Source organism: Nonomuraea sp. NPDC050227 (assembly GCF_044459705.1).
GTDB lineage: Bacteria > Actinomycetota > Actinomycetes > Streptosporangiales > Streptosporangiaceae > Nonomuraea.
In genome coordinates this window covers 1,104,965-1,217,592 of sequence record NZ_JBITJF010000001.1, presented here as the reverse complement: position 1 = coordinate 1,217,592, position 112,628 = coordinate 1,104,965, and the positions used below count along the sequence as shown (strand labels likewise).

At 71.9% G+C, this 112,628-nt stretch carries 104 protein-coding genes (1 of these 104 cut by a window edge); 47 read left to right on the top strand and 57 right to left on the bottom strand.

Annotated elements, in window-relative coordinates; translation table 11 throughout:
- The 6 genes in view from ACIBK9_RS06345 to ACIBK9_RS06320 are tightly spaced (at most 60 nt apart) and all read left to right on the top strand, a layout consistent with a single transcriptional unit that may run on beyond the window.
- Nucleotides 1–712, top strand: the final stretch of a protein-coding gene (locus tag ACIBK9_RS06345) for a sensor histidine kinase (RefSeq protein WP_397155615.1). Its footprint begins 1,355 nt before the window's first position; only the last 712 of its 2,067 coding nucleotides appear in the window; its start codon lies off the left edge, out of view; its stop codon occupies nt 710–712.
- The gene (locus ACIBK9_RS06340) at nt 705–1,361 is read left to right on the top strand and encodes a response regulator (protein WP_397155613.1); all 657 of its coding nucleotides are present in this window, start codon (nt 705–707) and stop codon (nt 1,359–1,361) included. The genes ACIBK9_RS06345 and ACIBK9_RS06340 overlap by 8 nt, the downstream gene beginning before the upstream one ends.
- A gap of 32 nt (nt 1,362–1,393) precedes the next feature.
- Nucleotides 1,394–1,813: a hypothetical protein gene (locus ACIBK9_RS06335; RefSeq protein ID WP_397155611.1), complete on the top strand. Its 420-nt coding sequence runs from the start codon at nt 1,394–1,396 to the stop codon at nt 1,811–1,813.
- Nucleotides 1,814–1,873: 60 nt separating this feature from the next.
- Nucleotides 1,874–2,503, top strand: a complete 630-nt coding sequence (locus tag ACIBK9_RS06330; protein WP_397155609.1) for a TetR/AcrR family transcriptional regulator — start codon at nt 1,874–1,876, stop codon at nt 2,501–2,503.
- Nucleotides 2,500–3,858: an MFS transporter gene (locus ACIBK9_RS06325; protein ID WP_397155607.1), complete on the top strand. Its 1,359-nt coding sequence runs from the start codon at nt 2,500–2,502 to the stop codon at nt 3,856–3,858. Before ACIBK9_RS06330 ends, ACIBK9_RS06325 begins: the two co-directional genes overlap by 4 nt.
- Nucleotides 3,855–5,276: a pyridoxal phosphate-dependent decarboxylase family protein gene (locus tag ACIBK9_RS06320; protein ID WP_397155605.1), complete on the top strand. Its 1,422-nt coding sequence runs from the start codon at nt 3,855–3,857 to the stop codon at nt 5,274–5,276. Before ACIBK9_RS06325 ends, ACIBK9_RS06320 begins: the two co-directional genes overlap by 4 nt.
- Nucleotides 5,277–5,281: 5 nt before the next feature.
- On the opposite strand, the gene ACIBK9_RS06315 is transcribed toward ACIBK9_RS06320, so the two are convergent.
- Together ACIBK9_RS06315 and ACIBK9_RS06310 are read right to left on the bottom strand one after the other, a co-directional pair.
- Nucleotides 5,282–5,500: a DUF397 domain-containing protein gene (locus tag ACIBK9_RS06315; RefSeq protein ID WP_358003916.1), complete on the bottom strand. Its 219-nt coding sequence runs from the start codon at nt 5,498–5,500 to the stop codon at nt 5,282–5,284.
- Nucleotides 5,493–6,341, bottom strand: a complete 849-nt coding sequence (locus ACIBK9_RS06310; protein ID WP_397155602.1) for a Scr1 family TA system antitoxin-like transcriptional regulator — start codon at nt 6,339–6,341, stop codon at nt 5,493–5,495. Before ACIBK9_RS06310 ends, ACIBK9_RS06315 begins: the two co-directional genes overlap by 8 nt.
- Nucleotides 6,342–6,460: 119 nt before the next feature.
- On the opposite strand from ACIBK9_RS06310, the gene ACIBK9_RS06305 reads away from it, so the two are divergent.
- The 3 genes from ACIBK9_RS06305 to ACIBK9_RS06295 all read left to right on the top strand — a co-directional run bounded on the left by ACIBK9_RS06305 (nt 6,461) and on the right by ACIBK9_RS06295 (nt 8,041).
- A complete protein-coding gene (locus ACIBK9_RS06305; protein WP_397155600.1) occupies nt 6,461–6,865 on the top strand; it encodes an ATP-binding protein in 405 nt (134 codons plus the stop codon).
- 77 nt (nt 6,866–6,942) lie between these two features.
- Complete coding sequence (locus ACIBK9_RS06300) at nt 6,943–7,548, top strand: TetR/AcrR family transcriptional regulator (protein WP_358291749.1); 606 nt, start codon at nt 6,943–6,945, stop codon at nt 7,546–7,548.
- A 4-nt stretch (nt 7,549–7,552) separates the two neighbouring features.
- The gene (locus ACIBK9_RS06295; RefSeq protein ID WP_387671366.1) at nt 7,553–8,041 is read left to right on the top strand and encodes a cupin domain-containing protein; all 489 of its coding nucleotides are present in this window, start codon (nt 7,553–7,555) and stop codon (nt 8,039–8,041) included.
- Between the two features lie 4 nt (nt 8,042–8,045).
- Here the strand turns inward: ACIBK9_RS06295 and ACIBK9_RS06290 are convergent, their stop codons facing one another.
- The gene (locus ACIBK9_RS06290) at nt 8,046–10,019 is read right to left on the bottom strand and encodes a family 10 glycosylhydrolase (RefSeq protein ID WP_397155597.1); all 1,974 of its coding nucleotides are present in this window, start codon (nt 10,017–10,019) and stop codon (nt 8,046–8,048) included.
- Between the two features lie 227 nt (nt 10,020–10,246).
- Here ACIBK9_RS06290 and ACIBK9_RS06285 point away from each other — a divergent pair, with 227 nt between their 5' ends.
- The 7 genes from ACIBK9_RS06285 to ACIBK9_RS06255 all read left to right on the top strand — a co-directional run bounded on the left by ACIBK9_RS06285 (nt 10,247) and on the right by ACIBK9_RS06255 (nt 18,116).
- The gene (locus ACIBK9_RS06285; RefSeq protein WP_397155595.1) at nt 10,247–11,767 is read left to right on the top strand and encodes an N-acetylmuramoyl-L-alanine amidase; all 1,521 of its coding nucleotides are present in this window, start codon (nt 10,247–10,249) and stop codon (nt 11,765–11,767) included.
- A 163-nt stretch (nt 11,768–11,930) separates the two neighbouring features.
- A complete protein-coding gene (locus ACIBK9_RS06280; RefSeq protein ID WP_352358770.1) occupies nt 11,931–12,938 on the top strand; it encodes a LacI family DNA-binding transcriptional regulator in 1,008 nt (335 codons plus the stop codon).
- Nucleotides 12,935–14,437 (top strand): sugar ABC transporter ATP-binding protein, encoded by a 1,503-nt coding sequence (locus ACIBK9_RS06275; protein ID WP_397155593.1) that lies wholly within the window; start codon nt 12,935–12,937, stop codon nt 14,435–14,437. Before ACIBK9_RS06280 ends, ACIBK9_RS06275 begins: the two co-directional genes overlap by 4 nt.
- Nucleotides 14,427–15,404 carry an ABC transporter permease gene (locus ACIBK9_RS06270; protein WP_352358766.1) on the top strand — a complete coding sequence of 326 codons (978 nt, stop codon included), beginning with the start codon at nt 14,427–14,429 and terminating at the stop codon, nt 15,402–15,404. Before ACIBK9_RS06275 ends, ACIBK9_RS06270 begins: the two co-directional genes overlap by 11 nt.
- Before the next feature lie 18 nt (nt 15,405–15,422).
- Entirely contained in the window at nt 15,423–16,367 is a 945-nt protein-coding gene (locus tag ACIBK9_RS06265) for a substrate-binding domain-containing protein (protein ID WP_397155591.1), read from the top strand.
- Nucleotides 16,364–16,753 (top strand): D-ribose pyranase, encoded by a 390-nt coding sequence (gene rbsD / locus ACIBK9_RS06260; protein WP_397155589.1) that lies wholly within the window; start codon nt 16,364–16,366, stop codon nt 16,751–16,753. The genes ACIBK9_RS06265 and rbsD overlap by 4 nt, the downstream gene beginning before the upstream one ends.
- A gap of 67 nt (nt 16,754–16,820) precedes the next feature.
- Nucleotides 16,821–18,116, top strand: coding sequence for an MFS transporter (locus ACIBK9_RS06255; RefSeq protein WP_397155587.1), 1,296 nt, complete (start codon nt 16,821–16,823; stop codon nt 18,114–18,116).
- Nucleotide 18,117: 1 nt separating this feature from the next.
- On the opposite strand, the gene ACIBK9_RS06250 is transcribed toward ACIBK9_RS06255, so the two are convergent.
- Genes ACIBK9_RS06250 through ACIBK9_RS06235 form a run of 4 tightly spaced genes read right to left on the bottom strand, consistent with a single transcriptional unit; the run spans nt 18,118 to nt 20,996 of the window.
- Nucleotides 18,118–18,870 carry an SDR family NAD(P)-dependent oxidoreductase gene (locus ACIBK9_RS06250; RefSeq protein ID WP_397155585.1) on the bottom strand — a complete coding sequence of 251 codons (753 nt, stop codon included), beginning with the start codon at nt 18,868–18,870 and terminating at the stop codon, nt 18,118–18,120.
- A gap of 24 nt (nt 18,871–18,894) precedes the next feature.
- On the bottom strand, nt 18,895–19,473 hold the full coding sequence (locus tag ACIBK9_RS06245; protein WP_358291730.1) for a helix-turn-helix domain-containing protein: 579 nt from the start codon (nt 19,471–19,473) through the stop codon (nt 18,895–18,897).
- Nucleotides 19,474–19,522: 49 nt separating this feature from the next.
- Entirely contained in the window at nt 19,523–19,900 is a 378-nt protein-coding gene (locus tag ACIBK9_RS06240) for a hypothetical protein (RefSeq protein WP_397155581.1), read from the bottom strand.
- On the bottom strand, nt 19,893–20,996 hold the full coding sequence (locus tag ACIBK9_RS06235; protein ID WP_397155579.1) for a glycosyltransferase family 9 protein: 1,104 nt from the start codon (nt 20,994–20,996) through the stop codon (nt 19,893–19,895). The genes ACIBK9_RS06240 and ACIBK9_RS06235 overlap by 8 nt, the downstream gene beginning before the upstream one ends.
- A 190-nt stretch (nt 20,997–21,186) precedes the next feature.
- Here ACIBK9_RS06235 and rfaE2 point away from each other — a divergent pair, with 190 nt between their 5' ends.
- Nucleotides 21,187–22,698 (top strand): D-glycero-beta-D-manno-heptose 1-phosphate adenylyltransferase, encoded by a 1,512-nt coding sequence (rfaE2, locus tag ACIBK9_RS06230; protein WP_397155577.1) that lies wholly within the window; start codon nt 21,187–21,189, stop codon nt 22,696–22,698.
- Here rfaE2 and ACIBK9_RS06225 read toward each other — a convergent pair.
- The 6 genes from ACIBK9_RS06225 to ACIBK9_RS06200 all read right to left on the bottom strand — a co-directional run bounded on the left by ACIBK9_RS06225 (nt 22,670) and on the right by ACIBK9_RS06200 (nt 28,589).
- Nucleotides 22,670–23,449: a hydrogenase maturation protease gene (locus tag ACIBK9_RS06225; protein WP_397155575.1), complete on the bottom strand. Its 780-nt coding sequence runs from the start codon at nt 23,447–23,449 to the stop codon at nt 22,670–22,672. The genes rfaE2 and ACIBK9_RS06225 overlap by 29 nt on opposite strands.
- 1 nt (nt 23,450) lies before the next feature.
- Nucleotides 23,451–24,344: a hypothetical protein gene (locus ACIBK9_RS06220; RefSeq protein WP_397155573.1), complete on the bottom strand. Its 894-nt coding sequence runs from the start codon at nt 24,342–24,344 to the stop codon at nt 23,451–23,453.
- The gene (locus ACIBK9_RS06215) at nt 24,332–24,751 is read right to left on the bottom strand and encodes a hypothetical protein (protein WP_387671383.1); all 420 of its coding nucleotides are present in this window, start codon (nt 24,749–24,751) and stop codon (nt 24,332–24,334) included. The genes ACIBK9_RS06220 and ACIBK9_RS06215 overlap by 13 nt, the downstream gene beginning before the upstream one ends.
- 195 nt (nt 24,752–24,946) lie before the next feature.
- Complete coding sequence (locus ACIBK9_RS06210; protein WP_397155571.1) at nt 24,947–26,056, bottom strand: L-dopachrome tautomerase-related protein; 1,110 nt, start codon at nt 26,054–26,056, stop codon at nt 24,947–24,949.
- A 39-nt stretch (nt 26,057–26,095) separates the two neighbouring features.
- The gene (locus tag ACIBK9_RS06205; protein ID WP_397155569.1) at nt 26,096–26,944 is read right to left on the bottom strand and encodes an alpha/beta fold hydrolase; all 849 of its coding nucleotides are present in this window, start codon (nt 26,942–26,944) and stop codon (nt 26,096–26,098) included.
- A gap of 55 nt (nt 26,945–26,999) precedes the next feature.
- Nucleotides 27,000–28,589, bottom strand: coding sequence for an IucA/IucC family protein (locus tag ACIBK9_RS06200; protein WP_397155567.1), 1,590 nt, complete (start codon nt 28,587–28,589; stop codon nt 27,000–27,002).
- An 80-nt stretch (nt 28,590–28,669) separates the two neighbouring features.
- On the opposite strand from ACIBK9_RS06200, the gene ACIBK9_RS06195 reads away from it, so the two are divergent.
- Both ACIBK9_RS06195 and ACIBK9_RS06190 read left to right on the top strand, forming a co-directional pair.
- Complete coding sequence (locus ACIBK9_RS06195; protein WP_397155565.1) at nt 28,670–30,271, top strand: IucA/IucC family protein; 1,602 nt, start codon at nt 28,670–28,672, stop codon at nt 30,269–30,271.
- 104 nt (nt 30,272–30,375) lie between these two features.
- Complete coding sequence (locus ACIBK9_RS06190) at nt 30,376–31,461, top strand: STAS domain-containing protein (protein WP_397155563.1); 1,086 nt, start codon at nt 30,376–30,378, stop codon at nt 31,459–31,461.
- Here the strand turns inward: ACIBK9_RS06190 and ACIBK9_RS06185 are convergent.
- The gene (locus ACIBK9_RS06185; RefSeq protein ID WP_397155561.1) at nt 31,447–32,211 is read right to left on the bottom strand and encodes an SDR family NAD(P)-dependent oxidoreductase; all 765 of its coding nucleotides are present in this window, start codon (nt 32,209–32,211) and stop codon (nt 31,447–31,449) included. The two genes, ACIBK9_RS06190 and ACIBK9_RS06185, sit on opposite strands and share 15 nt — an antisense overlap.
- Nucleotides 32,212–32,434: 223 nt before the next feature.
- Complete coding sequence (locus tag ACIBK9_RS06180) at nt 32,435–33,394, bottom strand: endo alpha-1,4 polygalactosaminidase (protein WP_397155559.1); 960 nt, start codon at nt 33,392–33,394, stop codon at nt 32,435–32,437.
- 160 nt (nt 33,395–33,554) lie between these two features.
- Here ACIBK9_RS06180 and ACIBK9_RS06175 point away from each other — a divergent pair, with 160 nt between their 5' ends.
- Genes ACIBK9_RS06175 through ACIBK9_RS06165 form a run of 3 tightly spaced genes read left to right on the top strand, consistent with a single transcriptional unit; the run spans nt 33,555 to nt 36,570 of the window.
- Entirely contained in the window at nt 33,555–34,841 is a 1,287-nt protein-coding gene (locus ACIBK9_RS06175; protein WP_397155557.1) for an ABC transporter substrate-binding protein, read from the top strand.
- Entirely contained in the window at nt 34,838–35,758 is a 921-nt protein-coding gene (locus tag ACIBK9_RS06170) for a carbohydrate ABC transporter permease (RefSeq protein ID WP_397155555.1), read from the top strand. Before ACIBK9_RS06175 ends, ACIBK9_RS06170 begins: the two co-directional genes overlap by 4 nt.
- Nucleotides 35,755–36,570, top strand: a complete 816-nt coding sequence (locus tag ACIBK9_RS06165) for a carbohydrate ABC transporter permease (RefSeq protein WP_358291701.1) — start codon at nt 35,755–35,757, stop codon at nt 36,568–36,570. The genes ACIBK9_RS06170 and ACIBK9_RS06165 overlap by 4 nt, the downstream gene beginning before the upstream one ends.
- Here the strand turns inward: ACIBK9_RS06165 and ACIBK9_RS06160 are convergent.
- From ACIBK9_RS06160 to ACIBK9_RS06145, 4 genes are all read right to left on the bottom strand, one after another.
- Nucleotides 36,560–37,390 carry an SMP-30/gluconolactonase/LRE family protein gene (locus ACIBK9_RS06160; RefSeq protein WP_397155553.1) on the bottom strand — a complete coding sequence of 277 codons (831 nt, stop codon included), beginning with the start codon at nt 37,388–37,390 and terminating at the stop codon, nt 36,560–36,562. The genes ACIBK9_RS06165 and ACIBK9_RS06160 overlap by 11 nt on opposite strands.
- Before the next feature lie 202 nt (nt 37,391–37,592).
- Nucleotides 37,593–38,351, bottom strand: coding sequence for an IclR family transcriptional regulator (locus tag ACIBK9_RS06155; protein WP_397155551.1), 759 nt, complete (start codon nt 38,349–38,351; stop codon nt 37,593–37,595).
- Between the two features lie 142 nt (nt 38,352–38,493).
- Entirely contained in the window at nt 38,494–39,588 is a 1,095-nt protein-coding gene (locus ACIBK9_RS06150; protein WP_397155549.1) for an exo-alpha-sialidase, read from the bottom strand.
- Nucleotides 39,585–40,967 (bottom strand): hypothetical protein, encoded by a 1,383-nt coding sequence (locus ACIBK9_RS06145; protein ID WP_397155547.1) that lies wholly within the window; start codon nt 40,965–40,967, stop codon nt 39,585–39,587. Before ACIBK9_RS06145 ends, ACIBK9_RS06150 begins: the two co-directional genes overlap by 4 nt.
- Before the next feature lie 164 nt (nt 40,968–41,131).
- Between ACIBK9_RS06145 and ACIBK9_RS06140 the strand changes: the two genes are divergently transcribed.
- Nucleotides 41,132–42,538 (top strand): dihydrolipoyl dehydrogenase family protein, encoded by a 1,407-nt coding sequence (locus ACIBK9_RS06140; RefSeq protein ID WP_397155545.1) that lies wholly within the window; start codon nt 41,132–41,134, stop codon nt 42,536–42,538.
- On the opposite strand, the gene ACIBK9_RS06135 is transcribed toward ACIBK9_RS06140, so the two are convergent.
- The 4 genes from ACIBK9_RS06135 to ACIBK9_RS06120 all read right to left on the bottom strand — a co-directional run bounded on the left by ACIBK9_RS06135 (nt 42,526) and on the right by ACIBK9_RS06120 (nt 46,624).
- Entirely contained in the window at nt 42,526–42,936 is a 411-nt protein-coding gene (locus tag ACIBK9_RS06135; protein WP_397155543.1) for an STAS domain-containing protein, read from the bottom strand. The genes ACIBK9_RS06140 and ACIBK9_RS06135 overlap by 13 nt on opposite strands.
- A gap of 121 nt (nt 42,937–43,057) precedes the next feature.
- Nucleotides 43,058–44,056: a hypothetical protein gene (locus ACIBK9_RS06130; RefSeq protein ID WP_397155541.1), complete on the bottom strand. Its 999-nt coding sequence runs from the start codon at nt 44,054–44,056 to the stop codon at nt 43,058–43,060.
- Nucleotides 44,053–45,222 (bottom strand): hypothetical protein, encoded by a 1,170-nt coding sequence (locus ACIBK9_RS06125; protein ID WP_397155539.1) that lies wholly within the window; start codon nt 45,220–45,222, stop codon nt 44,053–44,055. Before ACIBK9_RS06125 ends, ACIBK9_RS06130 begins: the two co-directional genes overlap by 4 nt.
- Before the next feature lie 106 nt (nt 45,223–45,328).
- Nucleotides 45,329–46,624 carry a cytochrome P450 gene (locus ACIBK9_RS06120; RefSeq protein WP_397155537.1) on the bottom strand — a complete coding sequence of 432 codons (1,296 nt, stop codon included), beginning with the start codon at nt 46,622–46,624 and terminating at the stop codon, nt 45,329–45,331.
- Nucleotides 46,625–46,828: 204 nt separating this feature from the next.
- Between ACIBK9_RS06120 and ACIBK9_RS06115 the strand changes: the two genes are divergently transcribed.
- The 5 genes from ACIBK9_RS06115 (at nt 46,829) to ACIBK9_RS06095 (ending at nt 53,242) form a co-directional block, all read left to right on the top strand.
- Nucleotides 46,829–49,018, top strand: a complete 2,190-nt coding sequence (locus ACIBK9_RS06115; protein WP_397155535.1) for a transglycosylase domain-containing protein — start codon at nt 46,829–46,831, stop codon at nt 49,016–49,018.
- A 228-nt stretch (nt 49,019–49,246) separates the two neighbouring features.
- A complete protein-coding gene (locus tag ACIBK9_RS06110) occupies nt 49,247–50,218 on the top strand; it encodes a LacI family DNA-binding transcriptional regulator (RefSeq protein WP_352358712.1) in 972 nt (323 codons plus the stop codon).
- Entirely contained in the window at nt 50,205–51,482 is a 1,278-nt protein-coding gene (locus ACIBK9_RS06105) for a serine/threonine-protein kinase (protein WP_397155532.1), read from the top strand. Before ACIBK9_RS06110 ends, ACIBK9_RS06105 begins: the two co-directional genes overlap by 14 nt.
- Before the next feature lie 168 nt (nt 51,483–51,650).
- Entirely contained in the window at nt 51,651–52,724 is a 1,074-nt protein-coding gene (locus ACIBK9_RS06100; protein WP_397155530.1) for a lytic polysaccharide monooxygenase, read from the top strand.
- Nucleotides 52,721–53,242 carry a hypothetical protein gene (locus ACIBK9_RS06095; protein WP_358291678.1) on the top strand — a complete coding sequence of 174 codons (522 nt, stop codon included), beginning with the start codon at nt 52,721–52,723 and terminating at the stop codon, nt 53,240–53,242. The genes ACIBK9_RS06100 and ACIBK9_RS06095 overlap by 4 nt, the downstream gene beginning before the upstream one ends.
- A 134-nt stretch (nt 53,243–53,376) precedes the next feature.
- On the opposite strand, the gene ACIBK9_RS06090 is transcribed toward ACIBK9_RS06095, so the two are convergent.
- From ACIBK9_RS06090 to ACIBK9_RS06080, 3 genes are all read right to left on the bottom strand, one after another.
- Nucleotides 53,377–54,969, bottom strand: a complete 1,593-nt coding sequence (locus ACIBK9_RS06090; protein WP_397155528.1) for a cellulase family glycosylhydrolase — start codon at nt 54,967–54,969, stop codon at nt 53,377–53,379.
- Between the two features lie 76 nt (nt 54,970–55,045).
- Nucleotides 55,046–57,526, bottom strand: a complete 2,481-nt coding sequence (locus ACIBK9_RS06085) for a glycoside hydrolase family 9 protein (RefSeq protein ID WP_397155526.1) — start codon at nt 57,524–57,526, stop codon at nt 55,046–55,048.
- 11 nt (nt 57,527–57,537) lie between these two features.
- Nucleotides 57,538–60,483: a glycoside hydrolase family 48 protein gene (locus ACIBK9_RS06080; RefSeq protein ID WP_397155524.1), complete on the bottom strand. Its 2,946-nt coding sequence runs from the start codon at nt 60,481–60,483 to the stop codon at nt 57,538–57,540.
- A gap of 310 nt (nt 60,484–60,793) precedes the next feature.
- Between ACIBK9_RS06080 and ACIBK9_RS06075 the strand changes: the two genes are divergently transcribed.
- The gene (locus ACIBK9_RS06075) at nt 60,794–63,106 is read left to right on the top strand and encodes a glycoside hydrolase family 6 protein (protein ID WP_397155522.1); all 2,313 of its coding nucleotides are present in this window, start codon (nt 60,794–60,796) and stop codon (nt 63,104–63,106) included.
- Nucleotides 63,107–63,236: 130 nt separating this feature from the next.
- Here the strand turns inward: ACIBK9_RS06075 and ACIBK9_RS06070 are convergent, their stop codons facing one another.
- From ACIBK9_RS06070 to ACIBK9_RS06050, 5 genes are all read right to left on the bottom strand, one after another.
- On the bottom strand, nt 63,237–63,635 hold the full coding sequence (locus ACIBK9_RS06070; protein WP_397155520.1) for a DUF1992 domain-containing protein: 399 nt from the start codon (nt 63,633–63,635) through the stop codon (nt 63,237–63,239).
- Nucleotides 63,636–63,649: 14 nt separating this feature from the next.
- The gene (gene folP / locus ACIBK9_RS06065) at nt 63,650–64,549 is read right to left on the bottom strand and encodes a dihydropteroate synthase (RefSeq protein WP_397155518.1); all 900 of its coding nucleotides are present in this window, start codon (nt 64,547–64,549) and stop codon (nt 63,650–63,652) included.
- Between the two features lie 69 nt (nt 64,550–64,618).
- Nucleotides 64,619–65,083 carry an ATP-binding protein gene (locus ACIBK9_RS06060; protein WP_397155516.1) on the bottom strand — a complete coding sequence of 155 codons (465 nt, stop codon included), beginning with the start codon at nt 65,081–65,083 and terminating at the stop codon, nt 64,619–64,621.
- Between the two features lie 97 nt (nt 65,084–65,180).
- Complete coding sequence (locus tag ACIBK9_RS06055; RefSeq protein WP_352358694.1) at nt 65,181–66,230, bottom strand: NAD-dependent epimerase/dehydratase family protein; 1,050 nt, start codon at nt 66,228–66,230, stop codon at nt 65,181–65,183.
- A 41-nt stretch (nt 66,231–66,271) separates the two neighbouring features.
- On the bottom strand, nt 66,272–67,453 hold the full coding sequence (locus ACIBK9_RS06050; protein WP_397155513.1) for a zinc-dependent alcohol dehydrogenase: 1,182 nt from the start codon (nt 67,451–67,453) through the stop codon (nt 66,272–66,274).
- A gap of 165 nt (nt 67,454–67,618) precedes the next feature.
- Between ACIBK9_RS06050 and ACIBK9_RS06045 the strand changes: the two genes are divergently transcribed.
- The gene (locus tag ACIBK9_RS06045; protein WP_397155511.1) at nt 67,619–68,995 is read left to right on the top strand and encodes a carbohydrate-binding protein; all 1,377 of its coding nucleotides are present in this window, start codon (nt 67,619–67,621) and stop codon (nt 68,993–68,995) included.
- A gap of 112 nt (nt 68,996–69,107) precedes the next feature.
- Here ACIBK9_RS06045 and ispG read toward each other — a convergent pair whose 3' ends face one another.
- Both ispG and ACIBK9_RS06035 read right to left on the bottom strand, forming a co-directional pair.
- The gene (gene ispG / locus ACIBK9_RS06040) at nt 69,108–70,211 is read right to left on the bottom strand and encodes a flavodoxin-dependent (E)-4-hydroxy-3-methylbut-2-enyl-diphosphate synthase (RefSeq protein ID WP_397155509.1); all 1,104 of its coding nucleotides are present in this window, start codon (nt 70,209–70,211) and stop codon (nt 69,108–69,110) included.
- Nucleotides 70,199–71,947: a 1-deoxy-D-xylulose-5-phosphate synthase gene (locus ACIBK9_RS06035; protein WP_397155507.1), complete on the bottom strand. Its 1,749-nt coding sequence runs from the start codon at nt 71,945–71,947 to the stop codon at nt 70,199–70,201. The genes ispG and ACIBK9_RS06035 overlap by 13 nt, the downstream gene beginning before the upstream one ends.
- 129 nt (nt 71,948–72,076) lie before the next feature.
- On the opposite strand from ACIBK9_RS06035, the gene ACIBK9_RS06030 reads away from it, so the two are divergent.
- The 5 genes from ACIBK9_RS06030 to ACIBK9_RS06010 are packed head-to-tail and all read left to right on the top strand — an operon-like array spanning nt 72,077 to nt 79,119.
- Nucleotides 72,077–73,120, top strand: a complete 1,044-nt coding sequence (locus ACIBK9_RS06030) for a polyprenyl synthetase family protein (protein WP_397155505.1) — start codon at nt 72,077–72,079, stop codon at nt 73,118–73,120.
- A gap of 11 nt (nt 73,121–73,131) precedes the next feature.
- On the top strand, nt 73,132–74,073 hold the full coding sequence (locus ACIBK9_RS06025; RefSeq protein WP_397155503.1) for a 4-hydroxy-3-methylbut-2-enyl diphosphate reductase: 942 nt from the start codon (nt 73,132–73,134) through the stop codon (nt 74,071–74,073).
- 27 nt (nt 74,074–74,100) lie between these two features.
- Nucleotides 74,101–75,510: a family 2B encapsulin nanocompartment shell protein gene (locus tag ACIBK9_RS06020; RefSeq protein ID WP_387671445.1), complete on the top strand. Its 1,410-nt coding sequence runs from the start codon at nt 74,101–74,103 to the stop codon at nt 75,508–75,510.
- A 43-nt stretch (nt 75,511–75,553) separates the two neighbouring features.
- A complete protein-coding gene (locus ACIBK9_RS06015) occupies nt 75,554–76,924 on the top strand; it encodes a family 2B encapsulin nanocompartment shell protein (protein WP_387671447.1) in 1,371 nt (456 codons plus the stop codon).
- The gene (locus tag ACIBK9_RS06010) at nt 76,924–79,119 is read left to right on the top strand and encodes a germacradienol/geosmin synthase (RefSeq protein ID WP_397155500.1); all 2,196 of its coding nucleotides are present in this window, start codon (nt 76,924–76,926) and stop codon (nt 79,117–79,119) included. Before ACIBK9_RS06015 ends, ACIBK9_RS06010 begins: the two co-directional genes overlap by 1 nt.
- Here ACIBK9_RS06010 and ACIBK9_RS06005 read toward each other — a convergent pair.
- Nucleotides 79,086–79,433 (bottom strand): STAS domain-containing protein, encoded by a 348-nt coding sequence (locus ACIBK9_RS06005; RefSeq protein WP_358291638.1) that lies wholly within the window; start codon nt 79,431–79,433, stop codon nt 79,086–79,088. The genes ACIBK9_RS06010 and ACIBK9_RS06005 overlap by 34 nt on opposite strands.
- Nucleotides 79,434–79,845: 412 nt before the next feature.
- Nucleotides 79,846–80,112, bottom strand: coding sequence for a hypothetical protein (locus ACIBK9_RS06000; protein WP_352322994.1), 267 nt, complete (start codon nt 80,110–80,112; stop codon nt 79,846–79,848).
- A gap of 398 nt (nt 80,113–80,510) precedes the next feature.
- Here ACIBK9_RS06000 and ACIBK9_RS05995 point away from each other — a divergent pair, with 398 nt between their 5' ends.
- Nucleotides 80,511–80,999 (top strand): C40 family peptidase, encoded by a 489-nt coding sequence (locus tag ACIBK9_RS05995; RefSeq protein WP_397155498.1) that lies wholly within the window; start codon nt 80,511–80,513, stop codon nt 80,997–80,999.
- A gap of 278 nt (nt 81,000–81,277) precedes the next feature.
- Here ACIBK9_RS05995 and ACIBK9_RS05990 read toward each other — a convergent pair whose 3' ends face one another.
- The 3 genes from ACIBK9_RS05990 to ACIBK9_RS05980 all read right to left on the bottom strand — a co-directional run bounded on the left by ACIBK9_RS05990 (nt 81,278) and on the right by ACIBK9_RS05980 (nt 83,197).
- The gene (locus ACIBK9_RS05990) at nt 81,278–81,544 is read right to left on the bottom strand and encodes a hypothetical protein (protein WP_352322992.1); all 267 of its coding nucleotides are present in this window, start codon (nt 81,542–81,544) and stop codon (nt 81,278–81,280) included.
- Nucleotides 81,545–82,049: 505 nt separating this feature from the next.
- Complete coding sequence (locus ACIBK9_RS05985; RefSeq protein ID WP_397155495.1) at nt 82,050–82,583, bottom strand: MarR family winged helix-turn-helix transcriptional regulator; 534 nt, start codon at nt 82,581–82,583, stop codon at nt 82,050–82,052.
- Complete coding sequence (locus ACIBK9_RS05980) at nt 82,580–83,197, bottom strand: type 1 glutamine amidotransferase family protein (protein ID WP_397155493.1); 618 nt, start codon at nt 83,195–83,197, stop codon at nt 82,580–82,582. The genes ACIBK9_RS05985 and ACIBK9_RS05980 overlap by 4 nt, the downstream gene beginning before the upstream one ends.
- A 61-nt stretch (nt 83,198–83,258) precedes the next feature.
- Here ACIBK9_RS05980 and ACIBK9_RS05975 point away from each other — a divergent pair, with 61 nt between their 5' ends.
- Nucleotides 83,259–84,605 carry an NERD domain-containing protein gene (locus tag ACIBK9_RS05975; RefSeq protein ID WP_387671456.1) on the top strand — a complete coding sequence of 449 codons (1,347 nt, stop codon included), beginning with the start codon at nt 83,259–83,261 and terminating at the stop codon, nt 84,603–84,605.
- 8 nt (nt 84,606–84,613) lie between these two features.
- Here ACIBK9_RS05975 and ACIBK9_RS05970 read toward each other — a convergent pair whose 3' ends face one another.
- Complete coding sequence (locus ACIBK9_RS05970) at nt 84,614–87,295, bottom strand: BTAD domain-containing putative transcriptional regulator (protein ID WP_397155491.1); 2,682 nt, start codon at nt 87,293–87,295, stop codon at nt 84,614–84,616.
- A 115-nt stretch (nt 87,296–87,410) separates the two neighbouring features.
- On the opposite strand from ACIBK9_RS05970, the gene ACIBK9_RS05965 reads away from it, so the two are divergent.
- The gene (locus ACIBK9_RS05965) at nt 87,411–88,319 is read left to right on the top strand and encodes a M23 family metallopeptidase (protein WP_397155489.1); all 909 of its coding nucleotides are present in this window, start codon (nt 87,411–87,413) and stop codon (nt 88,317–88,319) included.
- 6 nt (nt 88,320–88,325) lie between these two features.
- Here ACIBK9_RS05965 and ACIBK9_RS05960 read toward each other — a convergent pair whose 3' ends face one another.
- Nucleotides 88,326–89,129, bottom strand: a complete 804-nt coding sequence (locus ACIBK9_RS05960) for an FKBP-type peptidyl-prolyl cis-trans isomerase (protein ID WP_397155487.1) — start codon at nt 89,127–89,129, stop codon at nt 88,326–88,328.
- 107 nt (nt 89,130–89,236) lie between these two features.
- Between ACIBK9_RS05960 and ACIBK9_RS05955 the strand changes: the two genes are divergently transcribed.
- Both ACIBK9_RS05955 and ACIBK9_RS05950 read left to right on the top strand, forming a co-directional pair.
- Nucleotides 89,237–90,283 carry a DUF2293 domain-containing protein gene (locus ACIBK9_RS05955; RefSeq protein ID WP_397155485.1) on the top strand — a complete coding sequence of 349 codons (1,047 nt, stop codon included), beginning with the start codon at nt 89,237–89,239 and terminating at the stop codon, nt 90,281–90,283.
- A 32-nt stretch (nt 90,284–90,315) separates the two neighbouring features.
- Entirely contained in the window at nt 90,316–90,690 is a 375-nt protein-coding gene (locus ACIBK9_RS05950) for an MmcQ/YjbR family DNA-binding protein (RefSeq protein ID WP_358291625.1), read from the top strand.
- Here ACIBK9_RS05950 and ACIBK9_RS05945 read toward each other — a convergent pair.
- The 8 genes from ACIBK9_RS05945 to ACIBK9_RS05910 form a co-directional block, all read right to left on the bottom strand.
- A complete protein-coding gene (locus tag ACIBK9_RS05945) occupies nt 90,670–91,278 on the bottom strand; it encodes a LysE family translocator (RefSeq protein WP_397155483.1) in 609 nt (202 codons plus the stop codon). The genes ACIBK9_RS05950 and ACIBK9_RS05945 overlap by 21 nt on opposite strands.
- Before the next feature lie 213 nt (nt 91,279–91,491).
- A complete protein-coding gene (locus tag ACIBK9_RS05940; protein WP_397155481.1) occupies nt 91,492–92,688 on the bottom strand; it encodes a serine hydrolase domain-containing protein in 1,197 nt (398 codons plus the stop codon).
- Between the two features lie 122 nt (nt 92,689–92,810).
- Nucleotides 92,811–94,007, bottom strand: coding sequence for a kynureninase (gene kynU / locus ACIBK9_RS05935; protein WP_397155479.1), 1,197 nt, complete (start codon nt 94,005–94,007; stop codon nt 92,811–92,813).
- Between the two features lie 12 nt (nt 94,008–94,019).
- Nucleotides 94,020–95,114, bottom strand: a complete 1,095-nt coding sequence (locus ACIBK9_RS05930) for an ABC transporter substrate-binding protein (RefSeq protein ID WP_397155477.1) — start codon at nt 95,112–95,114, stop codon at nt 94,020–94,022.
- Nucleotides 95,115–95,179: 65 nt separating this feature from the next.
- Complete coding sequence (locus tag ACIBK9_RS05925) at nt 95,180–95,695, bottom strand: 3-hydroxyanthranilate 3,4-dioxygenase (protein WP_352322979.1); 516 nt, start codon at nt 95,693–95,695, stop codon at nt 95,180–95,182.
- Nucleotides 95,692–96,117, bottom strand: a complete 426-nt coding sequence (locus ACIBK9_RS05920; RefSeq protein WP_397155475.1) for a RidA family protein — start codon at nt 96,115–96,117, stop codon at nt 95,692–95,694. Before ACIBK9_RS05920 ends, ACIBK9_RS05925 begins: the two co-directional genes overlap by 4 nt.
- Nucleotides 96,114–96,911, bottom strand: a complete 798-nt coding sequence (locus ACIBK9_RS05915; protein ID WP_397155473.1) for a 2-keto-4-pentenoate hydratase — start codon at nt 96,909–96,911, stop codon at nt 96,114–96,116. The genes ACIBK9_RS05920 and ACIBK9_RS05915 overlap by 4 nt, the downstream gene beginning before the upstream one ends.
- Complete coding sequence (locus tag ACIBK9_RS05910) at nt 96,904–98,313, bottom strand: aldehyde dehydrogenase family protein (protein ID WP_397155471.1); 1,410 nt, start codon at nt 98,311–98,313, stop codon at nt 96,904–96,906. Before ACIBK9_RS05910 ends, ACIBK9_RS05915 begins: the two co-directional genes overlap by 8 nt.
- A gap of 259 nt (nt 98,314–98,572) precedes the next feature.
- Here ACIBK9_RS05910 and ACIBK9_RS05905 point away from each other — a divergent pair, with 259 nt between their 5' ends.
- From ACIBK9_RS05905 to ACIBK9_RS05895, 3 genes are all read left to right on the top strand, one after another.
- Nucleotides 98,573–99,055, top strand: coding sequence for a VanZ family protein (locus ACIBK9_RS05905; protein WP_397155469.1), 483 nt, complete (start codon nt 98,573–98,575; stop codon nt 99,053–99,055).
- A 153-nt stretch (nt 99,056–99,208) separates the two neighbouring features.
- On the top strand, nt 99,209–99,961 hold the full coding sequence (locus ACIBK9_RS05900; protein ID WP_358291615.1) for a GntR family transcriptional regulator: 753 nt from the start codon (nt 99,209–99,211) through the stop codon (nt 99,959–99,961).
- Nucleotides 99,962–100,099: 138 nt separating this feature from the next.
- A complete protein-coding gene (locus tag ACIBK9_RS05895) occupies nt 100,100–100,342 on the top strand; it encodes a hypothetical protein (RefSeq protein WP_352322973.1) in 243 nt (80 codons plus the stop codon).
- 157 nt (nt 100,343–100,499) lie between these two features.
- Here the strand turns inward: ACIBK9_RS05895 and ACIBK9_RS05890 are convergent, their stop codons facing one another.
- Nucleotides 100,500–101,543: a hypothetical protein gene (locus tag ACIBK9_RS05890; protein ID WP_397155466.1), complete on the bottom strand. Its 1,044-nt coding sequence runs from the start codon at nt 101,541–101,543 to the stop codon at nt 100,500–100,502.
- Between the two features lie 147 nt (nt 101,544–101,690).
- Between ACIBK9_RS05890 and ACIBK9_RS05885 the strand changes: the two genes are divergently transcribed.
- Complete coding sequence (locus tag ACIBK9_RS05885; protein ID WP_358291613.1) at nt 101,691–102,212, top strand: gamma carbonic anhydrase family protein; 522 nt, start codon at nt 101,691–101,693, stop codon at nt 102,210–102,212.
- Here the strand turns inward: ACIBK9_RS05885 and ACIBK9_RS05880 are convergent.
- Nucleotides 102,184–103,062, bottom strand: coding sequence for a hypothetical protein (locus ACIBK9_RS05880; protein WP_397155464.1), 879 nt, complete (start codon nt 103,060–103,062; stop codon nt 102,184–102,186). The genes ACIBK9_RS05885 and ACIBK9_RS05880 overlap by 29 nt on opposite strands.
- Nucleotides 103,063–103,136: 74 nt before the next feature.
- On the opposite strand from ACIBK9_RS05880, the gene ACIBK9_RS05875 reads away from it, so the two are divergent.
- Together ACIBK9_RS05875 and ACIBK9_RS05870 are read left to right on the top strand one after the other, a co-directional pair.
- On the top strand, nt 103,137–104,465 hold the full coding sequence (locus ACIBK9_RS05875; protein ID WP_397155904.1) for a hypothetical protein: 1,329 nt from the start codon (nt 103,137–103,139) through the stop codon (nt 104,463–104,465).
- A 214-nt stretch (nt 104,466–104,679) separates the two neighbouring features.
- Complete coding sequence (locus ACIBK9_RS05870; RefSeq protein ID WP_020540796.1) at nt 104,680–104,841, top strand: hypothetical protein; 162 nt, start codon at nt 104,680–104,682, stop codon at nt 104,839–104,841.
- 119 nt (nt 104,842–104,960) lie between these two features.
- On the opposite strand, the gene ACIBK9_RS05865 is transcribed toward ACIBK9_RS05870, so the two are convergent.
- The 7 genes from ACIBK9_RS05865 to ACIBK9_RS05835 form a co-directional block, all read right to left on the bottom strand.
- Nucleotides 104,961–105,242: a metal-sensitive transcriptional regulator gene (locus tag ACIBK9_RS05865; protein WP_352327377.1), complete on the bottom strand. Its 282-nt coding sequence runs from the start codon at nt 105,240–105,242 to the stop codon at nt 104,961–104,963.
- A gap of 29 nt (nt 105,243–105,271) precedes the next feature.
- Nucleotides 105,272–106,339: a glycosyltransferase gene (locus ACIBK9_RS05860; protein WP_357975264.1), complete on the bottom strand. Its 1,068-nt coding sequence runs from the start codon at nt 106,337–106,339 to the stop codon at nt 105,272–105,274.
- Nucleotides 106,336–107,130, bottom strand: coding sequence for a hypothetical protein (locus ACIBK9_RS05855; protein WP_397155462.1), 795 nt, complete (start codon nt 107,128–107,130; stop codon nt 106,336–106,338). The genes ACIBK9_RS05860 and ACIBK9_RS05855 overlap by 4 nt, the downstream gene beginning before the upstream one ends.
- A gap of 147 nt (nt 107,131–107,277) precedes the next feature.
- Complete coding sequence (locus tag ACIBK9_RS05850; protein WP_352358624.1) at nt 107,278–109,377, bottom strand: (Fe-S)-binding protein; 2,100 nt, start codon at nt 109,375–109,377, stop codon at nt 107,278–107,280.
- 126 nt (nt 109,378–109,503) lie between these two features.
- Complete coding sequence (locus ACIBK9_RS05845) at nt 109,504–110,088, bottom strand: TetR family transcriptional regulator (RefSeq protein ID WP_358291609.1); 585 nt, start codon at nt 110,086–110,088, stop codon at nt 109,504–109,506.
- Between the two features lie 16 nt (nt 110,089–110,104).
- Nucleotides 110,105–110,893, bottom strand: coding sequence for a class I SAM-dependent methyltransferase (locus tag ACIBK9_RS05840; RefSeq protein ID WP_397155459.1), 789 nt, complete (start codon nt 110,891–110,893; stop codon nt 110,105–110,107).
- Nucleotides 110,890–111,699, bottom strand: coding sequence for a sugar phosphate isomerase/epimerase (locus tag ACIBK9_RS05835; RefSeq protein ID WP_358291607.1), 810 nt, complete (start codon nt 111,697–111,699; stop codon nt 110,890–110,892). Before ACIBK9_RS05835 ends, ACIBK9_RS05840 begins: the two co-directional genes overlap by 4 nt.
- A gap of 115 nt (nt 111,700–111,814) precedes the next feature.
- Here ACIBK9_RS05835 and ACIBK9_RS05830 point away from each other — a divergent pair, with 115 nt between their 5' ends.
- Nucleotides 111,815–112,513, top strand: coding sequence for a class I SAM-dependent methyltransferase (locus ACIBK9_RS05830; RefSeq protein ID WP_397155457.1), 699 nt, complete (start codon nt 111,815–111,817; stop codon nt 112,511–112,513).
- Nucleotides 112,514–112,628: the final 115 nt, after the last annotated feature.

Sequence of the window (112,628 nt, the reverse complement as noted above, 5' to 3'; positions counted from 1 at the left end):
GCTGCTCGGCGACCTCGTACGCCAGGCCGCCGCGGCGGCGCGGGCCGTCGAGCTGAGCACCGACCTGCAACGCATCCGCGCCCGGCTCGTGCTGGCCCGCGAGGAGGAGCGCCGCAGGCTCCGCCGCGACCTGCACGACGGGCTCGGCCCGAGCCTGGGCGCGGTGGCGCTGCGCATCGAGGCGGCCCGCAACCTGGCCGGCAGCGCGCCCGAGCAGGCCGACCGCATCCTGGAGCAGACGGCCGCCGAGGTCGGCGGCGTGCTGGCGGACGTCCGCAGGCTGGTCCACGACCTGCGCCCGCCCGCGCTCGACGAGCTGGGCCTGCTGCGCGCGATCGAGCAGCAGGCCGGACGGTTCCGCACCGCCGCCCTGGACGTGCGCGTCACCGGCGGCGGCCCGCTGGACGCGCTGCCCGCGGCGGTGGAGGTGGCGGCCTACCGTATCGTGTCCGAAGCCCTGGCCAACGCGGCCAGGCACGCGGGCGCGGCACGCTGCGACATCACGCTCACCGCGCGGGAAGGGACGCTTGAGGTGGCGGTACGCGACGACGGCGCGGGCATCGGCCCCGAGGTGGCGGCGGGGGTGGGCATGCTCTCGCTGCGCGAGCGCGCGGCCGAGCTGGGCGGCGACTGCCGGGTGACCTGCCCGCCCGGCGGCGGCACCCTGGTCCTGGCCCGGCTGCCGATGCGGGTGGAGGCCGCCGATGTCTAGCCAGGAGCCGATCAGGGTCCTGCTGGCCGACGACCACCCGGTCTACCGGGACGGGCTCGCGCTGCTGCTCGGCTCGATCCCGGGCATCGAGGTGGCCGGCACCGCCGCCGACGGCCCCGAGGCGGTCGAGCGCGCCGCCGACCTCCAGCCGGACGTGGTGGTGATGGACGTGCGCATGCCGGGGCTCGACGGCATCGAGGCCACCCGGCGCATCGTGGCCGACAGCCCGCACGTCGCCGTCGTCGTGCTGACCATGTCGGAGGAGGACGCCACGCTGTTCGCCGCCATGCGCGCGGGGGCCCGCGGCTACCTGCTCAAGGGCGCCGGCCAGGGCGAGATCGTACGGGCGATCACCGCCGTGGCGCACGGCGAGGCGATCTTCGGTCCGGCGGTGGCGCTGCGGGTCGCCGAGTTCTTCCAGGGGGCCGCCTCGACGCCCGGCGACCCGGTCTTCCCGCAGCTCACGCCGCGCGAGCGGGAGATCCTGTCGTTGGTGGCGGCCGGCCGCTCGAACGCGCAGATCGCCTCGGCCCTGTTCCTGTCGCCGAAGACCGTGCGCAACAACGTCTCCAACATCTTCGCCAAGCTGCACGTCGCCGACCGCGCCGAGGCCATCGTCCGGGCCCGCGACGCGGGTCTCGGAAGGTGAGCCGTTCGGGGCCGGGGTACGTCATAGAGGGTATGAAGAACTGGCGAATCGTGCTGCTGCCCGTGCTCGCGCTGGCCGTCACCGCCTCCGCGCTGCCCGCCGAGGCGGTGAGCGCGCAGAAGAAGGTGCTGGTCGAGCTGCGCGAGGAGGGCGGCTTCGCGGGGCTGCGGAACCGCGTGACGGTCTACACCGACGGCTGCGTGCGGCTCAGCCGCCGTACCGGGCCCGTGGTGGCCAAGTGCCTCACGGCCAAGGAGGAGCGCCAACTGCGCGGCTACCTCAAGGAACTGAAGATCGGCCGCTCCGAACGCCCGCCGCAGGGCGCGGACTTCCTCAGCTACACGCTGGCGTACAAGGGCCACCGCGTCACCCGCTACACGCTGCCCCCCACTTGGAAGCCGGTCGTGGCGCACCTGGACAAGGCCCTCGTCAAGTACTGGGCTCCGGACTGACCGGAAACCTCTCCATCAAGCGATTGACCAACGGCCCGGGGCGGAACTACGGTCGGTCGTATGAGACCTGCCGACAGCGGACAGCCGGCCGTGATCCTCAAGGCGGCCACCCAGCTCTTCGCCGCGCTCGGCTACGACGGCACCTCGACGCGCCAGATCGCCGACGCCGCGGGGATGAACATCGCCACCGTCAACTACCACGTGGGCGGCAAGCGGGAGCTGTACCTGGCCGTCATGGAACGTGCGCACCGGGCGGAGAAGGCGGCGCTGGACAAGGCGCTGGCCCAGCTGCCCGGTGACGACCCGGTCGCCTCCATCCACCGCCTGGTGGACGACTACCTCGACTTCTGCGCGGACAACCCGGAGATCCCCGCGCTGTGGATGCACCGCTGGCTCTCCGACGCGAGCGACATCACCGAGCTGGAACGCCAGTACGTCCAGCCGCTGGTCTCCGCCGTCACCGGCGCGCTGCGGCCGGCGGTCGAGGCCGGCGTGATCGACGGCACGGTCGACCTGGAGTACGCCATGTGGACGGTCATCTGGTCGATCCACGGCTTCGCCAAGGGCGGCGTGCTCGACGCCGACGGCCGCCGCAGGGGCGCGGGCGACCGGGCCGCGCTGCGCCGCTTCCGCGCCCACCTCCACCTCACCCTCCACCGCACCCTCGCCCTCCCCGGCGACCCGCGATGACGGCAACTGACGTCGGCCGGCTCGGGCGTGGCCGGCTGCTCGGCTACGGCGTCGGCTCGGTCGGCACCGGCGTGTTCTCCGCCGTCCCCGGCCTGCTGCTGCTCTACTACCTGACCGACATGCTCGGCGTGCCCGCCGCCGTCGCGGGCGCCGTCCTGGTCGCGCCGAAGATCTGGGACGTGCTGCTCAACCCGCTCGTCGGCGCCGCCAGCGACCGCGAGGCCGTGCGCACCGGCCGCCGGACGCGACTGCTGGCGGTGGGCGCGGCCACGCTGCCGGTGGCGTTCGCGCTGATGTTCGCCGTGCCCGGCGGCGTCGCGGGCGGCGTCGGCGGGGCCGCGTGGTCCGGGGTGGCGTTCCTGCTGGCCGCGACCGCCTTCGCGAGTTTCCAGGTGCCGTACGTGGCGCTGCCGGCCGAGATGTCGGCGAGCCCGGCCGAGCGGACCAGGATCATGTCGTGGCGGGTGGTCTGCCTGACCGTCGGCATCCTGGTCGCGGGCGGCCTGGCCCCCGCCGTGGTCGACCTGGCGGGCGGCGGCCGGCCGGGGTACGCGGTCATGGGCGTCGCGATCGGGCTGGTCATGGCCGCCGCCCTGGTGGCCGCCACGCTGGGCACGCGGTGGGTGTCGTCGCGTCCGGGGCCCCGGCAGCTCGGCCCGGCGGCGGCCTTCCGGCTGGCCCGGGGCAACCGGCCGTTCTTCGCGCTGCTGGCGGCGTTCGTCACGCAGGCGCTCGGGGTGGCGGTGATGCTGGCGGGCGCCCCGTACGTGGCCTCGTACCGGCTGGGCGACTACGGGCTGACCTCGGTGATGTTCGTGTGCCTGGTGGGCCCGAGCATGCTCGCCGTGCCGGCCTGGGCCCGGCTGGCCCGCGCGTACGGGACCGTGCGCTGCTACCTGGCCGCCTCGGCCGGGTTCGCCGTCGTGGCGCTCGCCCTGGTCCCCGCCATCGCGGCGGGCAGCCTGGCCGCCACGCTGGCGCTTACCGCGCTGGCGGGGGTCTGCTACGCCGCGCTGCAACTGCTGCCGCTGTCGCTGCTGCCCGACACCGTGCACGCCGACGCCGCCCGTACCGGCCACGCCCAGGCCGGCGCGTTCACCGGCCTGTGGACGGCCGGCGAGACCGCCGGGCTCGCGCTCGGCCCCGGCCTGTTCGCGCTGGTCCTGGCGGTGTCGGGGTTCGTCTCCGCGCCCGTGGAGTCGCCCGTCGCCCAGCCGGTCGGCGCGCTGACCGGGCTGCTGCTCGGCTTCACCGCGCTGCCCGCCCTGCTCATGCTGATCAGCCTGCCGTTCGTCGTCCGCTACGGCCGGCTCGCCCTCGACCCCGCCGTCGCCCCCGCCAAGGAGAACGTGTGACCCTCCCCCTGTCCGGAAGAACCGCCGAGGACCTGCTGTCCGAGGTGGCCAGGATGAAGCAGCACGACCTGCCGGTGCGGGGCGGGCAGGTGACCGCGTACGTCTACGACACCGGCCGGCCCGAGGTGCACGAGGCGGCGGCCCGCGCGTACGCCGAGATGCTGGAGGTCAACTGCCTCGACCCGACGGCGTTCCCCAGCATCGTCGAGATGGAGAAGCAGGTCGTGGGCGCGGTCGCCGACCTGCTCGGCGGCGGCCACGGCGTCTTCACCAGCGGCGGCACCGAGTCGATCATGCTGGCGGTCAAGGCGGCGCGGGACGCGGCCGGGCGGCCCGGCGCCAACCTCGTGCTGCCGGTGACCGCCCATCCGGCCTTCCACAAGGCGGCCCATTACCTGGGCCTGCGGGTCAAGGCCGTGCCGGTGGATCTGGAGACGTACAAGGTGCGGGTGGCGGACGTCGCGGCGGCGATCGACGAGGACACGGTCCTGGTGGTGGTCTCGGCGCCGTCGTACCCGCAGGGTGTGATCGACCCGGTCGCGGAGGCCGCCGCCGTGGCGGCCGAGGCGGGCGTGGCCTGTCACGTGGACGCGTGCGTGGGCGGCTGGCTGCTGCCGTGGCTGCGGGAGGCGGGGGCCGACGTGCCGCCGTTCGACCTGTCGGTGCCGGGGGTCACCTCGCTCTCCTGCGACCTGCACAAGTTCGGCTACGCGCCGAAGGGCGCCTCGGTGGTGCTGTTCGCCGACCCGGCGACGCGGCGCAAGGCGTACTTCGCCTCGGCCGCCTGGCCGGGTTACACGATCATCAACGCCACCGTCCAGAGCTCCAGGTCGGCCGGGCCGCTCGGCGGCGCGTGGGCCACGCTCCAGGCGCTCGGCCGGGAGGGGTACGTGGAGCTCGGCCGCGCCACCCTCAAGGCGGCGGCCCGGCTCAGGGAGGGCATCGCCGCGATCCCCGGCCTGCGGGTCCTGGGCGCGCCCGAGTCGTCGCTGGTGGCCTTCGCCGGGGACGACCTCGACGTGTTCGTGCTGGCCGACGCAGCCCGCGAGCGGGGCTGGTTCCTGCAACCGCAGCTCTCCTACGCAGGGATCCCCGCGAACCTGCACGTCACGGTCACCGGCGTGACGCTGAACGGCGTGGAGGCGATGCTCAGGGTGATCGCTGACGCGGCGGAGGCGGCCCGGCTGCGCGGCCCGGCCGTGGTGCCTGACGGCCTGGTCGAACTGATCGCCGACCTGGACCTGGACGCCCTGGACGACGCGACCTTCGCCGAACTGGCCGCCTCGGTGGGCGTGGACCTGCGTCCGGGCGCGGGCCAGCCGGGGATGGCGACGGTCAACGCGGTCCTCGACGCCCTGCCCGCCGAGACCAGGGAAGCCCTCCTGCTCCGCTTCCTGTCGGTGATGTACGCCTCCTGACGGGCTCAGGACAGGTCGAACTCCCCCTTGGCGGCACCGTCGAGGAAGGCGAGCCATTCGTCCCGGGTGAAGGCCAGAACCGGGCCTTCACCCCGGTCCTTGGTGTCCCTGACGAGAACGCCGTCATCCGCCCGCCGCATCACCTCGACACAGCTCCCGCCGTTTCCCCCCGACGCCGTCGCCTTGACCCATACGCCCGTACGGAGACCGCTCACATCACTCATAGCTCTCCATCACCTCGCGGATGATCTCGCGGCTCCTGTCCACGGGATACGCCATGCCGGACAGGGCCTCCCATCGCACAATAAGCGCTTGCACCGTACTGGCGCGATTGGTCACCCGCCCTTCCTCGGCGCTTTCCAGGTAGGCGTGATCGGGGCCTCCCTCCAGGAGGGTGGCCACCTCGAAGGCTCCGAGACACCCCACGGTGAGCCCCGCCCTGAGAGGGATGATCCTGATCGTGACGTAGGGCGGGTTGAGCACGTCGAGCAGCTTGGCAAGCTGCTCTCTCATCACTTGCGGGCCGCCGACCGGCCGATGCAGGACGCTCTCGTCCACGAGGGCCGAGTACATGGGCGGGGACGCGCGGCTGAAGACGGATTGCCGGTGCAGCCGGAACTGTACGGCCTCCTCGGCCTCCTGCTCCACGACCCCTGGCTCGCCCAGGAACACATGTCTGGCGTAATTCTCCGTCTGGAGCAGGCCGGGGATCAGCAGGGGTTCGGACGTCCTGATGGTGTGGGCCGCCGCCTCGACCTTCGGCCATTCGCGGAACCAGCGCGGGCCCAGCGCGCCGTGGATCTGGGGCAGCAGCTCCGTCAACTGCCCCTTGAGGCCGAGGGCCTTCTCCACTTCGCGGGTGAAGTCCTCGCTCGGCTTGCGCAGCAGGCGTTCCACGTGCCCGACCGCGCTCTCGCTGTAGGCCAGCCGGTCCGCCAGACGCTCCTGGCTCAACCCGTGGTCCGTACGGAAGGCACGCAGGCGTCTGGCGTACTCGGCCCACGCTTCCGCTTCTTCTTCCTTCGGCATGTCACGCCCTTCCCACAACCGTTCACGCTGAGCCATGGCGTACTCACTGTAAGGAACTGTACGGCCGATCCCAGAGGCTGGTCAGCCGAATCAACCGCATCCTGAGAACCCGCGTACACGCGACCTCTGCCTGTACGCCCATCCCGGAGGTGATCATGTCCAGTTCCCTGCATGCGGGCGTCAAGGTGTGGACGGTCGGCGAGCTCGACGACCCGGCGATGCTGCCCCGGCTGGCGCGTACCGAACTGGCGGCGTGGCTGGGGGCGGATCACCAGGCTCTGGACGACCTGCGGCTGATCGCCTCGGAGCTGGTCACGAACGCGTTGCAGCACGCGGCGGCACAGTGGGTCCGGCTGTCCCTCGCCCCGGAGGCGGGGTTCTGGCGGCTGACCGTGACCGATCCGGGCCGGAACGGCCTGGTTCCGCGTCCCCGCGTGCCGGCGGACGCGGACGAGTCGGGACGCGGACTCCGGCTGGTGCACGAGCTGACCGCAGGACTGTGGGGGACCTACCAGGACAGGTCCGGCGAGCGGGTGGTGTGGGCGCTGCTGCCCCGATAAACGGAGTTTCGATACCCGGGTTGCGAAATGCCGCCCTCCAGGATTACGCTACTCAGGTAGCGAAAAGGAGGCAGGGCATGGTGGGACGGCCGCGCAGGAGTGACGTCGACGAGGGTGTGCTCAGGGCCGCCACCGAGCTGCTGCTCGCACGCGGCTACGCCGGCCTGTCCCCCGACGAGGTCGCCGAGCGGGCCGGCATCGCCAAGACCACGCTCTACCGCCGCTGGCCGACCAAGGACCACCTGGCCCTGGCCGTCGTCAACCGGCTCCAGGACCACGACGAGATCACCGACACCGGCGACATCCGCCGCGACCTGCCCGCGTACCTGGAGAAGATCGCGGCCGGGCTCAACCGGATGCGCGCGGCGGGCCGCGCGCCCGGCGACGACGACGGGTCGGCGGGCACGGTGGCCGAGCTCGTGGCCGCCGCCGCCCGCCACGCCGACGTCGGCGAGCTGGAGCGGCAGATGTACGCCCGCCGCAACACCCTGGCCCGCGCCCTGCTCGAACGGGCCAGGGACCGCGGCCAGCTACGCGCCGACCTCGACGTGGAGGCCCTGTTCGACCAGCTCGCCGGGGCCCTGTACTACCGCGTCCTGATCACCGGCCTGCCCGTCGGCCGCGCCTACGCCGAACGCCTCGTGGAGACAGCACTCCGCGGCGCCCTCTCCGAGAACGGATAGCACCATGTCGCTCATCGACCCCCGCAGCACCGCCGTCATCCGCTCCGTCGACGCCGAGGTCATCGGCGGCCCGCCCAGCACCGGCCGCATGCTCCTCGACTCCAGCGCCACCGGCGGCGCCCTGAGCACCGTGCGCATCACGCTCGGCGCGGGCGCCGACGGCGCCGTGCCGCACACCCACACCACCGCCTCCGAGATGTTCTACGTCCTCGACGGCCGGGCGCAGGTGCTGGCCGGCGACGAGGTGATCACCCTGGAGCAGGGCGACGTCGCCGTCGTCCCGCCCCACGTGGCCCACGCCTTCGCCGCGGCCCCGGGCGCCGAGGCCGACCTGCTGATCGTCATCACGCCGGGCGTCGAGCGGTTCGAGTACTTCCGCCTGCTGGCCCGGCTGAAGACCGGCGAGGCCACGCTCGAAGAGCTGCTGGCCTCGCAGGACCGCTTCGACAACCACTTCATCGACAGCCCCGCCTGGGCGAAGGCCCGCTCCTGACGGGTCAGACCTTGGTGATGCGCACGGCGTCGGCGATCACGTAGCCGGTCGCCGAGGTCCACCGGCTCACCCCGACCACGTTGTACGTCCCGGCCGCCAGCGTGTACGTCCCCAGCACCCGCCACGCCCCGCCGCCGGTGCGCTGGTCGACGTTGACCGTCTGGTTGCCGCCCGAGGCCGCCACGATGTGCGGCGCGGAGCCGTTGTAGCCCGCGTTGGCCGGGTACCAGACCTCCACCCGGTAGCTGCCCGCGCTCGGGATCGCCGCCCGGAACCAGGCCGGGTCGCTGGCCGCGACCGGGTCGGCGAAGCGGTAGTCGGCCCCGTTGGCCTGGGTGGAGTAGCTGGAGGTGCCCCAGGAGGAGGAGGCCGTGAAACCGGCGTCGGCGTTGTCGATCACGACGCTGAAGCCGCCCGTGCCGCCCGCCGACCGGCCCTCGCTCGGCGCGCTCTCCTGGTGGGTCCTGCTCAGCGCGGTCACGTAGTAGGTGGACGCCCCGCCGCCCGGGTCGGTGTAGGACTTCTGCCTGGTCGTGCCGATCAGGTTGCGGGCGTCGGCGAAGAAGCACGGATCGGCCGAGGGCGGGGTGCCGGCCACGCGGTAGACCGCGTACGCCGTGCCGGAGCCGGTCCAGGTGAGCTGGACGCCGTTCGAGCCGACGGTGGCCGCGGTGATCGCGGGCGCGGCGGGCGCGGCCCCTGAGCCCCGGGCGGGCAGCAGGGCGGGCTTGGCGTAGTGGTCGGCGACCAGCTTGGTGATCGCCCCGATCCGGTCGGCCTTGACGTCCTTGGCGCTGAAGTACACGTCGCCGGCGATCTCGGGATGTTTCCTGTTGTCGTACAGGTGGTCGCTCAGCTCGGCCGGGTCCTGCCAGGCGGCCTCCTGGCCCGCGGCGCCGGCCCGGTACGCGGCCTGCCCCACGACGAGCTGCACGCCGGTGCCGCGCACGACGTCCGACCACCACGCGGTCAGCACCTCGTAGGCGGCCGTCGAGAACCCGATGTGCCAGTAGATCTGCGGCGCCAGGTAGTCGATCCAGCCCTGTTTGACCCACTGCCGGCTGTCGGCGTAGATCGCGTCGTAGGACTGGAGGCCGGAGGTGCGCGAGCCGAGCGGGTCGGTCGAGGAGTTGCGCCAGATCCCGAACGGGCTGATCCCGAACGACACCCACGACTTGGCGGTGTGGATGCGCTGGCCGAGCTCGCGGACGAGCAGGTTGACGTTGTCCCGCCGCCAGTCGGCGATGTTCGGGAACGCGCCGCCGTACTGGGCGTAGGCGGCCGAGTCCGGGATGGCCTGGCCGCTGACGGGATAGGGGTAGAAGTAGTCGTCGAGGTGCACGCCGTCCACGTCGTAGCGGGTGACGGCGTCCATGATCGCGTCCTCGATGAAGTCGCGGACCGCCGGGATGCCCGGGTTGTAGTAGAGCTTCCCGCCGTAGGCGAAGCGCCAGTCGGGGTGCTGCCGCGCGGGGTGCGTGGAGATCAGCTTGGTCGGGTCGTCGTTGTTGGCCACCCGGTACGGGTTGAACCAGGCGTGGAACTCCAGGTTCCGCGCGTGGGCCTCGCCGACCATGAACGCCAGCGGGTCGTAGCCGGGGTTCGTCCCCTGGGTGCCGGTCAGCCATTGCGACCACGGCTCGTACGGCGACGGCCAGAATGCGTCCGCCGTCGGCCTGACCTGCACGATCACGGCGTTCATGCGCTTGGCGACGGCCAGGTCGAGCCAGGCCCGGAACTCGGCCTGCTGGGCGGAGACGCTGAGCCCGGTACGGCTCGGCCAGTCGATGTTGGCGACCGAGGAGATCCACATGGCCCGGAGCTGCCGCTTGGGCGTCGCGGGATCGGTCGCGCAGGCGGCCGTTGCGGAAGAGGAGGTGGGGGCTGCGGAGGCGGGGACGGGAGCCACGGCGGTGACGACAGCGGTGACGACGGCGGCGGTGAGCGCCGCCAGGACGGTACGCAGGAGCGCGGTCACGAAAGGAAGTTTCAGTCCCCTGATCGCGGAGCGCAATAGTTTTCAGGGGCCCAACTTTCCGGCTGCCCTCCGGTCGGCGGGCGGAAAGTTTCACCTAACACGTCTGTAATGTCAATTATCGACATTGTGTCAGAGGTGACATACGTTGGGCCGCATTCGGCGGCCAAACGCGGGCCGCGGACCCGCGCCCGCGTTCCACCCGTCACCCCCCAACGAGGAGCATCCCCATGATTCTCGCCCGCACGCGATTAGCTGCCCTCGCCACGTCCGCCCTGACCGTCGCCCTGATCACCGCGGGCCAGCCCGCCGCCCAGGCCGCCCGGGAGCCCGCGCTGCCGGCCGCGTTCGCCAAGGCCGCCTCGGCCAGCGACGTACCCCGCGATCTGCTGGTCGCGCTCGCCTACGCCGAGACCCACCTCGACGACCACCAGGGCAAGCCCAGCGCCAGCGGCGGCTACGGCCTGATGCACCTGGTCAGCAACCCCACGACCCACGCGCTGGAGAAGGCCGCCCAGCTCACCAGCCTGCCGGTCGAGAAACTGCGCTCCGACAACGCCGCCAACATCCTCGGCGGCGCCGCCCTCCTCCGCTCCTACGCCGACGAGCTCGGCCTCGACGACGCCGGCCGCAAGGACGCCGGCCGCTGGTACCAGGCCGTCGCCAAGTACGGCAACGCCTCCACGCCGGAGATCGCCCGGCTGTACGCCGACTCGGTCTACGAGCAGCTCGGCCTCGGCATCACGGCCCGGGGCGTGACGGTCAAGCCCCAGGAGGTCACCGCCGACCGCGGCGACTACGCCAAGGCCCGCGACCTGAGCGCCCAGGGCGACGTAGGCGTGCTCAGCACCGACTACGGCCCGGCCGCCTGGGTCCCGGCCAGCTCCAGCAACTACACCGCCTCCAGCCGGCCGTCGAGCTACGCGATCGACCGCGTGGTCATCCACGTGACGCAGGGCTCGTACGCCGGGACGATCTCCTGGTTCCAGAACTCGGCCGCGCAGGTCTCGGCGCACTACGTCGTGAAGTCGTCCAACGGCGCCATCACCCAGATGGTGCGCGAGAAGGACGTCGCCTGGCACGCCGGCAACTGGACGTACAACACCAGGTCGATCGGCATCGAGCACGAGGGCTACGTCAGCGAGTCCTCGTGGTTCACCGACGCCATGTACCGGGCGTCGGCGGCCCTGACCAAGGCCATCTGCGACAAGTACGGCATCCCGAAGGACCGCGCCCACATCATCGGGCACAACGAGGTTCCCGGGGCCGACCACACCGATCCGGGGCCGTACTGGAACTGGACCACGTACATGAACTACGTGACCGGCGGCGGCACGCCCTCGTGGTCCACCACGGTGGACAACGCCACCTCCGGCCAGTTCACCGCCAGCGGCAACTGGGGCACCTCCGCCTACTCCAGCCAGCGTTACGGCGCCGACTACCGCTTCTCCGACCCGGTCGCCGCCAGCGACCCCGCCTGGTACCAGGCCGCGATCCCCAGCGCGGGCACGTACAAGGTGGAGGTCTGGTACCCGTCCGATCCGGGCTACAACAGCTCGGCGCCGTACATCGTGGCGGCCTCGGGCGGCAACCAGACCGTCTACGTGGACCAGCGCTCCGGCGGCGGAGGCTGGCGCAGCATCGGCACCTTCTCGCTGAACGCCGGCACCTACAACGTCGTCGGCGTCAGCCGGTGGACGGCCGGCACGGGCCTCGTCATCGCCGACGCGGTCCGCATCAGCAAGGTCTGACGGACCCGGGCCCGTCGGTCCGGGCAGGTCCGGGCAGGTCCGGAAGGCCCGAGTCATCGAAAGCCGGCTCACACCCTCTCCCCCGGGGGTGTGAGCCATTTCACTTTGCCAATCATGTAATCGATTTCATAAGCTGCCGTGTAATCGATTACACGGAGGAACGATGGCAAGGATCAAGGACGTCGCCGCGCAGGCCGGTGTCTCCGTCGCCACGGTCTCCCGCGTGCTCAACGACAACCCCTCGGTCAACGAGGAGACCCGGCGGCGAGTTTACGACGCGATGAGCGCGCTCAACTACGTGCCGAACGCCGTCGCCCGCTCCCTGCGCACCACCGCGACCAGGACGATCGGCCTGATCATCGGCGACGTCCTGAACCCGTTCTTCACCGAGCTGGCCAGGAGCGTCGAGGACGAGGCCAGGCGCGAGGGCTTCACGGTCGTCATGGGCAACGCCGACGAGCGCGCCGACCAGCAGGACCACTACGTGCGCACGCTGCTGGAGCAGCGCGTCGACGGGCTGCTGATCTGCCCGACCGCCGAGGTCACCCCGCTGGTGCAGCAGCTGGCCGAGGCCGGCCGCCCGGTGGTGTTCCTCGACCGCACGATCTCCGGGCTCGACGTGCCCTCCGTGCGTTCCGACGGCGCCGCCGCCATCGCCGAGCTGGTCCGCCACCTGCGCGAGCAGGGCCACCGGCGGATCGCCCTGGCCTCCGGCCCGGCCACCCTGTCCACCGGCCGCGAGCGCACGGCCGCCTTCGCCGCCGCGATGGCCGCCGAGGGCCTGGAGGTGCGCCCCGAGTACGTGCGCCCCGGCGACTTCCGCGAGGGCAGCGGCCGGCGCATCACCGCCGAGCTGCTCGACCTGCCCGAGCCGCCCGAGGCGATCTTCTTCGGCGACAACCTGATGACGCTCGGCGGTCTGGAGGAGATCCAGGCCAGGGGTCTGCGCATCCCCGCCGACGTGGCCGTCGCCTCCTTCGACGACGTGACCTGGTTCAAGCACACCGCCCCGCCGATCACCGCCATCGCCCAGCCGACGGCCGAGATGGGGCGCCTGGCCGTGCGGCTCGTGATCGGCCGGATCCAGAGCGGGCAGGCGGCCGACTCGCACGTCCTGCCGGCGCGCCTGGTGATTCGCCGATCATGCGAGCGGAAAGGGATCATGGAGTGACCGCGGAGATACTCAAGGCCGAGGGCCTGCGCAAGGTCTTCCCCGGCGTCGTGGCACTCGACGGCGTCGATCTGAGCCTGCGCGCCGGCGAGGTGCACGTCCTGCTCGGCGAGAACGGCGCGGGCAAGAGCACGCTGATCAAGATCCTTTCGGGCGCGTACCGGCCGGACGGCGGGCACGTCACCGTCGACGGGCAGCCGGTGGACATCCGGTCGGCGGGCGACGCCCAGCGGCTCGGCATCGCCACCATCTACCAGGAGTTCAACCTGGTCCCCCAGCTCACCGTCGCGGAGAACCTGGCGCTCGGCCGCCCGCCGCGCCGCTTCGGGCTGGTGGACAAGAAGCGCATGGAACGGCAGGCCAAGGCGCTGCTCGACCGCGTCGGCGTGGACGTCGACCCGACGACGCCGATCTCCCGGCTCGGCATCGCCCGCATGCAGATGGTGGAGATCGCCAAGGCGCTCGCGCTCGACGCCCGCGTGCTCATCATGGACGAGCCCACCGCCGTGCTCACCTCCGGCGAGGTCGCCAAGCTGTTCACGATCGTCCGCCAGCTCCGCGACGAGGGCGTCTCGATCGTGTTCATCACCCACCACCTGGAGGAGATCGCCGAGATCGGCGACCGGGTGACCGTGCTGCGCGACGGCAGGTCCGTCACCGAGATCCCGGCAGACACCGCCCAGGACGAGCTGGTCAGGCTCATGGTGGGCCGCCCGATCGACCAGCAGTTCCCGCGGCAGGCCGCCGAGCGCGGCGAGGCCCTGCTCAAGGTCTCCGGCCTCGGCCGCAGGGGCGTCTTCGACGACGTCTCGTTCGAGGTGCGCGCGGGCGAGGTGGTCGGGGTCGCCGGGCTGGTCGGCGCCGGCCGCACCGAGGTCGCGCGGGCCGTCTTCGGCGCCGACCGCTACGACACCGGCGAGGTGGTCGTCCGCGGCACCCGCCTGGCGCCCGGCGACGTGCACGCCGCCATGGAGGCCGGGCTCGGCCTGGTCCCCGAGGACCGCAAGGGCCAGGGCCTGGTGCTCGGCGCGGACGTCGCCGAGAACCTGGGCCTGGTCACCATGCGCGCCGCCACCCGCGCCGGCTTCGTCGACCGCGCCGGCCAGCGCAAGGCCGCCGGGAAGGTGGCCGAGCAGCTCGGCATCCGGATGACCGGCCTGGACCAGGAGGTCCGCACGCTGTCCGGCGGCAACCAGCAGAAGGTCGTCATCGGCAAGTGGCTGGTCGCCGACGCGGGCGTGCTCATCCTCGACGAGCCCACCCGCGGCATCGACGTCGGGGCCAAGGTCGAGATCTACCAGCTCATCAACGCGCTCACCGCCTCCGGGCACGCCGTGCTCATGATCTCCAGCGATCTGCCGGAGGTGCTCGGCATGAGCGACCGCATTCTGGTCATGGCCCGCGGCAGGCTCGTCGGCGAGCTGCCCGCGGCCGGGGCCACGCAAGACGACGTCATGGCCCTCGCGGTCACGGATGTGGAGGGTCCCCGTGCCAAGTAGCACCGTTCCGAACAAGCTCACCGGCCGCCGGTCGCCCGCCGCGGCCTGGTTCGCCGAGAACGGCGCGCTCGCCGCGCTCGTCGTGCTGGTCGTGGCGCTGTCGTTGTTGTCCTCCGACTTCCTCAGCGTGACGAACCTGCTCAACGTCGGCGTCCAGGCGGCCGTCACCGCGATCCTGGCCTTCGGGGCCACGTTCGTGATCGTCACCGGCGGCATCGACCTGTCCGTCGGCTCGGTCGCCGCGCTGTCGGCGATCGTGCTGGCCTGGACGGCCACCAGCGCCGGGCTGCCGTGGCCGGTCGCCGTCGTGGTCTCGCTGGCCGTAGGCGTCGTGTGCGGCCTGGTCAACGCCGCCCTGATCGCGTACGGCAAGCTGCCGCCGTTCATCGCCACGCTGGCCATGCTGGGCATCGCCCGCGGTCTGGCGCTGGTCATCTCGCAGGGCAGCCCGATCGCGATGCCCGACTCGGTCTCGCACCTGGGCGACACGCTCGGCGACTACCTGCCGATCCCGGTGCTGGTGATGCTGGTCATGGGCGTGATCGCGGCCGTGGTGCTCAACCGCACGTACCCGGGCCGGGCCATGTACGCCATCGGCGGCAACGAGGAGGCCGCCCGGCTGTCCGGCATCAAGGTCAACCGGCAGAAGCTCATCACGTACGCGCTGTCCGGCGTCTTCGCGGCGGTGGCCGGCATCGTCCTGGCCAGCCGGCTGGCCTCGGCGCAGCCGCAGGCCGCGGCGGGCTACGAACTGGACGCGATCGCGGCCGTCGTCATCGGCGGCGCGAGCCTGTCCGGCGGCAAGGGCAGGGCGCTCGGCACCTTCGTCGGCGCGCTCATCCTCGCCGTGCTGCGCAACGGGCTGAACCTGCTGTCCGTCTCGGCGTTCTGGCAGCAGGTCGTGATCGGCGTGGTGATCGCGCTCGCGGTCCTCGTCGACACCCTGCGGCGCAGGGGAACGAACTAGGAAAAGGAAGTAAAGATCATGCGGATTCCCGCGATTGTCATGGCCGGCGCCGCGCTCACGCTCGGCCTGGCCGCCTGCGGCTCCTCCGGCGACGGGGGCTCCGGTGGCACGTCCTCGGGGGGCGGGGACATCAAGATCGGCATGTCGGTCTCGACCCTGAACAACCCCTACTTCGTGCAGCTGCGCAGCGGCGCGGAGGCGGAGGCCAAGAAGGAGGGCGTCACGCTGACCGTCACCGATGCCCAGAACGACGCCTCCCAGCAGGTGAACCAGGTCCAGAACTTCACCAGCCAGAACATGAAGGCGATCATCGTCAACCCGGTGGACTCCGACGCGGCGGCCCCGGCGGTCAAGGCGGCGGACCGGGTCAAGATCCCGGTGATCGCGGCCGACCGCGGCGTCAACGGCGCGGAGGTGGCCCAGACCGTGGCCTCCGACAACGTGGCCGGCGGCAAGCTGGCCGCTCAGGAGCTGGCCAAGCAGCTGGGCGAGAAGGGCAGCGTGGTCGTGCTGCAGGGCACGGCGGGCACGTCCGCCTCGCGCGACCGGGGCCAGGGCTTCGCCGAGGGCATCGCCGCGTACCCGGACATCAAGGTCGTGGCCAAGCAGCCGGCCGACTTCGACCGCACCAAGGGCCTGGACGTCATGACCAACATGCTCCAGTCGAACCCCGGCATCACCGGCGTCTTCGCCGAGAACGACGAGATGGCGCTGGGCGCGATCAAGGCCCTGGGCGCCAAGGCGGGCCAGCAGGTCAAGGTCGTCGGCTTCGACGGCACCCCCGACGGCCTGAAGGCGGTGCAGGCGGGCACGCTGGCCGCCAGCGTCGCCCAGCAGCCGTCGCTGCTCGGCCAGCAGGCGGTGCAGGCCGCGGTCAAGGCCGCCAAGGGCGAGACCATCGACAAGACGGTGGCCGTGCCCGTCAAGGTGGCGACCAAGGAGAACGTCGCGGACTTCCAGTGAAACGCGCGGGGATTCTGAACGCCGAGCTGGCGGGGGCCATGGCCCGGCTCGGCCACACCGACCAGGTGCTGGTCTGTGACAGCGGGATGCCCGTGCCGCCCGGCGTTCGGGTCGTCGACCTGGCCTTCCTGCCGGGCATCCCGGCCTTCGCCGACGTGCTCGACGGGCTGCTCGCCGAGCTCGTCGTCGAGGGGGCCACGGCGGCCGAGGAGGTGCGCGCGGGCAACCCCGGCTGCGCCGAGCTGCTCGCCGCCCGGCTGCCGGGGCTGGCGTACGTGCCGCACGAGGAGCTGAAGCGGCTGTCGACGGGGGTGCGGCTGGCCGTCCGCACCGGAGAGGCCACGCCGTACGCGAACGTGATCCTGCGGTGCGGGGTGGCGTTCTAGGGACGCCTGCCCCGCGCCCCTGGGAAGCGGGCGGAGGAAGATCTACTCTGGCGTCGAGGGAGGCGCCATGACCCACGAGGCAGCAGAGCCGGACCCCGCCCAACTCCGTCGCGTCGCCATGGCGAGCGCGGTCGGCACCACGATCGAGTGGTACGACTACTTCATCTACTCCACGGCCGCCGCGCTGGTCTTCGGCTCCCAGTTCTTCTCCCCGCTCTCGCCCGCGTCGGGCACCCTGGCCGCGTTCGCCACGCTCGGCGTCGGGTTCCTGGCCCGGCCCGTGGGCGGCCTGGTGTGGGGGCACTTCGGCGACCGGCTCGGACGCAAGGCGATGCTGGTCGCGTCCCTGCTGCTGATGGGCGCGGCCACGGTCGGCGTCGGGCTGCTGCCCACCTACGACCGGATCGGGGTGGCGGCCCCGATCCTGCTGCTGGTCCTGCGGCTGCTCCAGGGGCTCAGCGCCGGGGGCGAGTGGGGCGGCGCGGCGCTGCTCGCCGTCGAGCACGCCCCGCCCGGCAAGCGCGGCCGCTACGGGCTGTACTCCCAGGTGGGCGTGCCGGCCGGGCTGATCCTGGCGCAACTGGTGTACGTCGCGGTGACGGCCGGGCTGTCGGAGGCGCAGTTCGCGAGCTGGGGCTGGCGGCTGCCGTTCCTGTTCAGCGTCGTGCTGGTCGCGGTCGGGCTGTTCATCAGGCTGCGGGTGACCGAGACGCCGGTGTTCCGGGCGCTGTCCGCCGAGCAGGCCCGCAGCAGGCGGCCCGTCCTCGACGTCTTCCGCGAGCGGCCGCGGGCGCTGCTGCTCGCCTCGGCCAGCTTCGTCGCCAACACCGCGATCGGCTACGTGTTCCTCGCCTACCTGCTGTCCTACGGCACCCAGGTGCTGAAGGTCAGCAGGAACCTCATGCTCGTCGTGGTGATCGTCGGCAGCCTGACCTGGCTGGCCGGGATCGTGGCCACGGCGATCTGGTCCGACCGGATCGGCCGCAAGCCGGTCTACCTGGCCGGCTCGGTGCTCCTCGTGGTCTGGGCCGTGCCGTTCTTCCTGCTGGTGGACACCAAGGTGGCGGCGCTGATGGTGGTCGCCGTGGTGGTGCTCAACGTGGGGCTCGCCGCGACGTACGGGCCGCAGTCGGCGCTGTTCGCCGAGCTGTTCGAGCCCCGCTACCGCTACAGCGGGGTCTCCTTCTCGTACGCGGTCGGCGCGCTGCTCGGCGGCGGGTTCGCCCCGCTGGTCGCGACCGCCCTGCACGAGGCGACCGGCACGTCGTTGTCGGTGTCGGCGTACATGGCCGGGGTCGGGCTGATCAGCCTGGTGGCGGTGCTGGCCATGAAGGAGACCCGCCCGCCCGTGGCCGCCGGCTGAGTCAGGCCGTGGCGCCGCCGTCGATCACGTGGTCCTGGCCGACGACGAAGCTGGACTCCGGCGAGGACAGCCACAACGCGGCCGCGGCGATCTCCTCCGGGGTGGCGACGCGGCCGATGGGCAGGGCGTGCCGCATGCGCTCGTCGCGCTCGGCCGGCGTCTCGCCGGGACGCGTGGACATGGGCGAGTCGATGGGGCCGGGGCTGACGGCGTTGACGCGGACGCCGTCGGCGATGTGGTCGCGGGCGGCGGTGCGGGTCAGATGGCTCACCGCGGCCTTCGAGGCGGCGTAGGCGGCGGCCCCGGGCAGTCGCCAGTGGGCGCCGAGGTTGCTGGCCACGTTGACGATCACGCCGCCGCCGTGCTCGCGCATGTAGGCGATCTCGTGCTTCATCGACAGGAACACGCCCTTGAGGTTCACCGCGAGCACGGTGTCCCAGGTGTCCTCGTCGTAGTCGGCCACCGGAGCCAGCATGCCGAAGACACCCGCGGCGTTCAGCGCCACGTCGAGCCCGCCGTAACGGGTGACGGCGGCCTCCACCATGGCGGCGACGGAGGCCGAGTCGGTGACGTCCGCGGTGAAGCCGGCGGCCCGGCCGCCCGCCGCCTCGATCTCCTTGACCACCGCGCCGAGCCGCGCGGCGTCCCGCCCGGCGGCCAGCACGGACGCGCCCTTCCTGGCGTACGCCAGCGCGGCGGCCCGGCCCACGACCCCGGTGGCCCCGGTGACAAGCACGACTTTGCCTTCGAACACGACAAGCTCCTAGAACGATCGATCTCAAATTTGCACGGCGATCATGGCCTGTTCGACCGCGTCGCGCAGGCGGCGCGGGTCGGGGTCGGCCCGCCCGAGCACGCGCAGGCCCTGGAGCAGCACGAGCAGGAACCGGGCCAGCGCGTAGGGGTCCTTCGACTCGGGGATCTCCCCCTGGGCGCGGGCGCGCACCAGCGCGGCGGCGAGCGCGGTCTCCAGCTCGGCCCAGCTCGCCGTCACCCGGCGGGCCAGCTCGGCGTCGCGCGAGGCGAACTCCACGGCCGTGTTGACGACCATGCAGCCGCGCCGCAGCTCGTCGGCGAGGATCTCGGCCACGTAGGCGTCGAGGAAGGCGCGCACGGCCGGCACCGCGGGCCCCGGCTGGGCCAGCGGCTCGACCACGTTGCGCCGGGCCAGGTAGCGCTCCAGCGCCTTGACGTAGAGCTCCCGCTTGCCGCCGAAGGTGCCGTAGATGCTGGCCCGCGCCAGCCCCAGCCGCTCCACCAGGTCGGCCATCGAGGTCGCCTCGTAACCGCGCTCCCAGAACAGGTCGAGCGCCCGGTCGAGCGCGACCTCGGGATCGAACTCCTTGCTGCGTGCCACGCGGCGAAGCTACCACATTCAAGAACGAACGGTCTAGTTCGAAGAGCCTCTACGGTTCGCGGAACTCCGGGGCCTGGCCGTCGTCCGGCGGGTTCTGGGGCGGGTTGAGGTATTCGAGCGGCGTGTCGTCGGCGACGGCCCGCTCGGCGGCGGCGGTCTCCTCCACCGGCCGCTGCCGCGGGATGCTCAGCAGGCCCAGGCTGTCCTGCTCGCCGCGCCGCCTGATGACGTCGTTGATCGCCTCGGCCATCTCCTCCCTGGAGTAGCTGCCCTCGGGCAACTCGTTGAGATGGGTCAGCATGTCGGCGGGGATGTGCACGTGAGCGGATACCCGCGCGTACACTTCGCGCATCGCCACCCGGTCCCGTCCCTGGAACGCCTCGTCCAGGGCTTCCTGCAGTTCGTCCAGCACGGCCTGGTCAGTCATCGCGATATCCCTTCAGTAGGTCTTCGGCCTGTTCTGTCACGTCGTCCACCGAGACGTCGGCGACCCACGTCCCGTCGTGCTCGCAGCGTTCGGCCTCCGCGTCCACGCCGCTCGCGCCGCAGGTCGGGCACCGGGTGGTCCAGGAGATCAGCGGCCGGTGCGCGGTCCTGCTGAGCGGCCCGGCGTTGATGACGTTGACGCACGAGTAGACGGCGACCGTGGGCGTGCCGACGGCCGCGGCGAGGTGGCGCGGGCCGGTGTCGTTGGCGACCACCAGGGCGCAGCGCTCGTACAGGGCGGCCAGGCCGCCGAGGGTGAGCGTGCCGACGACGGGAAGCACCGGGTGCGCGCGCCCGCGCATCGCCGCGACCGTCGCCTCCACCAGGTCCTTCTCGGCCCAGCTCCCCGTCACCGCGACGGGTCGGGCCAGCCGGTCGGCCACCTCGGCGAAACGTTCGGGGGGCCAGCGCCGCCGCGGGTCCGTCGCCCCCGGATGCAGCGCGACCAGCCCGGCCGGCGGCTCGCCGAACGACTCGGCCAGCTCCGCCCGGTCGCGGGCGGTGACGGCCACCAGCGGTTCGAGCCGCTCGGCGACCCCGCCGACCAGCTCGGCGACCTGGAGAAAGCGCAGCGTCTCGTGCTGGAAGGACGTGTAGGGCACCCACCGGTCCAGCTCCTCGGCGTCCGGGGAGCGCAGCCCGGCGGTAACCCGCGCCCCGAGCGAGCGCACGAACGGGTTGGAGAAGCGCCCGCCGCCGTGGATCTGCACCGCCAGGTCGAACGCCCGTTCCCGCAGCTCGGCGCGGGCCCCGCCGGGGACCGGGTAGCCGGTCTCCGACGTCGAGACCCCCGTGATCGGCGGCAGCGCCACCACGTCGTCCACCGGTCCCGGCCGCCCGGACAGGAACTCGGCGTGCCACGGCGTGCCGAGCAGGGTGAGCCGGGCGTCGGGGTAGGCCAGCTTGATCGCCTCGATGGCCGGCAGCGCGACCAGGTAGTCGCCGATCGCGTTGGCCCGCAGGACGGCGATGCTCCGCACGCCCTCGACCAGGCCGGGCCGGGCCGTCATGGGGTCCCCGGCATGTAGTCGTAGCATTCCGCGCTCCTGTCCGCGACAGTGGTCGGCAGCTCCAGGCGGCAGGCCCGCCTGGGCGGCAGCCCGGTGTCCGAAGGGCCGTACATCCCTGCCGGGCTACCCGGCAGGGATGGCCCGTAACTTTGGTTTCGGACGAACCTATTTGAGCTGGTATGCGTTTGAGCTGGGCTTTTACAGGTACTCGCCCTCTATGGGCACCCTGGGGGAAGAGACGGTCAGCGCGGTCGTCGTCGGCGACGTCATGCTCGACTCGTGGCTGCACGGCTCGGCCAAGCGGCTGGCCCAGGAGGCTCCGGTGCCCGTGATGAGCCTGGAGGCGGTCGAGGACGCGCCGGGCGGCGCCGGCAACACCGCGGCCAACCTGGCGGCGCTGGGGGCCCGCGTCCGGCTCGTCGGCGTCGTGGGCGACGACGCCTGCGGCGACCAGCTCGTCCAGGCGTTGCGGCTGCTCGGCGTGGAGACGGACCTGCAGGCGGTGCCGGGGCGGCGGACCGCGCACAAGCGCCGGCTGGTCACCAGCGGCCAGCTCACCGCCCGCTACGACGAGGAGGACCTCGACGTCATCCCGCCCGAGGCCGAACGCGCACTGCTGGCCCGCGTCTCCGCGGCCGTGACCGGCGCGGACGTCGTCGTGGCCTGCGACTACGGCGGCGGCGTGTTCACCCCGGCGGTGCGCCGGGCGCTGGCCGGGCTGCCGCTGCTCGTGGTGGACGCGCACGCGGTCGCGCCCTGGGTCGAGTGCGCGCCGGCGGCGGTGCTGCCCAACTACGCCGAGGTGGTGGGCCTGCTCGGCGAGGTGGACGCCGCGGCCGACCGGCCGGCGTACCTGATGGCGCGCTCCGCGCAGATCCTGGCCGCCACCGGGGCCGGGATCGTGGTGACCACCCTGGACGGCGAGGGCACGCTGCTGCACCGGGCCGGCTGCCCGCCGTACCGGACCTACGCCCGGCCCGCGCCGCAGCACATGGCGACCGGCGCGGGCGACACCTACACCGCGGCCTTCTCGCTCTGGCTGGCCGCCGGCGCGACCCCGGAGGAGGCCGCCGAGGCGGGCCAGGCCGCGGCCGGGGTGGTCGTACGCCGTTCCGGCACGTCCATCTGCACCCGCTACGAGCTGCTGCGCGCCCTGCGCCGCCAGGAGGGCACCGTGCAGGCGGCCGAGCGCCTGGCCCAGCTCCTGGACGAGCACCGGCGCAGGGGCGAGCGGATCGTGTTCACCAACGGCTGCTTCGACGTGCTGCACCGGGGCCACGTCAGCTACCTGGAGCAGGCCGGGCAGCTCGGGGACGTGCTCGTGGTCGCGGTCAACAGCGACGCCAGCGTCACCCGGCTCAAGGGCCCTGGACGCCCGCTCAACCCGTGCGAGGACCGCATGTCGGTGCTGGCCGCCCTGAACGACGTGGACTACGTGACCGAGTTCGACGAGGACACCCCGGAACGCCTGCTCAGGCTCATCAGGCCGGAGATCTACGTCAAGGGCGGCGACTACACCCCGGAGATGCTGCCGGAGGCGCCGCTGGTGCGCTCGCTCGGCGGCGAGGTGCTGGTGCTGGACTACCTGCCCGACCGCTCGACGACCGCCATCATCGGCCGCATGCGCTCGGTGCCCGGCGCCCCGGACGGTGCCACGCCCGTTCCGCCGGACGGGATCAGGCCCGTTCCGCCGGACGGGGTCAGGCCCGTTCCGCCAGCACGTCCATGACCAGCGAGCGCACCATCCGCACCGCCTCCTCGACCGCCCCGCGCACCGGCTCGCTCAGCTCCACCAGCACGTCGTCGGTGACCAGCCGGGCCGGCTCGCAGCACAGCACGAGCACCCGCGCGGGCACCCGGCCGAGCTCGCGCGCCATGCGCAGCACCTTGACCGGGTCGAGGCCGTGACTCTCGGCCGCGATGCCGCCGGGGCCGCCCGGGCCGGGCATGTCCGGTTCGAGCAGGGTGAGCGTGCCCGGCGGCTCGCCGCGCGGCGCGGCGTCCACGAGGATCGCGGCCTCGTAGTCGCGCTGGAGCGCGTAGGCCAGGTCGAGGCCGCGGCTGCCGAAGTCGAGCACGTCGGCGGGCAGGTCGTCGTCGGCCAGGCGGCGCACGACCTCGACGCCGAAGCCGTCGTCGCCGAGGAAGACGTTGCCGATCCCGGCCACCAGGACGCGCGGGCGGCAGCCCCCTCCGACGGGTTCGAGCTCCTCGGCCGAGTAGAAGAACCGGTGGCACGGCAGCCTGGACTCGCCCAGGTCGCGCAGCGGGTCGCCGGCGAGCGTGACGCCGACGTGGAAGCCGCCGACGTCGTCCCGCTCGACGCTCTCGATGACCGCCAGGCGGCCGTCGAGCGCGAGGTCGAGGATGTCGGCGCGGCTCTTCGGGCGCAGGCGCACCCGGCTGCCCGGGGCCAGCCGCACGCCGTCGACGATCGCCTCGGCCGGGGCCGGCCGTTCCGTCGGGTACCGAGTGTCCATGTCACGTCTCCCGCATGGTGCCGTGCAGGCGCATGAGCTCTTCCGGGGTGAGCGCGGCGCAGTGGTCGAGGAGCTGGTCGATCTCCGTGGCGTCGAACGTGCCGCTCTGAGGCGCGACCTTGGGATGGTCGTAGAGGATGACCGGGGCCGACAACATCGTGTGCCGGTCGCCTTCCTCGCCCACCAGCACCGGCCAGGTGCCGATGTTGTGGCAGCCCGCGGCGAGCGCGCGCAGCCCGTCGGGCGGCTCCGTCAGCGAGACGAACCGGCCGCCCGGCGAGCTCACGACCGTGTGCGCGGAGATCAGGGTGTGCTTCATGGCCTCCGCGCGCGAGTCGCCCTGCCACGGGCTGGTGTTCGCCACCCGGACGGTGAGCCGGAACAGTCCCTCGCGCAGCCGCTCGGCGAACACCTCGGCCCGGCCGCTCAGCGCCTCCCAGCCGCGCAGCAGCACGCCCTCGCCGTCGAGCCATTCGGCCCGCTGGCCCGGCGGCACGTGGATCTCCATGCCGGTCGGGCAGGCCAGCAGGTCGGCCAGGCGCAGCCCGGTCTCGGCCACCTCGCGCTCCTTGGCCTCCTCCCTGGGCAGGTGGCGGGCGCCGCCGACGGTCAGCTCGGGCACGCGGACCAGCTCGCCCTCGCGCCGCACGGCCACCTCGCAGGTGACCAGGTGCAGGAAGCGCACGTGCACGTCCACGACGTCGTCGCCGCCGGCCTCCAGCAGGCACTGGGTCTGGGTCAGCCACGGGTTGCCCTCGTGCGCCCGGCCGTAGGACTCGGGGTGCACGCCGCCGAAGTTCCAGCGCCGCCGGTCGGGCGGGGCGGAGTGGCGGCTGGGCCACAGCAGGTGGCCCCCGTAGAGGACGGCGCGGGCGATGCGCCTCACGTGGTCCATCTGCCGGCCCCCACGCCGGGCGCCGACCGGACGATCTCGACCTGCTCGACCTCGGGGGCCGCGTCGCGCACGGCCCGGCGCACCGCGTCCGCCGAGTTCCCGTCGTCGTCCGGGAGCCGCAGGCGTACCAGGTCACCCTCGACGGCGATCACCTCGGCGGCGGTGCCGCGCAGCGCGTCCTCGACCCGGGTCCGCACGTCGATCGGGTGGAGGTCGTGCAGCAGCAGCAGGTGCGCGACCACGTCGTCGGCGGCCAGCCGGGCGGCCAGGTCGTCGTCGGCCGCGGCCATGATCCGCGTCAGGCCCTCGCCGTAGAGGTCGAGCAGGGCCTGGGCCAGCTCGACGGCGGGCGGTTCGGCCCGTTCGAGCAGGCTCTCGATCCTGCCGATGCGTGCGTTCAGCGACATGACGCCCCCAGGACGGTCACGCCGTCAGGAAACCAGTCGTATTTAGCGGCATTCATCGGCCTTAAGCCCCCCAAGTGGCCATTGCAGAGGTTCAGCCATGGCGTCGTTCGGTATCCGATCAGTACCTCTACGTAGCGGGCATACCGCGTCGACGAAGGCGGCAAACCATGACCCAGACCCTGCGCGCCCGCGGTGCTAGACCAGACGGACCGGTCCGGCGTCGATCGGCACCCGGAACAGCGCGTACGGGTACCGCCGCCGGTCCTGCCCCTCCTGGAACCTGGCCTGCCGGTGCAGCTGGTTGGCGGTCACGTACAGGTGGCCGTCGGCCACCGACAGCGTGTCCGGCCACAGCAGGCGGGCGTCGTGCACCAGGGTGTCGATCGTGCCGTCGGGCGTCCGGCGCAGCACCGCGTTGTGCTCCCAGTCGGTCAGGTAGATGCGCCCGGCGTCGTCGGCCTCCAGGCCGTCGGCCGAGCCGCCCTTGTCGCCCTCGTCCCTGACCGTCGCCGCCACTTCGGCGTCGTCCAGCGTGCGATCGACCAGGGCGTCCGTGGACACGCTGTACCAGCGGCGGGAGAGCAGCGGGCAGTACCAGAGCCGCTCGCCGCCGGCCGGGAGCGCGATGCCGTCCGAGCCCATCAGGACGGGCGACGGCGGCCCGTCCTGCGGCCGTTCCATGAACGGCCGGCCCTCCACGACCGGCACGAAGTCCGGCGGCCGCGCCGCCTTGGTGCTCGGGTGGTCGTGCAGCCGGCGCCACGCCTGCCCGCTGGCCAGATCGACCACGATGATCCCGTTGGGCCCCTTGTCGGCGGAGTCGGTGAGGTAGGCGACCCCTTTGCGCAGGTCGAACCGCACGTCGTTGAGATAGGACGTCTCCAGGGCGACACCGCGGTCGAACATGATGACCTTGACCACGGTGTCGGTCTCCAGATCCACGCAGACGAGCTTGGGGCCGCCCTTCCTGGTGGGCCGGAACATCGGGCTGCCGGTGTCGAGGATCCACAGCCGGTCCAGGGGATCGACGACCACGCTCTGCACCGAGACCAGCCACTTCGACGGCTCGTCGGCCTCGGTGTTCCACTCCTGGTCGGGATAGGGGACGGCCTTGCCGTCCCGCAGCTCGACCACGGTCGCCGGAACGTCGTCACCCCATTTGGGGAAGTTCACGAATATCCGGCCGGCACGGGAGACCGTGACGCCGGTCGGCATCGGGCCGGACTCGAAGGCGTGCACGAGTTCCAGCTTCCCGATGGGCTGATCGACCGGCTGAACGCCGTCGCGGCCGTTCCCCTTCGCCATGGTCCCCCCGTTCCCCGATCCGCCGGGCATCTGCCCAGCTCAGGCCGGGAGAAACAGCGCCCTCTCCAGCCAGGGCCGCAGGACGGGCAGCACGTTCGCGGCCTGCATGGCCCCGGCGTGGTCGAGCCCGTCGAGCACCTCGACGTCCCAGCCCAGCGCTTCGATGGCGGCCCGCTCGCGGAGCACCGGGCCGGCGATGCTGACGTGGGCGCCGCCCCACCGCTCGTCGTAGACGATCTCGTCGGCGGAGCCGACGAAGCACAGGCGGGGGCAGGACAGGCGCACCTGGCTGTCGTCGAACCCGCGCAGCGCCCGGTACAGGGTGGCGAACTGCCTGGCCTGGCCCTCGCTCAGCGTCACCTCGGTCGAGGACCAGTCGCCCGGCTCGCCCGTCCCCGTGGCCGGCGGCGTGGCGGTCTTCGGCGCGACGGCCATCCGGTACGTGGCCTCGGTGACCTGCAGCATCTCGGCGTAGGGCCCGCCGAGCGGCGGGTAGCCGCCCATGACCAGCGCCGAGAGCCGGTCGGTGCGCAGGGCGAGCTGGAGCCCGCTGAGCGCCAGCCAGGAGTAGCCGTAGTAGGCGAACCGGTCGGCCCCTGCCGCGTCGGCCACCGCCAGCATGTCGGCCGCCACGTTGTCGGGGGTGAGCGTGTCCGGCTTGGGATGGGCGAGGACGTGGCCCTCGTAGTCGAAGGCCACGACGCGGAAGCCGTCGGACAGGCCGTCGATGAGCGAGCGGCCGAGCGCGGGGTCGGCCCCCCACTTCCGCATCTCCTCGGCCGCCTCGCCCTCGACCGGCTTGGGGTTGACGGCCAGGAGCAGGACCGGGCCCGAGCCGTGGACCTCTGTCTCGATGGTGCTTCCGTCGTGCAGCGTCGCCGTGGTCACCGGGAGCCTCCGTGAATTCGATACGCCGTAAATTATTGGCCTCGGCGAGGATAGCTTATGGCGTAAAGAGTCGCAAAGGGCTGGGCATGGGCACGCAGCGCATGTCGGCGCCGTCCGCCTCCAGCCAGCGCAGCAGCAGGTTGGCCTTGGCGGGCACGTACGCGCCGGCGAGCAGCGCGCGCAGCTCCTCGGGCTCGCCGTGGTCCTCGGCGCAGCCGGCGAACACCGATCTCGCCTCGGCCCACAGCTCGGCCCGCAGCTCCGGGTGCCGCTCGGCCACGGCTCCGGCGATCTCGCAGAGGTTGTTGACGACCAGGCAGTACAGCAGCCGTTCCCAGCCGTAGGCGGGGCTCACGACGGGCGTGCGGGCGCCGGGCAGGCTGTGGCGGTCCGCGGTCAGCTTGACGCCCTCGTGGTCGCGGAAGATCGCCTGGCCGGGCAGGCCCCGCCCGTCCACGCCGATGAGCACGTTCTGCAGATGACATTCGAGCACCACGCCGTGGCGGAAGTAGGCGTGCAGCACCGGCGGCACGACGTGGTCGAGGTAGCGCCGCCACCACCCGAGCGCCTGGCCTGCGTCGAGGCCGTCCAGCGGGTTGCCGGGGAAGCCCTCGCTGACCCCGGCGGCCAGCAGCGCCGTCAGCCCCGGCCGCAGGTGCCCGCCCAGCCCGTCGCGGACGATCACCGCCAGCCCCTCGCCGCCGTCCCCGTCCAGCTCCAGACTGCGGTAGCCGCGGTCGCCGAGGACGGCGGGCCGCGGCCGGTGCGCGGGCAGGTCGTCGAACGCCACGCCCAGCAGGTCGTCGATCAGGCCCAGCCAGCGCAGGTCGTGCAGCCACAGGCGGCGGATGTCGTTGGTGATCCGCACGTCCAGGCTGAACTTGCAGAACAGGTCCGCCTCCGGCAGGTACACCGTGCGGATCGAGGCCGTCGCCACCGCCCGCGCGGGCGTGACGCCGAGGTGGCGCAGCTCCTTCAGCCCGCCCAGCAGCTCCACCTGCCAGGGGTGGGCGGGCAGCAGCGTCAGGCCGTCGGGTGCGGGCGGGCCGAGCCGGTCGAGCGCGCTCGCGTCGCCCTGCTCGACCAGCGCCTCGGCGGGCACCCCCAGCAGCGGCAGCGCGAAGCTCGCGCGCGCCTCCGGCGAGTAGGGCAGCCAGGCGTCCGGGCCCGATCCGCCGCGCGCCTTGGGGGCCGGGTGGTAGCGGTGACCGGCGACGAGCGCCTGCTCCGAGCGCAGGTACAGGTCGGCGGGCGGGGTGGTGGCGCGCCGGGCCGACAGCAGCGCGGCCATGACGTCCCGGCTCTCCATGATCTCCTTGGCCAGGGACGGGTTGGCGCGGCCGGTGCGCGTGCGCAGCTCGTCCTCGGTGAGCGCCACCAGGCCGGCCAGGGAGAGCGGGCGCGGGCCGTCGGGGGTGCGCAGGGCCGGGGCGCCCGGGTACCGTCCGGGGCGGACGTGCAGGACCTGCCCGGTCGCGGGCAGCAGCCACACGCCGTCCTCGGCGGCCGCGGGTTCGGCCACCTCGCGGAGCAGGCAGTTGAGCAGGGCCGTCACCGCGAGGGCCGTGGCCCCGTCCGCGGCCTGGTGGTCTTGCGCCTCGGGTGCCGGACCGGCCGGTGGGAGGAGGCCGTCGATATATGCCATGGCGACCTGTCCTACCCTTTTGTACCGATCAGTGTCCACAGGGTTCTCACCTGGGCATGTTCCTGTTGACGGGGGGGTTCATGCGGCATTCTGCGGCGCGGTTCGCGAGGGAGCTGGCCGCCGTGCGCCCGGACCTCACGCCCGGCTACACCGCGGCCCTGCCGGGGGCCCGGGCCGCCGTCATGGGACGGCTGTGGCGGGGCCTGCTCTGCGAGCCTCTGCCCGGTCTCGCCGAGCCCGTCGCCGTAGGCGGCGACCTGTGCGTACGGCTCTCGGACGGGCGCGAGCTGACCGGGCGGGCCCGGCTGCCCTACGACCTGGCCGACGAGCCGGTGCTGCGGCTGGACGGCGTCCCGTACCCGGACCCGGCCGAGCTGCTGGCGGCGCTCGGCCTGCCCGGCGCGCAGGGGCTGGTCGCCGACCTGGACAACAGCGTCGCCTCCCTGGCGTTGTCGCGGGCGGGCGCGGCCTCCCCGCTGCGCGAGCCGGGACCGGAACGGTACGAGCAGAGCGTGGTGGACGGCCATCCCTACCATCCGGGCTGCCGCAACCGGCCGGGAGTGTCGGTGGCCGAGCAACTGGCGTACATGCCGGAGCACCGGCCCGTCGTCGCGCTCGACCTGGTCGCGGTGCCCGCCGCCGAATGCCTGGTCACCGGGCCGTGGCCGGGCTCGCTCATGGACGGCGACCGGCTGCTGCTGCCCGTCCACCCCTGGCAGACCCGGCACGTGCTGGCCGGGCTGGGGGTGCGCCCGTACGCGATCGGCGCGTTGCCGTGCCATCCGCTGATGTCCGTACGGACCCTCGCGCCCCTGGACGGCGGCCCGCACCTCAAGACGGCGTTCACCACCAGGATGACCTCCGGCGTGAGGGACATCTCCCCCGGCTCGGTACGCGACTGCGTCCCCCTGTCGGACCTGCTCACCGCCCTGTCGGCGCGGCTCGGCGGCCGTCCGCGCATCGCCCGCTACCTGTCCGGGGCCGCGGGGGCCGTGCGCGGCGAGCACACCGCCGACCTGTCCGTCATGCTGCGCGATCCGACGCCCCGCGTGCCCGGCCACACCGTGCTGCCCGTCGCCGCCCTCACCGCCCCAGCCCAGTGGGACGCGCCGCGTGGCGAGGAGGCCGGCGAGTGGCTGGCGGCCTTCGCCGGCGTGGCGACGGCGGCGGCGCTCGGCCTGCTGGCCCTCGGGGTCGCGCTGGAGGCCCACGGCCAGAACCTGCTGGTCGTGCTGGACCGGCGGGGCCGTCCGGTCGAGCTGGTCTACCGCGACCTGGCCGACGTCCGGATCAGCCCGGCCCGGCTGGCCCGCAACGGCTTCGATACGCCGCCGGTCAGCCCCCGGCTGCTCAGCGACGACCCCGGCGTCCTGCACGCCAAGCTGTTCGGCTCGCTCGTCGGCACCACGTTCGGCAGTCTGGTCTCCCTGCTGGGAGAGGGCGACCGTGCCGCCGAGTCACGTCTGTGGGCCGTCGTGGCGGGGGCCGCGCGGCGGGCATTCGACGCGCTCCCCGACACCGCCGACGTGCGCGCCGACCGCGCGGCCCTGTTCGGCGAGCGGATCCGGCTGAAGGCCCACCTGCTCGCCCAGCTCGCGGGCGCCCCGCCCGGCGACAGCTGGACGACGCTGCCCAACCCCCTCACCCAGGGAGCCTCCTGGACCCTCGCTCACGCACGGTGAGCGCCTGGCTCTTTTCCCGCAGGAGGAGGAGTATGGGGCATGCAGCCGGACCCTGCTGCGCGTCGATCTTCGATCACGCAGAGTTCAGGGAAGGAGCGAATCCGATGATGCAGCTCTCAGTACGGCTCGTGCCCGTGGGCGACACCACCCTGGTGGTCGCCCTGGCGGGCGAGCTCGACTCGACGACCAGCCCCATCCTGGCCGCCTTCCTCGACCCCCTGCCGCGCTCGCGGGTGAAACACGTGATCGTCGCGGCGGGCGACCTCTGGTTCTGCGACCTGAACGGCCTCGAACAGCTCGCGATCACCCACCGGGCCATGCAGGAGAAGGGCGGCCACCTGGCCGTCGCCGAGGCCCAGCCCGCGCTGTGCCGCCTCATCGCGCTCATGACCGAGCACGGCGGCACCGCGATCCCCCTGTTCAGCACGATGCCCGACGCCCTGGCCGGGACCGGCGTCGAGATCTACGAGCAGACCGGCCCGCCCAGGCCGGTCAGCCGCCACCTGGCCTGCTTCCGCCGGGCCCGCGACCCCCGCTCCGAGCAGCACCACGGCACCCGCCGGCTCCGGCCGCAACGGGACGAGACGCCCATCACCCCCGACCGCCAGGAGAACCTGCCGCCGCCCGGCCGCTGGTCCGTGATCGTCGGCCGGCTGCGCTCGGCCAACGCCGACCTGCAACGCGCGAACGACGAGCTGCGCTCGGCCAACGCCGAGCTGCGCCACGCCAACGACGCGCTCACCGCCCGCGCCGCCGAGCTGCGCCGGGCCAACGACGCGCTGGTCGCCCGCACGGCCGAGCTCGACGAGGTCGGCCGGATCACCGCCTCGCTGGTCCACGGGCTGGGCGACGCGGCGGTGGTGCTCGACGCCGACATGCGGGTGCTCATCTGGGGGGCGGGGGCCGAGGAGTTGTGGGGGGTGCGGGCCGGGGAGGCGGTGGGCCGTCCGCTGGCCTCGCTGGGCACGGGGTTGCCGGTGGAGCGGATCGTCCCGCTCGTGCGCGACGCGCCGGCCGGGGGCACGGCCAGGGCCGGAGCCAGGAGGGTCGCGCTCGACGTGGTCAACGGCCGGGGCCGGCCGACGCGGCTCACCGTCGAGCTGTCCCGCCTGCGTCCCGGCGACGACTCCGGGCACGGCCTGATCATCGCCATGAAGGTGCCGCGCCCCGGCGACTCACATGATCGCTAGCTGACCGCCGTCGATCACCAGTTCGGTGCCGTGGACGAACGCGGCGTCGTCCGAGGCGAGGAAGGCGTAGGCGGCGGCGACCTCCTCGGCGAGCCCGGCGCGGCCCAGCGGGATGTGGTCGCGTTCGTAGGCGGAGACGAAGTCGTCGGCGAGCCCCGACGAGATCGAGGCGTTCAGCGGGGTGCGGATGTAGCCGGGGCACAGGGCGTTGACCCGGATGCCGTGCCTGCCGAGCTCGACGGCCATGGTCCTGGTCAGCAGCAGCACGCCGCCCTTGGAGGCGTTGTAGTGGGCGTAGTCGGCCTCGCCGCCGAGGCCGTTGGTCGAGGACATGTTGAGTATCACGCCGCCCGTCCCCCGGTCCACCAGGTGGCGGGCGACGGTCTGGGCCATCAGGAACATGCCGCGCAGGTTCACCGAGATGATCCGGTCCCAGTGGGCGGGGGTGATCTCCAGGAACGGCTCCCGCCAGGCCGTTCCGGCGTTGTTGATCAGCACGTCCACGCCGCCCATGGCCTCGATCGCGGCCGCGACCAGCCGTGCGACGTCGTCCTCCGAGCTGACGTCGCCGGTCAGCCCGCCCACCTCGCCGAGCGGCGCGAGCTCGGCGACGGTGCGTTCGACCTCGTCGCCGTCCAGCCCGGTGAGCACCACCCGGGAGCCCTCCTCCAGGAACCTGCGGGCGGTGGCGGCTCCGATGCCGCTGCTGCCCCCGCTGATCAGCACCCGCTTCCCGGCCAGTCCGCGCATGACGCCGTCCTTCCTCAACGCACCGCGCCGCGTGCCGCGACGCGCAGACCTGTGGTGACCTGCCCGCTGGATCACCGATTCCGTATCCTGCACTGATGTTCCGTTATACGGAACCCGAGGCAGTGTCGGAGCACATTCTGTGACGACATCAGGTGGGGTGTCACTGCCGGACGACCATGACACCCCCACCGAGGTACCTAGCCCGTGACGGGCGGAACCCCTGTCACTTGCACGGCTTGTACGGCGTGTCCTTCAGCGAGTAGTCCACGGCCTTCTTGATCGCGTTGATGCCGAGCTTGGCCGCCTTGGGACAGAAGGCCGACGGCGCCGTCTCGTACTCGACCTGGAACACCGGCTTGCCCGCCTTGACGAAGACGCTCAACTGGCCGCACTCGTCGTACTGGAAGCACTCCTCGTTGACGGCGTAGTCGAAGCTGGACACCAGCTCGGCCGCCTGGCTGAGGTCGTTCTTGAGCGCCGCGGACAGGCCCTTGCGGTGGGCCAGGTCGGCCAGCGCCTTGTTGTAGACGAGCTGGGTGGCGGGGCTGACGGTCCAGCCGGTGACCGACTTGCCCTCTTCGTGGGCGTTGACGACGTCGAACTCGATCCCGTCGAAGCCGGCCTGGACGCACTTGTCGACCCGGGCCTCCATCATCTTCAGCAGGAAGTCCCGCTGGCCCTGGTCGTTGTTGATGTTGGCCCAGCGCTCGTTGGGGAACTCCGCGCTGAACGGCTTGCCGAGCAGGGAGTTGCCGTGGCTCTTGTGCCAGGCGACGAACTGCTGGTAGTCGGGCCGGTACTCCTCGATCGAGCCGGCGTCGACGTAGCAGACGGCCTTCGCGCCGCGGGCGTGGACGGCCTTCACCGCCGCGGTGTTGAGCGTGGTGTTGTTACCCACCACGTCGCCGTCGGCGTAGAGGTCGATGTCGAACACCGCCGGCCGGACGCAGGCGCCGCCCGACTGGGGGACCACGCAGATGTCGACGTTGACGCCGCCGGTGGCGGCGTACTTGGCGTTGCCCTGGAGCTGGTACTGCCAGCGGCTCTGCAGCGGCGGCTTCCACACCCCCGCCTGCGCGGCCTGCGCCGCCTGCCCCGCCTGGGCCGTGGCCGGTGCGGCGAGCGCCGCGAGCGGCGCGCAGCTCAGGGCCGCGACCGCGGCCAGCCGGGCTAAGAGAGTCATGGTTCGCACGTTCGCGCCCCTCATTCCGTCTGATGGAACTCTAGTCTGCATCGTGGATGCGTGACTATACTCGCCGCACGCAGCGGGCCGCCACGCCCGCCGTGCTCTGTGGAGGGAACCCCATGGCACGACTCATTCACCACATCCGCGAGACCGCCCGATGAGGCCCCGTACGACGCTGGCCGTCGTCGCCCTGGCTCTGGCCGCGGCGAGCTGCGGAGGCGGCGGACAGGAACGGGCGGACGGCCCGGTCGAGATCACCATCTGGCACGGCCAGGAGGACACCTCGGCGAAGTCGATCGAGAAACTGGTCGCCCGGTTCAACCAGAGTCACCCCGACGTCAAGGTCAGCACCGAGTCCGGCGGCGCGACCGCAGACGGCATGCTACCCAAGATCACTGCCGCGCTCACCTCGGACGCCTACCCCGACATCGCCTACCTGTACGGCTCCTGGGCCCCCAACGTGGCCAGGAACCCCAAGACCGCCGACCTCACGTCCCTGGTCAAGGACCCGGCCGTCGGCTGGGACGACTTCTGGGCCAACGAGCGCGAGGCGGTCACCGTCCAGGGCAAGGTCATCGGCTTCCCCGCCGTCGTGGACAACATGGTGGTCCTCTACAACAAGAAGCTGCTGGCCAAGGCGGGCGTCAAGGCCCCCGGCCCCGACTGGACCTGGGACGACTTCCGCGACATCGCCAGGAAGACCACCGACGCGCGGAAGGGCGTCTTCGGCACGACCTGGGCGATCAGCGGCGGCGAGGAGGCCGTCTGGGGGCTCTGGCCGCTGCTGTGGCAGGCGGGCGGTGACATCCTCACCCCCGACCACAAGAAGTCGGCGTTCAACTCCGCGGCCGGGCAGCAGGCGCTCGGCCTGGTCCGGAGCATGGCCGTGGACGACAAGTCGGTCTACCTCGACTCCAGCCCGGCCGAGAAGGGCCAGAAGCTGTTCGAGTCCGGACGGCTGGCCATGTTCCTGTCCGGCCCCTGGGTCCTGCCCGACCTCCAGGCGGCCAAGGTCGACTACGGCGTCGCGCGGCTGCCCGGCACCAACGGCAACCACGAGACCGTCTCCGGCCCGGACAACTGGGTCGTGTTCGAGCACGACGAGCGCCGCGTCAAGGCGGCGACCACGTTCCTGAGCTGGCTGACGGCCGCGGAGCAGCAGCTCGTGTGGATGAGCGACACGGGCTCGCTGCCCATCAGGGAGTCGATCACCAAGCTGTCCGGTTACCAGGACTATCTGCAGAAATATCCGGGCATCGAGGTGATCTCCGAGAACCTGGCCAACGCCAAGCGGGTCCGGCCGCCCACCACCAGGTACCCCCGCGTGTCGTCCTTCGTCGCCGAGGCCATCGCGCAGGCGCTGCTGGGCAAGGCCGACGCCAAGACCGCCCTGGACGAGGCCGCGGCCAGGTCCGACGCGGTGCTGGCGGTGCCGGGCTCATGAGCAGCGCCGCCGTCGACGCGCCCGCCGCCCGGCACGCCAGGAAGACGCGCGGGCTCGGCGACCACGTCGCGGGCTGGTCGTTCGCGGGCCCCGCCACGCTGATCATCCTCGGGTTCGCGCTGGTGCCGATGGCGTGGGCGCTGGCGCTGTCGTTCACCGACTCCGACCTGATGAAGACGCCCGAGAACGTCGGCCTGGACAACTACCGGGCGCTGTTCCAGGACCCGGTGTTCTTCCAGGCGGTGCGCAACACCGGGCTGCTGCTGGTGCTCTACATCCCCGCCTCGCTGGTCTTCGGCCTGGTGGTGGCGGTGCTGCTGAACAGGAAGGTGCGCGGGATCGGCTTCTACCGGACCGCCTTCCTGGTTCCGTACGTGGCCTCGGCCACCTCGGCCGGCCTGCTCATGGGCTACATCTTCGACCGCGACTTCGGCCTGATGAACGGTGTGCTCGGCCGGCTCGGCCTGCCGCTCCAGGGCTTCCTGAGCAGCCCGTCACAGGCCATGTACGTGCTCACGCTGATCTTCTTCTGGACCCGGTTCGGCTTCGCGGTGGTGATCTACCTGGCCGCCATCCAGGAGATCGACAAGGCGGTGCTGGAGGCGGCCGCCATCGACGGCGCGGGCCGGTGGGCCACGTTCCGGCACATCATCGTCCCGTCCGTACGGCCGATCACGGTCTTCCTCGCGGTCTGGGGCGTGATCGACGCGCTGCAGTTCTTCGACCTCGTCATGACCACCACCCAGGGCGGCCCGGCCAGCGCGACCGTGACCATCGTCTACTACGTCTGGCAGCTCGCCTTCCGCTACTCGGCCGCCGGGTACGGCGCGGCCGTGGCGTACACGCTGTTCGCCGGGACGCTGCTGCTGATCGTCGCGGGCCTGGTGGTCGCGCGGCGGAGAGGGGCCGTGCGATGAGGCGACGCCTGCCCAGCAAGTGGCACCTGGTGCTCGCGCCGATGTCGGTGGTGACGCTGCTGCCGTTCGTGTGGCTGGTGCTCAGCTCGGTCATGACGCAGGCCGAGCTGAACAGGTTCCCGCCGCCGATCCTGCCGGAGGGCATCGACCTCGGCGGCTACCGCACGGTCATGGAGCGCTCCGAGTTCCCCCGCTGGTTCCTCAACAGCGTGCTGGTGTCGAGCGCCATCGTGGCGGCCCAGGTCGTGCTCTGCAGCATGGCCGGGTACGCCTTCGCCCGGATCCGGTTCATCGGCTCCCGGCTGACGCTGGTCCTGATCATCGCGACCGCGCTGATCCCGTTCCAGCTCACCGTGATCCCGACGTTCCTGATGTTCAGCCAGGCCGGGCTGGTGGACACGCTCGGGGCGCTGGTCATCCCGCAGCTCAGCTCGTCGGTCGGGATCTATCTGATGACGTCGTTCTTCCAGTCCTTCCCGAGGGAGCTGGAGGAGGCGGCGCGGATCGACGGGTGCTCGCGGGTCGCGCTGTTCTTCCGGGTGGTGCTGCCGGTCGCCAAACCGGCGCTGGCGGCGCTCGCCGTGATCACGTTCATCACGGCCTGGAACGACCTCTTCTGGCCGCTGGTGGTGATCAACTCCGAGGCGAACTACACCGTGCAGGCCGGGCTGACCACGTTCCAGGGCCAGCACCGGGCCGACTGGCCCGCGATCATGGCGGGCACGGTGCTGACCACGCTGCCGGTGCTGGCCGTGTTCCTGTTCGGCCAGCGCCGCTTCGTGCAGGCGCTGACCGGGGCGGTCAAGGGGTGAGGCCGCGGTAGGGGTTGGCGGGCAGGCCGGTGTGGGGGGTGCGGCAGCGCCACAGCTCCCCGCCGGCGCCGCCGTCCCAGGCGGTGGTCACGTACAGCACGTCGAGATCGGGGCCGCCGAAGGCGCAGCTCGTCACGTTGGCCGCGGGGACCTCCACGGTGAGGTCCGTACGCCCGTCCGGCCGCAGCCGCACGACCGCCGCGCCGCCCCACAGCGCGACCCACACGTGGCCGGCGGCGTCCACGGTCAGGCCGTCGGGGCTCGGGAGTGCGGCGAACTCCCGGCGGCCGTCGAGCGTGCCGGTCGCCGGGTCGTAGTCGAAGACGTCGATCCGGTCGGTCGCGGTGTCCACGTAGTACATCAGGCGTTCGTCGGGGCTCCAGCCGACGCCGTTCGAGATCGTGACGCCGTCCAGCACCTTGTCGCACGTGCGGTCCTGGGCCAGGCGGTAGAGCGAGCCCGCGCCGGGGGTGTCGTCCTCGGCCTTGGTGCCGGCGAAGAAGCGGCCCGCGCGGTCGCAGGCGCCGTCGTTCATCCGGTTGCCCTCGGGCTCGGGCGGCCGGGCGACCAGTTCGGTGCGGCCGTCCGCGTGGCGGGCGAAGCCGTCCCTGAGTGCCAGCATGAGGCCGCCGGAGGCGTGCGGCACGGCGACGCCGACCGGCCGGCCCAGCTCGATGGTCTCCCGCTCGTCGCCGGCCGGGTCGAGCCGGTGGACGTGGCCGGCGGGGATGTCGACCCACAGCAGGGTGCCCGTGGCGGCGTCCCACCTCGGGCCCTCCGCTAGGGCGGCACGAGGGACGGGGACCTTCTCCAGCTTCATGCCCATGTGTCCTTGGGGGCGGTTATCCGAAGGGCTGTTCGGCGTTTGTCCCGCCCTGCGGGGGTTGTGGCCCTTGGGGGGGGGGGGGGGGGCGCGGGCCCCCCCCCCCGGGGGGGGGGCCGGGGGGCGGGGCGCCGCCGCGACAGGGTCGCGCCGGTGAAGGGCGGGGGCGGAGGGGGGCGGGTGGCTTGTGGGTGGGGGGTCAGACCTGGGCGGAGATGGCGCGGCGGAGGCCGAGGCCGACCTCTTCGAGGCGGGCGACGGACATGCGGTCCTTGATCGCGGTCACGCTCACCGCCGCCACCGGCGCGGTCTTGCCCAGGAAGACCGGCGCCGCCACGCACCGCACCCCCGGCTCGTTCTCCTCCAGGTCGAGCGCGTACCCCTGCTGCCTGACCTGGTCGAGGTGGGTGGCCAGCTTGGCGGGGTTCGTGATCGTGTTCCTGGTCCTGGCGGCCAGCGGCCCGTAGCGTTCGGCCCACGCCTTGACCGACTCGTCCGTCGGGTACGTCCAGGCCAGCAGCGCCTTGCCCACGCCCGTGCAGTGGGCCGCGTTGCGCCCGCCGACCACCGAGGTCATGGTGATCGACCGCACCGCCTCGACCTTGTCCAGGTAGACGACCTCGGCGCCGTCGAGCATGGCCATGTGCACGGTCTCGGAGAACTCCTCGCTCAGCCGCAGCAGCAACGGCCGGACGAGCGTGCGCAGGTCCATCGATTCGTAGAACCGGAAGGCCGTGGCCAGCATCTCGGTGCCGAGGAAGTACGGCCCGCTCGGCTCCGGCTGGGCCGCGAAGCCCCGGTGCTTCAACGCCCCGAGCAGGCGGTGCAGCGAGCTCTTCGGCAGCCGCAGCCTGGTGGCCAGCTCGTCGAGCGTCACTCCCCTGCTGTGTCTCCCGATCTCCTGCAGGATCAGCAGGGCACGATCGACGCTCCCCACAGGGGACTGGGTCTCAGCCACTGAACTCTCCCTCGCCTGTTCCGCTGATCGGAATGCTAGCGCGTAATACGGAACACTCCGCACACGCGGTCGCACAGTGGTCGTCTCAGCGTAGTCAGCACAGCCCTGTGTCAGCACAGAGCCGTGGGAAGGGAACGGGCGGCTACGCCCGGCGGGGGTCGAGCTCGGCGACCGGGACGCGCCGGAAGACGATGCTCTCGTACGGCCCGAAGTCGCCGGTCTCGAACAGCAGCCCCACCGTGTCGCCGTCCACCCTGACCAGGTCGGAGTAGGCGGCGGGCAGGCCCGACACGGTGTGCACCGGCTGCCAGGTGACCCCGGCGTCGGTGCTCGCCCGTACCGTCATCAGGGCCCGCGCGTCGGGCGCGGCCGGGCCGGAGAACAGCAGCACGCCGGGCGGCTCGCACCACAGCACGCTGCCCTCCACCACCGGCCCCACCAGCCCGGCCTGCGGACGGAAGGGCAGGTCGAGGCGCTGCCCGCCGTCGGAGGAGCAGGCGTCGGCGCGGGTGCCCGGCGCGGCGGAGTCCGTCCTGGCGTTGAGGTAGAGGCGGCCGTCGGGCAGCTCGGTCGCGGTGGTCTCGTTGACGTTGACGTAGCCGTCGGGGTTGTCGTCCACGTAGCCGATGCGCCAGGTACGGCCGCCGTCGTCGCTGAGCAGCGCGTGGCCGCCGTTGTAGCGGCCCTCGGTGCCGTCGTCCGAGCCGGACGGGGGCAGGGAGTGGTTGCCCGGCACCACGACGCGCCCGCTCCGGAGCCGGACGGCGTGCCCGGGGCCGGTGGCGTACCAGCGCCACTCGGGGCGCTTGACCTGGGCGGTGATCTCGCGCGGGGGCGCCCACGTGATCCCGTCGTCCGAGCTGGCCTGGACGAACACCCGCCGCCCTTCAGCCGCCTGCACCTGACCCCGCCTGATCTTCTCCTCCGTCGCCGACGGGCCCTGCCGGACCGTGACGAGCAGGATCCGGCCGTCGTCCAGCACCACGGGCGCGGGGTTGCCCACGGTGCCGCGGCGCGGTTCGGTGGCGACCACCTGAAGGGGACCCCACGTCAGCCCGCCGTCGGCCGACCGCCTGAGCACCAGGTCGATGTGCCCCGAGTCACCGGCGGACCCGCGCCGCCCCTCGGCGAAGGCGAGGAGCGTCCCGGCCCCGGTCACCACGACCGCCGGGATGCGGAAGGTGTGATAGCCCTCAGACGCCGCCCGGTACACCACCGACGTGGGGTAAGGAGTCATGCGCGAACGCTAGGCCCCGCAGGTGAACGTCTCCCGACCTCCGGCGGACGTCCCGATGCCAGCCCGGCGGCCAGGCAGGCCAGCGGGAGAGCCGGTACGACGTACCGCACGTCGTACCCGCTCAGGAAGGACGGCGCCACGACCAGCACGGCGGCGGCCACGCCGGGCAGCAGCGCGTCCGGCCGCCGCCGTGCGGCCGCCACCGCGAGCGCGCCGCCGAGCAGCGCCAGGAGCACCGGGTACGGCAGGTAGCCGAAGCGCTGGTAGGCCCGCAGCCAGCCCGCGTAGGGCTCGACGATCCGGGTGTCCGCCGGCCCGCCCTCGTACGCCCCGGCGATCCGCCGTACGGACGCGCGCAGCGGGCGCTCCTCGTAGGGGAACCAGTACGGATTGATCTTCCTGTCGGACGCCTTCCTGGCCGTGGTGCGCTCCCAGCGCAGCAGCCACCGCAGGTCGCGCCCGACGGCGGCCAGGTAGTCGCCGGGCTGGGTGAGGACGGCCTCGCGGGCGAAGCGCCCGGCCAGCGCGTTCCGGTCGCCGGGGACGGCGGCCAGGGTGGGCCCCCACATCCAGTGGGCGGGAGAGGGCCGCCCGGCCACCGGCGTCCTCGGGCAGAGGGGGGCCAGCTCGGGCTCCGGCCTGATGACCGAGCAGTCGGCGAAGGTCGTCGTGCGGGCCCACAGGAACAGGCCGTCGGCCCTGGTCAGGCCGAAGGTGCCGCTGGTGGCCCACATCCAGGAGGCGTACCCGAGCAGCGGCGCCGCCCCCGCCAGGACCAGACAGAGCAGCGCGCGCGGCCCGGGACGGCGCAGCAGCAGGCAGGCGGCGGCCACCACGAGGACGGCCACCCCGATCGTGCGGGTGACGGCGGCCAGGCCGAGCAGCACGCCGCCGGCGGCCGCCGTGGACGGGGTGAGCCGGTCCGACAGCGCCAGGATCCCGGCCGTGACCAGCACGGTGAACAGCGCGTCCGCCATGATCATGTGTTCCAGCAGGATCAGGAACTCGTCGTACAGCAGCGGCGCGACGGCGGCCGTCGCGCCCCAGCCGGGCAGGCCGCGCCGCCGCAGCAGGGCGTAGACGGCCACGGCGAGCGCCGGCCCGGACGCGTGCTGCACGGCGGCCACCAGCGCCAGGCTCTTCCCGGGCCCGAGCGCGGCCAGGAAGAGCGAGTACCCGAGCGGCCGGAACGTCCCGGGCACGGGGTCGGCCGCGGCCTCCAGATAGGAGAACGAGTCCGCCCAGAACCACAGCGCGGGCCGGTACCCCGCCATCGCGAGCAGCCGCAGCGCGACGGCGGGCACCAGCGCGACCAGCAGCGCCCGATGCCGCCCCAGGGCGTTTCCGGGCAGCACGAACACAGGAGACGGCGCCGGCATGGGGGAGCTCCTTCATGAGGGTGCCGAGCGGGCTCCCCCGGACGGCGCGGGCATCTACCCGGTCTCTCCGTCGCGGGCCGAAAGGGTTCACGCCCGTGGCCACCTCGGGTGGCGCGAGCAGGGCATGAAAGAGTGCGAATCGAGGACGAGTGTGGGGAGGCAGTGTGGCTGAGGAGTTCGACGTCATCGTGATCGGGGCCGGTCCGGCGGGCGAGAACGTCGTCGCGCGGGCGGTGCGCGGCGGGTTGAGCGCCGCGATCGTCGAGGAGCGGCTGGCCGGCGGCGAGTGCTCCTACTGGGCGTGCATCCCGAGCAAGGCGCTGCTGCGCCCGGTCGACCTGGCCGGCGAGGTGTCCCGGGTGCCCGGGCTCTCGCTGGGGCCGATCGACGTGGCCGCGGTGCTCGCCCGGCGCGACGAGGCGGTCTCACGCTACGACGACTCCGGGCAGGTGAGCTGGGTCGAGAGCGTGCCGGCGGAGTTCGTCCGCGGCAGGGGGCGGCTCGACGGCGAGCGGCGGGTGGTCGTCACGACCCCCGACGGCGGCGAGCGGGTGCTCACGGCCCGGCAGGCGGTCGTGCTGGCCACCGGCAGCACGGCGGCGCTCCCGCCGGTGCCGGGCATGGCCGAGGCGAAGCCGTGGACCAGCCACGAGGTCACCGCCGCGACGAAGGTGCCCGAACGCCTGGTGGTGATCGGCGGCGGCGTGGTCGCCTGCGAGATGGCGCAGGCCATGCACGGGCTGGGCGCGCGGCAGACGACCGTGCTGGTGCGCGGCGGCGGGCTGCTCGGCCGGGTCGAGCCGTTCGCGGGCGAGCTGGTGGCCCGGTCGTTCGGCGAGGCGGGCATCGACGTGCGCCTGCACACCGACGTGGTCAGGGTCGAGCGGCCCGAGCCGGGCGGCAAGGTGACCGTGCACCTGTCGGAGGGGCCGCCGCTGGAGGCCGACGAGCTGCTGGTGGCCACCGGCCGCAAGGTCGCCACGCGCGGGATCGGGCTGGACACGGTCGGCCTGCCCGACGACGCGCCCGTCGAGGTCGACGACAGCATGCGGGCCACCGGCGTGCCGGGCGGCTGGCTCTACGCCGTCGGCGACGTCAACGGCCGCGCGCTGCTCACCCACATGGGCAAGTACCAGGCCAGGATCTGCGGCGACGTGATCGCGGCGCGGGCGCACGGCGACGACCTGCCCGCCATGCGCGACCTCGCCGGCGGCTTCGGCGCGCCGCAGGTGGTCTTCACCGACCCGCAGGTCTGCGCGGTCGGCCGTACGGAGGCCGAGGCCAGGAAGGCCGGCTTCCGGGTGCGCGCGGTCGAGTACGACCTCGGCTCGGTCTCGGGCGCGTACCTGCTGGGCGACGGCTACCGGGGCCGTGCCAAGGCCGTGGTGGACGAGGACAGGAAGGTGCTGCTCGGCGTCACCTTCGCCGGTCCCGGCGTCGGCGAGCTGCTGCACGCCGCCACGATCGCGGTCACCGGCGAGGTGCCGCTCGACCGGCTCTGGCACGCCGTGCCGTCGTTCCCGACCGTGAGCGAGATCTGGCTGCGGCTGCTGGAGACCTACGGGTTGTAGGCGACGTCCGACGTCCCCCCGGACGAGGTCGGGGGGACGGGCGGCGGGATGGCGCCCACCGTCAGCTCCGCCACGGTCTCCTCGACGCTGCCGCGCAGCTCGACGTGGGAGAGCAGGTCCGTCAGCCGCAGCACCGACAGCAGGTGGTCGGACGGGCTGACCACGATGATCCGGCCGCCCGGCTCCGCCTCCATCCGCTGGATCGCCGTGGCCAGCACGCCGATGGCGGAGGAGTCGTAGAAGACCAGGTCGCCCAGGTCGAAGACGAGGACGGGTCCGGGCGACCAGTCCCACACCGCGTTGATGTGGGCGCTGAACCTGACCCGTCCCGCGTGGTCGAGCTCGCCCGTGGCACGCATGACCGTGCACTGCTGATGCCGGGTCGTCTCGATGCTCAAACCGTTCCCGCCCACCTATGACAACTGCCCGCAGAGTGGCGTTATCACCGGTGATCACCAGTTTTCCCGCCGAAACGGCGGGTCTCGCAGGTCACGCGGGTCGAGGGAACCGGAGCTCCCGCTAGTCCGAGGTGCCCGACTCCAGCGTCGGCAGGACGCCCGGCACCCGCTCGATCACCACGAGGAACGGCGAGACCGTCGGGCTCGGCAGGACGAGCTCGGTGACGTTCCCGTGGACGGTCTGCCCGAAGGGCCCGGCCACGCCGTCCCTGAGGCTGTAGACGCGCTCCACCGTGGGGGCCGCCGTGCCGAGGAGCTTCCTGGTGGCGTGCCGCAGCCAGCGCAGCTCGCTGTTGACCCGCCGCCAGGTCGCCGGGATCATGCTGGCCGCCTCCGCCTTCGTGCCCAGCCGGAGCGTGATCCGCCCGCTGGCCCCGAACGTGTCGCGCAGCACCGGGTTGACCACGAACATGCCCGACCGCAGGACGCGCACGCCCTGCCGGTTGACGTTGGCCAGGCCGCCGCCGCTGATCAGCGAGGACAGCTCGCAGCGGGAGCCGTCGAGCGTGTCGGGGTCGTAGTCGACCTCGGGCGGCTCCTCGAACACGATCTTGTTCAGCCGCAGCCCGGCCGCCCCGTCCTCCTGGACCCGGCCGGACAGGAACGTGCGCACCTCGTCGCAGACGCCGTCGCCCTCCATGATGTCCAGGGCCTCGACGCAGATCAGCCCGTCGTCCGGGATCTCCTCGGGGGTCAGGTCGAAGGCCACGCGGGCGTGCGGGTTGCGGCCGCGCAGCAGCACGCACTGGCGCAGGCGGCCCTGGGAACGGATCTGGACGCACCGGGGCGTCGTGAAGTCGGGGCCCGTCCTGCCGGTGTGCCAGCCGCTGACCGACCGCTCGTCCATGGACAGCGACATCTGCACCCGCAGCGGCCGTCCCTGCGCGGACACCTTGAAGCCGACCAGCCCGGACGTCTCGAACCTGCCCACGATCTGGCTGCCCCGGTGCAGCCGGTCGATCACCTGCAGCGCGGGGAACCGCCCGCTGGTCACGTGCACGGGCGGGATCGCGGGCAGGATCACCGGGTCGAGCTCTGTGATGGGTCCTGTTCCGGTCATCGGGCGCTCCTCGCGGGGGTCAGTGTGGTCTTGGCCAGGTCCTGGAAGTCGAATCGGGTGAGCACGGGGTCGCGGCGCTCCCACATGCGGCGCACCGCCTCGAAGAGCGGGTCGCCGTCGGGCTCGGCGTGCCGCAGGGCGACCGCCAGGGCCCGCGGGTAGTCGGGGCCGAGCTCCCAGCGCGGCAGGACCTGGGTCGGCACGTCGGCGCCGCAGCGGCGCAGCCACAACCACAGGCGGGCGCGGTCGCGCTGCTCCGGGCCGAGGATCGTCTCCGCCTTGCCGTGCACGGCGACGGCCTCGCCGAGCCGGTCGCGCAGCTCCTCCGGCGTGCGCGCGAGGTGGGTGGCCCCGCAGGCGGCGCCCTCCGACCAGCCGGCCTGGATGACCGGGACGCCGAAGGCGGGCAGGTCGCTGCCGCCGAACGTGACGGCGACGTCGGTCATGCTCCACAGGATGTTCGGCGACAGCAGGCCGGAGCGCAGGCGGTCGAGGAACAGCCAGTTGGCCGACTCCTCGCCGGCCGCGTACCGCTCGGCCTCCTCGAACAGCTCGGTGTCGCGGCCCGGCATGTGGCCGAACACCGTGACGGTGGGCCGGCCGGGGTCCAGGCGCAGCCGGGAGCAGCCGTAGAGGCGGAGCTGGCGGCGTTCGGTGTCGGTGCGGACCTGGTAGCCCTCCTTGGCCCGCCACGCCGTACGCTCGGCGCTCGGCCGGATCGCCTCCCTGTTGGGCCAGATCTGGCGCTCGAAGAACTCCGCGACCCGGCCGGGCAGCTCCTCGCCGAAGGAGACGGGCGTCTCACCCGGGAAGAGCGCGTACGCCTGCAACGACCCGGTGCCGTGCACGTGCACGACCGGGATGTCGGTGCGCACGCCGGGATCGATCCGGCTGGTGACCAGCGCGTCGGGCGGCCCGAGATCGGCGGCGGCCCCGAACGCCTCGGCCAGCGGCCGCCACCGCGGGTCGGTGAGCACGACCAGCCGGGCCGACAGCAGCCCGCACACGGCCTTGGCGACCATGACGGTGCGCACCACCGCCCGGACGTCCTCGTCGAACGCCTCGGCCACCACGCAACCCGTGTCGCCCGCGCTGTCCCCCCAGTACGCCCTGGCGGCCGAGACCAGTTGATCGACCTGCTCCTCGTCGTCCACGACACGACGCATGAAATCCTCCACCAAGGCCAGGAAGAATCGCCCCGGTGAACGTTGCCAGACCCTCGCGCGCGCACCCGCGCGACAACACGCTTCTTTGCCGGGCGCTGCCCGAATCTCAGACGGCCTCGACCTGGTCGATGACGAAACGGCTGTTGGGGACGGCGGGAGCGCGCCACGACGGCATGCGCAGGTCCTGGGCCGGCACGCCGTAGGTCATCCAGCGGGTCAGCGCGGTCACCGCCAGCTTCATCAGGTCCACGGTGATCCACTCGCCGGGGCACCGGTGCCCTTCGTAGTGGTCGCCGCCGCCCTGGGGGACGAAGTCGTACTCGCCGCCGTCCCATTCGGCGAACCGTTCCGGGCGGAACTCGCCTGGGCGGTCCCACAGGCGCGGGTCGTGGTCGGTGCCGTACAGGTCGAGCAGTGCCCGCCGGCCCTGCGGGAAGTGCTCGCCGTTCCAGGTGAAGGGCTTGGCCACCTTGGCGGCGACGAACGGGAAGAACGGATAGAACCGGCGCACCTCCTGGACGAAGTGCTCGACGAACTGATCGTCGCCCTCGCGGACGCGCTCGTAGTACTCCGGGTGGGCGTGCAGGGCCATGGCCGCGAACGTCACGAACCTGGCCACCGCCACCGTGGGCCGCAGCACGTTGTGCAGCTCGACGGCCGCGGTCCTGGCCGGGAGCAGGGTGCCGTCGGGGTCGCGGTAGCCCGCGATCAGGCCGGTCACCGTGCCGGCGAAGCGGCCGGGGTCGTCGCGGGCGAAGCGGATCAGGCCGGACAGCCACAGGTCGCCCTTGATCCGGGCGTACCGGCCGCGCAGGTAGCGGGGGCCGAGCCCGCCCGCGCCCTCGATGGCCGCCTGGAGGGTGGCGGTGACCTCGGGCACCCGCGCGGGCGGCAGCGGCACGCCCGTCCAGTCGCAGACCGCCTGGCACAGCAGTCTGCTGACCTCCTCGTACAGGACGACCCGCGGCATGCCCTGCCAGGCGCGGATGCGCTCGCGCCAGCGCCGGCCGGTCAGCTCCGCCAGCCGGTCGCGGCCCTCCCGGCCCATCAGCGACATGAACATGGCCTTGCGCGCCCGGTGGGTCTCGCCGTCGAGGGCCTGCACGCCGTTCCTGCCGAACAGCGTCGCCTGGAGGCGCCGGGGCGCGGCGCCGTCCCGGACGAACAGCTCGGGGTCGTAGAAGACCTCGGCGGCCTGCGCGCCGGTCATGCAGATGGTCGGCTGGAGCAGCAGCCGCGTCTCGAAGACGTCGGAGCCGAGCCGCCGCGCCCGGTCGCCGATGAAGCGGTACGGGTCGAGCAGCAGCGTCAGGGTGTCGTCCAGGACCGGCCTCCGGCGGGGAGCGGTGACCGGCTCACGGACCCGCGCCTGCTCGCGTGGCAACACTCGGTGAGAAGTCATGACCACGCCCTATCCCCGCAGACCCCCAGGAAACGAATTCGACGGGAAACCCGGCGAACCAAATCCCGTGCTTCGGCGTCTCACCCGGGGTAGAAGCATCCACCGCCGGCGCGCGCTTCGTCTTTTTACAGAGAGCAGGTCATGGGCGGGTTTAGGATGCACCCAAAAGCCGAGATGGGGAGGTTTTTCCGCATGGGTTCCCGAATGTCGAGCATCGTGCGCCTGACCGGGGCTGCGATGGCCGCGGGAGTGGTGGCCGCGGCCATCGCGCTACCGGCGGTCGGCGGCACCGGAGCGATGTTCGTCTCGGCGTCCGAGGAACTGAACATCAAACCGGAAGACCTCAAAGAACCGCCGCTCGCCGAGAAGACGACGGTCCTCGACGCCAAGGGCAACCAGATCGCCCAGTTCTACGAGGAGTACCGCGAGAACGTCTCGCTCGACGAGGTGGCCGACATCATGAAGACGGCCATCATCTCCATCGAGGACTACCGCTTCTACGAGCACGGCGCGATCGACATCGAGGGCACCGTGCGCGCCCTCGCCAAGAACCTCAGCAGGGGCGGCATCGCCCAGGGTGGCTCCTCCATCACCCAGCAGTACGTCAAGCAGGTGCTGCTCAACTCGGCCACCACCGAGAAGGAGAAGAACGCGGCCCTCGAAGCCAGCTACGCCCGCAAGCTCAAGGAGCTGCGCTACGCGATGGCGGTCGAGGAGAAGTACAGCAAGAACGAGATCCTCGGCAAGTACCTCAACATCGCCTACTTCGGCGCCGGCGCGTACGGCGTCGAGGCGGCGGCCAAGCGGTTCTTCGGCGTGTCGGCGGCCGACCTGACGCTCCCCCAGGCGGCCACGCTGGCCGGCGCGGTCCAGGACCCCAACCGGACCGACCCCAACCTGGGCAAGGAGTCGCGCGCGCAACTGCTCAACCGGCGCAACGTGGTGCTCGATCGCATGCTGGAGCTCAAGAAGATCACGCCTGAGCAGCACGAGGAGGCCAGGGCCAAGAAGCTCGGCTACAAGGGCACCCCGCTGCCCGGCGGCTGCGGCGCCAGCCAGTACCCGTACTTCTGCATGTACGTGCGCAACGAGATCCTGAGCAACCCGGCCTTCGGCAAGACCAAGAAGGCCCGCACCCAGTTCCTCAACCGGGGCGGCCTGGAGATCAAGACCACGATCGACCCGAAGATGCAGGAGGCCGCCGAGGAGGCCATCAAGAAGCACGTCTTCGCCTCCGACAACCCGGTCGCCTCCGAGGCGCTGGTCAAGCCGGGCACGGGCGAGATCAAGGCCATGGCCGCCAGCCGCAAGTACGGCAACTCCAGGCGCAAGCACGAGATGTCGTACAACGTGGTGGCCGACGCGGTGCACGGCGGCGGCGTCGGCTTCCAGGCCGGCTCGACGTTCAAGACGTTCACCCTGCTCACCGCGCTCAAGCAGGGCATGAAGATCAACGACGGCTTCAACGTGGGCAGCGGCTACACCGCCCCCAACTACTGGGCGTTCAAGAACTGCAAGGGCCAGAACGTCGGCGACCCGAGCCACACCGTCACCAACGACGAGGGCGGCGGCGGCTTCAAGTCGCTGGCCACCGGCACCTGGGGCTCGGTGAACACGTTCTTCATGACGCTGGAGCAGAAGGTCGGCCTCTGCAAGGTGGTCGAGACCGCCAAGTCGCTCGGCATCAAGCGCTCCGACGGCGGCAAGCTCCAGGAGTTCGAGACGTTCACGCTCGGCATCAACGAGATGGACCCGGTGACCGTGGCCACGGCCTACGCGGCGATCGGCGCGCGCGGCAAGTACTGCCCGCCGACGGCCATCACCCAGATCACCGACCGCAACGGCAAGGTGACCGAGTACAAGCCCAAGTGCACGCAGGCGTTCGACCCCGAGGTCGCCGACGCGGCGGCGAACATCCTGTCCGGCGTCTTCACCAAGGGCACGATGCGCGCGGTCGGCGGCATCGGCCGTCCGGCGGCGGGCAAGACCGGCACCACCGACGACCAGGCCACCGCCTGGTTCGCCGGGTTCACCCCCGACCTGGCCGGCGCGGTCAGCATCGGCGACCCGCGCGGCTCGACCACCCACAAGCTGAACGGCATCACCATCGGCGGCCGGTACTACTCCTCGGTGTTCGGCGCCTCCATCCCCGGCCCGATCTGGAACGCCACCATGAAGGCCGCGCTCAAGGGCACCCCGGCGACGGCCTTCACCCCGGTCGACTCCTCCCGCTTCGGCGGCTGCGGCCAGGGTTGCGCCCCCCGCAGGCAGGAGCCCGACGACAACGGGGACCAGGGCCTCACCGACGTCAACCCCGACGGCGACTTCGGCCCCGGCCAGGGTTACCAGAACGGCGACGGCAACGGTCACGGCCGCGGCCGCGGCAGGCGCTAGAGACGGGCGTCCAGGGGTATCCGGCGCGTCCCGGATACCCCTAACGGATGGTCAATATGTCGTGATCGACCTGCGGCGGGAAAACCTCCGGCGGTGACCACCGCCCCCACCTGAGCAGATTCGGCGGGCGTCCGCACACCCGGACGCACCCCCTGCAAAGGCCCTATTAACAGCGGCGAAACATTGGTAACGTGGGAGCGCTCCCAGGATCTTTCCGCGAGGTGCTCCATGACCGAGCAGCCCACACTGGCACAGGTGGCGGCCGCTGCAGGGGTTTCCCCCGCGACCGCATCTCGAGTCCTCACGGGCTCGGTGCGGGTCAGTACCTCGACCCGCCGGCAAGTCTACGACGCCGTCTCCCGCATGGGCTACGTCCGACAACGCGCGCCCAGGGGCAGCGCCGCCAAGACGCTGACCGACGGCGTCACGGCGGTGATCTGCGACCATCTCCCCCGCCTGTTCTCCGAGCCCTACTACGCCAGGCTCCTGTCCGCCGCCGGAGCGGTGATCGCCGAGCACGGCACCCACCTCATGGTGACGACCGTGACGCCCACCTCCTCCACGCTGCCCGCGCTGTCGGGCGCCGTCCTCATCGTCGGCGCGCGCGAACGCCATCCGCTGGCCATCAAGCTGTCCACCGCCGGCATCCCGGTCCGCAACATCGGCCGGCCGCCCCACGACCTCAAGCTGCCCTACGCCGACGTGGACAACCTCGACGGCGGCCGGCAGGCGGCCGAGCACCTGCTGTTACAGGGCCGCAGGAACGTGGCGGCCATCGGCGGCCCGCCCTCCCTGCCCGCCGCCCGCGACCGGCTCGAAGGGCTCGTCCGCACCCTGCAGTCGGCCGGCGCCCCCGACGTGCCCGTGGCCTACGGCGACTTCACCGCGGCCTCGGGCACGCACGCCATGCAGTGGCTGTTACGCCACGCGCCCGGCCTCGACGCCGTCTTCGTCGCCTCCGACCTGATGGCGGCCGGCGCGATCCAGGCCCTGCGCCGGGCCGGCCGCAAGGTGCCCGCGGACGTCGCCGTGATCGGCTTCGACGACGCCCCCGTGGCCCGGCACACCGTCCCGGCGCTGACCACCATCCGCCAGCCCGTCGAGGAGCTCGCCACGGTCGCCACCCGCCTGCTCCTGACCGGGGCGACGGGGATCGACCCCGTCCTCCCCACGGAACTGGTCATCCGTGAGTCAGCTTGAGCCGGGGGACGTGCTGGCCCGGCGGTACCTGCTGCTGGACCCGCTGGCCCACGGCGGCATGTCGGTCATCTGGCGTGCCTTCGACCAGTCGTTGCAGCGGCTGGTCGCGGTCAAGGTGCTGACCGCCTCGCTGCACACCGACCACGGCGAACGCGTCCGGGTGCGCAGCGAGGCCCGCGCCGCGGCCCGGTTCATCCACCGGGACTCGATCGAGATCTACGACTACGGCGAGACCGTCACCGCGAAGGGCGGCGTGGCCGCGTACGTGGTGATGCCCCTGCTCGACGGCACCCCGCTGGCCGAGCGCATCGCCGAGGGGCCGCTGCCGTGGACCGAGGCGGCGGCCATCGCCCTGCGGCTGGCCCGCGTGCTGATGGCCGGGCACGCCCGCGGCCTGGTCCACCGGGACGTCACCGCCGAGAACGTGCTGCTCACCGCCGACGGCCCCAAGTTGCTCGACTTCGGCATCGCGGCCTGGGCCGGCGACCCCGACGACGACCGCGGCACCCCGCCCTACGTCGCCCCCGAACGCCTCCTCGGCGCCCCCACCCACCCGGCCGTGGACGTGTACGCCCTGGGCGTGCTGCTGTTCGCCATGCTCACCGGGCGCACCCCGTACCCGGAGACGACGTGGGAGGAGATCGAGGCGGCGCGCCGGACCGATCCCCCGCCCCGGGTGACCGGCGTGCCGCACGGCGTCGCCTCGCTCTGCCAGAGCTGCCTGGCGCACCTGCCCGAGGAGCGGCCCACGGCCGAGGAGATCGTCGCCGCGCTGACCTCGGCGCTCGGCACGGCCGGGATCGCCCGGCAGGTGCGGCGCGGGCTGACGGTGGCCGGGTCGGCGCTGCTGGCGCTCACCGTGCTGCTGTGGTTCCAGCGGTCCGAGCCGGAGCCGGTGCTGTCGCCGCAGGTCACACCGTCCGTCACGCCCCCCGTCACGCCGTCGGCCGCGCCCTCCGCCGCGGCGTCGGCCTCCCGGGCGTTGCGGAGCTCACCGGCCGGGCCGGTCACCGTCGAGCAGGCCGTGGACGGCTTCCACGACTCGCTCGAAGACGGCGAACCGTGCGACGCGACCGACGCGGACGTGGTGCTCGACCTCAAGCAGGTGCTCGACTCGCTGGTCCGCGGCCCCGCGGTCACCGGCACGGCCGAGGTGCGGCGCAAGGTCGCCGACCGGGCCAGGGAGGGCCGCCTGGCCCCCGCCTGCCGGGCGGAGCTGGAGGCCAGGCTCAAGGTGATCGACCGGGCCATGGAACCCGGCTGAGGGGTACGCCGGGATCCGCACCCCTCGCGCCCGCCGGATCAGGCGCTGACCAAGATCGGCTGAAAGTTTCACCCGGCGTTGTCGGGACGGCGCCGCCCATGGTTCAATGCGCTGGCCGGGCGGGCTGATCGTGGGCGTTCCTGTGTTCCCCTGCACGAAGGAATCCCCATGAAACACTTTCGAACGGCGGCGCTCACCGCCGCCCTGGTCCTGCTGGCCACCGTCCTGATCGCGCCGCCGCAGGCGCAGGCCCACGGCGTGTCCATGTTCCCCGGCGCCAGGACCTTCCTGTGCTGGCAGGACGGCCTGCGCGAGAACGGCCAGATCCAGTCCTACAACCCGGCCTGCGCGGCGGCCGTCGCCCAGAGCGGCGCGACCCCGCTCTACAACTGGTTCGCCGTGCTGCGTTCCGACGGCGCCGGGCGCACCAGCGGCTTCATCCCCGACGGCCAGCTCTGCAGCGGCGGCACCGGCGGCCCCTACGACTTCACCGCCTACAACGCCGTCCGCTCCGACTGGCCGCTGACCCACCTGACGTCGGGCGCGAGCATCCAGATGCGGCACAGCAACTGGGCCCAGCACCCCGGCACCTTCGTCTACTACGTCACCAAGAACGGCTGGAACCCCGACGGCCCGCTCAAGTGGTCGGACCTGGAGTCGTTCGGCAGCGTCACCAACCCGCCCGCCAGCGGCGGCCCCGGCGGGCTCAACTACTACTACTGGAACGCCCAGCTCCCCTCCGGCAAGACCGGGCGGCACATCATCTACACCCACTGGATCCGCTCCGACAGCAACGAGAACTTCTACAGCTGCTCCGACGTCGTCTTCGACGGCGGCAACGGCCAGGTCACCGGCGTCGGCCCCGGCGGCGGCACGCCTTCGGGCACGCCCACGTCCACCCCGACGGTCACCCCGACGGTGACCCCGCCCCCCGGCGGCTGCACCGCCACCTGGAAGGCCACCGACACCGGCTGGGCCGGTCACTTCCAGGGCGAGGTGACGGTGAAGAACACCGGCACGACGTCACTGAACGGCTGGACGGTCAAGTGGACCTACTCCGGCGGCCAGGGCTTCGACGGCGCCCCCTGGAACGGCGTGCTGTCCGCCCAGCCGCCGAACGTCTCCGTCAAGAACGCCTCCTACAACGGTCAGCTCGCGCCGAACGCGTCCACCACGTTCGGCTTCAACGCCACCGGCTCGATCCCGAGCCCCGCACCCGCGCTGACCTGCACGAGCCCGTGACCGGACCACGTCGCGGGAAGATCGCGGCAGGCGTCGCCCTGGCCGGCCTGGCGCTGGCCGGGGCGACGCTGTTCGCCGCCCACCAGGAGTCGGCGCGGCTCGATCAGGAGCTCGCCGCCCAGGTGACGCTGATCCTCGAACGGGCCACGCCCCAAGAGCACCACGACCACGGGCACGGGTTCGAGGCTCGGGTGGTGTGCGCGGTGGAGCCGTTCGGCACGGACCCGCCGGACGCCGCCGGCCTGGCCGAGGTGCGCTGGGTCTACGCCCGGCACCTGTGCGCGATCGTCGGCGAGAGCCGCGACTGGGCGATGTCCGTCCGGGCCTCGGGGCCCATCGCCGTCCGGCTGGGCGTGCCGCCGCAGGTCAAGGTGCCTGCCGCCGGGCCCGGATATCCGGAGCGGGTCCGGGCGCTGATCCCCGCGCGCTACCACGACGAGGCGTTCGCCGACTTCTCGGACGAGGCCGCCATCGACGCGGCCCGCGAACGCTTCTCCCACGCCCAGGATCCCCGCTGACCGCTGTGCAAGGCCGAGCCGGTGGGTGGTGCACACGGACGCGGCCGGCTGGGGGTTCGCCGGCCGCGTCCGTCCCATCCGGGCGGGATGGTGTCGCGGGCAGGATCAGTTGATCGGCCTCACCTCCTCCTTCTCTAGCCGGCGCAGGTGTAGCCGGACGGAACGGACGCGTCGCCGTCCGGACGACCGGCCTGGATCCCGAAACCGGTGGCGGCGCCGGGCGCGAGCGTGCCGTTGTAGCTCAGGTTCCGCGCGGTCACGGTCCGCCCGCCGACCGTCACCTCGGCGTTCCAGAAGCCGGTCACGGTGTGGCCCGCGGGCAGCGTGAACGTCACCGTCCAGCCGTTCCTGGCGGTCGTGCCGGTGTTGGTCACCGTGACGGGCTGCAGGACGTACCCGTTGCCCCACCGGCTCTGGACGGTCCCCACGGCCGTGCAGCCGCCGTCGCCGCCCCCGGCCAGGGTGGTGAAGGAGGCCGTGGGCGAGGCGGCCGACTGGTTGCCCGCCGCGTCCCTGGCCTTGACGTGCACCTGGTAGGCGGTCGAGGGCGACAGGCCGGTCAGGGTGATCGAGGTGGTGGCCGTCGCCCCGAGCGGGACGCCGGCCGAGGTGTAGACGTCGTAGCCGGTCACGCCCACGTCGTCGGTGGCGGCCGGCCAGGTCAGAGTGGCGCCGGACGAGGTGACGTTCGAGGCCGCCGGGGCGCCGGGGGCGCTCGGCGGGGTCGGGTCGGTGGTGCCGCCCCCGTAGACGGACGCCTGCCTGGCCGTGGCGGCGATGCCGTTGGGACCGTTGAACAGCCGCTGCCCCCACGAGGTGAGCCGGGTGACGTCGAAGCCGGTGACCTGGTCGAGGTACTCGACGCCGCCGCCGTTGCCGCTCCACGACCAGCCCAGGTAGCCGAGGCCGCGGCTCACGGCCTGGGACATGATCGTGTCCTCGTCGGGGTCGCCGTCGGAGTGGTTGAACCCGAACTCGCCGATGACCAGCGGCAGCCCGGCCGTCCGGAACGCGTCCAGGTACGACGTGATCTCGGCGGCGGTGTCGTAGACGCCGTACATGTGCACCGAGAAGATCGTGTTCTTGTCGGGGTCGGCGGCGAGGACGGACGCGGCGTTGTCCCGCATGACGTTCTGCCAGTCCTGGCCCCAGGCGGGGGCGTCCACCATCAGCGCGTGGTGGATGCCGTTGGCGCGCAGCTTGGCGATCGCGGCCTTGGTGGCCTCGGCCCAGCCCGGCGTGGTGGCGTTGTTGCCGATCGGCTCGTTGCCGATGTTGACGACGACGTAGTCCTCCTGTCCGGCCAGGGCGCTCTTGACGCTGATCCAGTAGTCGGCGGCCTGGTCGAGCGTGTACGCGCCGCTCTGCTCGCCGTACCCGGTGGTGTCGTGGTCCTCCAGCACGCAGATGAGCTTGTTCTGCTTGCACAGGGAGACCACGCCGGCCACGTCGGAGGCGGGGTTGGCGCTCCACCGGCCGCCGCTGAGCACGACGCGCACGGTGTTGGCCTTCAGCGACCTGATGTCGGCGAACGCCTTGGTCCGGGCCGGGTACCAGGTGTGGGCGTGGCTGGTGCCGCGCATCACGAACTCCTGGCCGTTGCCCTCCAGGATCTTCGTGCCGCTCACGTGGATGCCGGTGGCGGCCCGCGCCGCGGTGCCCGGCACGATCAAGGAGGCGGCCACGAGCGCGGCGGCGAGCGCCGGCGCGGTGAACAGTGATCGCATGTGCTGCCTTTCCCTGAGCCGGTGGATCCGCCCTCGCCCCTGCTCGGCGGCCGGGACGAGGGCGGGGTCGGCGGGCTCAGGCGGGGGTGCAGGTGAGGTCGGGGGTGGACGGGGTGCCGTTGGCGATGAAGCCGAACGTGGTCGTGGCCCCGGCGGCGAGCCCGCCGTTCCACGCCTCGTTCCTGACGGACACCGACGAGCCGGTCTGGGTGAGCTTTCCGCCCCAGAGCTGGGTGATCTGGTTCGCGGACGTCCAGGCGGCCGTCCAGCCCGTGATGGCCGCGGAGCCGGCGTTCTTGACGGTCACCTCGGCCTGGTACGCGCCGCCCCAGGCGTTGGTGACCTTGAACGTGGCCGCGCAGCCGCCCTGAGGCGGGTCGGCGGTCGTGAACGACGTGCCGTCGGACGGCGTCGAGCTGTTGCCCGCCGCGTCCCTGGCCACCACCGAGACCGTGTACGCCGTCGCCGGGCTGAGCCCGCCCAGGTCGTACGAGGTGCCGGTGGCCGTGCCCGCCTTGGCGGACCCCAGGTAGACGTCGTAACCGGTCACGCCCACGTTGTCCGTGGAGGCCGTCCAGCTCAGCTTCGCCGCCGTGCCCGTGATCGCGGAGACCGCGGGCCTGCCCGGCTTGCTGGGCGCTGTCGTGTCCCGCTCCTCCGGACCCGGGGGCTCACCCCAGATCTTGGTGGCGCCGCTGTAGAGGGTGATGTTCTTCGTCTGCACCGGAGTCGCGCCCGGCGTGGCCGGGATGCCCTGGTACGACCAGTCGTCGGCCGGGTTCCAGGCGCCCGCGCTGGTGATCCTGAACTGCACCTCCCTGCGGTGCTGCGACTGCCCGGCCGGGGCGATGACCTGCCCCGAGCAGTCGATGTTCACGTAGAGCACGCTCCCGCCGGCCGAGCCGAGCGTGGGGGCCTTGCACTGCGTGTAGGCCGACGACACGCTGATCTGCGAGGCGGTCGTCGAGCCGTCGAGGGTGAAGTAGTAGCGGAACGAGCCGTCCGACAGGACCCGGGCGGGCCAGGCCGACTGGTTGCGCACGATGGCCTTGATCTCGGTGAAGTTCGTGCCGGAGGCGTTCACGCCGGCCTCGACGAAGATCTCCGGGCCGTCCGGGGTCTCGGCGGGCGGGAAGTTCGCCGCAGGCGCTCCCCCGTACTCCTTGTAGAGCCGGGCCAGGGCGCTGGTGAAGCCGGCGTTGTAGTCGGTGGCGACCTCGTTCATGACGTAGTCGTCGCGTTTGTCGGCGTAGACGTCGTCGGGGTCGGGCGGGCCGCCGACCAGCGCGCCGTACAGCGTGTGGCGGCTGTTGACCGGGTTGGTGATCTGGTCGGTCCACGAGCCGTGCGCCGTGCGGTGGTGCGGGTTCTTCGGCGGGTTGGCCCCGAACCCGATCAGGTACGAGGAGTTGCGCGGGTTGTCGCCGAGCGCGTAGTTGATCTGCCGGACCGCGAAGTCGTGGTAGCGGGCCTTGCGCGCCGGGTCGCTGATCGAGTCGCTGTGCACGAGCGCGACGAACGAGGTGTTGGCCGCGTACCGCAGCGACCCCCACCGGTCCAGCACGGCCTGGCCGCCCGGCGAGTACCTGACCTTGGAGCCGTTGACGCCGACCGTCCACCAGTCGAGCCAGCGGTCGGCGTCGTCCAGGTACTTCTGCTTGCCGGTGAGCTTGTGCAGCAGCACGTACGCGCCGTACGACTTGTCGTCCCAGGCGATCGTCCACTTGTACGACTTCGTCGTGGTCTGCGGTTCGTTGCCCAGGTTGTCGTAACCGGCCTCGGCCTTGGCCAGGTAGGCGGCGTCGTTCGTGGCCCGGTAGAGCCAGATCGCCCCCCAGACCAGCTCGTCGTTGTAGCCGCTCCAGGAGTTGTAGTAGCCCTGGGCGTCGCTGATGCAGTCGCTGTACTTCTTCCTGACCGTGTCGGCGAAGGAGTACAGCTGCTTGGCGTGCGTCACCAGCTTGTCGGCATATGCCGGATCGGTCGGACGGAAGACGATCGACGAGGCCGCCATCGCCGCCGCCGTCTCCCCCGCCAGGTCCGAACCGCCGCAGGACGCGTCGATCTTGTAGGCCGGCCGGTTCATCTGCATGGCCTCGGCCGGGCCCCACCAGGCGTGGTCGGTGCCGCCGTTGCCGACCTGCCCGTACAGCACGTTGGCCGACGGGTGGGCCTTGACGAAGTAGTCGTTGACGAACCTCAGGTTGTTCAGCAGGTGGGTGAGCTGGCCGGAGCCCGCGTAGGCGTCGCGGTACTCCACGCCGCCCCAGGCCAGCATCGTGGCCGAGAAGGCCATCGGGAAGCCGAACTTGACGTGGTCGCCCGCGTCGTACCAGCCTCCGGTCAGGTCCAGCCCGGCATCCTTGCCGTCGTTCAGGCCCGAGTCGCCGCGCCAGGAGACGCGGTTCCAGGCGGGCAGGTCGCCCGACTGCTGGGCCTCGTAGAACCACAGCGACTTCTGCAGCGCCTCACCGTAGGAGAAGGCGGGCGCGGCCGCGTGGGCCACCGGCCCCACCCCTGCGAGCAGGGGCAGGACCAGCGACGCCGCGGCGATCATCGCCGACTTTCTCACGGGAAGAGCCGCCCGTACTCGGCCAGGGCCACGGCCACGTCCACCTGCGCCCAGAAGCGGTGGTAGTTGAACGTCGGCGCGGGCCCGGTGCCCTGGAGGTAGGCGTTCACCTCGGGCCAGTCGGGGTCGTTCTTGTAGAAGGACCTGATCGACATGAACGTCGAGCTGGAGTTGATCGTGTCGCCGTTCGGCATCTTGCCGGTCCAGCCCGGGGGCACGTAGACCGGGTCGTTCAGCCGCTTGTAGTCGGTCTTGGTCTCCGACACCGACACGCCCTTGGCGTCGCGGTTCTTCCACACGCCGTCCAGCAGCGCCTTGGCCATGGTCCTGGCCCCGGCGTGGTTCGCCTTGGCCGCGTAGTACATCAGGGCCTTGGCGTACGAGCCGGCCACGCCGACGTCGTTGGTGTAGTCGGCGACCGTCACGTGCAGGCCGGGGTTGGGCGGCGGCATGCCGTTCGGGTCGCTGAAGTCGCCGGCGGGCTGGCCGGTCCACTTCAGCGTCGACGGCATCTGGTACGTGCCGTCCGCGTTGATCGTGGTGTTGGCCATCGCCCAGGCGACCCACTTGTCCAGCAGCGCCTTGGCGTCGGCGTTGCCCGAGGCGTAGTAGAGCTCGGCCACCCGCTCCATGGTCCACGCCTGGAACCCGAACCACTGGTTGGACGGCGGGTCGTGGTAGACGGGCTGCCAGTCGTAGGTCATGCCGTGGAACTTCGGCAGCCCGGCCGGCGGGGTGGCGTAGTGGCCCTCCCAGCTGTTGGTCGCGCCGCCCGCGATGGCGCCCTCGGCCGACTGGAGCCAGGTGTAGAACTGCAGCTGGCGGGTCAGGCTGGTGCTCCAGTCGGCCGCGCCGGTGCCGCTCTTGGGCTTCAGCTCGGCCACGTTGGCCAGCGCCCAGGCCGCGAGCGGGTTCTGGTAGCCGGAGTGGTTGTGGCTGGAGCCGATGCGCCAGGCCCAGCCCGCGCTGGTGTCGCTGGCGCCGCCCCAGGCGTAGTACCAGGACAGCAGGTAGTTGGAGGCGTCCTTGCCGGTGCCCGCGGCACACGAGGTGCTGGTGCAGCCGGGCTTCTTGAAGTACTTGTCGTACATCGCGTACCGCAGGTAGTCGCCCATCTTGGCGGCCTTGGCGACCGACGCGGAGATCTGCGACTCCTTGCCCTGCTGCTTGGCCCACGTCTGCGCCCAGTACGCCGCCTGGACGGCCCGCGCGTCGGCGTCGGGCGCGTTGGTGTACTTCCACTGCTTGGCGTAGTTGCTGTCCTTGGTGAACAGGTCGAGGTAGCCGTTGGGGCCGCCGAACTTGAACGTGTCGCAGGACGGCTGCGGGATGGTCTCGAAGACCGACTCCTCCGGGCCGCGCTGGTAGGTGTTGATGTAGGTGTTCTTGCTCGTGCCGTCGCCGCAGCGGCCGAAGCCGTAGGTGTTGTCGACGTCGAGCAGCCAGTGCATGCCGTAGACGTCACTGGTGTTGTACGCGCTCTTCAGCTCGTTGGCCAGCGGGTCCGAGCCCACGGACACCCCGGAGTCGAGCTGCGTCGGGTACTGCTTGATGTCGTTCCACTCACCGGCGTACGTGGCCGGCTTGGCGGGGTTGTAGAAGGAGTTCGTCGGCTGGTCGGCGGTCGAGGGGATGATGTACTTCTCCATCGAGGCCCACGCGTTGTTGAACTTCGCCCAGTCGCCGGTCACCTGCCCGTAGGTCGCCTCCAGCCACAGGTAGTAGCTGTAGGCCTCGGACGTGGTCTCGTGCCCGTGGTCGGGCGCCTCGACCATGAACGTCTCCACCGAGTGGTACGGCACGCCGTCGGGCGAGAAGTACCCGTTGGCCGGGTCGTGCAGCTCGTTGTACATCTCGACGAACCGCTTGACGTACTCGTTGTCGCCGCCGAGGTCGTCGTCCGCCTCGCTGGCGGTGACCTTGACCGGAGTGTAGCCGGTCGCGCTCACCGTGAACTCGGCGGTGCCGCTGGTGGTGTCGGCGTCGTCCGCCGCCGCCAGGGTGACGTTCTGGACGGTGTTCCAGTTGGCCGGGGTGAAGGTGAGCGAGCCGCCGGAGCCGACGGTCAGGTCGGCGTCGCCGCTGGTGCGGGCGGTGGTGACGGTCACGTTCGCGGCGGGCGCCTGCGAGAGCTTCACGCCGAAGCCCGCGGTGCCCTTCTCCGGCACGGAGATCGTGGTCGGGCTCACCACGAGGGCGGGCCCGGTGTTCTGCGAGACGGTGATCCCGACGGGGGCCGAGGTCGTGGTCGCGCCCCCGTTGTCGGTGGCCTTCGCGGTGATCGAGTAGCTGCCCGCGGCCACGTTCTGCCAGGTGTAGCCGTACGGCGCCGAGGTGTCGGTGCCGAGCAGCGTGGAGCCCTGGTAGAAGTCGACCTTGGAGACCGTGCCGTCGGCGTCGGCGGCGTTCGCGGCGATGGCCACGGTGGCCGGGGCGGTGAACGTCTGGCCGGCGGTGGGCGAGGTCAGCGCGACCGTGGGCGGGGTGTTGGCGCCGCCGCAGGTCACGCCGTTCACGGTGAACGAGGTCGGGCTCGGGTTGCTGCCCGTCCAGGTGCCGTTGAAGCCGAGCGTCGTCGAGGCGCCGGTGGCCAGGCTGCCGTTCCACGGCATGTTGGTGGCGGTGACGTGGGTGCCCGACTGCGTCCAGTTGGCGCTCCAGCCGGTGGGCGTGTACTTCTGGCCCGCGGTCGGGAAGTCGAAGCCGAGCGTCCACGAGGTGATCGGGTCGCCGGTGTTCTTCAGGGTCAGGTTGGCGGTGAACCCGCCCTGGCCTGGGCCGCTCGTCCACTGGTTGGCGGTGTACGTCACGTCGCAGGCGACGGCGGCGTGCGCGGGCAGCGCCGCGAGGGTCGTGGTCGTGCCCGCCGCGAGCACGAGCGTCGCGGCTCCGGCGAGCCGCCTCGACAGGCGGGAAAGACGGGAAGGAGGTCTGTGTTTCAAGGGATCTCCATGGGGAGTAGGGGGTGTGGGAGCGCTCCCAAGGGGGATTGTGGGTGACCGGCGGCGTATGTCAACGGATCGCCCGTCCGGCGGCCCCCGCGTTTCCTCTCACCAGGCTGCCGATGATGAAAGTTTCATCCACGTTACGGGGCATTCGGCGAGCATGCGGCCCGGGAACGCCCGCCGCACGGCCGCCCTCATTTACAGGGCCGGGAGGGCGTCTCACTATGGGAGCGCTCCCAGCCAACTGACGTTCTGGAGATGATCGCTAGTGAGACTCCACAGCGGCCCACGCCGATGGGCCGTGACCATGACCGCCGCGAGCGTCGCGGCCCTCGGGCTCGTCGTCGGCCAGACCACGGCCGCCAGCGCCGCGGTGAACTGCGACGTGACCTACTCCGCCAACTCGTGGACGAGCAGCCCCGGTCAGGGCGGTTTCACCGCGAACATCACGTTGAAGAACACCGGCGACCCGATCACCTCGTGGACGCTGGGCTTCGACTTCCCCGGCACCGGTCAGCAGTACACCCCGACCGGCTGGAGCGCCAACTGGACGCAGTCGGGCACGCACGTCACCGCGACGAACATGCCCTACAACGGCAGCCTGGCCACCGGCGCCTCCACCACCATGGGCTTCAACGGCACCTGGACGGGCAGCAACAACCCGCCCACCTCCTTCACCGTGAACGGCGTGACCTGCGGCGGCGTCACCCCCACCACCCCCGCGGTGGTCACCTCCGCCAGCTCGGTCGCGGTCAACGAGGGCGGCACCGCCTCCTTCACCGCCAAGCTGTCCTCCGCCCCGTCCTCGAACGTCACCGTCACCACCCAGCGGACCAGCGGTGACAGCGACCTGACCGTCAGCGCGGGCGGCTCGCTCACCTTCACGCCCGCCAACTGGAACACCGCCCAGACGGTCACCCTGGCCGCCGCCCAGGACGCCGACACCACCGCGGGCACGGCGGCCTTCTCCGTCGGCGGCACCGGCGTCACCTCGGCCACCGTCAACGCGACCGAGGTGGACGACGACGCGGTCGTGGAGCAGGCGCTGCTCGTGACGCCCACGTCGGTGACCGTGCCCGAGGGCGGGACGGCGGCGTACACGGTCAAGCTGGCCGCGCAGCCGTCCGCGAACGTGACCGTCACCTCGACGGCGGGCAGCGGCGACGCCGACCTGACCGTCTCCGGCGGCGGCAGCCTCACCTTCACGACGGCCAACTGGAACACCGCCCAGACGGTGACCCTGGCCGCCGCCCAGGACGCCGACTCGACCAACGGCACCCGTCCCTTCACGGTCGCCGCCACCGGCCTGACCAGCAAGACGGTCACCGCCACCGAGGCCGACGACGACGGCCAGCCGCCCACCGGCCACGTCGAGAACCCGTACGCCGGCGCCACCGGCTACGTGAACCCGCAGTGGAAGGCCAAGGCCGCGGCCGAGCCCGGCGGCGCCGCCGTCGCCAACACCTCCACCGCCGTGTGGCTGGACCGCATCGCGGCCATCGCCGGCTCCTCCTCGGCCATGGGCCTCCAGGCCCACCTGGACGAGGCCGTGGCCCAGGACGCGCTCAACGGCTCGGCCCCGCTGACCGTGCAGTTCGTCATCTACGACCTGCCCAACCGCGACTGCTCGGCGCTGGCCTCCAACGGCGAGCTGCTGATCGCCGAGAACGGCTTCAACCGCTACAAGGCCGAGTACATCGACGTGATCGCGAACATCCTGCGCGACCCCAAGTACGCCAACCTGCGCATCGTCACGATCATCGAGCCCGACTCGCTGCCCAACCTGATCACCAACACCGGCAACTTCCCGAAATGCGCCGAGGCCAACGGGCCCGGCGGCTACGTGGACGGCGTCCGGTACGCGCTCAACAAGCTGCACGCCATCACCAACGTCTACACCTACGTGGACGCCGCCCACCACGCCTGGCTCGGCTGGGACTCGAACTTCGGCCCCGCCGTGAACCTCTTCTACAACATGGCCGCGGGCACCACGGCCGGCGTGGACAGCGTGGACGGCTTCATCGTCAACACCGCCAACTACTCCGCCACCAAGGAGCCGTACTTCACGATCAACACCCTGGTGAACGGCCAGACCGTCCGCCAGTCCAAGTGGATCGACTGGAACTACTACGTGGACGAGTCCACCTTCGCCACGGCTCTGCGCACCGCGCTGGTCAACAAGGGCTTCAAGTCCGGGCTCGGCATGCTGGTCGACACCTCGCGCAACGGCTGGGGCGGCACCGCCCGTCCGGGCGGCGCGAGCACCTCGACGGACGTGAACACCTTCGTCAACCAGTCACGCGTCGACCGGCGCATCCACGCCGGCAACTGGTGCAACCAGAGCGGCGCGGGCCTCGGCGCCCGGCCGACGGCCAGCCCCGAGGCCGGTTTCGACGCCTACGTCTGGATCAAGCCGCCGGGCGAGTCCGACGGCGCCAGCACCGACATCCCGAACGACGAGGGCAAGAAGTTCGACCGGATGTGCGACCCGACCTACACCGGCAACAACCTCAACGGCAACAACATGTCGGGCGCCCTCGGCGGCGCCCCGCTGTCCGGCCAGTGGTTCTCCGCCCAGTTCCAGGAGCTGGTCAGGAACGCCTACCCGCCGGTCAGCTAGCTCACCGAGCCGGCCGGGGGCTCCGGGGCCCCCGGCCGCCGGACGAGGGGCCCGCCTGACCCGGGCCCCTCGTCCGGTGAAGGAACCCGGGCCCCTTCCCCTCGACCGGCGCGACTCGCCCGGGCGCGGGTCAGCGGTTCTCGCGCCACTCCGACACGACGCGATCGACGTCGAAGGGCATCAGGTTGAGCGGCGGCCCCGGCAGGCCCTTCCTGATCGCCTCGCGGATCTTCTCGTTGACCTCTTCGAGGATCTGCCGCACCTCGGTCTCGGACCGGGCCCCGCGGGCCTGCCGCAGCGCCTCCTCGGCCTCCTTGCGCAGCGCCAGCGTCGGGGGCAGCGGCATGGACAGCCCCTCGCTCTCCAGCTTCTGCTTGATCCACCACATCTCGTCGTCCCGCCGGTCGAGGCCGGGCAGCGGCTTGCCCGCGCCCGGCAGGTCGTCGAACTCCCCACGCTCGGCCGCCTCGCGGATCTGACGGTCGATCCAGCTCTCGAACGGCATGCCCACCGGCTTGCGGTCGGTCACGGACGCGGCTCCTCTCACGCCAGGTTGTGGCTCGGCGCGACCGGCCCGCGCCAGCCGAGCACGGCCTCGGTCATGCGCACGGACGCCACCGTCGCGGCGACGTCGTGCACCCGCAGGATCCGGGCGCCCTTGAGGATGGAGACGACGTTCGCGGCGATCGTCCCCTCCTTGCGCTCGCCCTGCGGGCGGTCGATGGTCTCGCCGATGAAGTCCTTGTTCGACAGCGCGACGAGGGTGGGATAGCCGATGGCGGTGATCTCCTCCAGCCGCCGGGTCAGCTCCAGGGAGTGGAAGGTGTTCTTGTTCAGGTCGTGGCCCGGGTCGATGATGATCCGGTCGGGGGCGATGCCCGCCTTGAGCGCGAAGGCGACCCGCTCGCGCAGGAAGCCGGCGACCTCGGCGACGACGTCGTCGTAGCTCGGGCGGAAGACCCGCCGGCCGGGGCCGCCGAGGCTGTGGGTGACGACCACGCTGGCGCCGGTCTCGGCCGCGACCTCGGCCAGGCCGGGCTCGCGCAGGCCGTTGGTGTCGTTGATGACGTCGGCGCCGGCCTCGACGGCCGCCCTGGCGACCTCGGGGCGGTGGGTGTCGACCGAGATGACGGCGTCGGTCGCGGCCCGCACCTCGGCGATCACCGGGACCACCCGCTCGATCTCCTCCTCGACGCCGATCGCGGCCTGGGCGGCGCTGAAGGCGAACCCGCCGATGTCCACCCAGTCGGCGCCCTGCTCGACGGCCCGCGCGCAGGCCGCGACCGCGCGGTCGAGCTCGTACGTGCGCCCCTGGTCGTGGAAGGAGTTGGGGGTCCTGTTGACGATGGCCATGATGGCGATCTGGCGTTCGAAATCGAACTCCCGCCGCCCGATGCGGCGGACCGGGGAGATGATCTCGGGGGGATTGTTTCCGCCGCTCACGTAGTGGCCCCTTCCGTCTCCTGCCGAGCCTACCCGGGGCCGTGGCAGGGCGGTCGGGCGCGCCCGCGCTCAGACCTGGAAGCGCCCGGACGGCCCGCCGCCGCCGGTGACCCGGATGCGCTTCATGGAGCTCGGGGAGGCGGACGCGTGCGGCAGGCGCATGGTGAGCCGGACCGTGGTGCCGTCCGGGCCGGTGCGGACGTCCACGACGTCGCACAACCGCCGGATCAGGTAGATGCCGCGACCGGTGTAGGAGAGGCTGGACGGCCGGACGTCCCCGTCGAGGTACGCCTGCGGGATGCCCGTCCCCTGGTCCGTCGTCTCCGAGCGGATGACGCCGTCGACCGTCCACAAGGTCAGATGCCCGCGCCCGCCCGCGTGCTCCACGGCGTTGACCACGCTCTCGTGCACGGCGAGCACGAAGTCGTCGAGCCGCCCCTCGCGCAGCCCGCTGCTCTCCGCCTGCTCGGCGACCGCGCGACGCAGCTTGGTGACGTCGTGGAGGGTGAAGACCTGGGTCAGGAGAAGGGCCATGGCGCTCCTTCGTGTCGTCACGACACGCAGGCCACGCCTCTGGACCTTGCGTAGAGAACCGTCCCCTTCCCCGGCCGGGCGGGCTTACACCTCCGGATCAGGGGTGGGCGCCGACCCCCGTGGCCAGCTCCTTGACCCGGCCCAGCGGGCCGCCGTCGGGGGCGAGTGGCGGGGTCTCCATGCCGGCGCCGTCGTGCAGGCCGTCCAGCAGCTCGCGCATGGCGTCCCAGGAGGAGTGCCGCGGCCGCCAGCCCAGGACGTCCCTGGCCTTGTCGGTCTTCATGACGGGGATGCGCAGGGCCAGTTCGAGCAGGCCGGGCGAGGCGGGCACCAGCCGCAGGTGCCAGCCGGCCGACATCAGCGTCCTGGCCAGCCAGGGCGTGACCGGTATCGTCCGCGTGCCGAGGAGCTTGGCCAGGTCGGCGGGGTCGAGCACGGGTTCGGCGGCCAGGTTGAAGGCCCCCGACACCGTCCTGGTCACCGCCAGCCGGTACGCCTCGGCCGCGTCGTCGGCGTGCAGCACCTGGAGCCGCAGTCCGGGCACGTCGGGCACGAACGGGACGCGGCCGGGCCGGATCAGCCGGCGCGGCAGGAACGGCCCGGCGAACAGGCGGCGCTGCTCGGTGGCCGCCGCCCGCTGGAAGATGAACCCCGGCCGCATCCGCACCACGCGGATCGCCGGGTGGTCGTGCTCGAAGACGTCGAGCACCCGCTCGACGTACGCCTTCTCCCGGCCGTACGCGGCCCCGGGCCAGCCGTGCGTGGGCCAGCTCTCGTCCACCGGCCGGTCCTTGGGACCGGGCGAGTACGCGCCGACCGAGGAGGCGTGGACCAGCGCGGGCACCCCGGCCTCGGCCACCGCGCGGAACACCCGCATGCTGCCCAGCACGTTCGCCCGCCAGGTCACGGCCGGGTCCCTGGTGGGCTGGAACAGCCACGCGAGGTGCACGACGGCGTCGGCGCCCTCGAAGATGCGGGACAGGTCGCCGGTGGCGACGTCGGCCTGCCGCCACTCGGTCCGGTCGATGCGCCATCCCGGCAGGCGGCGGGCCACGCCCACGATCGACGTCACGTTGTCATCCGCGGCGAGCGCGCGTACGACGCTCGTGCCGACATTGCCGGTAGCCCCGACCACCACGACTCTCATGCCCGCACCGCTGCCCGCGCTCCGGAGGGTGAAACCCCTGGTCAGGGCTGTAGCAGGATCTTTATCGCGCCGTTCGCCTTCTTCTGGAACATCTCGTACGCCTGCGGCGCCTCCTCCAGCCGCATGCGGTGGGTGGTCAGGTCCATGACGCCGAGCGGGTCGGAGTCGTCGGTGACCAGCGGCATGAGCCGGTTGATCCACCGCCGCACGTGGGCCTGGCCCATCCGCAGCGTGACGCCCTTGTCGAACATGCGCAGCATCGGCATCGGGTCGGTCATGCCGCCGTAGACGCCGATGACGGAGATGACGCCGCCCCGGCGGACGGTCTCGATGGCCTGGTTGAGCGCGGCCAGCCGGTCGACGCCCGCGTGGGACATCAGCGGCGCGGCCACCACGTCGGGCAGCAGCCCGGTGAGCGTCTGGGCGATCTTGGCGGCCGGTGAGCCGTGGGCCTCCATGCCGACGGCGTCGATCACCGAGTCGGTGCCGCGCCCGGAGGTGAGCTCGCGGATCGCCCCGGGCACGTCGGAGGTCTCGCTGCCGTCCACGACCTCGATGCCGTGGCGGCGGGCCATCTCCAGGCGTTCGGTGACGCCGTCCACGCCGATCACGCGGTGGCCGAGGTGGCGGGCGATGCGGGCGCACATCTGGCCGATGGGGCCGAGGCCGAAGACGGTGACGCTGCCGCCGTCCGGGATCTCCGCGTAGTCCACGGCCTGCCAGGCGGTCGGCAGCACGTCGGACAGGAACAGGAACCGCTCGTCCGGCGGGCCCTCGGGCACCTTGATCGGGCCGAACTGGGCCTCGGGCACGCGCAGGTACTCGGCCTGGCCGCCGGGCACCTGGCCGTACAGCCTGGTGTAGCCGAACAGCGCGGCGCCCATGCCCTGCTCCTTGACCTGGGTGGTCTCGCACTGCGCGTACAGCTCCAGGCCGCACATGTGGCAGTGGCCGCAGGAGATGTTGAACGGGATGACGACGCGGTCGCCGGGTTTGATGTCGGTGACGGCGGCTCCGACGGCCTCGACGACGCCCATGGGCTCGTGGCCGAGGATGTCGCCCTCGGCCATGAAGGGCCCGAGCACCTCGTACAGGTGCAGGTCGGAGCCGCAGATGCCGGAGCTGGTCACCCTGATCACCGCGTCGTTGGGCTCCTTGATGGCCGGGTCGGGGACCTCCTCGACCCGTACGTCCCGCTTGCCGTGCCAGGTGACGGCCTTCATGACGCCTCCAGATGGGATTCGGACGGCACAAATCCCGCATACCCCCACATAGAGCTCCAAACGGTTTGCCCCATAACACGGTGATAGGGGTGTTTTGACACGACCACTCCTCGTATTCGGGCTCGTACCGTGCAGACACCCCCCTGTACGCGAGGAGACGTGCACATGCTCCCCAGGAAGACCGTGACGGCGGGCATCGCGATCGCCGTCACCATGATCAGCGTCCCGGCCCTGGCCTTCGCGGCGAAGGGCGCCACGGCCCAGGACGAGACCCCCTACTCCATCGCCCGCGCCAACGCCGAAGCCGTCGCCGACCCCCCGCAGGGCCTGGTCGACGCCATGAGCCGGGACCTCGGCATCACCGGCCAGCAGGCCGAGGCCCGCCTGGTCAACGAGGCCGCCGCGGCCGGACTCGAACCCACCCTGCGCGCCCAGTTAGGCGCCTCCTACGCCGGCTCCTGGGTGACCGGCCCCACCTCCACCCCGGTCACCGCCACCACCGACCCGGCGCAGGTGGCCGCCATCGCCAAGGCCGGTGTGCAGGCCCGCGTGGTGGCCCGCTCGCTGAGCAGCCTCGACGGGGTCAAGGCCAGGCTGGACGCCGCGTCGGCCAAGGCCCCGAAGACCGCCCCCGTCTGGTACGTGGACGTCGTCAACAACACCGTCGTCGTCCTCAGCTCCAACCCCGCCAAGGCCGCCGCCTGGGTGCGGGCCAGCGGCGCGGACGCCTCCGCCGTCCAGGTCGTGCGCTCGGCCGAGAAGCCGACGCCGTTCTACGACGTCCGCGGCGGCGACGCCTACTACATCGGCTCCGGCACCCGCTGCTCCGTCGGCTTCTCGGTGACCAAGGCCGGCTCGCAGGGCGGCTTCGTCAGCGCCGGCCACTGCGGCACCGCCGGGTCCAGCACGTCCGGTTCCAACCGGGTCGCCATGGGCACGTTCCGCGGCTCGTCCTTCCCGGGCAACGACTACTCCTGGGTCGAGGTCAACGGCCAGTGGACCCCGACCGGCGTGGTGTACGGCTACAGCGCCGGCATCCTGCCCGTACGCGGCTCGACCGTGGCCCAGGTGGGCTCGGCCGTCTGCCGCGCCGGATCGACCACCGGCTACCACTGCGGCTCGGTCCAGCAGCTCAACGCCAGCGTCACCTACCAGGAGGGGACCGTCTCCGGCGTGACGCGGACCAACGTCTGCGCCGAGCCCGGCGACTCCGGCGGCTCGTTCATCTCCGGCGACCAGGCCCAGGGCGTGACGTCGGGCGGCTCGGGCAACTGCAGCTCCGGCGGCACGACGTACTTCCAGCCGGTCAACGAGATCCTGTCCGCCTACGGCCTGACCCTCGCCACCCAGGGCGGCGGCCCCGGCCCGACCAGCACGCCGACGGTCACGACCACCGTCGGCGGCACGTGGGCCGCGGGCACGACGTACGCGGCCGGCGCGACGGTGACGTACGGCGGCTCGACCTACCGCTGCCTCCAGGGGCACACCGCCCAGCCCGGCTGGGAGCCGCCGAACGTGCCGGCTCTCTGGCAGCGCGTCTGACCCCCTAGACGTCCAGGGCGGAGATACCCCCTCACGACCTGGACCGCGCGGCCGGGCGATGTCCCACTCCTCCGTCAGGGACATCGCCCGGCCCATGCGCTTCCGGCGACCGTCAGGACGCCTCTCCGGCCAGCCGCAGGGCCTCCTCGACCAGCGTCTCCACGATCCGCGACTCGGGGACGGTGCGGACCACCTCGCCCCTGACGAAGATCTGCCCCTTGCCGTTGCCCGAGGCCACCCCCAGGTCCGCCTCCCTGGCCTCGCCCGGCCCGTTGACCACGCAGCCCATCACCGCCACCCGCAGCGGATGGGGGAATCCGTCGAGCGCCGCGGTGACCCGTTCGGCCAGCCCGTACACGTCCACCTGGGCCCGTCCGCACGACGGGCAGGAGACGATCTCCAGCCTGCGCCGCCGCAGCCCCAGCGACTCCAGGATCCCGATCCCGACCTTGACCTCCTCCACCGGCGGCGCGGACAGCGAGACGCGGATCGTGTCGCCGATGCCCTCGTCGAGCAGGATCCCGAACGCCACCGCCGACTTGATCGTGCCCTGCATGAGCGGCCCTGCCTCGGTGACGCCGAGGTGCAGCGGGTAGTCGCAGCTGCGGGCCAGCATCCGGTAGGCCGCCGTCATCACCTGCGGGTCGTGGTGCTTGACGGAGAGCTTGATGTCGCGGAAGCCGTGCTCCTCGAACAGCGAGCACTCCCACAACGCCGACTCCACCAGCGCGGCCGGCGTGGCCCTGCCGTGCTTGGCCAGCAGCCGGGGGTCGAGCGATCCGGCGTTCACCCCGATGCGGATCGACACCCCCGCGCCGGACGCGGCCCGCGCGATCTCGCCCACCTTGTCATCGAACTTCTTGATGTTCCCGGGATTGACCCGGACCGCCGCGCACCCCGCCTCGATGGCGGCGAAGACGTACCGCGGCTGGAAGTGGATGTCGGCGACGACCGGGATCTGCGACTTGCGCGCGATCTCCGGCAGCGCGTCGGCGTCGTCCTGAGTCGGCACCGCGACGCGGACGATCTGGCAGCCCGCCGCCGTCAGCTCGGCGATCTGCTGCAACGTGGCGTCGACGTCGGCCGTCACCGTCGTCGTCATCGACTGCACCGAGACGGGCGCGTCGCCCCCCACCGGCACGGACCCCACCATGACCTGCCTGGACGCCCTGCGCGCCCGATGTCGCACCGGCAGTCCGAGATCTACAGCGGCCACCTGTCCAGCTCCCTTCGAACGGTGTACGCGATGCCCTGACCGGTGAGCCCGGCCTCGGCGAGCAACCCGGCCCGGCTCCCGTGCGCGACGAACTCGCGCGGCAGGCCGAGGTTGACGATGTGCTGCCGGGGCCCGCACTCCTGCCGGAGCAGGGCGCCGGCCCCGCAGGCGGCCAGGCCGTCCTCGACGGTCACCACCAGCCGGGCGGCCCCGGCCGGCCCGCGCAGACCGGCCGGGACCGGGATCACCCAGCGGGGGTCGACCACGGTCACGCCGATCCCGGCGGCCGACAACATGGCCGCCGCGCCCAGGCACGGCCCGGCCATCGGCCCGACCGCCACCAGCAGCACGTCGGGACCGCCCGCGAAGAGCACGTCGACGTCGCCGAGCCGCCCCACGCGCGGCAGCTCGGGACCGGCGGCCGCCTTGGGGAAGCGCAGCGCGGTGGGCCCGGGGTGCTCGACCGCCTCCTCCAGCAGCTCGCACAGCCGGCGGGCGTCGCGCGGCGCGGCCACCCGCATGCCGGGCACCATGGCCAGCGCCGCCAGGTCCCACATGCCGTGGTGGCTGGGCCCGTCGGGGCCGGTGAGCCCGGCCCGGTCGAGCACGAGCGTCACCGGCAGCCCGTGCAGGGCGACGTCCATCAGCACCTGGTCGAGAGCGCGCCCGAGGAACGTCGCGTAGACGGCGACCACGGGGTGCAGGCCCGCCATGGCCATGCCCGCCGCCGAGGCCAGCGCGTGCTGCTCTGCGATGCCGACGTCGAACATGCGGCCGGGGAAGCGCCGCCCGAAGCAGGCCAGCCCGGTCGGCCCCGGCATCGCGGCGGTGACGGCCACCAGGTCGTCGCGGCGCTCGCCGAGCACGCACAGGTGGCGGGCGAACGCGTCGGTCCAGGTGGCGGCGCCGGCCGCGAGGGGCCGGCCGGTGGCCGGGTCGGTGGCCGGGATCGCGTGCAGGTGCTCGTCGTGGTCGCGCTCGGCCGGGTCGTAGCCGCGGCCCTTGCGGGTGACGCAGTGGACCACGACGGGGGCGCGCAGCTCGCGGGCGGCGCGCAGGACCGCTTCGAGCGCGGCGATGTCGTGGCCGTCGACCGGGCCCAGGTAGCGCAGGCCGAGCTGCTCGAAGACGGTCACGTCGGCGGCCGTGCGCAGGCGGGCGAGGTGGTCGGCGATGCCGCCGTGGGTGGGGGCGTAGGAGCGGCCGTTGTCGTTGAGCACGACGACGACCGGCCGGTGGCGGGCGGCGCCCAGGTTGTTGAGCGCCTCCCAGGCCGGCCCGCCGGTGAGCGCGCCGTCGCCGACCACGGCGACCACCGCCCGGCCGGCGTCGCCGGTCAGCAGGCGCGCCTTGGCCAGTCCGTCGGCGTAGGCGAGCGCGGCGGAGGCGTGGGAGTTGTCGACGTGGTCGTGCACGGACTCCTCCCGGCTCGGATAGCCGCTGAGGCCGCCGCGGCAGCGCAGGGCGTCGAAGGAGTCGCGCCGCCCGGTCAGGATCTTGTGGACGTACGCCTGGTGCCCGGTGTCGAAGACGATGGCGTCGCCGGGCGAGTCGAAGACGCGGTGGAGGGCGATCGTGAGCTCGACGACGCCGAGGTTGGAGCCGAGGTGCCCGCCGCGGGCGCTCACCTTCTCGACCAGGAAGTCGCGGATCTCGCGGGCGAGGCCGGGCAGCAGCTCGGCGGGCAGGGCGCGCAGGTCTTGGGGAGTGGAAACGTACGGCAACAGGGTCGTCATGACATCCCCTGACGGTGTTGCGATGAGCCAAAAGAAATAGTTGAAAGGCCCAAGACACTTTACACGCTCTGTATTCAAGTAGTAACTATTGGTAGTGCGTCCCGACCAGAAGGAGCCGAGCGGATGCCGGTGAGCTTCACTCAGCACTACCTCGGATCGCGGATCGAGCGACGCCTCGCCGACTTCCTGGAGACATGGCGTTCGCCCGTCTCCGATCCCGACGTGCAGACGGCCTACCGGCTGCTGACCGAGTTCATCCTCGGCGGCGGCAAACGCATCCGCCCCCTGCTGTGCTACTGGGGCTGGCGGGGCGCGGGCGGCGCCGACTGCGACGAGATCGTCAGCGCCGCGGCGGCCCTGGAGCTGTGCCACGCCGGGCTGCTCATCCACGACGACATCATGGACGGCAGCGAGCTGCGCCGGGGCCGGGCGACCATCCACCGCAACCTCGCCGACCTCCACGACGGCCCGTCCGCGGAGGCGTTCGGGCACGCGGGCGGCATCCTGCTCGGCACGCTCAGCCTGGCCTGGTCCGACACCCTGCTGTCGTCGTGCGGCGTCGAGCCCGTCCGCCTGCGGGCCGCCCACCACCTCTTCGACGCCATGCGCACCGAGGTCATCAGCGGCCAGTACCTCGACATCCTCGCCCAGCTCCGCGCCGGCGCGAGCGTGCCGGAGGCGCTCACGGTGATCCGCTACAAGACGGCCAAGTACACCGTCGAGCGGCCGTTGCAGATCGGCGGCGCCCTGGCCGGCGCCGCACCCGAGCTGCTCGACGCCTTCTCCCGGTTCGGCGTGCCGCTCGGCGAGGCGTTCCAGCTGCGCGACGACGTGCTGGGCACGTTCGGCTCGGCGGCCGAGACCGGCAAGTCGGCGCTCGACGACCTGCGCGAGGGCAAGCACACGGTGCTGATCGCGCACGCCATGGCGCACGCCTCGCCCGCGCAGCTCGGCTACCTGCGCGCCTGGCACGGCAACCCGGCGCTCACCGAGGAGCAGGCCGCCGGGCTGCGCACCATCCTCATCGACACCGGCGCGCTCGACCAGGTCGAGTCGATGATCGACGAACGCGTGGGCGAGGCCACGGCCGCCCTGGCCCGGGCGCCGATCGGGCCCGAGGCCGGCAGTGCGCTGTCCGTCCTGGCCGACCAGCTCGCGCACCGTACCAAGTAGGGGGCTCTCCGATGGGACGCGTACTGCTCGCGGCCCCGCGCGGTTACTGCGCGGGCGTCGAACGGGCCATCTTCTCCGTGGAGGAGGCGCTGCGGCGCTTCGGGCCACCGGTCTACGTGCGCAAACAGATCGTGCACAACACGTTCGTGGTGGCCGACCTCACCGAGCGCGGGGCGGTCTTCGTCGACGAGCTCGACGAGGTGCCGGACGGCGCGCTGGTGATCTTCTCGGCCCACGGCGTCTCCCCCGCGGTCCGGCAGGAGGCCGGGGGCCGCGGGCTGCGCACGATCGACGCCACCTGCCCCCTGGTCACCAAGGTGCACAAGGAGGCGGTGCGGCTGGCCGAGGCCGGCCACGAGATCGTGCTCATCGGCCACGCCGAGCACGAGGAGGTCGAGGGCACCCTCGGCGAGGCGCCCGGCCGCATCCACGTCGTCGATCCGGCCAGGCCCCACGAGGTCACCGCGAGCGGCGCGGCGCGCATGACCTGGCTGTCGCAGACCACCCTCTCGGTCGACGAGACCATGGGCGCCGTCGCCGAGCTGCGCGACCGGTTCCCCCAGCTGGCCGACCCGCCGAGCGACGACATCTGCTACGCCAGCCAGAACCGCCAGGAGGCGATCACCCGCATCGCCCCCCGCTGCGACCTGGTCATCGTCGTCGGCTCGGCCAACTCCTCCAACTCCCGGCGGCTGGTCGAGGTCGCGCTGCACGCCGGCGCCCCCGCCGCCCACCTGGTCGACCGGGCCGGCGACGCCGACCCGCGATGGCTCGGCGGCGTCGGCACGGTCGGGGTCAGCTCCGGCGCGTCCGTACCCGACGTGCTGGTCGAGGACCTGCTCGGCTGGCTCGCCGGCCACGGCTACACCGACGTGGAGCCCGTGACCGTGACCGAGGAGACGCTCACCTTCTCCCTCCCCCTGGAACTCCGTTCCTCCCGCAACCCCGGCTAGACCCCACACCGAGATTGGCGGTGCACCATGACAGAAACCACCGACTCCAGCGCGCCCTTGAACGGCAACGGGCAGCTCAGCCTCAGTACCGAGGCCGCCAAACAGCTCGCGACCACCACCAAGACGCCCCCGCAGATGCAGGAGATCACCTCCAGGTGGCTGCTGCGGCTGCTGCCGTGGGTGCAGTGCTCCGGTGGCGTGTTCCGGGTCAACAGGCGCCTGACGTACACGCTCGGCGACGGGCGCATCACGTTCTCCACGACCGGCTCCGACGTGCGGGTCATCCCGGCCGAGCTGACCGAGCTGCCCATGCTGCGCGGCTTCGACGACATGGAGGTGCTCGAAGCGCTGGCCGACCGCTTCCAGCAGCGCGAGATCGAGCCGGGCGAGGCCATCGTCAGGGAGGACGATCCGGCCGACCAGCTCGTGCTGATCGCCCACGGCCGGGTCGGCAAGGTCGGGCAGGGCGCCTACGGCGACGAGCAGAACCTCGGCGTCCTGGCCGACGGCGACCACTTCGGCGAGCAGGCGCTGACCGGCGGCGGCACCTACGACTTCACCGCCACGGCCAAGACGCACACCACCGTGCTCACCCTGTCCAGGCAGACCTTCGAGCAGCTGGCCGAGCAGTCCCCGGCGCTGCGCGAGCACATCCAGAGCCGGCAGGCGGCCGGCGACCACGCCCAGAACGCCTACGGCGAGGCCGCGATCGACATGGCCTCCGGCCACTCCGGCGAGGTCGCGCTGCCCGGCACGTTCGTGGACTACGAGCAGTCCCCCCGCGAGTACGAGCTGAGCGTCGCCCAGACGGTCCTGCGGGTGCACAGCCGGGTCTCCGACCTGTACAACCAGCCGATGAGCCAGCTCGACCAGCAGCTCCGCCTCACGATCGAGGCCCTGCGCGAGCGCCAGGAGCACGAGCTGATCAACAACCGGGAGTTCGGCCTGCTGCACAACGCCGACTTCAGCCAGCGCATCCGCACCCGTTCCGGCCCGCCCACGCCCGACGACCTCGACGACCTGCTGGCCGTGGTCTGGAAGGAGCCGGCCTTCTTCCTCGCGCACCCGCAGGCCATCGCCGCGTTCGGCAGGGAGTGCAGCAAGCGCGGCCTCTACCCGCAGGCCAGCGAGGTCAACGGCCACCGCATCCCGGCCTGGCGCGGCGTGCCGATCTTCCCGTGCAGCAAGATCCCGGTCACCGGCAAGCGCACCACGTCGTTCCTGCTCATGCGGACGGGCCAGGAGAACCAGGGCGTCGTCGGCCTGCACCAGACCGGCATCCCCGACGAGTACCAGCCGAGCCTGTCGGTGCGCTTCATGAACATCAACGAGAAGGCGATCATCTCCTACCTGGTCAGCGCCTACTACTCGGCCGCCGTCCTGGTGCCCGACGCGCTCGGCGTCCTGGAGGACGTCGAGCTCGGCAGGAACGGCTAGCAGCCCCTTCGTCCGTCCGGTCCAAGAATTGGTGGTGTTTGTGTTGACGGAGTCGGATCAGCGGCTGAGCCTGGATACCGCCGCGGCGCGGAAACTCGCCACGACGACCAAGACGCCTCCGCAGATGCAGGAGATCTCCTCCCGCTGGTTGCTGCGGATGCTTCCGTGGGTGGACACCGCCGGCACCTATCGGGTGAACCGGCGGCTCACCTACATGGTCGGCGGTGGCCGGGTGAGCTTCTCGCGCACCGGCGCCCGGGTGCGGGTGGTGCCGCCGAGCCTGACCGAGCTGCCGCCGCTGCACGGGCTCGACGACGACCGCCTGCTCGACACCCTCGCGGGGCTGTTCGAGCAGCGGGAGTACGCCCGCGGCGACACGATCGCGCGGGCCGGACGGCCGGCTGACGAGATCATCCTGGTCGCCGACGGCCGGGTCACCCGGTTCCAGCCGGGCGACTACGGCAACCGCCTGGTGCTCGGCACCCTCGGCGAGGGCGACCACGCCGGGACCGAACCGCCGGGCGAGCGGGCCGTACGGCACGACACGCTGGAGGCCGGCACCAGGTGCACGGTGCTGGCCCTGCCGTGGGAGGAGCTGCGCGCGCTGGCCGAGAGCACGCCCGCCCTGCGCGACCGGCTCGACCGCCACCGCGCCCGGCGGGCGGCCCCCCAGACCAAGCACGGCGAGGCGGCCATCGAGCTGTCGGCCGGCCACCGGGGCGAGCACACGCTGCCGGGCACGTTCGTGGACTACGACCCGGGCCCGCGCGAGTACGAGCTGAGCGTCTCGCAGACCGTGCTGCGCGTGCACACCCGGGTCGCGGACCTGTTCGGCGACCCGATGGACCAGACCGAGCAGCAGCTCAGGCTCACCGTCCAGGCGGTGCGCGAGTCGCAGGAGCGCGAGCTGGTCAACAACCGCGACTTCGGCCTGCTGCACAACGTCGACCCGAGCCAGCGCATCCGCACGCTGACCGGTCCGCCCACCCCCGACGACCTGGACGATCTGGTCAGCCGGCGCAAGAAGTCGCGGTTCTTCCTGGCCCATCCGCGGGCCATCGCGGCCTTCGGCCGGCAGTGCAGCGCGCGGGGCGTCTATCCCGACACCGCCGAGATCGAGGGCGTGCCCGTGCAGTCGTGGCGAGGGGTGCCCATCCTGCCGTGCGACAAGATCCCGATCAGCCGGGCGGGCACCACCTCGATCCTGTGCATGCGCACCGGCGAGAAGGACCAGGGCGTCGTGGGCCTGTTCCAGACCGGCGTGCCCGACGAGCGGGAGCCGGGGCTCAGCGTGAAGCTCACCGGCATCGACCGGAAGGCCGTCATGTCGTACCTGGTCAGCGCCTACTACTCGTGCGCGGTGCTGGTGCCCGACGCGCTCGGGGTGCTGGAGGACGTGGAGGTAGCGAGCTGATGGCTCAGCCGTTCGAACTGCCCGACTTCTACATGCCGTACCCGGCGCGGCTCAACCCGCATCTGGAGGAGGCCCGTACGCACTCCAAGCTGTGGGCGCGCGAGATGGGCATGCTGGAGGGATCGGGCGTCTGGGAGGAGGCCGACCTCGACGGCCACGACTACTCCCTGATGTGCGCCTACACCCACCCCGACTGCGACGGCGCCGAGCTGTGCCTGATCACCGACTGGTACGTCTGGGTGTTCTTCTTCGACGACCACTTCCTCGACGTCTTCAAGCGCTCCGGCGACATCCAGGGCGGCAAGCGGCACCTCGACCGGCTTCCGCGGTTCATGCCGATGGGCGCCGACCTGTCCATGCCGGAGCCGGCCAACCCGGTCGAGGCGGGCCTGGCCGACCTGTGGCTGCGCACGGTGCCGGGCATGTCGGCCGACTGGCGGCGGCGGTTCGCCGAGAGCACCCGCCACCTGCTCAACGAGTCGATCTGGGAGCTGTCCAACATCAACGAGGGCCGGATCGCCAACCCGGTCGAGTACATCGAGATGCGCCGCAAGGTGGGCGGCGCGCCCTGGTCGGCGGGGCTGGTCGAGCACGCGGTGCGGGCCGAGATCCCCGCCCGGCTGGCCGGCGCCAGGCCGCTGCGGGTGCTGAAGGACAGCTTCTCCGACGCCGTGCACCTGCGCAACGACCTGTTCTCCTACGAGCGCGAGGTCAGGGACGAGGGCGAGCTGAGCAACGGCGTGCTGGTGCTGGAGACGTTCCTCGGGTGCACGACGCAGGAGGCCGCCGACGCCGTCAACGACCTGCTCACCTCGCGCATGCAGCAGTTCGAGCACACCGCGCTGGGCGAGCTGGGTCCGCTCTTCGTCGAGCACGCCGTCGATCCGCTGTCGGCGGCGGGCGTGCTGGCCTACGTCAAGGGGCTGCAGGACTGGCAGTCCGGCGGGCACGAGTGGCACCTGCGGTCGAGCCGCTACATGAACAAGGGCGCGAAGACGGCCCGGCCGCTCGGCGCGAAGTCGCTGGTCGCCGGCACGGGGGCCAAGCGGCTGCGCAACTTCGCCCACACCGGGCGGCAGCGCGTCGGCCCCTCGCAGATCCCCGAGCTGTACGTGCCCTTCGAGCTGCGCCTGTCCCCCCACCTCGACGGGGCCCGGCGCAACGCGGTGACCTGGTGCGCGTCCATGGGCCTGCTGGAGGCCCAGCCGGGCGTCGTGGGCTCGGCGGTCTGGGACGCCGAGAAGCTGGCCGACTACGACCTGCCGTTGTGCGCGGCGGGCCTGCATCCCGACGCCACCCCCGAGGAGCTGGACCTGGCCTCGCACTGGCTGTGCTGGGGCACCTACGGCGACGACTACTTCCCCGTCGTCTTCGGCCGGTCGGGCAACCTGGCGGCGGCCAAGGTCACGGTGTCCAGGCTCGCGGCGTTCATGCCGCTGGACGGCACGCCTGCGCCGCCGCCCGTGAGCGCGCTCGAACGCGGCCTGGCCGACCTGTGGGCGCGTACGGCGGGGCCGATGCCGGCCGGCGCCCGCGCGCAGCTGCGGCGGTCGGTCGTGACGATGTGCGAGGGCTGGCTCTGGGAGCTGGGCAACGAGGCGGCCCGGCACATCCCCGACCCGGTGGACTACCTGGAGATGCGCCGGCTCACCTTCGGCTCGGAGCTGACGATGAGCCTGTGCCGGCTGCGGCACGCGTACGCGCTGCCCGAGGCGCTGTACGAGAGCGGCCCGATGCGGGCGCTGGAGAACGCGGTCATGGACTGCGGGATGTTGCTGAACGACATCTTCTCGTACCAGAAGGAGATCGAGTTCGAGGGCGAGCTGCACAACTGCGTCCTGGTGGTCCAGAACTTCTTCGACTGCGACTACCCGGCCGCGCTCGGCATCGTCAACGACCTGCTGACCTCGCGGATGAAGCAGTTCCAGCACATCGCCGCGCACGAGTTGCCGATCCTGTGCGACGACCTCGGGCTCGACTGCGCGGCGCGGCAGGCGCTCGACGCGTTCCTGGCCGACTGCCGCCACTGGCTGACCGGCATTCTCAACTGGCACCGCGGCTGTCTCCGCTACGACGAGCCGTCCCTGCGCCGGCACCACCGGCCGCCGGCCTTCCGGCTGTCCGGCCCCCACGGGCTCGGCACGTCGGCGGCGACCCTGGTCTACAGCGGCACGTCGTACGGGCGCGGGGCGTAGAACCAGCCCATCATGCGCAGCAGACGTCGCAGGTGCGGCGTGACGTTGCGCAGCCGGATCCACCGTTCGTCCGGGGGCAGCGCGGGCAGCGCCAGCACCCGCAGCCCGGACAGGTCGACGAAGGTCAGCTCGCCGGTGTCGACCACGATGTACGTGCTGCCCCCGCGCGAGTCGGACAGCGTGCTGGCGAGCGCGGGGCTGTTGGTCACGTCGACCTCGCCGGACAGGGCGACGGCCGGGGCTCCGGGGACGACCCGCAGCGTGATGCTGAGCTGCCCGTCCTGATAGAGCAGCCGCTCTTCGAGATCGTTCACGACGTGCGCACCCCCCAACAGCTATGGACAGGGGGTTGCCGGTGGGATGACCGTCAAGCTGCCTCCCGGCCGTGGTGGCCGCCCTGAGGAGGTCGCGGTTCCTTCGCCGCGCTGACGATTAACCCGAACCCAGATTACACGAAGTATGTTTCGCTATGTAATGTTCAGGAGAAAATGACCGAATTGCAGCCGAATAATGAAGGGTTGCACCGATCTCCGCAGACGCACGAAGCCGGCCCAGCACGCAGGGCTGGGCCGGCTTCGGACCGTCCTCACGGCGGGGCCCGCACGCGTCCCGCCGCGGCCGATCCGGGGGCGTTCGGCAAGGTGCCGCCACGAGGGGTCATGGCTGCCGGAACGCCTTCGGGTCAGCCTGACGGGCGCGCGGACGGGCCGCCGCCGGTCAGCGGTCTCAGTTGTTGTCGCCGTAGTTGCTCTGGGCGTCCAGGACGTTGAGCTCGATGTCCTGGAGGTGCAGGGCGGTGAGGACGTCGATGTACTTGACGGAGTCGTTGAGGACGTCGTTGGCCAGCGTCAGGTCGTCCAGGATGGACAGCTGGCTCAGGATGGCCTTGCCGCCGTTGTAGGCGTTGGGGCCGACGTCGGCCGAGGCGCTCGTGGCGGTGAACCCGAACAGCGCGCCGGCGATGGCTGCACCGGTGAGAATGCGACGCATCATTTTTTACTTCCCTTTCATCGGAATCGGCGCAGCGGTGCGCGTCATCATTTATTACCCGCCTCCCGAGTGGCAGGAATTTCGCGAATAACGATCTCGTGGGGCTGCGGCAGGCCGCAAGGAAAATATGCTAAGCCAAAGTCAAGTACCCGCACTTATTCCTTGGCCGTCGATCGGGCGAAAGACATCCCGAAATGCCCCGAAATAATGCGACTCGTCGGGCACGGCAGGTTGTTTTATCCCCATACTCCCGGAGCAGGTAATCGGGAGAAGTCGCTTGAAACGCCGTGCCGTAACGGCGGCGCGGCCGGCCACGCGGGGGTGCCGAATATGCCATGAACGGACTACTGCGATTGTTGGCTGTTGCATTGGCGCACACCATTGTGTGCGTTTCCCATTCGATGCCCGCGCAGGGCGCCGCAGGCTGCCATCCGCACGGGTGCCGGGCGCAGGCACCGGCCGTCCGGTCGGCGGCGGGCTCGATCGCGCTGCGGGCGGCGATAGAGATGATCGGCGTCCCGTACTCGTGGGGCGGCGGCGGTCCGGGCGGCCCCGGATTCGGAATCGGCAAAGGGGCCAGGACCTGGGGATTCGACTGCTCGGGCCTCACCGAGTACGCGTGGGCGCGGGCCGGCGTGGCCATCGGGACGACGACGTACGAGCAGTGGCGGTCCGGGATCCGGATACCGCGGGAGGAGATCCAGCCCGGGGACCTGGTGTTCTACGACAGCGACGTCGACACCCCCGGCCCCGAGCACGTGGCGCTCGCGGTGGACGGCACGCAGATCGTGCACGCGCCCTACAGCGGTGAATCCGTACGGCTCGACGCGCTGGAACGGCCGCGCTTCCTGGGCGTCGTACGCCCGAGCCCGAGCCGTTCCGACGCCTAGGCCGAGCCCGACGGGCCGAGTTCGCCGGCCGGGCCCGCGCGGAGCCGGGTGCGCCTACGCGTGAGCCCCGCGGCCCAGGTCGTCCTGCAGTGATCGACCTGGGCCGCGAGGCGTTCAGAGCTCGGTGCGCACCAAGCCCGTGCCGTGGCCTCGCGAAATGCCACGGCCCGTACTTTCGGTCCACCTCAAGGCACCAGGAAGGCGACCTTGGCCGGGCGGATCCGCGAATTCTCCTGCGGGTCGCCGATCGTCTTCCTGCCTACGCCACGCGAGGAGGCTCAGTTGTTGTCGCCGTACTTGTCCTGGTTGTTGAGGACGTTGGCCTCGATGTCGTTCAGGTGCAGCAGGGTGAGGATGTCGATGTACTTGATGGAGTCGTTGGCGACATCGTTCAGCGCCGTCAGGTCGTCGAGGATGCTCAGCTGGCTCAGGATGCTCTGCCCGTTGTTGTACGGGTTGGGGCCGACGTCCGCGGACGCGGCGGAGGCGGAGAAGCCGAGAGCGGTGACCGCGATAGCTGCACCGGCCAGAATGCGACGGATCATGTTTGCTTTCCTCCATGGATCGGCGCTGAATTTGTGCGCCATGGTCGTTTGTGCAGGGCTGTGAGGTGCCGCAAATAACCATCGCGGCAGGCAGCGAAAATCGCAACTCGGAATGCCCTAACGAAGGTCAAGGGGACGCCTCGATTTCTTGGCACTCGGTTTCCGCGCTCATCGACGGGGCACTGCATATATCCCGGTCGGGCTGCCCGGTGAACGGGATTCTTTTGGCCTTCCGGCGGCGATGTTGGGGCGTTCGTGCCCGGCCGTTCAGGCAACGATCACCCGAAACTTGAGGAACGACCTACGACGCCGGGGCCCGAGTTCGGCGAATTTGGCGACCAGGTGAGTGGTTATCCAGGTGATCGCCTCGGAGGTGCTGTTCCGCTATTACCGGACGACGGTCGCGCCAGATGTCCCGCTGACCTGCGAGAACGCCCCCGGACCAAAACCGCCCCCTCCCGTCAAAGGACAGGGAGGGGGCGGGACGCGCGCGGAAGAGGCCGGGTCAGGGGGTGATCAGGTGGTCGAGGGCGGCGGTCAGGCGGTGGAGGGCGGCCAGGGATTCGCGGGCGGCGTCGAGGCCGAGCACGTCCACCAGGCGGTCGGCGAACTCGCGGTGGCCCGGGACGATCCCGGCGATCGCCTCGCGGCCCGCCTCCGTCGGCTGGAGGAGCTTGGCGCGGCGGTGGGCGGGGTTGGGCCGGTATTCGGCCAGGCCCCTCTCCACCAGCAGGTCCGCGATGCGCTGCACACCCTGGCGGGTCATGCCCATCACCCGGGCGATCCCCGCCACCGGCAGCGGCTCCCCCAGGACGGCGCCCAGCACCTGCCACCAGGCCGCCGTCATGCCCGCCGGCTTGGCCAGCTCCTCCGCCACGTGCAGGAACTGGCCGTTGAGCCGGAACGACGCCAGGGCCAGACCGGACAGCAGCTCGGCCGCCACGCTCTCACCGCCGTCACCGCTCCCACCTCGCCCGCCACCGCTCCCGTCGCGGCGGGCAAGGGGGTCTCCGGGGTCGGGGCTGCCGCCGGGGGTCATGCGGCCATCAGCACCTCGAACGCCGAGGCGTCGCTCTCGCCGAACAGGCGGTACCAGGCGTCGAGGACGTCGGGCCGGTAGACGTCGAGCCGGCGGAAGATCTCCCGGGCGAAGGCGACGGGCTCGGTCGGGCCGGCGGTGACGAGGTCGCCGTCGAGCACGGCGTCCGTCTCCTGGTAGTGCCCGGCTCCGGCGTAGCCCTGCTGGGCCCCCAGGTACGGCAGCGCCGCGCTGGTGTGGCCGCGGTCGTCGAGCAGGCCCTCGCGGGCGAGGCCGGCCGTGGCGCCGCAGATGGCCGCCACCGGCACCCCCGCCTCCAGGAACTCGCGCGCCTTGCGGGCGAACGGCGCCAGCTCGTCACCCGCGTCCCACAGGTCGGCCCCCGGCAGGATGAGCAGCGAGCTGCCCTCGGGCGTGAGCCGGTCGAGCGCGAGGCCCGGGGTGACCCGCAGGCCGCCCATGCTGACGACGGGCTCGCCGGTCAGGCCGACGTTGACGATCTCGTACGCCCCCGGCTCGCGCTGGAAGCGCTCGCTGCGCAGATGGGCGGTCGCGTGCCCGGTCTCCCAGTCGGCGAAGGTGTCGTAGACGGCGTGGTGGATGATTCCCTTCATGACAACATACTGTCATTTCGACAGCATGTTGTCAATGGAGAACCGTGCGAGGATAGGCGCCATGGCACAGATCGTCGGCGGAGGACGGCCGGTCAACGACGCCGAACGGCGCGTGATCTCCTACTTGCGCGACCACGCCCCCGCCGACTGGCTGCTGCTGCACAACGTCGAGGTCCCGCGCGGCGACGACGTGTTCGAGGTCGACCTGCTCGTGCTGACCGCCCACTCGCTCGTGGTCGTCGACGTCAAGGGCACCCGCGGCCGCATCGAGGTGTCCGGCACCCGCTGGTACCCGCCGCGCCGGGAGGCGTTCGGCTCTCCGGTGACCAAGCTGCGGGGCACCGCCAAGGCGCTCAAGGGCCTGCTGGTGTCCAGGGCCACCCAGCTCGAACGCGTCTACGTCGACAGCCTGGTCGTGCTCACCTCGCCCGACGCCGAGCTGGTCGACCAGGCCGGCCGCGACGCCCCCAACGTCACCGACCTGCCCGGCCTGGTGGCCACGCTGGGCGACGTCTCGCGGGTAAGGCGGGGGTGCAGCCCCGACGTGCGCCCCTACCTGACGGCGGTGCTCGACGCGCTCAACCACACCGTGCGCCGCAGCACCGCGCCGCCCAGGTTCGGCAACTGGGAGGTCGAGGAGCAGCTCGGCGGCGACGCCAAGGTCACCGAATACCGCGCGTTCAACGCCACGCTGCCGGGCAGCGAGACCGTGCTGCTGCGGGTCTACCAGGCCGACCCGCTGGCCGACCACGAGGCGCGGGCCGCCGAGCGTCAGCGCATCGCCAACGCCTACCAGTCGCTGGCCCGCATCCCGCCCCATCCGTGCGTCGTGCGCTCGCGCGACTTCTTCGCCATCGACGACGAGAGCCGGTTCGTGCTGGTGCTCGACGACGTCCACGGCGAGGCGCTGCACCTGTCGCTGGGCAAGGGGGCCCGGCTGGGCGTGATCCAGGACCTGCTGCGCGGGCTCGCGCACGCGCACGCCAACGGCGTCGTCCACCGGGCGCTCACGCCCGGGTGCGTGCTGGTCACCGACGACGGGCACGCGGTGCTGACCGGCTTCGACTACGCCAAGCCGGGGCCGCGCAACTACACGGTCGCCCACGAGCTGGGCAACGTGCTCGACGCCCATTACGTGGCGCCCGAGTGCCAGGAGCGTCCCGACCGGATGACCACCGCGTCCGACGTCTACGCGGCCGGGGCCATCGCCTACCAGCTGCTCACCGGGCAGCTCCCGACCAGCTCCGACGCCCACGGTCCCGACGTCCCCGAGGTCGTGCGCCGGATGCTCGACCACTCCCCGGCCAAGCGGCCGAGCGCCGCCGAGGCGCTCGACGCGCTGCAGGGCGTGCCGTTGCAGCAGTCGCGGCTGCGGCGGCTGGTCCGCCGTCTGGTCTCCGGCCCCTGACGTCCTCCTCAGGCCGGCAGGCTGCGGCGCAGGGCGCTGGCGTGCCTGAGGTAGTCGAGGGCCAGGCCGGTGCGCCCGGCCGAGCGGTGCAGCTCGCCGAGCAGCTGGGTGGCCGACGCCTCGCCGCTGCGGTCGCCGAGCTCCTGGAAGACCTCCAGCGAGCGTTCGAGGCCGGTCGAGGCGCGGGTCAGGTCGCCGCGCGCCGCCTGGAGGCCCGCGAGGCTCTGCAGCGCGTAAGCCCCGCAGTGGCGGTCGCCGAGCGACTCGAAGATCTCCAGGGCGTGCCGGTGGAACGACATCGCCTGGTGCAGCCGGCCCATCTGGAGGCACACGCAGCCCTCGCGGTGGGCGTCCCCCAGTTCCTGGGCCAGCCGCATGGCCTCGCCCAGCGACTCCGCCGCCTGGACGAGGTCGCCCGAGGTCAGGCAGGCCCGGCCGATGGCCTGCCGGGCGAACGCCTCGCCGTGCCGGTCCTCGGAGGCGACGAACATGGCCAGCGCCCGGCGCAGATACCCGAGCGACTGGAGGTGCCGGCCGCGGAACTGGTTCACGGCGCCGAGCCCGCAGACCGAGGTCGCCTCGGCCCTGACGTCTCCTATTTCGTGAAATATCTGGCGGGAGAGGGCGAAGCCCTCGGCGGACTCCTCGTACCGGTCCTGGTAGAGGCTGACCTGGGCCAGGCCCCTGAGCATGGCGGCCTCGCCGTACCGGTCGCCGGCGGCGCGGGCGGCGGCCAGGGCGGCGGTGTGCGTACGGCGCCAGGTGCCGAGGTGGCAGTGCAGGTCGAGGTAGGGCACCATGGCGGCGGCCAGCCCCCAGGCCGACTCGGCCAGGCCCAGCTCGGCCGCCAGGTCCACGGCTCCGGCCAGCGCCTCGTGCTCCGACTCGAACCAGGTGATCGGGTCGGCGGTGAGCCGGTCGAGCGTGCGCGCGGGCAGCCGCCACCTGGCCGCCCTGGCCGCGGTGAGGCTGAAGACGGTGGTGGGCAGGCGGGCCATGGCGTGCTCGGTGGTGACCGTCCAGGCCGCCAGCACCCTGGCCAGCGCGCCGCGGTCGGGGCCGCGGTCGCGGGCGTGCCTGCCGACGAGGTCGGGCACGCGGTAGCGCGGCTGGCCGACGTCGTCGGTGCCGACCGGGTCCAGCAGGTGGGCGTCCACGAGCAGGTCGGTGACGTCGTGGGCGCCGTGCCGGCCGAGCGCCGCGTCCACCACCCAGCCCGGCTGCGCCCCGGCGGCGGGCCCGAGGACGCCGAGCGCGCTCAGGGCACGGGCCGCCTCCGCGGGCAGCCTGCGGTATCCGGCGTCGAGGCAGGCCCGCACCTCCTTCAGCTCGGCCAGCCAGTCCTCCTCAAGCCGCTCGCGCAGCACCGACAGCGACCAGCCGGGCCGGGCCGCCAGCCGGGCTCCGGCGGCCCTGACCGCCAGGGGCGACCCGCCGCACAGCGTGACGACGGCCAGGGCGTCGGCCGGTTCGCGGGCCACCCGCCCGGCCCCGGCGACGCCGCCGAGCAGCGCCAGCGACTCCTCCGGCGACAGCTCGCCGAGCTCGACGCGCAGCGCGCCGGGCAGCTCGGTGATCCGCCGCCTGGTGGTCACGATCACGGCGCTGTCGTTGCCGGGGAGCAGGGGGCGTACCTGGGCGGCGTCGCGGGCGTCGTCCAGCAGGACCAGCATCGGGCGTTCGGCCAGCAGCGACCGCAGCAGCGCCGACCGCTCGCCGGGCGTCGGCGGCGCGCCGGTCACGCCGAGCGCCCGCAGCGCCTCGGCCAGCAGCTCGCCCGGCGCCCTGCCGCCGAGCTCCAGGTAGAGCTGCCCGGCGGGGAAGGCCGGGCGCAGGCGGTGGGCGGCGTGCACGGCCAGGGCCGACTTCCCCACGCCGGGCGGGCCGGAGATCACCGCGACCGAGAACGTCCCGGCCAGCGCGGCCAGGGGGGCGGCCCGGCCGATGAAGTCCGGCAGGTCGGGCGGGAGCTGCCGGGGCACGGCCGGCGCCACCCGGCCCTCGTCGGCCAGGATCAGCTCGTACGCGCCGCGCAGCTCGGCCCCCGGCTCGACGCCGAGCTCGTCCACGAGCTGGTCGCGGACCGCCGCGTACGTGCGCAGCGCCTCGGCCTTGCGCCCCCCGCGGTGCAGGGCGAGCAGCAGCCGGCCCCACAGGTCCTCCCGGTAGGGATGCTCGACCAGCAGGCCGCGCAGCTCGTCGGCGGCGCCGTCGTGGTCGCCGGCCTTGAGGCGCCGCTCGATCAGCGACTCGGCGGCCCGCAGCCGCAGCCGGTGGAGGTGCTCGATCCGGCGGTCCCAGACCGGGCTGCCCGGCAGGTCGCTCAGCGGCGCGCCGCGCCAGAGCGCGAGGGCCGCGCCGTACTCGCCGCGACGGGCCAGCTCCTCGAACAGGAGCAGGTCGAGCGCGCCGTCGGCGACGTCGATCGTGTAGCCGGCCCCGGCGGCGCGCAGGCCGACCGGGCCGAGCTGGGACCGCAGCGAGCTGACGTAGGTGCGCACGTTGGCCAGCGCCGAACGCGGCGGGCGCCCCGGCCAGAGCACCTCGGCGAGCCGGTCGGCGCCGACCACCTGCCCTGCCTCCAGCAGCAACGTGGCCAGCAGCATGCGGGGTTTGCCGCCGGAGATCCGTAGGGGACGGCCGGCGGAGCGGATCTCCAGCGGGCCGAGGACGTGGAAGGTGACCGTCATGACAGCATCAGCCCCTTTACGGGAGATCTGACAGCTCTTTGTATCGGTTCTGGATGATTCTTGTGCGGCCAATGCGGACTCTGGTGTCACAGATCCCACTGGAAAGGATCACCCCATGAAGCTCAGCCGATCAATGGTCGCCGGCCTGGCATTGTTATTCGGCCTCGGCACGACGACCCCCGCCTTCGCCGACCCGGAGCCGGAGTCCGCGCAGGCGCAGCTCCTCGCGACGAACTTCCAGATGCCGTTCCCCTGCGGCCAGACCTGGACCGGCAACTCCAGCGCGAGCAGCGCCCACCAATCGTGGGAGATCGACTTCAACAGGGGCAGCACCGCCGACGCCGACCTCGGCGACCCGGTCGTGGCCGCCGCCTCGGGAACGGTGGTGATCTCGGCGCACCAGGGCTCGACCAACGGCTACGGCAACCTCGTCAAGATCGACCACGGCGGTGGCTGGTCCACCTACTACGCCCACCTGAACACCCGGCTGGTCAGCGCCGGCCAGTCCGTCTCGCAGGGCCAGCAGGTCGGCACGGTCGGCAACACCAGCAAGCCGGGCAACAACATCAGCCCCCACCTGCACTACGAGGTGCGCCTGGGCACCAGCTACCCGTCGAACATCCAGAAGGCCGTCTTCAACGGCGTCACCTTCGGCTACCCGGTGCAGACGCTGAGCTCGAAGAACTGCGGCGGGTCCAGCAACCCGTACACGCCGCAGGAGGCGTGCGGCGCCGGCTACGACGTGATCGACTCGGCCGGGCTCGGCACCGACGGGACCGTCTACCTGCTCTACAACGGCTCCAACGGCAACAACTGCGTGGTCACCATGAAGGCGAAGTCGCTCGGCACGGCGACCGCGACGACCGCCTACCTGGAGGTGCAGGGCAGTACCAGGAAGACCGACTCCGGCAACTACGGGTACTACGCCGGCCCGGTCTACGCCGCCGCCGCGAACACGTGCGTCAAGTGGGGCGGCAAGGCCGGCGCCTCGGCCTACGACAGCCCGTTCGAGCACTGCGGCTGAGGCGGCTCAGGCAGGCGTGATCGTGTCGAGGACGTCGATCACGTACAGCATGGGCCTGTCCCCCGGGGAGCCCACGGCCAGCCGGCTGCCGACCTGGCTGCCGACCAGCGCCTCCAGCCAGGCGGGCGGCACCGAGCCGGGCCTGAGCGTGAAGGCGCTGGGACCGCCCTTCCGGTAGGACGAGTCCACCACCGTGCGGGACGGCCAGGACGCGGCCACGTACTGGATGACCACCTTGGAACCGGCCGTGACGTCCCGTCCCGAACCGTCGATGAGGGTACGGGGCGGGGAGTCCGGCCGCAGGTCGGACGGGATCGCCGGCAGCGCCCGCCCGACGAGCCGCGCGTCGGGCGGGTAGCCGCCGAGGATGTCGAAGACCACCACCAGCGTGTCGGCCGGCGAGACGCCGGTCAGCGGCACGTTCGGGCCCAGAGCCTCGGAGGCCGGGCTGACCAGCATCACCCGGCTGCCGGCCGGCCTGTCGATGAGCGAGGCCCGCCAGGTCTCGGAGACCTGCCTGCCGTCGAAGACGACCGTGGTGGGCTGGTTGCCGTCGTAGGTGCTGAGATACGGCTTGTTTCCCGACCATCGCCGGATGTCCACGTCGGCGAGCACGACGTCCCCCGGGACCGTACGCCGGCCGTTGCCCATGGAGAGCACCGTGATCCGCGGCGTGCGCCCCGGCTTCCCCCGAGGTATGGCGACGACGGGCTTGCTGCCGAACGCGCCCGTCACGACGGGCTGCGAGCCGTCCTCGGCGACGCCACACGAGGTGGCCAGCATGAGTACGGCAGGCCAGAGCAGGCGCACGATTTCCCCCAAGATGCCAGATCCGAAGGGGTTACTTGCCGCAATAGCCAAAAGGAAAGCTGCGGGTCTCGCCATCTCACGACAAAGGGCGCGGGAGACTGGACCGCGTGAGCAAGCCCAACCTGGCCCGCAGGGTCGCAGAAGCAGCCGAGATCGCGTTGACCAACCGCCACTACGTGACGTTCATCGACGTCGTGACCGGGTTGCGCTGGCTGCGGTCCCGGCACGTGGACCTCTGGCGGCAGGGCCGCGCCGGCACGCTGGCCGAACTGGCCGCGGTGGACGAGGAGCGGCTGCTCGTCACGGCCGGGCTGCTGCGGGAATGGGCCCTGGCCAAGGGGCTGCGGCCGGTGGAGACGCCGTACGTGGCCGGCACCCGCGACCGGCGCGACCTGCGTTTCACCTCCGGCCACGGGCAGGACGCCTTCCGCGTCCACTGGCTCTCGCCCGATCTGAGCGAGGCCCGGGTGCGGCGGCTCACCGAGCGGCAGAGCAAGGCCCCCGACCTGGTGGTCGTGGTCTCCGAGAACCCGTGGACGTGCGCGTCCTGCGGCGACACCGGGCCGTACCTGATCATGGAGGACGACCGGCCCCACTGCCTGAGCTGCGCCGACCTGGACCACCTGGTGTTCCTGCCGGCGGGGAACACGGCGCTCAGCCGGCGGGCCAAGCAGGAGAGCGGGCTGTCGGCCGTGGTCGTCCGGTACAACCGGCGGCGCAAGGTCTACCAGCGCCAGGGCGTGCTGGTCGAGGAGGGCGCGCTGGCCGCGGCCGAGGAGCGCTGCCTGGCCGACGAGGAGGCGCGGCTGCGCCGCCGCGAGCGCGACCAGGTGCGCAGGGCCGAGCAGGACGTCGCCTTCCAGACGGCGATGGCGGCCGAGATCGCCCGGCTGTTCCCGGGCTGCCCGGCCGAGCGGGCCCGCGAGATCGCCGAGCACGCCGGCCGGCGCGGCAGCGGCCGGGTGGGCAGGACGGCGGCGGCCAGGGCGCTCGACGAGAACGCCATCACGCTGGCGGTGATCGCGTCGGTCCGGCACCTCGACACCGACTACGACCGCCTGCTCATGTCCGGCGTCCCCCGGATGGAGGCCAGGGACCGGATCAGGGACGCCATCGAGGCCAGGCTCACGGAGTTCCGGCGACCGCCCCGATGACCGCGCGGGCCCGCCTTCGGTACCGTCCATGCATGGACGACTGGCACACCGTACGTGCGGAACTGCGGGCCTTCGCGCTGGGCCTGCCCGAGACCCACGAGGACCATCCGTGGGGCGAGACGGTCATCAAGGTCAACAAGAAGGTCTTCCTGTTCCTCGGCCTGGACGAGCAGACGGAGAAGTGGGCCCCGACGTTCGGCGTGAAGCTGTTGTCGGAGGCGCACGGCCACGCGCTGACCGTCGAGGGCGCGGCCCCCAGCGGGTACGGCCTGGGCAGGGCCGGCTGGGTGACCGTGCCGTTCCTGTCGGCGCTGCCCGAGACCGACGTGCTGCTCGACTGGGTCGAGGAGAGCTACCGGGCCATCGCCCCGAAGCGGGCGGTCAAGCTACTGGACGGCCAGCCGTAGCGCGAAGGCGACCAGCAGCACGCCGGTCACCCGCTCGACCCTGGCGCGCACCCGCGGCCTGCGCAGCAGGCCGCTCACCCGGTCGATGATCACGTTGTAGAGGCTGAACCAGAGCACGTACAGCACGGCGATGATCCCCGACAGCAGCAGGGCCCGTCCCAGGGTGTCGCCGTGGCCGGGCAGGAACTGCGGCAGCCAGGTCACGAAGAGCAGCAGCACCTTGGGGTTGAGCAGGTTCGACAGCAGCCCCCTGCGCACGTGCACGAGCGGCGAGCCGGTCGGGGGTGCGGCGCCCTCCACGGCCTTGGCCCGGTTCCGGCTCGACAGCAGGGCGTGCACCCCGAGCCAGAGCAGGTAGCAGATGCCGAGGGCGCGCACCGCGGTGAAGGCGGTGGGCGAGGCGGCCAGCAGCGCCGACAGGCCGACCGCGGCGGCCGCGGCGTGCACGGACAGGCCCAGCAGGCCGCCGAGCATGGTCAGCAGGCCGGCCACGCGGCCGTGGGCGAGGGAGTTGCGCATGATCAGGGCCGCGTCGGGGCCGGGGATCATGATCATGATCAGCGTCGTGACCGCGAAGGTCAGCAGCATGGCGGGGGTCTCCCGGAGCTGGGGGCGCGCTCCCGCCCGACCCGCCGAGTGTGCGGAGGTCGCACGGTCACGCGGGCGAACATCGTCAGTGCCTTGTGGGCACCGGCCATGATATCTGGATCAGTTTGCCGAAACACGCCAGGAAAGGCGATAAGGGACCTCTGTGACGAAAGCCACCGCGAGGTCCCTGATCTGTCCCGGCGAAGGCCCCCTCTATTCGGCGAAGGCCGCCAGTGCGATGCCGAGGCCGCGTTCGTTCTGGCCCTGGGCCTTGGCGTCGGTGGAGTTGAGCGAGTAGACCACGACGCGGCTCAGGTCCTGGGTGGCGCCGATGCCGGTGGAGCTGCCGTAGCGGGCGCCGGTCTTGCCGTACGCGACGATGCCGCCGGGCAGCACCAGCTCGGTCAGGCCCGAGGTGTAGTGGGCCGGCTCGTCGTCGGTGCCGTACATGGTCACCTTCGGCACGGTGAACATCGGCTTCAGCTGCTCGGCGGGCACGAGCCGGCCCCCGAACAGCGCCTTGGTGAACTTCTCCAGGTCGGCGGCGGTGGTGATGAGGTCGCCCGAGGCCCAGGTGGAGGTGACCTCCATCTCGGTGACGTCCACGACGTACGCGTCGCCGTAGGGGAAGGAGTCGGGGAAGCCCTTGGGGACGACCTGGTAGCCCTGGTTGTGCCGGCCGTGGATCTTGACGGACCTGCCGGGGAAGTAGCTCTGGTTCATGCCGGCCGGGCGCAGGATCCGGGCGCCGACCTCCTGCTCGTACGACCTGCCGGTGACCTTCTCGATCACCAGGCCCTCGACGAAGGTGTTGATGTTGAGATAGTGCTGCTTGGTCCCCGGGGTGAACTCGATCGGGTTGAGCACGGCCTGGCGGACGTACTCCCGCGGGGTGATCATCTTGAAGCGGTCGGCGTAGACCCGCTCGAAGCCGCCTTCCGACTTCGGCGCGGGCAGGCCGCTGGTGTGGTTGAGCACCTGGGCCAGCTTGACCGGCGGGTAGTCGGCGGGCAGCAGCCCCGGCAGGTAGTCCTGGACCGTGCGGTCGAGGGAGACCTTGCCCTCGGCCACCAGCTGGAGCACGACCGCCGTGGTGAGCACCTTGGTCACGCTGCCCGCCCGGAACCTGGCCCCCTCCCTGGCCGGGTGCTTCCCGCGCAGATCGGTCACGCCGGAGACGCCGTGCCAGGAGCCGGCCGAGCCGCTGACCCTGACCTCGGCCGCGGTGGCGTCCGCCGCGGGCAGCCCGGCGATGCTCTTGCGCAGCGCGGTCTCGTTGATCGGCGGCACCTGGACGGCGGCGGCGCTGTGGGCGCCCACCTCCGCATGGGCGAGGGCGGGAGCGCTCACGGTCAGGGCGGACAGGGCGGACAGGGCCAGGACGGCGGCGGCGAGACGGGTGCGCTTCATGGGGATCTCTCCAGGTCACATCGGCTTTCGATGGGACAATCCTGGCCGGGGACCCCCTGGCGGCGGATCGCCGACGACGGCGATCTTCCGGCTCGCTCTCAGGAGGGAGGGGACTCGCCCGATCAGGTGACCGCGAGCCGCCGGGCGTACCGCTCGTCCCGCCACAGCTCCTTGTCCAGCACCTCCAGCAGCGTGGTGGCCGCGTCGTGGACGTCGGCGTAGCCGATGTAGAGCGGCGCGAAGCCGAACCGCAGGACGTCCGGCGCGCGGAAGTCGCCGTGCACCCCCCGGTCGATGAGGGCCCGCATGACCGGGTAGCCGTCGGGGTGGTGGAAGCAGACCTGGCTGCCGCGCGCGTCCGGCTCGGCGGGCGAGACCAGCTTGAGCGCGTCGCCGACCAGGTCGACGAAGAGCGAGGTCAGGGCGAGGCTCTTGGCCCGCACCTGCGCCATCGGCACCCGCTCCCAGATGTCCAGCGCCGCCTCCAGCGCGGCGAAGGACACCACGTGCGGCGTGCTGACCGCGAAGCGCCGGATGCCCTCGGCCGGGCGGTAGCCGGTCTCGAAGGCGAACGGCTCGGCGTGGCCGTGCCAGCCGGACAGCACGTTCTCGGCGGTGGCGTGGTGGCGCGGGTTGACGTAGAGGAAGGCGGGCGCGCCGGGTCCGGCGTTGAGGTACTTGTACGTGCACCCGACCGCGAAGTCGGCCTGCGACACGTCCACCTCCATGGCGCCCACGCTGTGGCACACGTCCCAGACCATGAGCGCCCCGGCCGCCTGGACCTGGGCGGTCACCGAGGGCACGGGCCGCCGGGCGCCGGTGCGGTAGTCCACTTCCGACAGCAGCACCACGGCCGCGTCGTCGAACCGGCCCTCGGCGTAGTCGCGCACCTCGTAGTCGCCGAGCAGCCGGGCCAGGCCCTGGGCGATGTAGTGGTCGGTGGGGAAGTTCCGCGGGTCGGAGACGATCACCTTGCGGCCGGGGCGCAGCCGTACGGCGGCGGCCAGCGCCTGGTAGGCGGCGATCGTGGTGGTGTTGCCCACGACGACCTGGCCGGGGCCGGCCCCGATCAGCGGCGCGAGCCGGTCGCCGGCGGTCAGCGGCTGGTCGTACCAGCCGGCCGCGTTCCAGCCGCCGACCAGCTGGCCGCCCCACTCGTCCTCGACCGTGCGGCGCACCCGTTCCGCGGCGCGGCGGGGCATCGCGCCGAGCGAGTTGCCCACGAGGTAGACGACCCCTTCGGGCAGGACGAACTCGTCCTTGAACGGCCGCAGCGGATCGTCGGCGTCGAGGGCGAGGCAGGCGTCGCGGTCCAGCACCGGTTGTGCTCCTTACGGGGGCGAGATGGTGGCGATTATCCGGTTTACACCATTCTGGTACTCGCGGACGTACCAGTTCTGCACCGGATTGTGGGCCGCGTCCAGGCGGAGCGATCCTCGTGGGCCGTCCAGCTCGCCCACCCCGGCCAGCGCCTTCGTCAGGTCGCCGCCGGCGGCCGCCGCCCGGTCGATCAGCCGCATCGCGTCCCAGCTCTGCAGCGCGACCGCGGACGGGTTCCGCCCGGTGCGCGCCCGCCACCCCGCCACGAACGCGGCGTTGGCCGGGTTCCGCAGCGCGGGCGACCAGAGCCCGACGCTGACCATGCCCTCGGCGTCCCGGCCGACCGCGCGCAGGACGTCCTCGTCGGCCAGGTTCTGGCAGGCCAGCAGCTTGATCCTGGCATCGTAGCCGAACCGCTTGAACGCCTTGACGAACGCGACCGCCTCCCCGCCCGCGTAGAAGGCGTACAGAAGCCGCGCCTCGCGCGGTATGCGCGCCAGGTACGGCTCCAGGTCGGCCTGCCCGCCGAACGGCGTCAGGATGCGCTTGAGCGGCCCGGCGCCGTATCCCTCGGCGAAGCCGGTCAGGGTCTCGGCGCCCGCGGAGTAGTCGGAGGCCATGAGCACCACGTCCTGGCCGGCGTAGTGCTCGGCGGCGTACCGGCCGGCCGCGTAGCCGTGGGCGCGGTTGGTGTAGGACACCCGGAAGACGCCGGGCCCGCCGAGCTGGTCGGCGCCCGCGTTCGCGATCACCACCGGGGTGCCGGCCGCCTCCTTGACCACCGAGACGGCGACCGGGGAGGCGAGCAGGCCGGTGAGCACGTCGGCCCCGCCGTCGATCAGCTTCCTGGCCTGCTCGGCGCCGATCTCCGGGCTGCTGGCGTCGTCGGCCACGACCAGCCGGGCCGGCCGGCCGCCGAGCAGGCCGTGGTGGTCGTCCAGGTAGAGCCGCATGGCGGTCTCCATGTCGTCGCCGAGGGTGGCGTACACGCCGGTCTGCGAGATGATCGCGCCGACCCGTACGGGCTCGTCCTCCGCGGCGAGGGGCACCGAGCCGCCGCAGCCGGCGACCATCAGCGCGACCAGCCCCAGCACGGCAACGCGCATGGGAGCCCCCTTCAGCCCTCGCCCGACGCCCCGGGCACGCGCGGCGCGCGGGCGTCGGTGGCCAGCTAGCCCTTGCCGGGGTGCAGCGCGCCGCACCGGTCACACGTGCGGGCCTTCTCGTCGCCGTAGAACGCCTCGAAGACCGGCGGCAGGTCCTTGACGATGTCGCGCACCTGGAGCTCGACCTCGTGGACCTTGGCGCCGCACTCCGCGCAGTACCACTGGAACTTCTCCAGCTCGCCCTCGGGCCGGATGCGCTCCACCACCAGCCCGACGGACCCGGCCTCCGGGCGCTGCGGCGAGTGCGGCATGCGCGCCGGCAGCAGCCACATCTGCCCCTCCCGGACGTGCACGGTCTCGGGGCCGTTCTCGGTCACCACGTTGACGTGCATGTTGCCGCGCACCTGGTAGAACAGCTCCTCGTACGGATCGACGTGGAAGTCGGTCCTGGAGTTGGGCCCGCCGACCACCATCACGATGAAGTCGCCGGCCCCCTCGAAGACCACCTTGTTGCCGACCGGCGGCTTGAGCAGGTGGGCGTGCTCGTCGATCCACTTGGTGAAGTCGATGGGGGGAATCATGGTCGCTCCTGTGGATGGTAGGCGACGGCCTGCATCTCGATGAGCAGGTGCGGGTGCGGGAGCTGGTGCACCGCCACCGTGGTCCTGGTCGGACCCTCCTCGTCGAAGAATTCGGCGTACACCTCGTTGTAGCCCTTGAAGTCGTTCATGTTTACCAGGTACGTGGTGATCTGTACGAGATCCGCGAGCGAGCCTCCGGCGGCCGTGAGCAGGTCGCCGACGTTCTCGATGACCGCCCGCGTCTGGGCGCGGATGTCCAGGTCGGTGACGCCGAACCGGTCGGCGCGGGCGCCCGCGAAGGTGCCGTCGGGCCTGCGGGAGCTGGTGCCGGAGACGTACAGGAAGTCGCCCGCCCGCTTGACGTGCGGGAACCGTCCCCGGGGCACGGCCTTGCCGGGGACGCGGATGGCCTCGCGGCTCACGTGCCGAACACCGCCCGCACCGATCCGAGGCCCTCGATCCTGGCCTCGAACACGTTCCCGGCCTCGACCGGCACGACCGGGCCCAGCGCGCCGGTCAGGACGACGTCCCCGGCGCGCAGCGGCCGGCCGGTGGCGGCCAGCGCGCCGGCCAGCCAGAGTGCGGCGTTCAGCGGGTTGCCCATGCACGCGGCTCCGGACCCGGCCGAGACCTCCTCGCCGTCGCGGGTCATCGTCATCGCCGCCGCGCCGAGGTCGAGGTCGGTCAGCCGCTTCGGCGTGGCGCCCAGGACGTACGCGCCGGAGGAGGCGTTGTCGGCGACCGTGTCGGTGATCGTGATGTCCCAGTCGGCGATGCGCGAGTCGGCGATCTCGATGGCGGGCAGCGCGAACTCCACCGCCCTGATCACGTCCACCAGCGTGAACGGCCCCTCGGTCAGGTCCTTGCCGAACACGAGCGCGACCTCGGCCTCGGCGCGCGGCTGCAGGAACCGCTGCACCTTGATGGGCCGTCCGTCGAGCTCGGCCATGTCGGCGAAGAGCATGCCGTGGTCGGGCTGGTCGATGCCGAACTTCCGCTGCAGCAGCGGGTTGGTGGCGCCGATCTTCCGGCCGACCGGCCGCCGGCCCTCCGCCAGCGCCCGCCGGGTGTTGATGTCCTGCACCGCGTAGGCGTCGGTGACCGTGGTGATGAGATCCCTGAGCGGCGCGCAGGGCTTGCCGGTACGCGCGGCCTCGACGAGCCGCTCCGCGGCCTGACCCCGGGTGTCGACGGCCAGGGACCATTCGTCATGCATCGGGTTGCTCCAGTTTGATGGTGATCGTGGTGGGCTCGGAGTAGAAGTCGAGCGACTGCGTGCCGCCCTCCCTGCCGATGCCCGACAGCTTCACGCCGCCGAACGGGGTGCGCAGGTCGCGCAGGTACCAGGTGTTGACCCAGACCAGCCCCGCCTCCAGGCGCTGGGCCACGCGATGGGCGCGATCGAGGTTGGTGGTCCAGAGGGTGGCGGCCAGGCCGTACTCGCTGCTGTTGGCCAGGTCGATCGCCTCGGCCTCGCTGTCGAAAGGAGCCACGTGGCACACGGGACCGAAGATCTCCTCTCGATTGAAGCGGGACCACTCCGACAACCCTGTCATTACCGTTGGTTCCACGAAATATCCGGAATCGCGGTGGTCGCCGAACGTCGGGACGCCGCCCCCCGTGAGCACCTTGGCCCCCTCCGAGCGGGCCAGGGCGTAGTAGGACAGCACCTTCTCCCGATGCCCGGCCGAGATCATCGGCTGTGGCTCGACCTCCTGGGCGCGCGAGGCCAGCAGGCCGCAGAAGTCCTCGAAGATCGGCCGCTCGACGTAGAGCCGCTCGGTGCACAGGCACACCTGGCCGCCGTTGGTGAAGACCGACTTCACCGTGCCCTCGACGGCCCGGCTTAGGTCGCAGTCCTCGAAGATCAGACCGGCGTTCTTGCCGCCCAGCTCGAACGAGATCGGCTTGACCCGGTCGGCGGCGGTCTTCATGATCTGCGTCCCGGTCGCGGTCGAGCCGGTGAACGTCACGCCGTCCACGCCCGGGTGCTCGACGAGGAGCTGGCCCGCCGGGCCGTGCCCGAAGATGATGTTGACCACGCCCGGGGGCAGGCCGACCTCGGCGCAGATCTCGGCGAAGACCGCGGCCGAGCCGGGCGTGTGCTCCGACGGCTTGACGACCACGGTGTTGCCGGCGACGAGGGCGGGGGCCAGCTTCCACGTCATGAGCAGGAACGGCAGGTTCCACGGCACGATCACGGCGACCACGCCGAGCGGCCTGCGCACGGTGTAGCTGAGCACGCCGGCGAGGTGGAAGGCGTCGTCGGGGCGCTGGGAGGCGATCTCGGCGAACGCGCGGAAGTTCGCGATGCCGCGCGGCACGTCGAGCGTGCGGGTCTGGCCGAGCGGCTTGCCGGTGTCGGCGATCTCGGCCGTGACCAGGTCGTCGAAGCGGACCTCGATGCCCTCGGCGAGGCGGCGCAGCCATCCGGCCCGCTCGGCCACCGGCAGCCCCGCCCAGTCGCGCGCCGCCTCCCTGGCCGCGCGCACCGCCCGGTCGACCACCTCCGGATCGGCCTCGTGCACCTGCCTGATCACCCCGCCCGTCACCGGGTCGTGGACCGGGAACGCATTGCCCGCCGCCACCGGCAGCCCGCCGATGAAATGGGTCAGCACAGCAGCCTCCTCTAGCCTCACTCCCGGTATAGATCGTCGGGCGACGGTGAGACAACAGTCCGGCGGGGGCGGGAACCGCGCGGGCCCGTCAGGGCTCGGTGGCGCCGGTGACACTGAGCCACCCCTCGGCCGGACCCCTGGCGGACCTGTCCATACAGACATCTTCCGGTACCCCTCGGCGGCCCGGGATGATGACCAAATGGCGCGCACATGGGAATTGTGGGGAAATATCATTATCGCTGGGGTTTTTGCGCTTCCAGTGGCCTTCCTGGTGATCATCCTGCTCGCCCGCCGCCGGGCCCGCGCCGGGCATCCGGCGCCGCTGCGCACCTCGCTCGCCGACGTCGGCGTCGTCGTGGGGACCGCGCCGTGGATCTGGATGATCCTCACGCCGTCCACCGGCCGGTCGGGGGTCGGCCTCGTCCCGTTCATGGACCTCGCCGATCTCGCCGGAGCCTCGTGGGAGACGGTGACGGTGCAGGTCGGGGGCAATCTGCTGGTGTTCGCCGCACTGGGCGCCCTGCTGCCCGTACGGACCGCCGCGATGGCCTCCTACAGCCGGGTTGCGGCCGTCGCGGCGGCCTTTTCGGTCACGGTCGAGTTCCTCCAGTACGCCCTGCGACTGGGCCGGTTCTCCTCCGTGGACGACGTGATCATGAACACTGCGGGCGCGCTGCTCGCCGCGTCGGTTACTCGCCGCTGGTGGGCCCCGCGAATAGCGGCCGGGACCGTTCCACGATAACGGTCTGCATAAACGTCCTCGCATTCATCACACAGGCACGATCAGCTCAAAAGAAGCTCGGGACCAACCTCTGTATCTGTGCGATCGTGGACAAGACGGGGCAAGTTCTCTGGAGACGCCACAACCTGGTTGGTGACAGAGGGTGATCGAAACGTGTCTGAATCCCCGGTACCCCACGAGCCCCCTATTTATCGCCGCATCGCCGACGGCCTCCGCGCCCGGATCCTGTCCGGCGAACTGCGCGACGGGGACCGCCTACCGGGCGAGAACGCGCTCATGGCCGACTACGCAATCGCACGCGCCACCGCCAGGCAGGCGCTTGCCGTACTGATCAACGAAGGGCTGGCGGTGCCCAAACGAGGTTCGGGGGTCTACGTGCGCCTGTTCAAACCGATCCGCAGACACGGCTCGCGCCGCCTGTCACGAGAGCAGTGGGGTCAGGGGCGTGCCATCTGGGACGCCGACACCCGAGGCCGTCCCTTCACCGTGGACCAGGTGGAGGTGGTGCTGGAGCGCGCATCGGAGGAGGTGGCGGGCGTCCTGGAGAGCGGCGAGGTATGGGTGCGTCGGCGCCGCTACTCCGTGGACGGCCGGCCCGTGCAACTGGCGACCTCCTCCTTCCCCGCCCGCCTGGTCCAGGGCAGCGCCATCACCCTGCCCGACACCGGGCCGGGCGGCGTCTACGCCAGACTCGGCGACCTGGGCCTGCCCCCGGCCCACTTCACCGAGGAGGTGCGGGCCCGCATGCCCGGCCCCCGCGAGACCGGGCTGCTCGACCTGCCCGGCGGAACCCCCGTCATCGTCATCGCCCGCACCGCGTACACGGCGGGCGGCAGGCCCGTCGAGCTCAACGAGATGGTCCTGGACTCGGCGGCATACGTACTCCAGTACGACTTCGACGCCTAGTTCAACCCGATCTGTCAAGCGATAGGTTGACCTGTCCATCACGATCATTGATTTCTCTAGAGAGGTCCCTCATCTTCTAAGGAGATGGAACCGTACAGGAGATGGAACCTTCGCCTGGGGCCCGGGAGAGGTGCGCGGATGTCCGTTGACCGGCATCTTGCCGAGATCGCCCGGGAGTACCCCAGGTGGACCATCTGGCGGAGCGACGCGGGCCGCTGGTGGGCCACGCGGCACCATCCGCTCGACGCGGCGCAGCGCGCGGCCGGATGTGCGATGACCATCGACGCGGACGACCCGGACGGCCTGCGCGACCAGCTCCGGGACCAGGAGGAACGGACCGGCCGGCAGCCCCGCTGGTGGGCCGGCCCCGCTCCTCCCTGACGCGGGCCGTGGAGCGTTCCGCGGCTCGCACGCGAGCAGCCCGGTGCCGGGTCCAGCGTCTCGGCGGCCCCGGCACCGGGCCCCCAACGGGGCCACGAACGCGGAAGTCTCCGACCCTATCGGGGGCGGGGGCTTCCGCTCCCCGCCCCTTCACCCTCTAGGTGTGGTACTCGCCCAGCCGCAGGATGTGCACGTCGGTGTCGTCGGAGACGCTCTCCTTCGGCTTCTCCTCGTCCTCCTCGACGATGACCCGCACGTCGTCCTGCACGGACTGCTGCGGGGCCGGCTGTGGAGCCGGCGCGGCCTCGATGGCGGGCTCCGGCGCGGGCGCCGGGACGGCCACCGGCTGCTGAGCGGCGACCGGCGCGGGCGGCAGCGCCGACTCCGGCACGAGCTGCCCGGCCGCCGCCTCGGTGCGCATGAGGTCGCCGAGCACCGAGCCGATCTCGGTCAGCCGCCGCACGACCTCGGTGTGGGTGTTGGTCAGGTACTCCACCCGGCGACCGGCGTGCTCGTCGAGCGAGGCCGTGCGCTGACGCGCCGCCGCCAGCATCGACTCGGCCTCCGCGTGCGCCCCCGCCACCAGCTGCTCGGCCTGCGCGTGGGCGGCCGCCATCATGCGCTCCGCCTCGGCCTGCGCCCCGCCGAGCACCCGCTCGGCCTCGGCGTGCGCGTCGCGCAGCAGGCCCTCGGCCTCGCTGCGGGCCGACCCGAGCTGCTCCTCGGCGTCCGCGCCCGCCTGGGCCAGCATGCGCTCGGCCGCCTGCGTGGCCTCGGCCACCCGCCGCTCGGCCTCCGCCTGCGCCGAGGTCAGCATCTTGTCGGACGTCTCGCGCGACGTCGTCACCAGCCGCTCGGCCTCGGCCCTGGCGCTCTCCCGCACGGCGGTCGCCTCGGCCTCCGCGTCGGCGCGCTTGGCCGCGGCCTCCTCCTCGCCCAGCTTGAGGATCTGCGCGAGCCGCGGGCTGAGGTCCTCGTAGCTCTGGGGCGCCTCGACCATCCGCCGCCTGGCCTCCGCCAGCTCGACCCGGCCCTGCTCCGCCTGGTCGATCGCCCGCGCCAGCCGCTCTTCCAGATCACGGACCTGGTTCCGGGTACGGATCATGTAGTCGTGCACCTGCCGGCGGTTGTAGCCGCGCATCACGACTTCGAAGGTGTCCTCTTGCATCAGATCGGGAATGCTCTCGTGCTGGTTTGTCATGGGGGTTACCTAAGGGTTTGCGTGAGGCGGGGGAAAACTGCGGGTTGTGAGGGTCTGACGACGAGACGTCAGGAAACGACTTTCCTGCCATCTGCCCACGTCCGCAACCGGAACGCCACACCTGGGGCGGGAATTACGATTGGACGAATGTACATAGCAGCGTTGGACGACGGGGCAGTGCCGGACATCCACCCGGAGGCGTACATCGCGCCCGGCGCCGTCGTGGTCGGGAGTGTGCGGGTGGGCCGGGCGTCCAGCATCTGGTACGGCTCCGTTCTCCGAGGTGACGACGAGCGGATCGAGATCGGCGAGGAGTGCAACGTACAGGATCTGTGCTGCCTGCACGCCGACGCCGGCCAGCCCGCGATCCTGGAGGACCGGGTCAGCCTGGGCCACAAGGCCATGGTCCACGGCGCGCACGTCGAGACCGGCGCGCTGGTCGGCATCGGCGCGATCGTGCTCGGCGGCGCCCGGGTGGGCGCGGGCACGCTGGTCGCCGCGGGAGCGCTGGTCGGGCCGGGCAAGAAGATCCCGTCCGGGGTGCTGGTCGCCGGCGTGCCCGGCAAAATCGTGCGCGAGCTCACCGACGACGACCGGGCCTCCTTCGCCCGCACCCCGGACAACTACATGGCCAAGGCGGTCAGGCACCGGCAGGCGTCAGCAGTTTGATCAGGACCTGGTCCGACACCGAGGCGGTGTTGAGCGGGTCGGCGTACTCCGGCAGCTCGGGGCGGAGGAAACGGACGAAGTCGACGGTCAGCTTGAGATCGGGGGCGCCCTTGATCTGCTTGGCGTTGGCCTTGGCGGCGTCCTTCTTCAGCGCGCCGTAGCTGTCCCAGTCGGTGTAGGCGGTGACACCCCATTGCAGCACCTCGGGGAGGTTCGAGGGCCAGCGTCTGGCGACCTTCCAGGCGCCGCCGTCCTCCTTGTAGAGCGCGACGGCGACCCGGCCCAGCCTGGCCAGGACGAGGTCCACCCAGCCGTCCTTGACCGCCACCTCCAGCGGCTTGGAGCTGCCGTCCTGGGTGAACTTGGCCTCGACCTGCCCGGCCGCGTCGGCGGTGCCGGTGGTGACGGACATCCACACGGGCTTGTCGTACGTGCCGGGCTGGCGGGCCATGAGCCCGCCGAGCGAGAACTTGCGCGCCGGCCTGCCGCCCTTCTTGCCGGTGACCTTGACCCGGGCGTGCATGACGATGTCCCCGGCCAGCTCCTGGTAGACGAAGGGGCCGCGGAAGCCGTCGTACCAGGTGGAGGTCTTCGGCTCCAGGTAGAGGGCGCCCTTGGCGGTCTTGTTCACGTCGAGCTTGGCGATCCTGTCGACGTCCTTCTCGGTGTCGCTCAGCTTGCTCCACACGGCCAGTTCCGCGGCGTCGGCGAACTCGCTGGAGGCCGATCCGACCTCGCCGCCGGGCGCAGGCGCCTGGGCGTTCTGGACGGTGAGCACGCCGGGACCGGTGGGAGTGGGCGGCGCCGCGGCGGTCCCGCAGCCGCTCACCACACCCGCCACAGCCAACACCCCTGCCACCTTTGCCCTCATAGCGGACATTCTGCCGTGAAATGCCGACGGATGACGTCGGGCGGCCCAGTACGATGACGGCCGTGCGCCCCTGGGATGCGTTCACCTCGGCAGAGGCGGAGGTCCGCGCGATGGTCGCGGACCCGCGCTGGCAGGGCCTGTCCGTGCCCGACCGCGCGCACGTCCTGGCGGCCAGGGTCCTGGTGACCCAGGACGGCGACCGCTGGCTCTACGGCGCGTACGCGCGCTGGCACCTGCACGACCCCGGCGACGGCCGCTGGCACCCCGCGCCGCCGCCCAGGGGCGAACGGGCGCGCAAGGTGGGGCACGCCACGGCCGCGCTGCCGGACCAGGTGGTGCCCACCGGGCCCGACTTCGCCGCCGAGCCCGGCTCGACCCAGGCGTTCATCGGCCCCGACGTGCTGCCGGTGGTGACCGGGCAGATCGCGGAGATGGTCCGCGGCGCCGGGCGCAAGTCGGAGCTGGACTACCCGCTGACCGCCTTCGGAGAGATCTTCGCCGCCGACGTGCCGAGCACGGTCGCCGCCGTCTGGGGGACGATCATGTGGTGCGCGTACGCGCCGGCCTTCGACGGCAACGAGCGCCTGATCACCCTGTTCGGCGAGTACCTGCGCCGCTCGCTGCCCGGCGACGAATGGGTGCGCTGGCTGCCCGCGCCGCCGCTGCTCGACCTGGTCACGCTGGTGTCCGAGCGCACCCGCGCCGGCCGTCCGCGGGCCGCGCTCCGGCTGGCCGCGCTGATCGCCGACACCGCCCAGGTGCTGCTGTCCGACATCCGGTTCAGGCCGCGGGCGCTGGCGCTGCTCACGATGGTGGAGCCGGTGCTGCGCCGGCCCGGCCGCGACGACGCCACGGCCGCGCGGGGCGACGACGCCGTGCGCCGGGCCTGGCTCGACCGCTGCCCGCCGCGGCTGGCGCTGGCCCTGCTGCCGGAGACCGATCCGGACGCGTACTTCGCCCACTCGGTGTACGACCTGGTCGAGGCGCTGGGCTTCGTGGCGGACGCGTCCGGGGCGGCGGCGGCGTACCTGGCCGATCTGTCGGACTCCAGGAGGATGTTGCCCGAGCGGCTGAACCACCGGTTGCGGCGGGCGTACGTGGAGTTGGAGCGTGCCGGGCTGACGGGCACGTCGGCGGCCGAGCGCACCGAGCCGGAGGGCTTCGCCGTGCGTCCGGGCGGTGCGCCCGTGCCGCAGGCGGCGGTGGTGACGCCGCCCGACCGGGAGAGCAAGGCGGCCGTGCTGGGCGCCGCGTACGCCACGTGCCTGGCGTGGGGCCGGCTGACCGGCGCCAAGGTGCCGCAGCACGGCCTGGCCGGCCAGAGCGCGCTGGTCCGTGAGCTGATCCACGAACGGGACGACCACCACATCGGTCACCCCTAACGCACTATTACCGTTATTTCACCCTTACTCCGCCTATATCCCGCTATCACTTCAGTCACCGGGCAATTCGCTGAATTGTGATCTCGACTTCGGGAAATGATCCCTGTGGGGCCCCCGTGACGCCGAAAGGAATGACTCCGATGGGCCATGTCGCGAGAAGGTCCCCCGCCGTAACCTCGTAGAGGGTGTGGGCTGCGGAAGGAAGGACGACGCGGTGGGGCACGACGACCTGGACTCTCGGGTCCACGACCGTGTCGCGTTGGACGAGATTGCGCTCTACGCCGAGGTGCTCACTGCCGTGGCTGTCAGCGAACGGCGGCTGACCTTGGACGAACTCGACGACGCGCTCGGATTGCGGACTTCGGCGAGTCGCTGAAGACCATCGAAAATTACCTGTCCCGGGCTCCTGTGGGGTCCGGGACAGTGGTTCCCGGCTATTACAGGTAACTAGTCAATCGAGGGTGTGCCTCTCCTACGTATGGAGGAGACGACCCCCTACGACTTGACCAGGCGGGCGATGGCGGCCGACGCCTCCTTCACCTTCGCCTCGGCCTCCGGGCCGCCCGTGTTGATCGCGTCGGCGACGCAGTGGGAGATGTGCTCCTCCAGCAGCCCGAGCGCCACGGCCTGAAGGGCCCGCGTGGCCGCGGAGACCTGGGTGAGCACGTCGATGCAGTAGGCATCGTCGTCGACCATGCGCTGCAGGCCCCTGATCTGGCCCTCGATTCGCCGGAGGCGCGTCAGATATGCCTGCTTGTCTCCGCTGTACCCATGCATGCTTCTACGGTACCCGTAACCCGTATGAGCTAGCGGAGATCTGACAGCAGCTTCTCCCACTGTTCGGCGACTTCCTCGGCCGAATGGCGGACGGCGGTGTCGAGGGCGCCCGCCGCGAGCGAGCGCCGGCGGCGCTCGTCGTCGATGAGCGCGAGCAGCGCGCCCGCGAAGTGCTGCGCCTCGCTCTCGCTCTCGGGCACCAGCACGCCGTTGTAGCCGGTCGCCACGAACTCCCTGGGGCCCCTGGCGCCCTCGAAGGCCACCACCGGCACCCCGCACCCCATGGCCTCCAGCACGGTCATGCCCAGGTCTTCGCTGCGGGAGGGGTTGGCCACGATCGACGCCTTGGCGAACTCCCCCGCCAGGTCGGGCGTGACGCCCATGAAGTAGACGTGGTTGTGCAGGTTGAGCTCGTTCACCAGCGACCGCAGCCGCCGCTCCTCGGGGCCGCCGCCGTACAGCCGCAGCCGCCAGTCGGGACGCTTGTCCGCCACGATCGCGAACGCCCTGATCAGCCGGTCGTACGCCTTGACCGACACCCACCGGCCCCCGGCCGCCACGATCCGGTTGTCCATCCGCGAACGCGGCCACGGGCCGCCCGGCAGCGCGTCCGGCACGGAGTGGACGGCGGACCCGTCGCCGAGCAGCCTGCCCCACTCCTCCTGGGCCGACTCCGTGGCCGTCACGACCGCGTCGAGGCGCGGGTAGAGCCGCTGCACCGGCCCGGGGACGGCGGGCCGCCCCCACTCCCTGGCGATCTTGAGGGTTTCACGTGGAGCATGCCGCGCCACCTGGACGCCGATGCCCGGCCTGGTGGTGATCAGCACGTCGGACCTGAGCCCGCGCAGCAGCCGCCAGAGCGCCATCTCGGTGCGCATCTGGCCGCGCGGCAGCAGGTGGCGCACCCCCGGACGGGCGTCGACCAGGCTGCGCATGGCCACCTTGGAGCCGATGGGGAAGAACGGCTTCTCCTTCTGCCGCCGGACGCTGATGACCTCGACCTCGTGCCGCTCGGACAGGGCGGTGGCGAGGTTGAGCGTCGCGCGCACGTCGCCGCGCATGCCGTACGCCGAGGCGAGCACCAGGCTGACCTTCATCCGCCCACCTCGATGCGCAGCTCGTCGTCGGCGGTGTAACAGGGCCGGACGGGCACGCCGTCGATCTCGGCCGACGGATAGTGCAGCCGTCTTCGTTTGCCGTCGACGTCGTCGAGCCAGGCGCCCAGCCGCAGCGGCGTGGGCACGCCCTCGACCTCCAGCGCGGGCTCCCAGGTGCCGGCCGTGTCGGGGTCGGCCTCGACCACGTTCACCAGCGACACCGCCGCGTGGAAGCGCACCCCCTGGACGGTGGCGTTGGCCGACACCCGTTCCCTGGTCGGCCTGCGGTCGAGGGTGAGCGTGGCCTCGCGGCGCGCGTCGTCGTCCTCCAGCCCGGTGTACGCCAGCAGCCCCGTCACCTCGAACCGGCCCTCCCTGAACCAGATCGCCCGCACCTCGGCCACCGGCTCGGCGTCGGCTATCTTCAGGGCCAGAAACCCGTTCCGCGTCCGGTACGACCGGTAGGCCAGCGTCCGCCGGCACAGCGCGTACGCGTCGAGGTGGTCGAGGGAGAACCCCGGGTCGACGCTGCGCAGCCTGCTGCGGCTGCCCTCGTGCCGCAGGTAGGCGTCCCAGCGGCCGGCGGTCAGCTCCAGCGGCGCCAGCGAGACGGCCAGCGTGGCCTCCCGCGTCCGGCTTCCCGTGCGGCCCAGGCGCACGTCGCGCTCGACCCCCGTGGCGCGATGGCGCAGCACGAGCTCGGTGCCGTCACGCAGGGGCTCATCGATGGCGAGTCGCAGGGAGAGCACGTCGGCCAGGGTGACTTCGGCGTCCGTGACCACGACGCGCATCACTAGCCCCCTCCCCGTCGAATAAGGCCATGCGACGTTGAGGTTACCGTGATTTTCCCGTTATGTGGATGGGAGATTTCCAGCGAGGAGGCCCGTGACGTGCGGAACTCCTCTACAGAGCCTGTAGAGGAGTCCGACTTTTCGTGGTCAGGAAGCGCCCTTGACCGATTTGATCAACAGCTGCGCGACGTCCACGACTTCCAGCGATTCCTTGGCCTCGCCGTTGTTCTTCTTCTCGTTGATCGCGTCGCCGAGCATCACCATGCAGAACGGGCACGCGGTCGAGACGGTGTCGGGATTCGTGGTGAGCGCCTCGTCGACCCGCTCGGTGTTGATGCGCTTGCCGATGCGCTCCTCCATCCACATGCGCGCGCCGCCCGCGCCGCAGCAGAAGCCGCGGTCCTTGTGGCGGTGCATCTCCTGGGTCTGCACGCCGGGCACCTTCGACATGATGTCGCGGGGCTGGGAGTAGACCTTGTTGTGGCGGCCGAGGAAGCACGGGTCGTGGTAGGTGATCTTCTCCTCGATCGGCGTGACCGGGGTGAGCAGGCCCTCGTCCACCAGCTTCGACAGCAGCTGCGTGTGGTGCACGACCTCGTAGGTGCCGCCGAGCTGCGGATATTCGTTGGCCAGGGTGTTGAAGCAGTGGGGGCAGGTCGCGACGATCTTCTTGACGCCGGCCTCGTTCAGCGTCTCGATGTTCTGCTGGGCGAGCATGTTGAACAGGTACTCCATGCCCAGGCGGCGGGCCGGGTCACCGGTGCACGCCTCCATCGGGCCGAGCACCGCGAACTTCACGCCCGCGATGTGCAGCAGCTCGGCGACCGCCTTGGTGGTCTTCTTGGCGCGGTCCTCCAGGGCGCCCGCGCAGCCCACCCAGAACAGGTACTCGGCGTCCTCGGGCATCTTCTCCTCGACCAGCTCGACCTCGAAGTCGAGCTCCTCGATCCAGTCGGCCCGCTTCATCTCGGACATGCCCCACGGGTTGCCCTTGTTCTCCAGGTTCTTCACCATCACCCCCGCCTCGGACGGGAACGACGACTCCACCATGACCTGGTAACGGCGCATGTCGAGGATGTGGTCGATGTGCTCGATGTCCACCGGGCACTGCTCGACGCAGGCGCCGCAGTTGGTGCACGACCACAGCACGTCGGGGTGGATGACGCCGTCCTCGCCGACGAGCGGCTTCTCCAGCAGCGCCAGCACGTCGGTGTCGGCGTGCTCGGTGCTGGCGGCCATCAGGTACGGGGCCACCTTGAAGGCGTGGTCGCGCTGGTCGAGGATGAGCATCTTCGGCGAGAGCGGCTTGTCGGTGTTCCAGGCCGGACACTGCGACTGGCAGCGGCCGCACTCGGTGCAGGAGTAGAAGTCGAGGAAGCCCTTCCAGGTGGTGTCGCCGATCTTGCCGCGGCCCAGGCGCTCGGCGTCGAGCTCCTCGTCCTCGAAGTCGACGAGCTTGCCGTCGACGCGCAGCTCGGACGCGGCGCCGAGCCCGTTGGGGCGCCGGGAGAACAGCACGTTGAGCGGCGCGGTGAAGATGTGCAGGTGCTTGGAGTTCACCACGATGACCAGGAACACCAGCATGAAGCCGATGTGCAGGAGCAGCGCGATCTCCTCCAGCAGCGGGCTGGCCGGCAGCGCGTCGCCGAGCGCCAGCGAGACGAACGCGCCGGAGGAGTAGGGGAAGTTGCCGTTGGCCGCCGAGGCGCCGCGGGCCAGGAACAGCGTCCAGATGATGTTGAAGATCATGAACAGGACGAGCCACGCGCCGCCGAGGTGCGAGCCGGAGAAGCGCGACTTGCGGCCCAGCGTCTTGGGCGAGTTCTTGACCCGGATGATCGCGAAGGCGACCAGGCCGAGCAGACACGCGACGGCGATGAAGTCCTGGAGGAAGCCGAGCACGCCCCAGGTGCCGATGAGCGGGATGTGGAAGTCGGGCTCACCGGTGATCGCGCCCTGGATGATCGCGCCGTACGCCTCGATGTAGACGGTCAGCAGGATGAAGAACGCCCACATGACGAAGAAGTGGGCTGTGCCGGACGGCGTCCACTTCAGCAGCTTCTTCTGGCCGAAGACCTCGACGAGCTGGGCCTTGAGCTCGTCGGCGGCGTGCTCCTTGGCGTACTCGACGCGTTCGGGCGCGGGCGGCCCGGAGGTCGCCAGCCTGAACAGGAACAACACCCTGCGGCCGGCGACGGCCACCGCCAGGACGGTCATGACCAGCCCGATGATCGCTACCCAGAGCACGGGGTCCTCCCACAGACGACGATGGCTGCCAGCATACGGACACGTGTTTCCAGGAAGCTTACCGGCCAGTAACTTCCCGGGATGACATCCATACCCTATGGTCAGTGCCCTATACAGAACAATGCTCTACGCCGTGAAGTACCTCTGTATGGTCGGGGCGATCAGCTCGACGAGCTCCTCCGGATCGGCGCTGGCCAGCGGCTCCAATTTGATCACGTGGCGGCCCATGATCACGCCGTACATCTGGCCAAAAGCTGCCTCGATGCGTAGGTGCGGAACACCAAGGCGGTCGGCCACCTGGAAGAGCAGCGCGTTCGTGATGAACTCGCGGAACATCGCCGCCGCCTGCTCGTTCGTGAGCGCCGAGCGCATCAGGGCGATCATCGGCTCGCGGGTCTCCGGCTCGGCGGTCACCCGCAGGATCATCCGCACCAGCCGCTCGCCGATCTCCTCGCGCGGGCCGTCCAGCAACAGCGGGATGACCTCGTCGGGGGTGATCGGCAGCTGCATGGCCGCCGCGAACATGCCCTCCTTGGTCTCGAAGTAGTGGTGGACCAGAGCGGGGTCGACCTTGGCCTCCCGCGCGATCCCGCGCACCGTGGCCTTGTCGAAGCCCTTCTCGGCGAACACCCGCCGCGCCGCCGTCAGGATCTCGCCGCGCGTGTCGGCCGACCCGGGCCTGCGGCCGGGACGGCGTCGTACGTTGCTCATGGCCGCGTCCCGCCGGTCACCGGCCCACCGCCAGGTACACCCGCATCGGCACCGACAGCACGCCCTCGGGGAATGCCCTCCTGAGCTCCGCGCGCTGCCGCCCGACCAGCTCGTCGGCCGCGTCCGGCGACAGCGCCGCCATGTACGAGTGGGAGCGCAGGTCGAGCAGGAAGTCCTCGATGCCGACCAGCCTCGTCCACGGGATCCAGCGCTCCTGGACCACCTCGAAGGCCGCGGCGATCGGCGGCACCGACCACTCCTCGACCGCCGGCCCCCAGTACGTGGGCACCGCCTCGGCCAGCCGCGCCTCGTAGGCGGCCAGCCACTCGGCCTGCGCCGCGTGGTGCAGGTTCCAGCAGCCCACGATCGCGCCGCCGGGCCGCAGCACCCGCCTGGCCTCGGCGATCGAGACGACGGGGTCGAGCCAGTGCCACGACTGGGCGTACGTCACCAGGTCGGCCACCCCGTCGGCCAGCGGCAGCGCGTTGCCGTCGGCGATCACCGCGGCGACCGCCGGCGGCTCGCCGTCGATCCGCGTGACCAGCCGGGCCAGCATCTCCGCCCCCGGATCGACCGCGATCACCTGGGAGCCGCGGGCCCGCAGCGCGTGCGTCAGGATGCCGGTGCCCGCGCCCACGTCGATCGCGGTGGCGCCGTCGAGCTCGATCCCGGTCACCTCGGTGAGCGCGCGGTACATCTCGTCGGGATAGGACGGGCGGCCCGCGTCGTAGGCGTCGGCCACGCTGTCGAAGACCCGCGCGAGGTCTCTGGTCGGCCCCACGTTCCTGGTCGGCCCCACGTTCATCGGGACGCCGCCAGGTGCAGGCGGGCGAAGGCGAGCGCCTCGGCCAGGTCGTCGACGCGCTCGGTGCGGCTGGCCGCCTTGCGGGTGTTGATCTCCAGCACCACCAGGCCGCCGTAGCCCGAGTTCGCCAGGCGTTCCAGCATCTGGGCGCACGGCTGGTTGCCCCTGCCGGGGACCAGGTGCTCGTCCTTGTTGGTCACGCCCATGCCGTCGGCCAGGTGGAGGTGGGCGAGCCGGTCGCCGAGCTTGGTGGCCATCTCCATGGCGTCGGAGCCGGACACTGCGGTGTGCGACAGGTCGAGGGTGACCTGCGGGAAGTCGTAGTCGATCGGGTTCCAGTCGGGCGAGTACGGCACCACGTCGTTGCCCCTGGCGCGCAGCGGGAACATGTTCTCGACCGCGAACGTGACATCGGTCTCGTCACGCATGCGGGCCAGGCCGTTCTCGAAGTCGCGGGCGTAGTCGCGCTGCCAGCGGAACGGCGGGTGCACCACGACGGTCGAGGCGCCGAGGCGCTCAGCCGCCTTCTGCGCCCTGACCAGCTTGGCCCAGGGGTCTCTGCCCCACACCCGCTGCGTCACGAGCAGGCAGGGCGCGTGGATCGCCAGGACGGGCACCTGGTAGTGCTCGGACAGCCGCTCGATCACGTCGATGTCCTGGCTCACCGGATCGGCGCCGACCATGATCTCGACACCGTCGTAGCCCAGGCGCGCGGCCAGTTCGAACGCGTCGGGAGTGCGTTCTGGATATACCGAGGCGGTGGACAATGCGATCTTCGCATTGGGCACGCGGATGACATCAGCCACGTTGCCAGCCTAAGCCGGAGAAGCGCCTCTGGCGCGTGAGCCCCACCAGATAGCCCTACCCAACCCCCCATCCCACCTCAAAGACACTCCCTCGAACCCCGCTACGGTTGGGCCCATGCCACGGATAGCCAGAGGCGCGATCCCCAGCCCGAACATCTGGAACGCTCCCCAGGTCTACGAGCTGGAGAACCGCGCCGTGGACCCCGAAGGCGCGGCCGACGCCGCGATGCGCGAGCTGCGCCCCTGGGCCGGCGCCACCGTGCTCGACATCGGCTGCGGCACCGGCTTCCACCTGCCCGTCCTGGCCGCCGACGCGGGCGCCGTGATCGGCGTCGAACCGCACGGCGACCTGGCCGGCCTGGCCCGCCGCCGCTGCGCGAACCTGCCCAACGTCTCGGTGCACGCCGCCGCCGCCCAGGACCTCCCGCTGCCCGACGCCAGCGTCGACGTGGCCATGGCCCGCTGGGCCTACTTCTTCGGCCCCGGCTGCGAGCCCGGCCTGCGCGAGCTGTCCCGCGTCGTACGCCGCGGCGGCGCCGCGTTCGTCATCGACCTCGACGCCACCCGCGGCTCGTTCGGCCGCTGGTTCTCCCGCACGGTGCCGACGTACTCGGCGCGCGAGGTGGAGGCGTTCTGGGTCCGTCAGGGCTGGCAGCGGCGGACGCTCGATCTCACGATGACCTTCGAGCGCCGGGCCGACCTGGAGGCCGTGCTGCGCATCGAGTTCGCCCCCGAGGTGGCCGAGCAGGCCGTCGCGGAGACCCCCGGCCTGGAGATCTTCTACCCGAACGTGCTCCGCTGGCGCTACTTCTGAGCTCATGGCCTCACTGCGTTCGGCGGGCTCGGTCGCCATACGCCGCCGCCTTCCCCCGCTCTGGTCGCTCCGCTCCCGCCGCTCCTCCAGGCGACGGCACTCCTGAACTCATGGC

Coding starts and splice junctions, on each gene's coding strand:
- ACIBK9_RS06340 (WP_397155613.1), top strand. CDS start 705: ATGTCTAGCCAGGAGCCGATCAGGGTCCTGCTGGCCGACGACCACCCG.
- ACIBK9_RS06335 (WP_397155611.1), top strand. CDS start 1,394: ATGAAGAACTGGCGAATCGTGCTGCTGCCCGTGCTCGCGCTGGCCGTC.
- ACIBK9_RS06330 (WP_397155609.1), top strand. CDS start 1,874: ATGAGACCTGCCGACAGCGGACAGCCGGCCGTGATCCTCAAGGCGGCC.
- ACIBK9_RS06325 (WP_397155607.1), top strand. CDS start 2,500: ATGACGGCAACTGACGTCGGCCGGCTCGGGCGTGGCCGGCTGCTCGGC.
- ACIBK9_RS06315 (WP_358003916.1), bottom strand. CDS start 5,500: ATGAGTGATGTGAGCGGTCTCCGTACGGGCGTATGGGTCAAGGCGACG.
- ACIBK9_RS06310 (WP_397155602.1), bottom strand. CDS start 6,341: ATGGCTCAGCGTGAACGGTTGTGGGAAGGGCGTGACATGCCGAAGGAA.
- ACIBK9_RS06305 (WP_397155600.1), top strand. CDS start 6,461: ATGTCCAGTTCCCTGCATGCGGGCGTCAAGGTGTGGACGGTCGGCGAG.
- ACIBK9_RS06300 (WP_358291749.1), top strand. CDS start 6,943: ATGGTGGGACGGCCGCGCAGGAGTGACGTCGACGAGGGTGTGCTCAGG.
- ACIBK9_RS06295 (WP_387671366.1), top strand. CDS start 7,553: ATGTCGCTCATCGACCCCCGCAGCACCGCCGTCATCCGCTCCGTCGAC.
- ACIBK9_RS06285 (WP_397155595.1), top strand. CDS start 10,247: ATGATTCTCGCCCGCACGCGATTAGCTGCCCTCGCCACGTCCGCCCTG.
- ACIBK9_RS06280 (WP_352358770.1), top strand. CDS start 11,931: ATGGCAAGGATCAAGGACGTCGCCGCGCAGGCCGGTGTCTCCGTCGCC.
- ACIBK9_RS06265 (WP_397155591.1), top strand. CDS start 15,423: ATGCGGATTCCCGCGATTGTCATGGCCGGCGCCGCGCTCACGCTCGGC.
- ACIBK9_RS06255 (WP_397155587.1), top strand. CDS start 16,821: ATGACCCACGAGGCAGCAGAGCCGGACCCCGCCCAACTCCGTCGCGTC.
- ACIBK9_RS06240 (WP_397155581.1), bottom strand. CDS start 19,900: ATGACTGACCAGGCCGTGCTGGACGAACTGCAGGAAGCCCTGGACGAG.
- ACIBK9_RS06235 (WP_397155579.1), bottom strand. CDS start 20,996: ATGCTACGACTACATGCCGGGGACCCCATGACGGCCCGGCCCGGCCTG.
- rfaE2 (WP_397155577.1), top strand. CDS start 21,187: ATGGGCACCCTGGGGGAAGAGACGGTCAGCGCGGTCGTCGTCGGCGAC.
- ACIBK9_RS06225 (WP_397155575.1), bottom strand. CDS start 23,449: ATGGACACTCGGTACCCGACGGAACGGCCGGCCCCGGCCGAGGCGATC.
- ACIBK9_RS06220 (WP_397155573.1), bottom strand. CDS start 24,344: ATGGACCACGTGAGGCGCATCGCCCGCGCCGTCCTCTACGGGGGCCAC.
- ACIBK9_RS06215 (WP_387671383.1), bottom strand. CDS start 24,751: ATGTCGCTGAACGCACGCATCGGCAGGATCGAGAGCCTGCTCGAACGG.
- ACIBK9_RS06210 (WP_397155571.1), bottom strand. CDS start 26,056: ATGGCGAAGGGGAACGGCCGCGACGGCGTTCAGCCGGTCGATCAGCCC.
- ACIBK9_RS06200 (WP_397155567.1), bottom strand. CDS start 28,589: ATGGCATATATCGACGGCCTCCTCCCACCGGCCGGTCCGGCACCCGAG.
- ACIBK9_RS06195 (WP_397155565.1), top strand. CDS start 28,670: ATGCGGCATTCTGCGGCGCGGTTCGCGAGGGAGCTGGCCGCCGTGCGC.
- ACIBK9_RS06190 (WP_397155563.1), top strand. CDS start 30,376: ATGATGCAGCTCTCAGTACGGCTCGTGCCCGTGGGCGACACCACCCTG.
- ACIBK9_RS06185 (WP_397155561.1), bottom strand. CDS start 32,211: ATGCGCGGACTGGCCGGGAAGCGGGTGCTGATCAGCGGGGGCAGCAGC.
- ACIBK9_RS06180 (WP_397155559.1), bottom strand. CDS start 33,394: ATGACTCTCTTAGCCCGGCTGGCCGCGGTCGCGGCCCTGAGCTGCGCG.
- ACIBK9_RS06175 (WP_397155557.1), top strand. CDS start 33,555: ATGAGGCCCCGTACGACGCTGGCCGTCGTCGCCCTGGCTCTGGCCGCG.
- ACIBK9_RS06170 (WP_397155555.1), top strand. CDS start 34,838: ATGAGCAGCGCCGCCGTCGACGCGCCCGCCGCCCGGCACGCCAGGAAG.
- ACIBK9_RS06165 (WP_358291701.1), top strand. CDS start 35,755: ATGAGGCGACGCCTGCCCAGCAAGTGGCACCTGGTGCTCGCGCCGATG.
- ACIBK9_RS06160 (WP_397155553.1), bottom strand. CDS start 37,390: ATGAAGCTGGAGAAGGTCCCCGTCCCTCGTGCCGCCCTAGCGGAGGGC.
- ACIBK9_RS06150 (WP_397155549.1), bottom strand. CDS start 39,588: ATGACTCCTTACCCCACGTCGGTGGTGTACCGGGCGGCGTCTGAGGGC.
- ACIBK9_RS06145 (WP_397155547.1), bottom strand. CDS start 40,967: ATGCCGGCGCCGTCTCCTGTGTTCGTGCTGCCCGGAAACGCCCTGGGG.
- ACIBK9_RS06130 (WP_397155541.1), bottom strand. CDS start 44,056: ATGACCGGAACAGGACCCATCACAGAGCTCGACCCGGTGATCCTGCCC.
- ACIBK9_RS06125 (WP_397155539.1), bottom strand. CDS start 45,222: ATGCGTCGTGTCGTGGACGACGAGGAGCAGGTCGATCAACTGGTCTCG.
- ACIBK9_RS06120 (WP_397155537.1), bottom strand. CDS start 46,624: ATGACTTCTCACCGAGTGTTGCCACGCGAGCAGGCGCGGGTCCGTGAG.
- ACIBK9_RS06115 (WP_397155535.1), top strand. CDS start 46,829: ATGTCGAGCATCGTGCGCCTGACCGGGGCTGCGATGGCCGCGGGAGTG.
- ACIBK9_RS06110 (WP_352358712.1), top strand. CDS start 49,247: ATGACCGAGCAGCCCACACTGGCACAGGTGGCGGCCGCTGCAGGGGTT.
- ACIBK9_RS06100 (WP_397155530.1), top strand. CDS start 51,651: ATGAAACACTTTCGAACGGCGGCGCTCACCGCCGCCCTGGTCCTGCTG.
- ACIBK9_RS06090 (WP_397155528.1), bottom strand. CDS start 54,969: ATGCGATCACTGTTCACCGCGCCGGCGCTCGCCGCCGCGCTCGTGGCC.
- ACIBK9_RS06085 (WP_397155526.1), bottom strand. CDS start 57,526: ATGATCGCCGCGGCGTCGCTGGTCCTGCCCCTGCTCGCAGGGGTGGGG.
- ACIBK9_RS06075 (WP_397155522.1), top strand. CDS start 60,794: ATGACCGCCGCGAGCGTCGCGGCCCTCGGGCTCGTCGTCGGCCAGACC.
- ACIBK9_RS06060 (WP_397155516.1), bottom strand. CDS start 65,083: ATGGCCCTTCTCCTGACCCAGGTCTTCACCCTCCACGACGTCACCAAG.
- ACIBK9_RS06055 (WP_352358694.1), bottom strand. CDS start 66,230: ATGAGAGTCGTGGTGGTCGGGGCTACCGGCAATGTCGGCACGAGCGTC.
- ACIBK9_RS06050 (WP_397155513.1), bottom strand. CDS start 67,453: ATGAAGGCCGTCACCTGGCACGGCAAGCGGGACGTACGGGTCGAGGAG.
- ACIBK9_RS06045 (WP_397155511.1), top strand. CDS start 67,619: ATGCTCCCCAGGAAGACCGTGACGGCGGGCATCGCGATCGCCGTCACC.
- ACIBK9_RS06035 (WP_397155507.1), bottom strand. CDS start 71,947: ATGACGACCCTGTTGCCGTACGTTTCCACTCCCCAAGACCTGCGCGCC.
- ACIBK9_RS06025 (WP_397155503.1), top strand. CDS start 73,132: ATGGGACGCGTACTGCTCGCGGCCCCGCGCGGTTACTGCGCGGGCGTC.
- ACIBK9_RS06020 (WP_387671445.1), top strand. CDS start 74,101: ATGACAGAAACCACCGACTCCAGCGCGCCCTTGAACGGCAACGGGCAG.
- ACIBK9_RS06010 (WP_397155500.1), top strand. CDS start 76,924: ATGGCTCAGCCGTTCGAACTGCCCGACTTCTACATGCCGTACCCGGCG.
- ACIBK9_RS06000 (WP_352322994.1), bottom strand. CDS start 80,112: ATGATGCGTCGCATTCTCACCGGTGCAGCCATCGCCGGCGCGCTGTTC.
- ACIBK9_RS05995 (WP_397155498.1), top strand. CDS start 80,511: ATGCCCGCGCAGGGCGCCGCAGGCTGCCATCCGCACGGGTGCCGGGCG.
- ACIBK9_RS05990 (WP_352322992.1), bottom strand. CDS start 81,544: ATGATCCGTCGCATTCTGGCCGGTGCAGCTATCGCGGTCACCGCTCTC.
- ACIBK9_RS05985 (WP_397155495.1), bottom strand. CDS start 82,583: ATGACCCCCGGCGGCAGCCCCGACCCCGGAGACCCCCTTGCCCGCCGC.
- ACIBK9_RS05980 (WP_397155493.1), bottom strand. CDS start 83,197: ATGAAGGGAATCATCCACCACGCCGTCTACGACACCTTCGCCGACTGG.
- ACIBK9_RS05975 (WP_387671456.1), top strand. CDS start 83,259: ATGGCACAGATCGTCGGCGGAGGACGGCCGGTCAACGACGCCGAACGG.
- ACIBK9_RS05970 (WP_397155491.1), bottom strand. CDS start 87,295: ATGACGGTCACCTTCCACGTCCTCGGCCCGCTGGAGATCCGCTCCGCC.
- ACIBK9_RS05965 (WP_397155489.1), top strand. CDS start 87,411: ATGAAGCTCAGCCGATCAATGGTCGCCGGCCTGGCATTGTTATTCGGC.
- ACIBK9_RS05950 (WP_358291625.1), top strand. CDS start 90,316: ATGGACGACTGGCACACCGTACGTGCGGAACTGCGGGCCTTCGCGCTG.
- ACIBK9_RS05945 (WP_397155483.1), bottom strand. CDS start 91,278: ATGCTGCTGACCTTCGCGGTCACGACGCTGATCATGATCATGATCCCC.
- ACIBK9_RS05940 (WP_397155481.1), bottom strand. CDS start 92,688: ATGAAGCGCACCCGTCTCGCCGCCGCCGTCCTGGCCCTGTCCGCCCTG.
- ACIBK9_RS05930 (WP_397155477.1), bottom strand. CDS start 95,114: ATGCGCGTTGCCGTGCTGGGGCTGGTCGCGCTGATGGTCGCCGGCTGC.
- ACIBK9_RS05925 (WP_352322979.1), bottom strand. CDS start 95,695: ATGATTCCCCCCATCGACTTCACCAAGTGGATCGACGAGCACGCCCAC.
- ACIBK9_RS05915 (WP_397155473.1), bottom strand. CDS start 96,911: ATGCATGACGAATGGTCCCTGGCCGTCGACACCCGGGGTCAGGCCGCG.
- ACIBK9_RS05895 (WP_352322973.1), top strand. CDS start 100,100: ATGTCCGTTGACCGGCATCTTGCCGAGATCGCCCGGGAGTACCCCAGG.
- ACIBK9_RS05890 (WP_397155466.1), bottom strand. CDS start 101,543: ATGACAAACCAGCACGAGAGCATTCCCGATCTGATGCAAGAGGACACC.
- ACIBK9_RS05885 (WP_358291613.1), top strand. CDS start 101,691: ATGTACATAGCAGCGTTGGACGACGGGGCAGTGCCGGACATCCACCCG.
- ACIBK9_RS05875 (WP_397155904.1), top strand. CDS start 103,137: ATGACGGCCGTGCGCCCCTGGGATGCGTTCACCTCGGCAGAGGCGGAG.
- ACIBK9_RS05865 (WP_352327377.1), bottom strand. CDS start 105,242: ATGCATGGGTACAGCGGAGACAAGCAGGCATATCTGACGCGCCTCCGG.
- ACIBK9_RS05860 (WP_357975264.1), bottom strand. CDS start 106,339: ATGAAGGTCAGCCTGGTGCTCGCCTCGGCGTACGGCATGCGCGGCGAC.
- ACIBK9_RS05855 (WP_397155462.1), bottom strand. CDS start 107,130: ATGCGCGTCGTGGTCACGGACGCCGAAGTCACCCTGGCCGACGTGCTC.
- ACIBK9_RS05845 (WP_358291609.1), bottom strand. CDS start 110,088: ATGAGCAACGTACGACGCCGTCCCGGCCGCAGGCCCGGGTCGGCCGAC.
- ACIBK9_RS05840 (WP_397155459.1), bottom strand. CDS start 110,893: ATGAACGTGGGGCCGACCAGGAACGTGGGGCCGACCAGAGACCTCGCG.
- ACIBK9_RS05830 (WP_397155457.1), top strand. CDS start 111,815: ATGCCACGGATAGCCAGAGGCGCGATCCCCAGCCCGAACATCTGGAAC.